Consider the following 114,375-nt stretch of genomic DNA (forward strand, 5'->3'; position numbering starts at 1 on the left):
AGGTCACAGAAACGTACGTCGACGAACTTCACGTCCTCGTTGCTGAGGTATCGCAGGAGTTCCTCGGAATTGGCGAACACACGTCCTCCTGGCAGCGTTGTTGATCATGGCCACGTCCCGTGGCCGGACCGCCCGGGGACATGGCCCGTACCGCCACCGTACGACGGCTCGTCGTCCCCGGCTCGCCAACCGCCCATCCCGGGTTTTCTTGGTCACACGCCGGGTAGTCGCCGACATGTGCGGGATCAGCGGTGAGGCCCGGTTCGACGGGGCCACCCCCGACGCGGGCGCGGTGACCCGGATGACCGAGGCCATGCGCTCCCGCGGCCCCGACGGCCAGGGGCGGTGGAACGACGGCTGGGTGACCCTGGGGCACCGCCGGTTGACCGTGATCGACCTGACCGAGACCGGCGACCAGCCGATGGTCCGGGACGACCTCGGGCTCGCCCTGGTCTTCAACGGTTGCGTCTACAACTATCCCGAGCTGCGCGACGAGCTGCGGGCGGCCGGGCACACCTTCCGCTCGACGAGCGACACCGAGGTGATCCTGGTCGCGTACGCCCAGTGGGGTGAACGGTTCGTCGACCACCTGGTCGGCATGTTCGCGGTCGCGCTGGTGGATCGGCGGCGCCGCCGCCTCGTGCTGGCCCGGGACCGACTGGGCATCAAGCCGCTCTACCTCGCCGAGTCACCCGGCCGGCTGCGGTTCGCCTCCACCCTCCCGGCGCTGCTGGCCGCCGGCGACGTGGACACCGGCATCGACCCGGTCGCGCTGCACCACTACCTGTCCTGGCACTCGATCGTGCCGGCGCCGCGCACCATCCTGCGCGGCGTGCGGAAGCTCCCGCCGGCCACCGTCCGCGTGGTGGAGGCCGACGGGAGCACCCGCGAGCACGTCTACTGGCGGCCTGACTACCAGCGCGACCCGGCCCACGACGGGATGGACGCCGGCGACTGGCGGGCCGCGATCGGGGACGCGCTGCGCACCGCGGTACGCCGTCGGCTGGTCGCCGACGTGCCGGTCGGGGTGCTGCTCTCCGGCGGCCTCGACTCCAGCATGATCGTGGCGTTGCTCGACGGGGCCGGGCAACAGCACCTCCAGACGTTCAGCATCGGCTTCGACAGCCGGGGCGACGAGTCCGGCGACGAGTTCCACTACTCCGACCTGGTCGCCCGCACCTTCGACACCGACCACCACCGCATCCGCCTCGCCGACGACGACCTCGGTCCGGCCGTCCGCGCCACCGTGGCGGCCATGACCGAACCGATGGGCAGCCACGACGTGGTGGCCTTCCACCTGCTCTCCGAGCAGGTCGCCCGACACGTGAAGGTGGCGCAGTCCGGGCAGGGCGCCGACGAGGTGTTCGCCGGCTACGGCTACCACCACCGGCTCGCGCGGACGGCCCGCGCCGACGCCGCGGCCGAGTTCACCGCCGCGTTCTTCGACCGGGACCACGCCGAGCTGAACCGGGTGGTCGACCCGGCGTACGGCTGCGACGCCGACGTCAGCGGCGAGCTGGTCGCCGCGGAACTGGCCACGCCGGGCGCGCGGACCGCGGTGGACGCGGTGCTGCGCCTGGACACCCACCTGATGCTCCCCGACGACCCGGTCAAACGGGTCGACAGCATGAGCATGGCCTGGGGGCTGGAGGTGCGCACGCCCTTCCTCGACCAGGACCTGGTGACGCTCGCCGCCGCCTGCCCGCCCGAGCACAAACTGGCCGGGGGTGGCAAGGGCGTGCTCAAGGACGTGGCCCGGGAGGTGCTGCCGGCCGAGGTCATCGACCGGCCCAAGGGCTACTTCCCGGTGCCGGCGCTGCGCAACGTCGACGGCCCGGTGCGGGAGTTGGTGATCGAGGCGCTGGACGCGCCCGAGGCCCGCCGGCGTGGCCTGTTCCGCCGGACCTACGTCGACGAGTTGCTCGCCGAGCCGGACCGGGCGCAGGCCGCCGCCGGCAGCAACAAGCTGTGGCAACTGGGCCTGCTGGAGCTGTGGTTGCAGGCCCACGAGGTCTGAGCGGCGGGAGGAACGCGGTGAAGTTCGTCATCGAGAGCGAGACCGACGGCCGGGTGGGGTTCACGGTGCTCGGCGGCGACGGCCAGGTGCTCGCCACCGGCCGCCCCTGCCCGGACAAGGGCTCGGCGCTGGCCGCCATCGGCGAGCTGATGCACGGCCTCGGCGACGCCAACATCGAGGACCGCACCGAGCCGATGACCCCGCCCCCACCCACCGCCACCAGCGAGATCGGCGCCGGCGACATGTCGGCCATCGGCCGCTCCGGCATCCCCCCGGTCTGACCGCCCGCGCCCCTCATCCCGCCCTGATTCACGGAAAGAGTGGTTATGCGGGCCCCGACAGCCACTCTTTCCGTGAAACAGGCGGCGGGCCAGGACGGCGGGCCAGGACGGCGGGTACGGGCGGCGGGCTAGGACGGCGGGTACGGGCGGCGGGTGAGGGTGGCGTGGGCCATCGTGGTGAGTGTGACGATGTCGAAGACCGGCACGCCGAGGCGCGCCTGGATCCGGTGGGCGAACGGCACCAGGTCGGTGCACTCGATCACCAGCGCGCCCAGGTCGGGGTGGGCGCGGGCCAGCGCGTCGACCCGGTCGTCCACCTCGGCGGCCAGCCGGTCCACGTTGAGCGCGTCCCGCCGCCCCTGGAGCATCACCTCGCGGAACTCCGGCTGCCCGGCCATGCCGGTGACCGCGACCGGCACATCCGACGCGCCGATCGCCGCCAGGTGCCGTGGCGTCAGCGCCGCCTCGTCGGCGACCAGCAGCCCGACGGTACGCCCGACCATCCGGTGCACCATCGGCAGCTGCACCAGGCTCGACGACCACAGCGGCACGTCCACCGCGGCGGCCAGCTCGGCCTGGAACAGCACCAGGAACCCGCACGCCCCGGTGATGCCGGCGACGCCGGCGGCCTGGAGGTCCCGGGCCGCGTCGACGAACGGCGTCAGCAGCGTCGGGTCGGCGTCGCGGACCAGCCGCTGCGGCGTGGCGCCCTCCACCACCCGGTAGCGCACCGGGAAGTCGAACGTGGCCGGGTTGCGGATGTGCCCGGGAATCTTGTCGAAGCTGGTGTCGAGGCAGAGCACCCCGATCTCCGGTCGGTCGCCCATCAGCTCCCCCTCCGGAAGCGGTCCGGCGCGAACGTCCGCGCCGGCAGGGTCGGCGCCACGCCGGTGACGAGCTGGGCGAGCAGCTCACCGCCGGCCGGGGCCAGCCCCATCCCGATGTGCCCGTGGCCGGTGGCCACGCTGACGTTGTCCCAGCCGCCGGCCCGGCCGATCAGCGGCAGACTGTCCGGCGTGCACGGCCGCAGCCCGCTCCACACGTCCAGTCGCCGGCCGGTGTCCAGCGCCGGCAGGTAACGCCGGGCGGTACGCAGGATGCCGTCCACCCGGCGCGGCGAGATCGAGGCGTCCAGCCCGGACAGCTCCAGCGTGCCGCCGACGCGTACCCGCTCACCCAGCGGCATCACCGCGACCTTGCCCTCGCTGAGCAGCACCGGCCGGGTGGGCGTGCCCGGCCCGGCCGGGAGCGTGACGGTGTAGCCCTTGGCCGGTTGCAGCGTCAGCCCGACGCCGAGCATCCGGGCGCACGCCGTCGACCACACCCCGGCGGCCACCACCACCTCGCTCGGGCGCAGGTCGCCCCGGGCGGTCCGCACCGTCCGCACCCGACGGCCGGTCGTCTCGAAGCCGCGTACCTCGGCGCCGGTGACGATCTCCACGCCGCGGGCCCGCAACGCCTCGGCGAGACCGACCAGGAACGCCGGGATGCGCAGCGCCGCGCCCTCCTCGTTGAGCAGCGCGCCGGCCACCGCGAAGTCGACACCCGGCTCCAGCCGGGCCAGCTCCGCCCGGCCCAGGTCGCGCAGCGGCACCCCGCGGGCGGTCGCCGCGCGGATCGTGCGACGCGCCTGCGCGTACCCCTGCTCGGTGTGGCAGGCCAGGATCATGCCGCGTTCGGTGAGCGTGCCGGCCAGCTCGTCCTCGGCGCACATCCCGCGCAGCAGCGCCAGGCTGCGTTGCTTGAGCGCGAGCAGCGTCTCGAAGCCGGCGCGGGCGTGCCGCTCGGTGCAGTGCCGGCGGAACTGCCACAGCCAGGCCAGCAGCGCGGCGTCCAGCCGGGGCCGGACCGAGAACGGGCTCTCCGGGCTGAACAGCCAGCGGATGCCCTTGGCCGGCACCCCCGGCTCGGCCAGCGGCGCCGAGCCCTGGGTGCCGACGAAGCCGGTGTTCCCCGCCGAGCAGGCCGCCGCGTCCCCGACCTCGCCCCGGTCGACCACGGTCACGGTGTGGCCGGCGCGGCGCAGGAACCAGGCGCAGCACAGCCCGACCATGCCCGCGCCGATGACCAGGACGTCGGGGTCGGCGCGGGCGGGCGTCGTCATCGTCGCCGCCGGTCAGATCGTCACGACGAAGAAGCAGGTGGGCAGGTTGACCACGACCCGTTCCCAGATCTCGGCGCGCAACGCCACCCCCGGCTCGGCGAACGTGCCCGGCGGCGGCTCGGCGAACCCGATCGTGGACCGGCCGGCGTCGAACAGCAACGCGCCGTGGCCGAAGTCGCCGACGATCGCGGTGCCCGGGTCGACCAGCCGGGTACGCACGATGAAGACGCCGTTCTCCTCCACGTCCCGCATCAGCGTGCCGCTGCCGAGCAGCCGGTAGTAGTCGGCCGGGTTGATGATCAGCCCGTCGGCGGTGCTGCCCATCTGCTCGACCTCGTTGCAGGCGGACAGGATGGTCGAGGCGAACGGCCCCGGGTCGGTGAGCCGGCCCAGGTCCGGCATGGCCAGCAGCCCGCCCTCGCCGCGCAGGATGGTGTGGTTCTCGGCGGTGGCCAGCCGCACCACCAGCCGGTAGTCGATGAACTGGGCGAAACTGACCGGGTCCTCCCACAGCGTGTCCGGCACCTGCACCCAAGCGGTGGTGGTGAGCAGCGGCGGGATGGGGGAGCGGTGGAAGTGGTTGGCCGCCTCCCGGCGCAGGTCCGCGCCGTCGACCGCCGGATCGTCCGGTCGGGGCGGGCTCTCGTGCCAGTAGAAGTCCTGCGGATCCCGGGACAGGTCCACCACCTTCAGCATGTTCCGGGACGGGTAGCGCGGCTTGCGCCGGGAACTGGTCAGCGAGTCGGTGATCGTGACGTCGTAGTCGACGCTGGTGTCGAAGCCGTCCTTGGCGAACGCCTCGACGAACGTCGCGCCGGGCGACATCTGGGTCTTCCGCTCGGCGACCACCTCGGCGATGGTCCGCTTCACGGTGTCGGTCCGCTGCTGCATGTGTCGCCCCCTCCTCAGGCCGGCTTGCGGGCGACGAACATGCCCCAGCCGAACTCGCCCCGGTCGATCGCCGCCTGGATCTCGTCGCACGACTCGGCGAAGCCGAGGATCCAGGTCCGCGCCGCCTCGTCCGCCGTGCCGTCCGCCCGCTCCCGGGCGGTGCGGCCCAGCACCCGGTACGTCTGCCGGATGTGCCCGTCCAGGCTGCGGGCCACCACGTCCACGAACCCGGCCTCGGCCAGCGCCTCCCGGTAGCCGTCCAGCGAGTAGCCGCCGTTCCAGCGCACCCGGTCGTAGACGTGCCGGCGGGCCGCCTCGCCGATCCGCTCGGTCGGCTGGAGGAAGTCGGAGACCGCCAGCACCCCGCCCGGCGCGAGCACCCGGAACATCTCGGCGTGGCTGCGCGGCTTCTCCGGCACCAGGAACAACGCGTCCTGGCTGACCACGTGCGTGAACGTGCCGTCGGCGTACGGCATGGCGGTGGCCGAGCCGTGCCGGAACCGGACGTCCAGCCCGGCGCCCCGCTCGACGCGCCGCTGTTCGGCGAAGCGCACCCGCTCGATGCTCAGGTCCAGCCCCTCGCCCCGGCAGCCGGTGCGCCCGGCCAGCCGCAACAGGAAGTTGCCGCAGCCGCACCCGACGTCGAGCACGTTCGAGGAGGCGTCGATGCCGGCGTCGTCGGCGAGGATGTCCGAGGTCCGGTCCGCCGCCGCGTGGTAGTCGGTGTCGTCGTCCCCGGCGAAGTAGCCGGTGTGCAGCACGCCCTCGCTGTCCCAGAAACTGAGGTACGTCTGCGTGGTCTGGTCGAAGAACTCGGAGACGTCCCGCTCGGTGAACTGGCTGGTCGTCGACATGGGCACTCCCTCGTGCGGCGGTCGGGTGGATCAGGCGTAGGTGTCCTTGCGGACGCCGGTCAGGTGGGGCAGGTCGGGGCCGGTGGCGGCGGCGCCGCCGTCGATCAGGTGCACGCCGGCGGTCACGTACGACGCCCGCTCGCTGGCCAGGAACGCGGCCATCGCGGCCACCTCCTCCGGGTGGGCCAGCCGGCCGAGCGCGCTGTGGTGACCCATCGCGGCCAGCCGCGCCTCCACGTCGCCGTCCGCGCCGGCCAGCCGCGCCGCCGCGCGTTCCATCGGCGGGGTACGCACACTGCCGGGCGCGAGCACGTTCACGGTGATGCCGTCGCGGCCCACGTCGACGGCGAGCCCCTGCGCGAAGCGGACCAGCGCCGCCCGGGTCACCCCGGACAGCACCAGCGGGCCGATCGGCACGCAGGCGGTCTCGGAGGCGACCAGCAGCAGCCGGCCCCAGCCGGCGGCGCGCATGTGCGGCAGCGCGGCCGTCGACACCGCGACCGCGGGCAGCAGCACCCGCTCGACGGCGGCCCGGTAGTCCTCGACGCCGAACCCGGCGGCGGTGCCGACCGGCGGGCTGCCGCCGCTGACCAGCAGCACGTGCGTCCCGCCCAGGTCGGCGGCGACGTCGTCGACCCAGCGGGCGGCGGCGGCCGTGTCGGTGAGGTCCACGGCGGTCGCGCTGACCCGTCCGGTGGCCACCGACGCCAGTTCCCGTTCGGCCGCGGCCAGGCGTGCCGGGTCCCGACCGCAGACCGCTACGTGCGCGCCCTCGGCGGCGAACTCCCTCGCGCAGGCCAACCCGATGCCGCTGGTGCCGCCGGCGACCAGCGCCACCCGACCCTTGAGCCCCAGATCCACGTCCGTCACCTCTCCGTCTCGCCGGCGCGGGCCGCCGCGCCGGGATGCGTCCGGGCCGTTGCCTCGGACCGGTAGCCGTAGCGGGTGGACAACGGCCAGGCCAGCGACGCCACGGCCAGCCGTTGCCGGCCGGTCAGCGTCCGCCGCCACCCGTCGTCGGTGTCCCGGATGACGGTCGGGCCGGTCCGGAACCGGTCCGGGTTGCCGGTGACCGTGTGGTTGCCGCGCAGCTCGACGGTCCGGTCGTGGACCGGGTTGCCCGCCGGGTCGGCGCCGACCAGCCGCAGCAGCGCGTCGACCGTGCCGGCCGGATCGGCGGCGAAGTCCTCGTACCGCAGCAGCATCGACCGGTCGGGATGCCGGCGGTTGATCGCCGCCGAGGCCAGGTTGAACCCGTGCCAGTACGCGGTGCTGCGCGCCGCCGACATGGCGTAGACGTACTCCTTCGGCTCCCGCCACGAGTGGGCCACCGCACGCGGGTCGCGGACCAGGTGCAACCAGTACGGTTCGACGCCGGGCACGTGCGGCAGCAGGGCCGACTCGCCCGGGATCTTCGTGCTGTCCACGATCACCCGGGCCCCGGTGCGCGCGGCCACCTCCCGGTAGACCGCGCCGAGCAGGTCGGCGTGCGCGCGGGTGTCCGCGTCGGACGCGCCCCGGCGCAGCACCCGCCAGGTGTGCCGGGTCCGCAGCCGCGCGCGTTGCCGCCGGATCACCTCGGCGGCGTGCGCGTCGGCCGACACGCCGGCCGGGCGGCCGACCGGCAGCACCGCCGACCACAGCGGGCAGGCGGTCAGCGCCGCGCCGCAGCCGCAGCGGTCGTTGACGCCGCGCCCGGTCGAGTTCTTCCACAGGAAGTGCAGTTCGCCGACGTGCGCCACGCCGGGCACCTCGCCGAGGACGTTGCCGATGATGGTGCTGCCGTTGCGGCACCAGCCGGTGACGCTGAGCACGGCCACGGGAGCGCTCATCGTGCCCGTACCTCCATCGGGGTTTCGGTGACCGCGGGCCGGCCGATGCGCAACGCCATCGCGGCGGCCACCATCGCGCCGGCCGCGCCGGCGACGAACACCGCCGGATAGCCGAAGCCGGCCGCGACCAGCCCGGTCGCCGGCCCCCACACCGCCAGACCGAGGTCCCAGAACGACGTGTACGCGCCGATCGCCGCGCCCTGCCGCGCCGGCTCGGTGCGGTTCATCACCATCAGCGCCAGCGACGGGTGCAGCAGCGAGAACCCGACCCCCATCACCACGCTGCCGACCACCGCCACGGGCAGGTTCGGGGCGACCGCGATGACCAGCAGGCCGACCGCCTCGCCCACCCCGCACCAGGTGGCCACCCGCCGGGGGCCGAGCCGGTCGGGCAGGTGCCCGATGACCAGGCGGGTGCCGGCGTAGACGGCGCTGAAGCAGCTCAGCACCACCACGCCGTGCCCGATGCCGCGGGCGTCCAGGTGCAGCACCACGAACGCGGCCAGGCCGGCGTACCCGGCGGCGCCGAACGTCAGCGCCACGCCGGGCAGCAGCGCGGGACGCAGCAGCAGGCCCCCGCCCCTGGCGGCCGGCGCGGTACGCGGCGGCGCCGGCACCAGTGCGACGAGCGCGGCGCCGACCGCCGGCGCGGCGGCGCTGAGCGCCCACACCGCCGGATAGCCGGCCTGCTGCACGGTCGCGCCGAGGAACGTGCCGGCGGAGATGCCACCCCACATGCTCACCCCGTACAGGCCGATGAGCTGGCCGCGCCGGTGGTGCGGGGCGAGCTGGACGATCCACACCGCCCCGGCGGTGAACAACGCCGCCTCGCCGGCGCCGAGCAGCAGCCGGACCACCACCAACGCCGGCACGCCCAACGGCGCCAAATAGAGCAGGCCGCCGGCGGCCACCACGAGCGCGCCGGTCAGCATCACCGTGCGGTGACCGTACCGGTCGGCGAGCGCGCCGGCGACCGGCCGGACCAGCAGCGCGGTCACCGCGGTCACCGTGACCACCACGCCGACGGTGAGATCGCCGGCGCCGTGCCGCTCGCGCAGGAAGCCGGGCAGCACCGGGATGACCGCGGTCAACCCCAGGTAGCCGGCGAAGAGTCCGCCGAGCAGCCCGACCAGCGCCCGCCGGGGCAGCGGCTTCTCCTCGGTGCCGGCGTCGGTCAGGGGCGCGCCGGTCACGGCCGGGCCAGCACGGTCTCGCGGGCGGCGGCCACCTTGCGGACCGCGCGGATCAGGTCGTCGCAGTCGTCCGGGGTGAGGTTCGACGACAGCGGCACGTCGACGGTCTCGGTGAGCAGTCGCGCGGTGCGCGGCAGCGTCGCCCGGACCTGTCCCGGGTCCGCGGTGTCGTAGAGGAAGCGCCAGTTCCAGAACGCGCGCACGTTCAGGTCGTCGTCCGCGCCGATGTTGCGCGCGTCGATCCCCTCGGCCCGCAGCGCCCGGGCGAACCAGCCGGCGTCGCCGCCGGGCACGCGGAACACGAACGCCTCCCCGAGGTACGCCCCGGGCGCGACCGGCCGCCGCGCCGCGATGCCGGGCAGGTCGGCCAGGGCCTGCGAGACGTGCGCGTAGTTGCGGTGGAACAGGGTCAGTCGCTGCGGCAGCCGGGTCAGCTCGGCGCGCAGCAGGGCCGCCCGGATCTCGTCCATCCGGAGGCTGAGCAGCGGCAGGTCCAGGCCGGTGAGCGGCGGTTCGCCGTCCGGGAAGTGCCGGCGCAGCCGCCCCTCGTACGCCCCGGACAACGCGACCGCCCGGGCGAACAGCGTGCTGTCGTCGGTGATCAGGAAACCGCCCTCGCCGCAGTTGAGCGCCTTGTCGGACTGGGTGCTGAACGCCCCGGCGGCGCCGAACGTGCCGAGCTTGCGGCCGTTGAGCTCGGCGCCGAGCGCCGGCACGGCGTCCTCGATGAGCGGCACGCCCATCTCGGCGGCGAACGCGGCCAGGGCCTCGACGTCGGCGGCGAAGCCGCGCATGTGGACGACCATGATGGCCCGGATGTCCGGTCGCCAGCGGCGGCGCAGGTCGTCGAGGTCCATCCGCAGGTCGTCGTCGACCTCCACCAGTAATGGCCGGCACCCGGCCAGCACAATGGCGCTCGGAGTGGCGACGAAAGTGAATCCGGGACAGGCGACCAATGACCCGGCCGGCACGCCGGCGCCCATCAGGGCGAGGGCCAGTGCGGCCGTACCGCTGGAAACGGCGAGGGCGTGCCGGGTGCCGAAATAACGGCACAGTTCGTCCTCGAACCGCCCGCATTCGGTTTCTTTCTGCGCGCGATGGTCGTATCGGAAGTAGAGATGGCTGCGAATGGCCCGAATTGCGGCGTCCTCGTCGTCGGGGTGTACGAATACCGCGCCCTTGTCGTAGGTGGGCCACGGCGTGTCCCGCACCGGCCGGCCGCCGTGCAGTGCGAGCGGTTCTTCCAGCTCAGCGCCGCGCGAGGCCGGCCTGGGCCGGCTCGCCGCGGGAGCGTCGTTGTTCCCGTTCACCGGCGGACTCCTCGAGGCGAGCGGTGGATTTCCTATTCTCTCGATAGGAATTGCCGTACGCGCGCCGGGCATGGTGGCCCGGCGGAATCTCGCGTCCGGCGCGATCCCGTCGAGGGGTGGGAAAAGCCACCAGATCCGACATTGGCGTTAGGTGGATCCAGTGACCATCATGATTGCCCCCGGACTGGCGGCCGTCAACATGCGATTGGGAATGTGCACAAGGGTTGCTGACAGTGACAGTGGACAATAAGGAATCGTTCCTTGTGGTGGGCGTTCGTCGGCGCCGGGCGCCGATCGCGAGGTGAACCGCCCGTGGCCGCCGGCCCGGCCCGGCCCGGCCCGGCCCGGCCCGGCCCGGCCCGGCCCGGCCCGGCCCGGCTCGGCTCGGGCGGTGGGGCGCGGGCGACGCGACGTCCGGTGTCACCCGGCGTGACGGCGGTGGCCGGGGGATGGTGGCCACCGCGTGCCCTTTGCTCTGCAGCCACGGGCGCATCGGTAACCGAACGTTATCGCTGCCTCCGTGGCTGCAGAGCAAAGGCGCGAAACGACAGGAACCGCCGATCCGACACTTTCCGCGATAATCCCTGGTCAACGCGATCGGCCGCGAAATGACGCGCGGCGCGTGCCCCGACAGTCGATGACACGGAGTGATGTTCGTGCCGGGGTCCGAAGATGTCACCGAACGTCATCGGTCCACTCGGCTGCGGCCCTCGCCACTGCGCTCCCGCACGGCGGCACCGCGTCGTCCGTACGGCTGGCGGGCGAGGCGACGCCGGACGGCTCACTCCGCCGGCGCCACCACCTCGACGACGTCGGCCGGCGCGCGGCGCGGGACCGGTGGCAGGTCGGCGTCCGGTCCCCAGCCGACGCGCACCACCAGGTAGGGCTCGCCGATGCCGGCGAGCAGGTCACGCATCATCCGGCGCGGCCAGGCCAGCTCGATCGCGTCGCTGAGCGGCGCGCTGGCCAGGCCCTCGGCGGTGGCGGTGAGCAGCAGCGCCGACAGCGCCTCGCCGCCGCGCAGCCAGGCCGCCGGGTCGTCGCGCTCACCGAACAGGATCAGGTACGCCGCGCCCCGGTCGAAGTCCGCGCCAGCGGTCAGTCCGGCCGCCCCACCGGGCGCGTGGTCACGCAGCGGCACCCGCCGTGGCGCGGGCCGGACCGCGGTGGCGGTGGGCACGCCGTCGCCGCTGCCCGCCGGGCGGTTGGTCCAGCGGCGCAACTCCTCCCGGTACGCCGGGTCGGCCAGCTCGGCGTCGGCGGCGCGGCCGGTGGAGACCGCCAGCATCGGCATCTGGTCCGGCCGGACCACGTGCAGGTGCGCGCCCTCGGCCTCGACCGCGTCCCCGAGCCGGGCCAGCACCGGTTCGGGGACCGGGCGGTCGCCGTACGCGCGCCGATCGGTGCGGCGGCGCGGGATCGCGTCGACCAGCCGGCCGGCCGACACGTCCAGGGCGGTCGGGCCGGTGGTGCGCAACCGGGCGAGCAGCGTCGGGTCGGCCCGGTCCGGCAGCCGCCCGACGTCGACCGTCCAGCCGGCGGCGGCGAGCGAGACGCGGGCGTGGTGCAGCGCCGCGCCACAGCTCAGGACCAGCAGTCGACCGTCCGGGTCGGTGTGCGCGAGCTGCCGGCCCGGGTCCGTGCGCAGCTCCAGCGCGTCGGCGGTGACCCGCCACCGCCAGGGCTGGGTGTTAAACACCGAGGGAGCGTGCAGGGACTGCCGGGCCGCCGCCTCCAGCACCCGTACCGTCGGGTGCTGTTCGGTACGCGTCGATGACCGGTCCATGGCGGCGCCTCCTCGTTGCTCGTCCCCCTCCGAGGCTGCCGGCCGCCGTGCCCCCGGGACAGGGTCGGAGGGCCCGACCGGCCGGGACCCTGCGTCCCGAGTGTCGAGCGGGGAGCGCTGCCCTACCGGAGGCGTTAAGCGGGGGCCCCTCCCTGCGTCGGGGGGACGGCGAGGGCGATGGTCAGGTCGAGGATGGTGGCGGGGTCGTGCAGGCGGTCGCCGAACAGCTCGCGGAGCTTGCCCATCCGGTAGCGGACGGTCTGCGGGTGCACGAACAGGTCCGCCGCCACGTCGTCGCGCCGCCCCTGGTGCAGCAGCCAGGACCGCAGCGTCTCGGCCAGCCGGTGCGCGGTGGCCGGGGGAAGCGCGGCGAGCGGCGCGAGGGCCTGGGCACGCAGGTCGGCAAGCGCCTCCGGATCCATGCTGAGCAGCAACGCGGAAAGGTGACACTCGGTGTCCACCGGTCCGGCGTCCGGCTCGCCGAGCCCGAGCGTGAGCGCCCGGGTGGCCCGCTGGTAGGACGCGGCGACCCGGTGCCAGGGGCGGGCCGGGCCGAGCACCGCCCGGTGCCCGTGCAGCAGCCGGATGAGTTGACGCCGTCGTCCGCCGTGCGCGTCCGGCGCCAGCAGCACCGCCAGCTCCTCGGCCGGGTCCATGCCGGGCAGGTCCTCGCCGCTCTCCAACGTCTGCGGGCCGAGCAGGGCGAGCACCGCGCGCAGGTGCCGGCGGGGCAGCAGCACCACGGTCAGCGTCTGGGGCGGCGGCCAGTCGGCCCGTTCCGCGCTGCGCCGCAGCGACTCCTCCGGCTCGCCGGCGAGCAACTGCTGGGTGAGCCGTTCCAGGTCGCGGCGGCGGACCCGGCCGGCGCTGGCCAGCTCGTCGGCGTGCCCGGCCACGCTGGCCGCGGACAGCTCGTCGATGTACGCGAACATCAGCTCGGCGAACTCGGCCACCGTCTCGGCGGCCAGGCCGCTGCGGACCGTGGTGGTGGAGACCTCCCGCCAGGCCACCCGGGCGCCCACCCGGTACGCGGCCAGCAGCGCGTCCATGCTCCGCCCGGCGCGCGCCTCGCCGCTGCCCAGCGCGTACGCGGCCTCCAGCGCGGGAGCCAGGGGAGTGCTCGGGTCGAACGCCTGGGTACCCTCGATGAGCTGGAGGAACGTGCCGAGCGCGATGCGTACCGCGTTCTCGATCTTCTCCCGCATGGTGCCGGTGAGCGCGCCGGAGTAGTCCGTCACCTCGGCGGTGATCGCGCTGACCGTCCGCTCGGCGACCATGGGCAGCCGGTCGCGCAGCAGCGCCGCGACGCCGGCGTCGAGATCGAGATGGGCGGCCCGCGCGCCGGTCCCGGTCTCCTGCGTCATGTTGTTCCCTTCGAACAAAAACCCGTGACCTTTTCACCTTTGCCGGTCAAGATGTTATGCGATTCCGCGGTCACGCTGGTCATATGACCACAACTGCGCCCCGCCGCCCCCAGAAGGCATCCTTCCGGGACAGGCTGCTGCGGCTGGCCGGCACGGTCACCACCCCGCTGCTGCCGGGCGACTACCTGGACATGATCGCGCCGCTGCGCGCGGGCGCCCCGCTGCGCGGCCGGATCGTCGCGGTCCGCCCGGAGACCCGTGACGCGGCGACGCTGGTGATCCAGCCGGGTCGCGGCTGGCAGGGCCACCTGCCGGGGCAGTACGTGCGCCTCGGCGTGGACGTCGACGGCGTACGCCAGTGGCGGGCGTACTCGGTCACCTCGCCGCCGGGCGCGGCGGACGGCCGGATCAGCGTGACGGTCAAGGCGATCCCGGACGGCAAGGTCAGCAACCACCTGGTCCGCCGGATCCGGCCCGGCACGATCGTCCAGCTCGACCAGGCGCAGGGCGACTTCGTGCTGCCCACCGCGACGCCCGAGCGGGTGCTGTTCCTCACCGCCGGCAGCGGCATCACCCCGGTCATGGGGATGCTGCGGGCCGGGCTCACCGAACGGGCCGACGTGGTGCTGGTGCACTCGGCGCCCACCCGCGACGACGTCATCTTCGGCGCGGAGCTGCGGGCGCTGGCCGACCGTGGCGCGGTGCGGCTGGTCGAGCGACACACCGACACCTCCGGCCTGCTCGACGTGGCCGAGCTGGACGACCTGGTACCCGACCACGCCCGGCGGCACACCTGGGCCTGCGGCCCGGTCGGCCTGCTGGACGCGGCGGAGACGCACTGGGCGGCGCGCGGCTGCCCCGACAGGCTGCACACCGAGCGGTTCCGTCCTACGGTGGTTACGCCGGGCGACGGCGGCACGGTGACCTTCACCGGGGCGGGGGTGACCGTCGCGGCCGACGGCGCCACCACCCTGCTCGACGCGGGGGAGAACGCGGGGGTGCTCATGCCCTCGGGCTGCCGGATGGGGATCTGCTACGGCTGTGTCGTGCCGCTGCGGCAGGGCGCGGTACGCGACCTGCGCAACGGCGACGTCACCACGGCCGTGCCGGGCGACGGCGTGCGGATCCAGACCTGTATCTCGGCGGCCGCCGGTACCTGCGACATCGAACTCTGAGGAGCCCCCGACGTGACCGTGATCCAGAAGAAGGCCGACAACCCGATCGCCCACCTGAGCGCCGAGGACATCGAGATCATCGGCAAGGAACTGGACGCGATCCGGGACCGGGTGATCGCCGACCGGGGGGAGCGGGACGCCCGCTACATCCGCAAGGTGATCAAGACCCAGCGGACGCTGGAGATCAGCAGTCGCGCGGTGCTGTTGTTCTCGCTGTTCCCGCCGGCCTGGATCGTCGGCACGGCCGGCCTCACCGTCGCCAAGATCCTCGACAACATGGAGATCGGGCACAACGTCCTGCACGGCCAGTGGGACTGGATGCGCGACCCGAAGATCCACTCGACCACCTGGGACTGGGACCACGTCTCCCCGGCCGACCAGTGGAAGCAGTCGCACAACGAGCTGCACCACCGCTTCACCAACGTGGTCGGCAAGGACAACGACCTCGGGTACGGCATCATGCGCGTCGACGAGGACCAGCCGTGGCACCCGATGCACCTGGGCCAGCCGGTGTGGAACCTGCTCAACGCCGCCTTCTTCGAGTACGGCATCGCCGCGTACGACCTGGAGCTGGGAGACCACCTCAAGCAGAAGCGGCTCAAGGACCCGACGTTCCGGGCCAGGGCCAAGGCGGTCGGCCGCAAGATCCGCAAGCAGGTGCTCAAGGACTACGTGGTGCACCCGCTACTCTCCGGCCCGTCGTTCCTGTCCACGCTCGCCGCCACGTTCACCGCGAACCTGATCCGCAACGTGTGGAGCCACTCGGTGATCATGTGCGGGCACTTCCCGAGCGGCGTGGAGACGTTCGAGAAGACCTCCATCGAGGGCGAGACGCGCGGCGAGTGGTACCTGCGGCAGATGCTCGGCTCGGCCAACATCAGCGGCCCCCGCCTGCTGCACATCATGACCGGCAACCTGTCGTTCCAGATCGAGCACCACCTCTTCCCGGACCTGCCGAGCAACCGCTACCAGGAGATCGCCCCGCAGGTGCGGGCGCTGTTCGACAGGTACGGGCTGCGGTACACCACCGGCCCGCTGCCCAAGCAGGTCGCCTCCGCCTGGTGGAAGGTGATCCGCCTGTCGCTGCCCAACCGGCGCGACCGCCGGCAGCCGGTCGCCCCGGGCCCGCTGGTCCCCTCCGGCGCGGCCTGACCGACCGGTGCACGGCGGGTGAATTCCTGCCCGCCGGCACCTGCACAACCGGTTTCTTCCCAGCTCAGCGCCGCTTCCGTGCGCTTCGGGACGGTCGCCTGCCCCCGTACACTCGCGCCGTCGAGCTGAGGGGTGTGGTCGTTGATGCCGTACGACGCCGCGACGCCGCCGGCCGCCGGCCGGCGGGTGGTGATGCTTGTCGACAACGCGGTCGAGGGTGACTCGCGGGTGCAGAAGGCCGCCCGGTCCGTCGCCGACGCCGGCTGGGACGTCACGCTGCTCGGCTGCGCCCGGATCGACGCCGAGCGTCGCTGGCGGCTCGGCGACGCCGAGGTACGCGTGCTGCCGCTCGACGCCCCCCGCGACCTCCGACCGGCCGTCGGTGACCCGCGCGGCGGCGTTCCCGGTCCGGGCGACGGCGTTCCCGGTCCGCGCGACGGCGTTCCCGGTCCGGGCGGCGGCGTTCCCGGTCCGCGCGACGGCCTGCCTCGGCCGGTGGGCGGGATGTCCGGTCTGCGGCGGCGGCTGGTGGCCCGGGGCGGTCTGCCGCTGCGCGCCGCCCGGCTGGCCCGCCGGCCGGTGGAGCACGCCCAGGTCCGCTACTGGGCGGCCCGGCTCGGTGACCGGGCCTGGCGTCGGCTGGAGCCGGGCCTCTGGGACTACGAGCGGGTCGCCGGCCCGGTCGTCGACGCGCTGCGCCCCGACCTGATCCACGCGCACGACTTCCGGATGCTCGGCGTGGCCGCCCGCGCGGTCGACCGCGCCCGGGACCGGGGCCGCGCCGTGAAGCTGGTCTGGGACGCCCACGAGTGGTTGCCCGGCGCCCGGCCCCGCCGCGACAACGCGCGCTGGCTGCCCGCCCACCTCGGCTACGTCCGCGAGTACGTCGGCCACGCCGACGCGGTCGTCACCGTCTCCGACACGCTCGCCGACCTGCTGGTCCGCGACCACGCGCTGCCCGAACGCCCCACCGTCGTGCTCAACGCCCCGGTCACCGCCGCCGACCCGGTCATGGCTGCCGAACCGGTCACCGAGGCCGGGTCCGTCCCGGTCGACGTGGGCGACCGGGACGTACCTGACCTGCGGGCCCGCTGCGGCCTGGCCGCCGGCACCCCGCTGCTGGTCTACAGCGGGGCGATGGCCGTCCAACGCGGCGTGGACACCGTGGTCGAGGCGCTGCCCCGGCTGCCCGGCGTACACCTGGCCCTGGTCGTCGCCGACCCGGCCGCCGGCTACGTCCGGCAGGTCGTGGCGCGTGCCGCCCGGCACGGCGTGGCCGACCGGGTGCACGTGCTGCCGTACGTGCCGCACCGGCAGCTCGTCGCGTTCCTCGCCACCGCCGACGTCGGGCTCATCCCGCTGCACCACTGGCCCAACCACGAGATCGCGCTGATCACCAAGTTCTTCGAGTACGCGCACGCGCGGCTGCCGATCGTGGTGAGCGACGTCCGCACCATGGCCGACACGGTCCGGGCCACCGGTCAGGGGGAGGTGTTCCGCGCCCGGGACGCCGCCGACCTGGCCCGCGCGGTCCGGGCGGTGCTCGCCGACCCGGCCCGCTACCGTGCCGCCTACGACGGCCCGGACTCGCCGCTGTCCGCCTGGACCTGGGAGGCCCAGGCGGAACACCTCACCACCCTCTACCACCACCTACTCACCCCCACCCCCACCCCGCCGCCCCGAGCGCGCTGATTCACGGAAAGCGTGGCCATCCGGCCGCCGACAGCCACGCTTTCCGTGAATCAGCGCGAAGTGCGGGGCGGGGTTGGGGTAGCGTGGACGGCATGCAGGGTTGGCGATCTCTCACCGCCGCGGCCGCGCGAGCTTCCCGCTCGCCGGTTGCCGCCGCCTGACCTGCCCCATCCCACGCCGGCGACCGGAGACGGTCCGCCGGCGTCGTCGTGTGTCACGGCCACCGTCGGGTGGGCCGTCCGGTCGCCCGTACCCGGAAGGCACCCGCCATGACCCCCGACGAGATCATCCGTACCTTCGCGGCGCACTACCATCGCCTCGGCCACTCCGACGCGCCGGAGAGTTCGCTGGTGCCGCCGCCCGGCGACCCGGTGCTGTTCACCACGTCCGGCATGCACCCGCTCACGCCGTACCTGCTGGGGCGCCCGCACCCCGGCGGACGCCGCCTGGTCAACGTGCAGCGGTGCCTGCGCACCACCGACCTGGACGAGGTGGGTGACCGGACCCACCTGACCGTGTTCCAGATGCTCGGCTCCTGGTCGCTCGGCGACTACGACATCGCGGCCAGCCTGCGCTGGGGCTTCGACCTGCTCACCGACGGTTACGGCCTCCCGCCGGGAAAGCTGCACGCGACGGTCTTCGGCGGCGACGACCACGGGCTCGGGCCGGACGAGACGGCGCGGGACACCTGGACCGCGCTCGGCGTGCCGGTGGAGGCGCTCGGCGCGGACAACTGGTGGTCCAACGGCCCGACCGGTCCGTGCGGCCCGGACTCGGAGATCTTCGTGTGGACCGGTGACGGCCCGCCCACCGGCACCCCGAGCGGCGACGACCGCTGGGTGGAGGTGTGGAACCACGTGCAGATGCGACACCACCGGCACCCCGACGGCCGGCTCACGCCGCTGCCGGTGTCCAGCATCGACACCGGCATGGGCCTGGAACGGCTGGAGATGGTGCTGCGCGGCGACCGGTCGGTGTTCACCGGCGACGGGCTGCGCCCGTGGGTGGGCGCGGTCCGCGACCGGTGGGACCTGCGCGGCGCGGACCTGCGTGTGGTCGCCGACCACCTGCGGTCCGCGGTGGTCGTGCTCGGGGACGGGGTACGCCCGGGCAACACCGGCCGCGGCTACGTGCTGCGGCGGCTGCTGCGCCGCGCGTTGACCGTGCTGTGGCGCGACGACCCGACGCGGAGCCTGGACGAGCTGCCGCTGACCGGATACGACGACACGTTGCGCCGGTTCCGCCAGCCGGTCGAGCCGGGTCCGCTGCGGGCGGTGCTGCGCGACGAGGAGCGCCGGTTCCGGGGGCTGCTGCGGCGCGGTCGGCCGCTGGTGGCGCGGGTCCGGGCGCGGGGCGCGCTGACCGAATCCGACTACCGCTGGCTGCACGACACCCACGGGCTGCCCCGCGATCTGGTCGACGCGTTGCTCGCCGACGCCGGCTGAGCGGTTGGCCGCCCGGCCCGGCCGGTGCCAGACTCGGTGCAGACATCGCCGCGAGGGAAGAGGCCCCATGACCGGGTACGACGTGCGGCCGGACGAGGAGACGGTGCCGCTGCTCGGCGCCGAGGTGCGCATCGTCGACCCGGCCGGGCTGCTGGCCGCCGCCCAGGACGGGCCGGTGGAGCTGCTGGCCGGGGCCGACTTCCCCGCCCCGGTGCGGGAGGTCCGCTGCACCCTGCGCGCCGACACCGTCGACGGGCGGCCGGTGCACCGCTTCGAGGCGTACCTGCGGGTGGAGGCCGCCCCGGCCGGCCTGCTCGCCCTCGGCCTGGCCGGCCCGGTCGGCCTGCTGCTCGCCGAGCGGCTCGCCGCCCGCACCGTCGACGGCCCGGCCGCCGCGGTGGGCCGGGCCGCCGCGGAGGCGACCCGCCGCCTCGGGCTGCGACCGGCCGGCACCGCGCTGGCCACGCCGCCGCGCGACCCGGCCGGTCGGGCCGTGCTGCGCGCCGCCGAGGAAGCCGGCGTGCGCCCCCGCGTCGAGCAGGACAACGGCACGGTACGCATCCGCGTCGACGTGCCCAGCGCCGAGGTGGGACCGGAGCACCTGCGCGTGGTGCTCGGCGTGCTGCTCCAGGCCGTCCGCGAACTGACCGGGGACACCCTGGAGCCGACGGTGCTGCGCGGGCGGACGTACCGGGTGGGGCGGCGACCGGTCACCGCGCCGCGCGGCGCGACGGTGGCCGCGCCGCGCAGTGAGACGGTGACGCTCGACCAGGTCGGCGGCCTGGCCGACGTGGTCGCCCGGTTCCGCGAGGTGGCGGTGTCGTTCCGGCACCCGGCGGCGATGGCCCGCTGGGGCGCGCGCCGGCCACAGGGCATCCTGATGTACGGCCCGCCGGGCACCGGCAAGACCATGCTGGCCCGGGCGCTCGCCAACGAGGTCGGCGCGGACTTCGTGGAGATCCGCACGCCGGAGATCCTGGACAAGTACCTCGGCGGATCCGAGCGCAACATCAAGCGCATCTTCCGCGACGCCCGCCGCTACCGCCGGCCCACCGTGATGCTCTTCGACGAGTTCGACTCGATCATCAGCTACGCGGGCGCCGGCGGCGACGCGGCCAGCCAGGCGGTCAACGCCGTCGCCGGCATCTTCAAGCAGGAGATGAACACGCTGTTCGAGGAGAACCCCGACGTCATCGTGGTGGCCACCACCAACTTCCCGCAGCGCGTCGACGCCTCGCTGATCCGCTCCGGCCGCTTCGACCTGAAGATCGCCATCCCGGCGCCGGACGACACCGGCCGCGCGGAGATCCTCACCAAGATGATCCGCGAGCTGATCGACCGGCACGAGCGGCCCGGCTTCCGGATGTTCGCCGACGACCTCGACCCGGCCGCGCTGGCCGCCGACACGGCCGGGCTCACCGGCGCGGACCTGCGCGAGGTGCTGCGCCGGGTGCAACTGGCCAAGGCGCTGCGGGAGGCCGCGGAGGGCGCGCCGCCGGCCCCGATCGGCCAGGACGACCTGCGGGAGGCCGTCGCCGGGCTGCGCCGCGGCTGACCCCGGGACCCCGCTTTCCGACCGGCCGTCACGGGACCCGGGCCGGGCGCGCCGCCACGGCGGGATCCGGTGGTGTCCGGGTCCCGCCGTGGTGGGTGTGGTCAGATGCCGTAGATGAATTGGGTGTCTACGGGGCCGCCGTTGTTGGTGTTGCGGAGGTAGACGGTGTTGTTGCTGGGGCGGCGGACGCCGGGGGTGGTGTTGGCGTTGAGGTTCCATCGGCCGGGTACGGCGATGTCGCCGGAGGGGCCGTGGCCGAAGATGAATTCGTGGTCGGTGGTGGTGGTGCCGTTGGTGAGGTACCAGGTGGAGTTGGTGGGGCGGAAGACGCCGACGGTGTCTTTGCCGTCGTTGTTCCAGTCGCCGGCGACGGGGATGTCGCCGGAGGGGCCGTGGCCGAATTTGAAGATGCGGGTGGCGTCGCCGCTGTTGGTGTCGCGGAGGTAGAAGGTGGAGTTGCTGGGTCGGAAGACGCCGACGGTGTCGATGCCGTCGCCGTTCCAGTCACCCGAGATCGGCACGTCCTCCGGCGAGACGTCCTCGAGGATGTTGTCGTAGCGGACCGGGGTGTAGAGCCCGGCGTAGCTGGACGACCAGGTCCGCTCGATCGTGTCCGAGCTGCCCGTCTGCTCGATCACCACCGGAGCGGTGTGCGCGGAGTCGCTCCACTTCACGAACAGCGCGACGTGGTTCTCGCTGGGATCCCCGGTGTGCCGGAGCAGCGCGTCACCCGGGGCGAGGTCGCCACGCGCGATCGTGTGTGACCTGCTGTCCAGGTTTCCGGTCCAGAACGCGCTTCCCGAGCCCCCGAGGCCCCACGCCATCGCCACGAACCCCGAGCAGTCGGTGCGGTAGTCGCCGTACTGGTTCTCGTAGCAGCGGTTCTGGCTGTAGGGGACCCCACCCACGCTCAGCCAGCTGCGGGCCCGCTTGACCGCCTCCGATCGCTGCATGTCCTTGTCGGAACCATTGTCGCCGCAGGGTGTCGGCGTGGTGCCCACCGCGGCTGCCGCTCCCACCCGTGGCGTCAGGCCCGGGTAGTCGGGCAGGGCCGGATCACCCGGGACCGCGGTGACCGCCGGTCCCGCCGGGTCCACCGCGGAGGTGCCCGGCGTCGCGGACGCCACCGTCGGCGTCGCGGCCAGGGCCAGGGCCAGCACCGCCACCGGCATCATTGACCGGCGGGCCCACCGGCCACCTCGTCGAGCGTATGAGTGCAAGGTGTTCTCCTCGTCTGTTCCGGCGTGCTTGCCGCCTCGCCTTGCCCAGAAGTGTGCGGAGCGCCCCTGACGCCGGACTGGAGGGACAGATCCTGTAGTGAAACTCGTACTACGATCTGTCCGGACAGAGGTAGGAGTCGGATCGTCACCCGCCGGCGGCATCGGTCGCCGGCCACCCGTCGATGAGCCAGCCGCCGAGGCGCCGCGGGGCGGCCCTGCGGGTTGACGATCATGCGTACGGGGGAGTCGACGATGGACGACGGGGGGAATGGCGGCCTCAGCGAGCTTCTCCGACGAGCCCGGGTCCGCCGCGGCCTGACCCAGGCCGATCTCGCGGATCGGGCCGGGGTCAGCGTCGGTGTGGTTCGTGACCTCGAACAGGGGCGTAGCGGAAGGCCGCGGGGGCGTTCTCTGCAGGCGCTCGCGGACGCTCTGGGCCTTCACCACGAGGACCGCGTGCGGATGACGCAACTGGTCCGGCCGCCGCAGCGGGCGCGACCGGAGGCGACCGGCCCGGCCCGGATCTCTGTGCTGGGGCCGCTGCTGGTCACCCGGAACGGTCAGCCCACCGACCTCCGGACCGGACGGCACCGTGTCGTGTTGGCCCGCCTCGCGCTGACCCCCGGCCGCCCCGTGAGCCGCGCGGAGCTCATCCATCTCCTGTGGGGGGACACGCCTCCGGCGTCGGCTGCCAACGTGGTGCAGACCCACGTCAGTCGCATCCGTCGCCTGCTGGAGCCGACACCGCACCCGGACCAGCCACCGTCGGTGATCCTCGGCTCGGGCGGGTACCAACTGCGGGCCGATGCCGGGCGACTCGACCTGGTGGCCTATCGGTCCCGTCTTCTCGACGCGGGCGCGCCGGCCCTGCCCGCCGGGCGCGCCTTCGAGCTGCTCCTCGACGCGTTGGACATGTGGCGCGGCGACGACGCCGTCCAGGACGTGCCGGAACTCGCCGGTGATCCACTGATCACGGCGCTGGCCGAGGAGCGCGTGGAGGCGGCCGTGCGCCTGGCGGCGCTCGGGGAGGTGGTGCACCGGCAGCGGCAGGTCCTCCCGCTCCTGCGCCGGCTGGCGGGGCGGTTCCCGTGGCACGAGTCGTTGCACGCGCGGCTGGTCGTCGCGCTCGCCGCCTCGGGTCAGCAGGCCGCCGCGATCGAAGCCTTCGAGAATGTCCGCCAGCGGCTCGCCGAGGAACTGGGCGTCGACCCCGGCCGCGAGTTGATCGAGGCGCGGCAGGCCGTGATCGGCGGGCCGGGGGAGCGGGGCGCGGGTAGGCCGGCGGACCTCCGTGGTGCCGTCACGCCGCAGCAGGTGCCGGCGCCACCCGTGGACTTCTGCGGACGCGCCCGGGAGCTGCGCGAGATCGAACGCGCGTTCCGCTATCCGGAGCACGGTTCACCCGTCGTCCGCGTCATCTCCGGCATGGCCGGCGTCGGCAAGACCAGCCTCGCCCTGAAGGCGGCCTGGGGACTCCGGCGGGACTTCCCGGACGGGCAGCTCTACATCGACCTCCGCGGTGGCGACGACCGGCCGGTCCCGGTCGCGTACGGGCTCGCCCGACTGCTGAAGGCCCTCGGGGTCGAGGCGCGTGCCATCCCCGGTGACGAGGACGAGGCCGCCGCGCTCTACCGCAGCGTGCTCGCCGACCGACGGGTGCTGATCGTGCTCGACAACGCGCACAACGCCGCCCAGATCCGCCTGCTGCTGCCAGGTCCGGGCGGAAGCGCGGTCCTGGTCACCAGCCGTAACCAGTGTGAGGAGTTGGACGGCGCCGCCACGACGCTCCTGCCGGTGTTCACCTCGGACGAGGCGCTGGACCTGCTGCGGATCAAGCTCGGTGCGGCCCGGGTCGACACCGAACGCGGGGACGCCGAGGCCCTGGTCGACGCGTGCGGCCGACTGCCGATCGCGGTGCGGCTGATGGCGGGCCGGTTGGCCGGCGGACCGGGGAGTACGGTCGCCGAGGTGCTCCAGGGCCTGACCGACGAGCGGCTGCGGCTCGCCCGACTCAGCCTCGGCGACCGTACCGTGACGAGCAGCTTCGCCATCAGTTGCCGCGCACTGCCGGCCGCGGCGGCCGAGGTCTTTCACGCCGCCGCGCTGATTCCCGGTGAGGACTTCTCGGCCGCGGCGGTCGCCGCGCTGCTCGGCGCGGAGCCGCGCGGTGTGCGGACGACGCTGGAGCAGCTTGTCGCGGAGAATCTGCTCCAGCCAGGCGGTACGGGCCGCTACCGGTACCACGACCTGCTGCGCCTCTACGCGCTGCGAGCCGGCGAGACCCGCGAGACGTCCGTCGACCGCGCCACGGCCCTGGGCCGGCTCTACACCTGGTATCTGACGCGAACCGCATCGGCGATGGATCTGCTCTATGCCGACATGGTGCGGCTGCCGATCGATGTCGACCCGACCGGGAACCCGTTTCCCGACCTCGACGCCGCGACGGTGTGGCTCAGCCAGGAGGCGGCGAACCTCTTCGCCGCGGTCGGGGCCGCCGCGGCTGACGGGCACGGCGCACGGTCCTGGCAACTCGCCGACCAGCTCCGCGGCTACTTCTTCGTCTCGGGGGACGTGCTCGCCTGGCTCGCGACCGGGTCGGCCGGGCTCGCCGCCGCGGAGGCCGCGGGCAACGTGCTGGCTCAGGCCGCCATGCACCAGACCATCGGGCAGGCGCACTGGGCGGCCGGGAAGCACCACCTGGCCGCCGATGCCTACCGCCGGGGTATCGAGGCCGCCCGCGCAAGTGGCTGGCTCGTCGGCGAGGCGTACCTGTCGCACAACCTCGGGCTCGTGCAGGCCGAGCTGGGGCACCCGGACGAGGCGCAGGAGCTCTACCAGCGGGCACTGACCCTGGGGGACGGCCCCGGGTTCCACCACGTTCGGGCGGTGACACTGAACGACCTGGGCACCCTGTGCCACGAACGGGGGCAGCTCGCCGAGGCGGCCGGTTACCTGACGGCGGCTCAGCAGTTGAACGAGCGGTCGGCGCGCCATCCGTCGGCGATGGCCAACCGGCACAACCTGGCGATGGTCCTGCGACAGATGGAGGACTTCGAACCCGCACGCGCCCACTTCGAGACCGCACTCGACTACTACCGTCGTACCGGGTCGACACTGCGTGAGCTGTCGGTGCTCGACGAGCTGAGCCAGCTCGACCGACAGTTGCACGAGTGGGTGTCGGCCGTGCACAACGCCGCCGAGGCCCTGCGGCTGGCCCGGAAGTTGCGCAACCTGCGGGCCGAGGCGGCCACCCTCAACACGCTGGGCTTCGCGCTGTTGGGGAGCCGGGCTGTCGATGACGCCCGTGCCCGGTTCACCGAGAGCCTGTCGATCAGCCGGAACCGGGGCTTCCAGTACTTCGAGTGCCAGGCGGCCATCGGCCTCGCCGAGGCCGCCCTGCTTGAGGGCGCCGCCGAGGAGGCCGGTCGGACCGCTGAGGACGCCGTCCTCATCGCCTCGCGCAACGCCTACCGGGCGCTGCACAGCGATGCCCTCATCGTGCGGGCGAAGGTGGCGATCCGCCAGGGTGAGCCGGAGACCGCCCGGCAGCACTGCGCGGCTGTCCGGGACCTGCTCGGGACGACGTTCCTTCCGGACCGGGAGCGCGAGTGCGGCGCGATCGAGGCGCGGTTGACCCCACCGCCGCCACGGCGGGATCCGGTGGTGTCCGGGTCCCGCCGTGGTGGGTGTGGTGGTCAGATGCCGTAGATGAATTGGGTGTCTACGGGGCCGCCGTTGTTGGTGTTGCGGAGGTAGACGGTGTTGTTGCTGGGGCGGCGGACGCCGGGGGTGGTGTTGGCGTTGAGGTTCCATCGGCCGGGTACGGCGATGTCGCCGGAGGGACCGTGGCCGAAGATGAATTCGTGGTCGGTGGTGGTGGTGCCGTTGGTGAGGTACCAGGTGGAGTTGCTGGGGCGGAAGACGCCGACGGTGTCTTTGCCGTCGTTGTTCCAGTCGCCGGCGATGGGTTGGTCGCCGGAGGGGCCGTGGCCGAATTTGAATTCGTAGTTGGTGTCGTTGGTGTTGGTGGTGGTGCCGTTGGTGAGGTACCAGGTGGAGGTGGTGGGGCGGAAGACGCCGACGGAGTCGTAGCCGTTGTTGTTCCAGTCGCCGGCGATGGGTTGGTCGCCGGAGGGGCCGTGGCCGAATTTGAAGATGCGGGTGGCGTCGCCGCTGTTGGTGTCGCGGAGGTAGAAGGTGGAGTTGCTGGGTCGGAAGACGCCGACGGTGTCGATGCCGTCGCCGTTCCAGTCACCCGAGATCGGCACGTCCTCGGTGCGAGGGCCGGCGGCGTCCCAGAGCGCATCGACGATGATCTGCGCGTCCGGCGCCTGGACCTGGTAGCGGTCGGGATAGGCCGACACCTGCACCGCCTGGCAGACCTCGCCGATCGGGGCGCTGGCCCAACTGCCGTTGGGATACTTCCGCACCATCGCGTCGAGGAAGGCGTTCGTGGCCGAGGCCGGGTTGAGCCGCTCGGCCCGGGTGCCCCACCACTCCTGCTGCTGGAACAGGCCGAGGCTGGTGTGGTCCACCTCCTCACTGATGTTCTGCAGGTGGGTCTCGACGATCACGGTGGTGATCGCGATGACCGCCGCGCGCGACGCCAACCCCCGGGCCCGCACCGCCTCGACCACCTCCCGCGCGCAGGACACGCGGTACGCCGTCAGGTAGCCCCGCATGTCCGCGTTCAGCCGCGTGTTCAGTTGGGTGGCGAGCGTCCCGTCGCTCGTGGTGGGACCGGCGGGATCGCACGCGGCCGTCTGGTACTGGGCGGTCAGCGGGGCGAGAGCCGGTGGCAGGTCTGGTCCCGACTCCGCGCCCAGGGCGGGTGCGGCGCCCAGCAGCGCGGATGTGGTCAGAGCGGCCGTGACGCAGAGGGCCGCTGCCGTGGAGGAGGGGTTCTTCACCAGTGATGATCCAATCGCCGAGGGGTCCGAGGACCTGCCCGGTTCCTTGGCCCGGGCGGTTGCTCAGAGACTCGCTCAGCCTGCTGACGGCAGGCTGACGCGACGCTTCCAGGACCGATCCCGTACTCGGCGGGCACCGCGACGCGAGGCGGCGGAGGGTGCGCGGCCGGCCCGGATCGGCCAGGATGACCTGCGGGAGGCCGTCGCCGGATTGCGCGCGGCTGACCGGAAGGAGTCGCTCGTGTCCTCGTCCGACCTGCTGTTGTCCCGCCGCGACCTGGCGTTCCTGCTGCACGACTGGCTGGACGTGACCCGGCTGACCGAGCGGCCCCGCTACGCCGAGCACTCCCGGGAGACGTTCGACGCGGTGCTCGACCTCGCCGCGCGGGTCGCCGCCGAACGGTTCGCCCCGCACAACCGCGCCGCCGACACCGCCGAACCCACCGTCGAGGGCGGGCACGTGCGCACCATCCCGCAGGTCAAGGCCGCACTGGACGCGTTCGCCGAGACCGGGCTGTTCGCCGCCACCCTGGACGAGTCGGTCGGCGGCATGCAGCTCCCGCACGCGGTGGCCGCCGCCGCGTTTGCCTGGTTCCAGGCCGCCAACGTGGGCACCTCCGCGTACCCGTTCCTCACGCTCGGCAACGCCAACCTGCTGCTCGCCCACGCCAGTCCGGAACAGGTCGACACCTGGGTCCGGCCGATGGTGGAGGGCCGGTTCTTCGGCACCATGTGCCTGTCCGAGCCGCAGGCCGGCAGCTCGCTGGCCGACCTCACCACCCGCGCGGAGCCGCAGGACGACGGCACCTACCGGCTCACCGGCACCAAGATGTGGATCTCCGCCGGGGACCACGAACTCGTCGAGAACATCGTCCACCTGGTGCTCGCCCGCATTCCCGGCGGGCCGCCCGGCGTGAAGGGCCTGTCGCTGTTCATCGTGCCGAAGGTGCTGCTCGACGACGACGGCTCGCTCGGCCCGCGCAACGACGTGGTGCTGGTCGGGCTCAACCACAAGCTCGGCTACCGGGGCACCACCAACACGCTGCTCAACTTCGGTGAGGGCGTGCACCGCCCGTACGGGCGGGCCGGGGCGGTCGGCTATCTGGTCGGGCAGCCGCACCGAGGGCTGGCGCTGATGTTCCACATGATGAACGAGGCGCGCATCGGTATCGGGGCCGGCGCCACCGCACTCGGCTACACCGGTTACCTGAAGTCCGTCGCGTACGCCCGGCAACGGCCGCAGGGTCGGCCGGTCGCCGACAAGGACCCCACCGCGCCGCAGGTGCCGATCGTCGCCCACCCCGACGTACGCCGGATGCTGCTGGCCCAGAAGAGCTACGTGGAGGGCGCGCTCGCGCTGGTCCTCTACTGCGGACGGCTGCTCGACGAGGAGAAGACCGCGCCCGACGGGGCGGGCCGGGAGCGGGCGCACCTGCTGCTGGAACTGCTCACCCCGATCGCCAAGAGCTGGCCGTCGCAGTGGTGCCTGGCCGCGAACGACCTCGCCATCCAGGTGCACGGCGGCTACGGCTACACCCGCGACTACGACGTCGAGCAGCACTGGCGGGACAACCGGCTCAACGCCATCCACGAGGGCACCCACGGTATCCAGGCGCTCGACCTGCTCGGCCGCAAGGTCACCATGCGCGACGGCGCGGCGCTGGAACTGCTGCTGGAGACCATGCGCGCCACGGTGAACCGGGCCTGGAAGGCGGACGGAACCGCCGCCGAGATGGCCGGGCGGCTCGCGACGGCGCTGGACCGGATCGCGGTGGTGACCCGGCGGCTGTGGGCGACGGGCGACCCGGAGTTGGCGCTGGCGAACGCCTCGGTCTATCTGGAGGCGGTCGGGCACGTGGTGATCGCCTGGATGTGGCTGGAGCAGGTGCTGGCGGTGGAGGCGTTGGGGTCGCCGGAGGGGGAGTTCTTCGCCGGGAAGCGGGCGGCGGCGCGGTACTTCTTCCGGTGGGAGCTGCCGAAGGTGGTCGCGCAGTTCGACCTGCTGGAGAGCCTGGACCGCACCACACTGGACATGCGGGAGAGCTGGTTCTGACTCGCCGGCGGGTATGGTGCCGGTCCGGATGCTCCCAGTTTCGGTGTCACATTGCGTGACGTTTCCCCCGAGGACTTGGGGTGGAGAGCGATATACCGTCCTGTCATATTCATGACCTGGTGTCATATCGCTCGCACGCAAGTCTTCTACCGGCATCCCCTCCCCCAACAGTCGGCCTGAACACTCGCTGGCCGAGGATGAGCAACGTACTGCGTCAGCTATGCGACATTCCGCGCAAGCATTCTTCATCGACGTTGTCGATGTGTCCGCGTTAGGCTGGCTTCTCGGTCAGTCAGGGGTACGGAAATCTCGGGGAAGTCGTGCAATTGGTAGAGTTGATCGAAGCTGTTGCTGCCTTGCTGTGGCCGATCGTCACCGCAGTCGTAGTATTCGCACTCCTGCCGCTCGTTCGTCGAATCTTCAAGGACAGCCACTCGGTCGAGATTGAAGTCGCTGGAAATCGAGTCACCATGCAGCGGGTCTCGGAAGAGATCCAGAAGTTGATAACGGATCTTCAGGACCGGGTGAATCAGCTCGAGAACGCGGCGAACTCCTCGCCGGAGCGGGAATCGGTGCCTTCCCTGCCGAGGAAAGTTCTCTGGGTCGACGATCGACCGGATGCGAACGTCTTCGAACGAGCGCGGGTGGAGGAAGCAGGTTATAACGTGATTCAGGCAGATTCGACGCCGTTGGCCCTCCAGACACTCAGCTCGGACGGTCCAGTTGCCGTGATCGTCTCGGACATGGGGCGGGCTGAAGGTGGCACCTACAACCCCCGAGCAGGACTGGACTTGGTGCGGCATTTGCGGAATCAGGGGGACCAGACCCGGGTGGTCTTCTACAGTTCTTCCTCAAGTCTGGCCGCGACCCAGAAAGATCTGTCTGCAATCGCCAATGTTGCGTACACGAGTTCTCCGACGAAGCTTGCGCACCTGCTCGACCTCCAATGATGCGTAGTTCCGACATTCGTCGCTCAGCCGATGTGCGGTGTTCGCCAAGCTATCGAACGTGGGAGCCGTCCGCCGTTTGCCGGCTCCAGGTGGTGTACGGTCCTTGAAGGCGGCACGTCGGCATCGACTGAATAGCTGCCAGATTTCAGCCCCTCATCCTGGGAGGCAGGTGACACATGGCCAGGAAGGCTGACACGATCGGAGCCCGGATCCGCTACTGGCGAATGCGCCGTGGCGGGATGAGTCAGGCCGTCCTCGCCGGGCTTGCCGGGGTCAGTCAGCCATACATCTCGCAGGTCGAGTCCGGTCGCAAGTCGATCGACCGACGGTCCACCCTGGTCGCGGTCGCTGCCGCGTTGCAGGTGACGGTCGCGGATCTTCTCGGTCAGGGCACCGAGGCCGGTGATCCGGCCCGAGAGCGCGCAGCCGAGCGCGTGCCGGCGATCTGGTCCGCGCTCATCGAGATCGAGGATGGCGAGCGGCGGTCATCAACCCGCAGCCCGGAGGAGTTGACCGCTGGCATCGCGCGTAGCGAGCAACTCCGACACCGTTCGAACTTTCCGGCCATGGCCCAGTTGCTGCCGGAACTGCTGGTGGAGGCCGCCGCGCGGGGAGGGCCGGAACTCGTTCAGGTGGCGTACCAGGCGTCGGCCTGCCTACGGCATCTCGGGTATCGGCATTTGGCGTTGAACGCGGCGCGGGTCGCTGTGTCAGCCGCCGAGGACGTGGAGGAGGCGGCGTGGCTGGGCGCGTCCCGCTTCGCGTACGCGCAGAGCCTGCCCGTCGAGTCGGCGTCGCTGGCGGCCCGGGCGGCTGATCGCTCGCTGGCGGAACTCCAGTCCGCCTCCGGTGACGAGCGGGTCCGGCAGATGCTCGGCCAGCTACACCTGTCGGCGGCGCTGGCCTCGACAGTGAGCGGTCGACTGGACGTCGCCCGTGATCACTTGACCGAGGCGGCTCGGGAGGCCGCCACTCTGGGGGACCCCGAGGACGGGATGGGTTTCAACGGCTGCGGGTTCGGGCCGACCAACGTGGCGCTGTGGGAGATGTCCATCGCGGGCGAGTCGGGAGAGCCGGGCCGGGTCATCGAGCTGTCCCGAACCGTACGGCCCCAGGTCCTCGCGGCATCGATCCGACAGATGTCGTACTGGCTCGACCTCGGGCGTGCACTGGCCGACTCCGGGCGCCGGGACGCTGAAGCGCTTGCGGCCTTCATCCGCGCCGAGCAGGCCGCGCCGGTGCCGTTCTCACTCAACCCGATCGCCCAGGATGCCGTCGCCGCGATGGCGCAGCGGGCCAAGCTCCGGGCCGTGCCCAACGAACTTCGTCTGCTGGCTGGGCGGCTCGGCATCACCGTGGCTCTATAACTGGAAGTAATTACCGCACTACCTTCGGCTTCTAATGTCCGTTTCGGGCGATGCGGCTGCTTCGCTCGGGCCGGGCGCGGCGTCACCACAACCTGTAAGGAATGGTCGCCGTGCCCCTGCAGGCGGAGGTGGTATTGGGTGGTTGGAGGGGCCAAACCGGAAGTGACAGGGGCCAGGAGATCCAGGCCGCCGAGTGGGAGGCCGCCAAGCGGCGGCTCCTTGCCCTGGCCCGATCGGATCAGCCCCAGCCTGTCCCACTGACCCCGGATGGCAGGACTCGCACGGTCGGGGACGCCGAGCGCTCCGTGCGCCGCCCCCTCTTGCCCTATGAGAGTTACCTGCTCGCGGTGGCACCGGGACTTGTCCGTCGCCATCGGCCGACCTGGTCATGGCGGAAGTGGAGATGTGTGTGTCGTTGTGGCGGAGAGTTGCCGTGCCGGAACCGCCACCGGATACCGATCAATCGTGGTCACTGGCCAGCGCGGGAGGACCGGTGAACGTTGCGGGAACGGGTGTCGCGGACGCCGCTGACTCCGTACCCCCGGTGGAAGGCGGCATGGGGTGAGCGCGCACGGGCCGGTGCTGCCGGCCTGGACGTGCGGCGGGTGCGACGCGCCGTGGCCGTGCGCGGAGCGGCGGCGGGAGCTGCGGGCCGAGTACGAGGGCGCGTCGGTCTCGCTGGCGATGTACCTGGGGGCGCAGTTGGTGCGCGCGACGGCGGATCTGGGTTGGGCGCCGGCGGGGGCGTTGCACCGGCGGTTCCTGGGGTGGCTGCGGTGAGCGTGTTGCGGGCGGGCGACGAGAAGTTCCACTACAGCGACGGGTCGCACCGGTGGATTCCGCCGGACCCGGACTACGACCAGGCGGTGTGGGACGAGCAGGTGCGGCAGCACAAGCTGGGGCACCTGCGTAACGAACGGCCCAGGGTGGACGGAAGGAGGGTGGCGCCATGGCCCAGAAAATGATGGTCACCAAGGCGCTTTGCTACGTGGTGCGGGAGGGGCGGTTGCTCGTATTCCGGCACACCGACTTCAGCTACGAGGAGGTGGGCATCCAGGTGCCGGGCGGCAGCGTCCGCGCGGGGGAGGCCCCGGCGGACGCCGCGCTTCGGGAGGCCCGCGAGGAAACTGGACTGCGGGACTTCACCGTCGTGCGCGAGCTGGGGGTGATCGAGTACGACATCAGCCCGCTTCGCTTCGAGATCCAGCGTCGGCACGTCTTCGAGTTGGCGCTGCACGAGGCGACGCCCGAGCGGTGGGCGAGCCGGGAGGACCACGACGGCGAGCGGGGGCCCACCCGGTTCGAGTGCTTCTGGATTCCGTTGCGGGCGGCGCACGTCCTGCAATCCGGTCAGCGCCCTCGTCGGCCGGTTGTTCGACTGACGTCAGTGATCGACGGCCGGCGGGCGATGCTGGAGCAGGCCACCGTGGCGGCAGCTACCGCGTCCCGGAGGGATAGGGGTACCCCAGACCCCGGAAACGCCGTGGGACGCGATAGAAGACGCCGGGCTCGGGGTACTGCCCACGCATGGCTGAGCTTCCGACGCACATCCTGACCGACGCGGGTTTCACGACCGAGCAGGCGGACGCCATCGTCAATGCCCTGGTGGCGGGCAACAACCTGCATGGCGACACGAACGCCGACGAGCCGATCAACATCGACGACCTCCCACCGGAGAAGAAGGAGGCGCTCGACCGGTTCAACCTGGCGGTCGCCGCCGACGCCTGAGCCGACCGTCTCTGTCCCTGTCCAGTGACCGGGGCGCCATCCGTGTCGGACGGCGCCCCGGCGTCCTCAGCGCGCGGCCCAGCGCCTACGGCGCGGGTTCCAGCACGACGACGGGGATCTCGCGGGTGGTTTTGCGCTCGTAGTCGGCGAAGCCCGGATACGCGGCCTTCTGCGCGCTCCAGATCCGTTCCCGCTCGTCCCCCTCGGCGGCCCGGGCGACCAACTCGACCGTGTCCGTGCCGATCTCCGCCCGGACCCGTGGCTGGGCGAGCAGGTTGTGGTACCAGTCGGGGTTGGTGGGCGCGCCGGCCTTGGACGCGAACACCGCGTAGCCGCCGTCGAGCTTCTGGTACATCATCGGGTTCACCCGGGGCTGGCCGCTCCTGGCGCCGACGGTGTGCAACAGCAGCAGTGGGGCGCCGGCGAACTGGCCGCCCACCTTGCCGCCGTTGGCCCGGAACTCAGAGATGATCTTGTCATTCCAGTCGCTCATGTCCGTCCTCACCCGCCCAACCGGTCCTCGAACAGTACCCGAGCAGAAGCCCCCGGTCAGGACTTGGTCGGCGGCTTGGCCTTCTGGGGATGGGGCGTCTCGTGGCGGGCCAGCATGGCGACGAACTCGCGGATCTTCCGCTCCCGGGTCTCAGCCCGTTTGACCGCGTTGAGCCGGTGGATGAGCGCGAACCGGTTGGCGCTGGTGAGGACGTCGAACATGGCCTGTGCGGCCGGCTCGGCGGCGACGGCGGCGAGCAGGTCGGCCGGCACCTCGGCCTCCGAGGGCGGGGCGTAGGCGGCGGCCCAGCGCCCGTCCGCCTTCGCGGCCTCCACCGCGGCCCGGCCCGCCGGCTGCATCCGCCCCGCCGCCTCCAGCCGGGCCACGTGCTCGACGTTGCGCCGGGACCAGATGCTGCGGGGCCGGCGCGGGGTGAACCGGATCCAGGAGCTCTCCTGATCGCGTTTGCGGGCCTGCCCGTCGATCCAGCCGAAGCACAGCGCCTCGTCGACCGCCTGCTGCCAGGTCAGCGTGGTGACGGTGCCGCCCTTGCGGGTCAGGGCGAGCCAGACGCCGGGCGAGGTGGCATGGTGGGCCGACAACCACGTCCGCAGCGCCTCGGCGTCCGCGACGACCAACTCTTCCAGCTCGATGCCCGGCATGACGGAAGGCTAACCCCTCGGTATGACACCCGAGATCACCGCCGACGTCCTGGCGCGGCCCGGGGCCGTAGGGTCGGCGCATGACGACCGAACAGGTCCGCCGGGCGTACGCGACCATGGCGGACCGCTACATCGCGTTGTTCGGCACGAGCGGTCAGGTGCACGCCGACGACCTCGCGTTCCTCCGGCGGCACCTGACCGGCCGGTCCGGCCCGGTGCTCGACCTGGGCTGCGGGCCCGGCCATCTCACCGACTTCCTCCGCGCCCACGGCGCCGACGCGACCGGGGTCGACATCGTCGGCGAGTTCATCGCCCACGCGCGGACCGCCCATCCGACCGGCCGCTACCTGCTCGGGTCGATGGCGGATCTTCCGGTCGCCGACCGGCGGGTCGACGGCATCCTGGCCTGGGGTTCGGTGATCCACCTGCCCCCGCCCGACCTGGACCGGGTGCTCGCCGAATTCCGCCGGGTGACCGCGCCGGGCGCGACCGTGGTCCTCGGGATCTTCGTCGGCGACGAGGTGGCGGCGTTCGACCACAAGGTCGTCACCGCCTACCGCTGGCCGGTCGACGCGTTCGCCGAGCGGCTGGTCCGGGCCGGCTTCACCGAGGTGGAGCGCCTGCACCGGCCCGGTGACGCCGACCGCCGGCCGCACGCCGCCATCGCGGCGGTCGCCGCCGGCTGAGCCACCCGACCGACGCGCCGCCCCGCAGTCAGGACGTCGGCTCGTGGTTCCGGAGCGCCGCCGACGCCGTCGCCCGTACGGTCGGGTCGGTGTCCTGGCTCAGGTGCGTGAGCAGCGGCCGGGCCGGTGGCCAGCGTCGCAGCGCGGCGGCGAGGACGCCGGCGACGGCCGCCCGCACCCACCAGTCCGGATCGTCGACCCGGGACCGCAGCGCGTCCGGCGGCACGCCGAGCAGGCCGAGGCCGCGCACCGCCCCGGCGCGTACCGAGGGCTCCGGATCGTCGAGGAGCACGCCCAGCGCGGCTGCCGCCACCGGGACGCGGTCGGAGTCCGCGGCGCGGCGGCCGATCGCCTCGCCCAGCACGGTACGGACCGGCCAGGCCGGGTCCGACGTCAACTCGACCAGATGGTCGACCACCTCCGACGGGGCCGACCAGGCGAGCAGCAGCACGGCGTGCTCCCGGACCCAGGCGTCCGGGTCGCGCAGCGCGGTGACGACCAGCGCGAACGCCCCCGGGTCGAGGTGCACCGCCGGCAGCGCGCCGAGCGCGGTCCGCCGGATCACCGGGTCGGGATCGGCCGCCGCCGCACGTAGCCGCTTCAGGTCCGGCGGTCGGGGTCGTCGTCCGGGTCGCCGTCGGCGATGCGGAGCAGATCGGCCAGCGTCACGCGGACGTCCGTCGGCGCGGGCCGGTGGTCAGGACGCCTGGCGGACGGGCGTGTCGGCGAGCCAGGTGTCGGCCAGCTCGGCGAGCGGGACGTCGAGGGCCTGACTGAGGCAGACCACGGTGCCGAACGCCGGCGCGGGCAGCCGGCCCGCCTCGATCTTGCGGAGCGTCTCCGGGGAGATGCCGGCCGCCAGGGCCACCTCGCCGAGGCTGCGGCCGGCTCGCGCGGATCGCAGGGCGACGCCGAGGCGTCGGCCGGCGGCGATCTGTTCGGCGGTGAGTGGCTGGCGAACCATGGCAGCAGGATATCCCCTCGGGACGCCCGTGGCGGGCGTGGTATAAAAATACCGGACCGGGAGAGGGAGGCTGTCGTGATCGAGCTCAAGTCCGCCGAGGAGATCGGCCGGATGGCGGTGACCGGCCAGTTCGTCGGTGAACTGCTCGCCGAGCTGAAGGGCGTCGCCGCGGTCGGTGTCAACCTGATGGACATCGAGCACCACGCCCGCCGCCGGATCGCCGAGCGCGGCGCCGAGTCCTGCTACTGGGACTACGCCCCGTCGTTCGGACGGGGGCCGTTCCGCAACGTGCTGTGCCTGTCGGTCAACGACGCGGTGCTGCACGGCCTGCCGCACGACTACGTGCTGCGCGACGGCGACCTGCTCAGCATCGACATGGCGGTCGGCATCGACGGCTGGGTCGCCGACTCGGCGCTCTCGTTCGTCGTCGGCACCCCCGACCCGGCCGACCTGAAGCTGATCGAGGCCACCGAGGTCGCGCTGGAGGCCGGCATCGCCGCCGCCCGGCCCGGCGGTCGCCTGGGCGACGTCTCCGCCGCCATCGGCGAGGTCGCCCACGCCTACGGCTACGGCGTCAACGGCGAGTTCGGCGGCCACGGCATCGGCCGCACCATGCACGAGGCCCCGCACGTGGCCAACAGCGGTCGCGCCCGCCGGGGCATGAAGCTCACCCCCGGCCTCACCATCGCCATCGAACCCTGGCTGTGCCGCACCACCGACAAGATCAGGGTCGATGACGACGGCTGGACGATCCGCTCCGCCGACGGCTCCCGCACCGCCCACTCGGAACACACCGTCGCCGTCACCGAAGCCGGCCCGCAGGTCCTCACCCGCCGTCCCACCGACGCCGCCACGCCGGGCGACCCCACCCGCAGGCCCGCCGCCGCCTCCTGAGCCGGGCCCGGACGGGGGTCCCGCCCGGCAGCAGCAGCGGGGTGCCGAGCAGCAGGACGCCGGAGACGGTGATCGCGGCGAGCGGGCCGGTGAGCGAGGCGAGGCCGCCCCAGACCGCCGTCAGTGTGGCCGACGTGAGCCGGCTGCCGACGCTCCACGCGGCGAGCACCCGGGCCGCGTGGTCGGTGGGGGTCCGCCGCAGCCGCTCGGTGGCATAGATCGGGTTGAACACGCCCATCGCCACGATCAGCAGGCCCTCGACCACGATCACGGTGACGAGCCCACCGACGCCGGGCCGGACGAACGCCAACCCGAGCGGGAAGACCGACCGCAGCCAACCGCTGGCGGTCAGCACCCGCTGCCCGCCGTACCGTCGCACCAGGCGGGGGGAGAGGCGCGCGCCCACGAAGCCGCCCAGCGCCGGCAACCCGAACGCGAGACCGTACTGCCAGGCCGGGAACGCGTACGCACCGAGCAGGAGCACGGCCAGCAACGGGACGGTGGCCGTGATCAGGCCGTTTACCAGCACCGAGTTGAGGAACAGCCGCCGCAGGACCGGATCGTGGCGGATGAACCGCCATCCGCCGAGCAGATCCGCGCCGCGTGGCGCCGCCGCCCGGGCCGTCGCCACGTCGCCGCCGGAGATCCGGTGGACCGCGAGCGCCGACACCAGGTAGCTCAGCGCGTCGGCGGCGACGGTGACGACCGGGCCGAGCAACCCGACCAGCGCGCCGCCCAGCGGCGGGCCGGCCGCCGTCGCCACCCAGGCCGTGCCCTCCAGGCGGCCGTTCGCGACCAGCAGCCGGTCGGCGGGCACGAGGTGCTTCAGGTACGCCCCGGACGCCGCCGTGAACGCGATCCCCGCGCTCCCGCAGACCACCGCGACGACCAGCAGGTGGCCGAAGGTCAACACCCCGAGCAGGTACGCGACCGGCACGCTCGCCGTCGCGGCGAACCGGACCAGATCCGTCCCGATCATCACCGGGCGCTTCGGCCGGTGCTCCACCCACGGCCCGAGCGGAACCGCCACCACCGCCGCGACCGCGAGGCCGGCCGCCTCCAGCAGCGACACCGCGAACGCCGAGGAGTGCAGCTCCCGCACCGCGAGCAGCGGGAACGCCCCGAACGCGAGCCACGTGCCGTACGTGCTGACCGCGTACGCCGACCACAGCCGGTTGAAGTCCTGATCCCGTGCCACCGTCGCATCAGACCGGCCGTCGGCGCGCGTGATCAAACAACCGCGCCCGGGCGAGCCACAACCACCGGTTGGACCGCCATAGGCTGAGCCGGTGGACTCCGAGGCAGTGCGATCGTTCGTCCGGGCCGCCGAGGTCGGGCAGTTCCAACATGCCGCCGACGAGTTGGGCGTCACCCAGCAGGCCGTCTCCAAACGGGTCGCCGCGCTGGAACGTGAGCTGGCGGTCCGCCTGTTCACCCGGACCGCCCGTGGCGTCGACCTGACCCCCGACGGTCGGATGTTCCTCCCGCACGCCCGCGGCATCGTGGCGAACGCCGACCGGGCCGTCGCCGCGCTCCGGCCCGGCTCCCGGGCCCTCCGGATCGACGTGCTCGGCCTGCGCAGCGCACAGGCTGTCGTCCTGCACGACTACTGGCGCGCCCACCCCGGCATCCGCCTGGACGTGGTCACGCTCCGGGTCGACGACCCGCACCGGGTGGCCGCCGCCGTCCGGGCCGGCGACCTGGACGCCGCGTTCCGCTCCGTCACCGACCCGGCCACGCTGCCGCCCGATGTCCGGATGGTCCACGCGTTCGACTCGCCGCTGGAACTGCTCGTCGGTCCCCGGCACCCGCTCGCCGCCGCGCGCACCCTCACCCCGGCCGACCTGCGCGGGCTGCGCATCTGGGTGCCCGGCATCGTGGCGCACAGTGAATGGTCGGAGTTCTACGACCAGCTCGCCACCGTCTTCGACCTCCGCATCGACGCGGCCGGCCCGAACTTCGGCGACGAGGTGCTTCTCGACACGCTGGCCGACGCCGCCGACGTGGCCACCCTGGTCGGCGCGCGCGACAGGTACCTGTGGCCGGCGAGCCACGACCTGCGCCGCATCCCGATCCGGAACCCGACGCTCGCGTACCCGATCTCGCTGATGCTGCCCACGGCGAACCCGCACCCGGGTCTCCGGGCGATCGTCGACCACCTCGCGGCCCTGACCCCGCCGCCCGACCCGGTGTGGCGACCGTCCTGGGCCGCCGTCACCCCGGCGGCGGGCCGGCGCTGACCCGGCCCCGGCGTGCGCCGGTACCCTGCGGCCCGTGGACGTCTCCGACCGGCTCGCCGACACCCGCGTCTCCTACGACACGGTGGTGGCCAGCTACGCCGACCTGCTACGGGACGCGCTCGCCGAGGAACCGGTCCCGCGCGCACCGTCCGGCCCCGGGGTGTCGAGGGCGGGTTCGTCTTCGCCCACCGGTGACGGCGGTACCGTGCCCTGGTGCCTGCCACCTCGGTGACGTCGTCCGCCGTCCCGTCCGCGCTCGACTACTACCTGCTGGGTCCGGGCGGTGCGCCGGAGCCGCCGCCCGGGCTGCTGGTCGAGGAGTTCGTGCTGGCCGACGACCTCTCGGCGACGCGCCTGCGGACCGCCGGTTGGGCCCCGGCGGGCGGCGGGTGGTGGAGTTCCGCCGCGTTCGCCCGCGCCGTCCGCGCGGACCCCGGCGTCCGGGGCCGGCTGCGGGCGGTCACCCGGGCCGACGCCGGGGAGGCGTACCTCAGGTCGGGCGGCGGGGCGCTGCCGGACGAGGACGTGCTGCGCGGTCACTTCCGGGAGGACGTGCCGCTGGCGACCGTGGCGCCCCTGCGGCTCGGCGGCGGACCGCCGGTGTGGCGGGTGCTGTTCGCGGGTGAACTCGACAACGGGCGGCTGGCCGGCCTCGGGGTGGCCCTGCGGCTGTCGGCCGGCGCCGGCCACGGGGTCGCCGGCACCGGGCGACTGCGCGTCGACGACACCACCTTCCGCTGGGACCTGCGCCGCGTCGGCGGCGGGGTGGCGTGGTGCCTGGACGTGACCGCCGAGCCGGCGCACCGGGACGCGCTGCGTCCGCTGCTGCGCCGGCTCACCGACGTGGTCCGCCGCCACGGCCTGGTGCCGGCGACGATCGAGTGCTTCGCCTGACGACAGACGGCACCGCTCCCGTCAGTCGGTGAACTCGACCCCGGCGAGCGCGGCCGAGCGGTGCGCGGCGAGGTGTTCGGCCTGCTCGACGACCGCCCGGCGCCGGCTGTCGGGGAGCTTCTGCCACGGCTGCACGGCGACCGTCAGCCTCGCGCCGGACTTGCGGGGCCGCCAGGTGCCGACCAGGTCGCCGTCGACCAGGACCGCGCCGGGACGACCCAGCACCGGCCACAACTCCCTGGCCCGGGCCGGGTCCGGCACCAGCGTCGCCCGGTCCTTCGCCTGGAGGAACAGGTCGTACGGGCCGAGCAGCCGGGTCACCGTGCCCCCGGCCGTCGCCGGCGCCGTCTCGTCCTCGGCCAGGAGCCAGCGCGTCTCGCCGTCGACCGGCACCTCCACCGCGTCCTGCGGCCAGCGCGCCCGCACGTCCTTGACCGGGGCGTCGAGGTAGTCGGCCACGTGCTTCGGGGTGGCCGGGCCGAGCAGCCGGAGGTAGGCGCGGACCAGGTCGAACCGGTCACCGGGGTCCGCCGCCCGGCGGAACGCCGGGATGCGGCGCAGCACCGGCGGCGACGTGCCGGGCGTCAGCTCCAGCCCGGCGCGCACGGCGGCCAGCCGGAACGGCATCTCGAAGAGGTGGGTGGCCTGGCACGGCCGGCAGAACCGCAGGTAGGGCTCGGGGAGCGACGCGGCGAGGCGGGCCGAGACGTCGCCCTTGACGGTCGGCTCGGTGACGACCGCGCGCATCCGCCCGGCCACCTCGTCGAGCGCGGCGACGATGCCGATGCCGGCCGCCTTCAACGGTTTGGCGGCGTCGTAGACGCGCTTGCCGGCGTCGGCGTCGGAGAACGGCTCGACCGCGGCGGCCACCCGGCCGACGTCGGCGCGGCGGTAGAGGTGGGGCGCGCCGCGTACGGTCCACAGCAGGACCACCTCGTCGTCGGAGAGCGTCGACGCGTCGACCCCGCGCAGGGCCAGCGCCCACCGGGCGCCGTCCGGGCCGGTGTCCTGCACACCGAGGTCGAGCACGGCGGTGTCGGCGAGCGTGCCCTCGACGCGGTCGAGTTGCTGGGCCCGTACGCGGAAGCTCGTCACCTGACGCCGGTCGACCATCACCCCAGCCTAGGCGCCGGCACCGACACCGGTTGCGGGACGCGGCCGGTGTCGGTGCGACCACCATCACGCCGCCCGATCGGCGGGCGGCCGGGTCAGTGCGCGCGTCGGCCGGTGACCGGCGCGGCGGTCGCGGTCTCGCGCGGACCGCCCGAACGCTTGAGCGCGAACACCCCGCCGCCGATGAGCAGGGCGCTGAGCACGATGCCGACGAGGTTGCCGTCGGCGAGACTGCTGACCGCCATGAGCAGACCGATGATCACCGACACCCCGCCGACGAGCCGCAGGAGGTAACGCCCGACCGCCTTGCCCCGTGAATCCATCATGGACCGTCGGCTACCCCCGGAGCCGGCGCGCCAAACGGCAAGACCGCGCGGCCCTGCCGCCGACGTGACATTTGTCCCGGCCGGTCGGGTATCGCCGGCCCTGCCGCCCCACCACCACCGGCTCCTACCGTCTCCGGTGTGGACGACGACGCGGTACGACTGGCCGGGCTCACCCGGCGCTACGGCCCGGTGCGGGCCGTCGACGCACTCGACCTGACCATCCCGCGGGGGAGCACGGTCGCCCTGCTCGGCCCCAACGGCGCCGGCAAGACGACCACGCTGGAGATCCTGCTGGGACTTCTCCCGGCTGACGCCGGCACCGCGTCGGTGTTCGGCCGGAAGCCCGCCGAGGCGGTGCGGGCCGGCCGGGTCGGGGCGATGCTCCAGCACGCCGGCTTCGTGTCCGGCGCCACCGTCGGGGACCTGGTCGGGCTGGCCCGGGCCCTACACGCCCGCCCGCTGGACACCGACCGGATCCTCGACCTGGCCGGCCTCACCGAGCTGGCCGCGCGCCGGGCGGACCGCCTCTCCGGCGGTGAGGCGCAGCGCGTCCGGTTCGCGTTCGCGCTGGCCGGCGAGCCGGACCTGCTGGTCCTCGACGAGCCCACCACCGCGCACGACGTCGACGCGCGGCGGGCGTTCTGGTCGGCCATCCGGCGGTACGCCGACGACGGCCACACCGTGCTGTTCAGCACCCACCAGCTGCACGAGGCCGACGAGTACGCCGACCGCGTGGTGGTGCTCGCCGCGGGCCGGGTGGTGGCGGACGGGCCGCCCGCCCGGATCCGCGCGCTGGCCGGCGCCCGTACCGTCGCCTTCGATCTCGCCGGCGGACCGGTCGACGGCCTGGCGGAGCTGCCCGCGGTGCGGTCGGTGCAGGTGCGCGGCGAGCGGGTGGTCCTCACCACCACCGACGCCGACGCGACTGTGCTCGCGCTCGCGGCCGGCCGGGGCTTCCGGGGCCTGGAGGTCGCCGCCCCCGGCCTGGAAGCCGCCTTTCTCGCGCTCACCTCGACCGGGACGGAGCCCTGACATGCGTGCCTACCTGCGATTCGAGCTGCGGCGGCTGGCCCGGGACCCCCGCCTGACGATGTTCACCGTCCTGGGGCCGGTCGTCACGTACCTGATCTTCTCGCCGTTGGCCGGCGACGACCGGTTGTCCGGCCTCGACGCCGCGACCGCGCTGATGGTCGGCCTGGCCGGCTACGGCGCGGTGGCCGGCGCGCTCACGGTGGCCGGGTCGGTCGCCCAGGAGCGTGCCTCGGGCTGGCTACGCCAGCTCCGCGTCACCCCGCTGCCGCCCGGCCGGGTGCTGGCCGCCAAGGCCCTCACCAGCATGCTCAGTGGGGTTCCGGCGGTCGTCGCGGTGTGCCTCACCGGCGTGCTCCAGCACCACGTCACGCTCTCCGCCGGCCGGTGGGCCGCGCTGGCGGCGCTGCTGTGGGTCGGCACCGCACCGTTCGCGCTGCTCGGGCTCGCCATCGGGTACGGCCTCACGCCGCACCTCGCCCAGCCGGCCGTCTTCCTCGCCTTCCTCACCCTGTCCGTGCTCGGTGGCCTGCTCGTGCCGGTGGCCTACTTCCCGGACGCGCTGCGACACCTGGCGCACGCGCTGCCCACGTACCGGTTCGCCGAGCTGGGCTGGCGGACCGTCGACGGTCGGGCGCCCAGCCCGGTCGGGTTGGCGGTGCTGCTCGCCTGGACGGTGGCGTTCGCCGGGTTGGCGACCGGCGCGTACCGTCGCTCGACCGGCCGCCGCTGACGGTCGTACGGTGTCTGCCATGGCCGTCACCGACCCGGACGCCGCCCGGCGGCGACGCGGCTTCGCCCTGGTCGCGGCCCACACGCTGTGGTTCTGGTTGCTGGTTCCGCCGGCTGCCGCGATCGCCGACGGCCGGGTGCGGCCCGCCGCGCCGGCGGCCGTCGGACTGGTCGCGTTCGCGCTGCTCTACCTCGCGTTGGTGGCCGTGCCGGTGGCGTCCCTGCCGGTCCCGCCGGCCCTGCGACGCCTCGGACTGGCGCTGTTCGCGTTGCTCGGCGCCGCCCTGGCCGGCACGTACGCCGGTGGGCCGGGCGGCTGGCTGATCCTGCTGGTGTACGTGGCGGCGGCGGGCGCCGTGACGGTGGCCCGGCCGGTGCGGGGCGCCGCCTGGGTCGGCGCCACGGTCGCGGCGGTTCCGGTGATCGGCGCGGCTCGGGGCGCGCCGGTCACCGACACCGCGCAGACCGCGCTGATCACCATGCTCGCCGGCGCCATGACGCTGGCGTTCGCCCGGATGGCGCAGCTCGTCGACGAGCTGCGCCGGACCCAGCGGGAACTGGCCCGGTCGGCGGTGCGGCAGGAACGGCTCCGGTTCGCCCGGGACCTGCACGACCTGCTCGGGCACACGCTGTCGGTGGTGGTGGTGAAGGCGGAGGTGGCCCGCCGCCTGGCCCGGACCGACCCGGACCGAACGGCGACGGAGGCCGCGGAGATCGAGCGGATCGGGCGGACCGCGCTGGCCGAGGTCCGCGAGGCGGTCACCGGGTACCGGGACCACAGCTTCGGCCGGGAGCTGGCGAACGCCCGGGTCGCGCTGGCCGACGCGGGGATCGCGGTGACGGTACGCCGCAGCGGTGACCCGCTCGGCGTGGCCGCCGACGACGCGTTCGGTTGGGTGCTCCGCGAGGCGGTGACGAACGTGCTGCGGCACAGCCGGGCGTCGCGGTGCGAGATCGCGCTGCACACCGGACGCGACGGGTCGGTGCTGACCGTGCGGGACGACGGCGTCGGTGGCCGGCCCGAGTTCGGCAACGGGCTGCGGGGACTCGCCGAGCGGCTGGGCCGGGCCCGGGGCACGCTGGACGTCGGACCGGCGCCCGGTGGCGGCCTGCTGCTCACCGCCCGGATCGACCGTCGACCGGCCACGGCGGTGCCGGCGTGATCCGGCTGCTCCTCGCCGAGGACCAGGGCATGATGCGGGGCGCGTTGGCCCTGCTGCTGAACCTCGAACCCGACCTGGAGGTGGTGGCCGAGGAGAGCACCGGCGCGGGCGCGGTGGCGGCGGCCCGGCGGACCCGGCCGGACGTGGCGCTGCTCGACATCGAGATGCCCGACGGCACCGGTCTGGATGCCGCCGCCGCGCTGCGCACCGAGGTGCCCGACTGCCGGGTGCTCATCCTCACCACGTTCGGCCGGCCCGGCTACCTCCGCCGGGCGATGGAGGCCGGCGCCCGAGGTTTCCTGGTGAAGGACGGGCCGGTGGCGGAGTTGGCGGCGGCGGTCCGGCGGGTGCTGGCCGGCGAGCGGGTGATCGACCCGGCGTTGGCGGCGGCGGCGCTGTCGGCCGGCCCCGACCCGCTGACCGACCGGGAACGCGCGGTGCTGGCCACCGCCGAGGACGGGGCCACCGTCGCCGACATCGCCGCCGAGCTGCACCTGTCGGAGAGCACGGTCCGCAACTACCTGTCGGCGGCGATCGGCAAGACCGGCACCCGCAACCGGATCGAGGCGGCGCGCACCGCGCGGGCGAACGGCTGGCTCTGACCACGGGCGGTCAGGGCCCCGGGCGGATCTCCATCTCGGCCACCAGGTCGTCGACGAGGCGGTAGACGTGCGTGACGGTGTGGTCCGCCAGCTCGACGCCGGCCCGGTCCCGCACCACCTGGCGCACCGACACGGCGACCCGGCCGTCGGGTTCCGCCGTGAAGGCGATCGGCGTCACCGACGGGTCGATCTCGGCCCACTGCCGCCGCCAGTAGTCGCCCACCTCGGCCCGGCCCCGGAGCACCCCGCCCTCCCAGCCGTTGGGCCAGGAGACGTCCGGCGTCATGGCCGCCAGCAGGGTCGGTACGTCGCGTTCGTTGAACGCCGCGTAGAGCGCCGTGAGCCGGGCCTGTGCCGTTTCGGATCCGAGGGCCGTCATCCCCCGAGTGTGGCCCGCGCGGACCGGTTGCGGCCGGCGACTTCGCGCTGGGCAGAACGTCGGTCGACGACGTGGCGCCGGCGGGGCCTCAGCCGTCGGCGAGGAGCCGGTCGCGGACCTCGCGGCGCAGGATCTTGCCGATCTGGGAGCGGGGCAGGTTCTCGACCACCACGACCCGGCGGGGCACCTTGTAGCCGGCCAGGTGGGCGCGGCAGGCGACGCGGATCGCCTCCGGGGTGCCGGCCACGGCGGGGTCGAGCACCACTGCGGCGACGACCTCCTCACCGTCCGCGGTGGGCACGCCCACGGCGGCGGCGTCGACCACGCCGGGTACGCGGCGCAGCGCGTCCTCCACCTCGGACGGGTAGACGTTGAAGCCGCCGGTGATGATGAGTTCCTTGATCCGGTCGACCACCGTCACGAAGCCGTCGGCGTCCATGGTGACGATGTCGCCGGTGCGCAGCCAGCCGTCGGGCAGCAGCACCGTCGCCGTCTCCTCGGGCCGGTTCCAGTAGCCGGCGAACACCTGCGGGCCGCGTACCAGCAGCTCGCCGGCCTCGCCGGGGGCCCGGTCGCGGCCCGGGTCCTCGGGGTCGACGATGCGCACCTCGGTGGACGGGAACGGCACCCCGACCGTGCCGGGCCGGCGGGTCGGCGCGACCGGGTTGCCCAGCGTGATCGGGGACGTCTCGGTCATGCCGTAGCCCTCGACCAGTAGTCCGCCGGTCACCGACTCCCACAGCTCCACGGTGGGCGGCGGCAACGTCATCGCGCCGGAGATGGCGTACCGGATCGAGGTGAGGTCGACGCCGCGCTCGCGGGCGGCGGTGGCCAGCCGCGCGTAGACCGGCGGCACGGCGGGCAGGAACGTCGGCGGGCGGCGGCGGGCCGCGTCGAGCACCTGGTCGGCGTCGAAGCGGGGGAACAGCACCAGCGTCGCCCCGATGCCGACGGCGAAGGTGAGGCAGAGCGTCAGGCCGTAGGCGTGGAACAGCGGCAGCACCGCGTACACGGTCTCCGCGCCGTCGCGCAGGCCGGGCACCCAGGCCCGGCCCTGCGCGGCGTTGGCCCGCAGGTTGCGGTGGGTGAGCACGGCGCCCTTCGGCACGCCGGTGGTGCCGCCGGTGTACTGGAGCAGCGCCACGTCGTCGACGCCCGGGCCGGGATGCGCGGCGGGCAGCGGTTCGGCGGCGGCGACCAGCTCCGACCAGGCCCGCGCGCCGGGCGCGGGGCCGGTCATGGCCGCGCGGGCGGCCCGGACCTTCGGCAGCGGCAACCGCAGCGCCCACCGCTTGAGCCGGGGCAGCGCCGCGGTCAGGTCGACCGAGACCACGGTACGCACGGCGCCGCGTCCCGCCACCAGCGGCGCGACCTTGTCCCACGCGATCGCGACGGTGGCGCCGTGGTCGGTGAGCTGCCGGTCCAGCTCGTCGGCGGTGTACAGCGGGTTGTGCTCGACGACCACCGCGCCGAGGCGCAGCACCGCGTAGAACGCGACCACGTGCTGCGGGCAGTTCGGCAGCACCAGCGCCACCCGGTCACCGGGTCGGACGCCGAGTCGGCGCAGCGCCTCGGCGGCGCGGGCCACCTGGTCGGCGAGGTCGGTGAAGGTGGTGGTGGCGCCGTAGAAGTCGAGCGCCACCCGGGGCCCGAACCGGCCGGCCGCGTCGGTGAGCAGGTCGACGAGGGAGCCGTCCGGTTCCGGGATCTCGGCCGGCACGCCCGGGGCGTAGCTGCGGGTCCAGGGCCGCCGGTCGGTCGCGTCCATCGCCGTCTCTCCTCGCTGCGCGGATGACGGCCCCAGCCTAACTTGACCGGCCGGTAACCTACGCTGGCGTAAGTTGCCGGGTTCGTCACATCAGCGGTGCGACGCCGAGTGCCGGTGCGCTATCCGCCGGGTCTTCACGATCGCGAAGATGACGACCGCGGCCAGCGCGACCACGCCGATGATGATGAGCCAGCGGACCGCCTCCAGCAGCAGCCCGAGCAGGATGAGCACGCCGGCGACCACGCCGACCACCCAGAGCAACGCGCGCATGTCGGTGCCTCCCGTCTCCTCCGGTCGGCCGCGCGCTTTCCCACATCCCGGCCCGACATGCCCGGCCCGACATGCCCGACCGGACGTGTCGCCGGCGGACGGTCAGCGCCGGGCCACGTAGACCGTGTTCGCCGCCTCCCGCCCCTGCAACGGGTTGGGGAACCGGACGACGTGCGCCACCGAGGTCGGGAACACCTCGGTCAGCGTGCGCTGGAACGCCGGATCCGGCGGGTCGTTCGACCAGAGCGCGAAGACGCCCTCCGGGTGCAGCAGCGCGGCCAACCGGCGCAGCCCGTCGACCGTGTAGAACGGCGCGTGGTCGGGGTGCAGCACATGGCGGGGGGAGTGGTCCACGTCGAGCAGCACCGCGTGGAACCGCCGCCCGGGCTCGTCCGGGTCGAAGCCGTCGCCGGCCACCGCCGCGAAGAAGTCGGCCCGCACGAACCGGGTACGCGGATCCGCGGCCAGCCCGGCGGCGAACGGCAACAGCTCCTGCCGGTGCCAGTCGATCACGTCCTCGATCGCCTCGACCACCAGCATCGAGCGCACCCGGGGATCGGCCAGCGCGGTGCGCGCGGTGTAGCCGAGCCCGAGCCCGCCGACCACCACGTCCAGCGTCTCCCCGGGCAGCGGGGCCAGCCCCAGCCGGGCCAGCTCGATCTCCGCGACCGGGAACGCGCTGGACATGAGGTACTCGTCGCCGAGCTTCACCTCGTACACGTCGGCGTCCAGCGCCGGGTCGCGACGCCGGCGCAGGCTGATCTCCCCGATCGGCGTCTCTCGCCAGGCCAGTTCCTCGAAACGCGTGCCCACCCGGTGTCCCCTCCGCCGATCCGTTCCCGGATGCTACCGGCCGACCGCGACCCGGCCGGCGGGAACGGGCCGGTCCGGCCGCCTCGGTCGGCGGTCCGCCTCAGTCCACGGGTCGGGTGGCCACCACCACGGTGTCCAGCGCGTCGACCGTGCCGCCGTCGGCGGTCGGCACCGGCCGGCGGGCCGTCTCGGCGCGCCCGATGCGCAACCCGGCCAACCCGTCGACCACCGCCTCCGGAGTGAGCAGCACGCTCGCGTCCTGCGGGCCGCCGGTGCCGGCGTCGAGGTTGGCCAGGTCGTGGCCGACCACCACCAACGTGCCGCCCGGGCGCAGCGCCGACCGGGCCGCCGCGAGCACCCCGGCGAAGTCGACGGCGGGCAGGTGCAGATAGCTGATCAGCACCAGGTCGTAGCTGCCCGGCACCGGCCGGTACGCGGTCACGTCGGCCACCCGCCAGTCGACCGTGACGCCCCGCGCGGCGGCCAGCTCACGCCCCCGCGCCACAGCCACGGCCGAGAAGTCGACCGCGTTGACCCGCCAGCCCTGCCCGGCCAGCCACACCGCGTTGCGCCCCTCGCCGGCGGCGACGTCCAGCGCGGAGCCGGGACTCAGCCCGGACACCGACTCGACCACGAAACGGTTGGGTTCAGCGCTCCACACCAGTCCCGACGCGTTGGCGTACCGTTCGTCCCAGGCGCTGCTGTCCACTGTGTCCCCTCCTTCGGCGGCCCCACACCGCCACCGTGACCGTACCGGCTGCGACAAGAATGACCAGCCCGAGTCCCGCGAGCGGCGGCAACTGCCGGGCCAGCACGAACCCGCCCATCGCCACCACGAACCAGCCGAACGACAGGCGGAGCACGTGCTCCGGGATCCGGCCGGCGAGCCGCCCACCGAGCAGGCTGCCGACGATCGCGGCGACGGTGACGGCCACGGCCAGCGCCCAGTCGATCCGCACGCCGGACAGGTAGCCGGCCAGGCCGGCGAACGACTTCATCGCGATGACCACCAGCGACGTGCCCACCGCCACCGGCATCGGCAGGCCGCCGAGCAGCGCCAGCGCGGGCACGACCAGGAACCCGCCGCCGGCGCCGACCAGGCCGGTGACCAGCCCGACGACCACGCCGTCGAGGATCACCCGCAGCGTCGGCAACTCGGGCGGCGTGGGCCGCCCCCCGACCGGGCGTCGGCCCCGGATCATCGCCGCCGCGGTGGCGAGCATCATCAGCGCGAACGCGGTGAGCAGCACGCTCGCCGGGACGAACCCGGCCAGCCGGCCGCCGGCGTACGCGCCGGTCATGCCGGCCACGCCGAAGATCAGGCCGGTGCGCCAGCGGACCCGGTGGGCGCGGGCGTGCGGCAGCACACCGACCGCGCTGGTGGCGCCCACGACGAGCAGCGAGGTGGCGATCGCCTCCTTGGTGGGCAGGCCGGCGACGTAGACCAGCAGCGGCACGGCGAGGATCGACCCGCCGCCGCCGAGCAGGCCCAGGCTCACGCCGATCAGCACCGCGCCGGCCAGCGTGAGCACCAGCGCGGTCACGACCGCCGTCCGGCGTCGTCGCGGAGTCGGCCGACGACGGTGTCCAGGTCGCAGCTCGCACCCCGGTTGTACGGCAACCGGCCGAGCAGCATGCCCATGGCGCAGGTGTTCGAGACCGCCGCGACGGTGAGACCGGCGCCGACGGCGCCCGCGACCCACTTCAGGCCCGGCACGAACACCGAGCCGAGCACGCCGGCCAGCACGATCGAACCGGCGACCAGGCGGACCTGGCGCTCCAACTCCCAGCGCGGCCGGCCCCGGACGATCGGGGCGCTCGCGGCCTGCCAGGCCAGCATGCCGCCGTCGAGCACCCGGAGGTTGGGCAGGCCGACGGTGGCCAGCGTCCGCTCCGCCTGGCCGGCGCGGGCGCCGGAGCGGCAGATCAGCACCACGTCCTCGTCGAGGTGGGCGCGCAACTCCGCGCGGTGTTCCCGGAGCAGGTCCAGCGGCACGTTGTAGGCGCCGGGGATGTGCGTGGCCTCGAACTCGCCCGGGGTACGGACGTCCAGCAGCCGGGGCGCGCGGCCGGCGGCGATCAGCTCACCCAGCGTCGCCACGTCGACCGTCGACGGGTTGGCGGTGGTCATGTCTGTTCTCCTTCGGTGGTTTGCGGGCAGGGGGCGTCGCCGGCCGGCGCGTCGCGCGCCGGCCGGGCGGGGTGGCAGGGAGGGTCAGCCGGTCGGGGCCATCCGGACGCCGGCCGACTCGGCGCGGGCGAACGCGTCGTCGATCAGCACCACGTCGCGGCCGGCGTTGGCCAGCAGGGACGCGGCGGCGGTGGCCCGGTAGCCGGAGCCGCAGTGCACCCAGACCGTCCCGGCGGGCACGTCGGCGAGCCGTCCGAGCAGGTCGGGCAGGGGGACGTGCACCGCGCCGTCGACGTGCCCGGCCCGCCACTCGTTGGTCATCCGGACGTCGAGCACGACCTGCGGGGCGGGCAGTCCGGCCGGGAGGTCGCCGGCCTGCGCGGCGGCCAACGCCGCGAAGTCGGCCACGGTCAGCTCGCGCAACTGCGCGCGGTCGCCGGCCCACCGCCCGGGGTCGCCGGTGGCCTGCGCGGCCGGCCGGTCGATGCCGATCCGGACCAGCTCCCGCTGGGCGTCGGCGACCTGCTCCGGCGTCTCGGCCAGGAGCGTGATCGGCACGCCCCACTCGATCAGCCAGCCGAGCCACGTCGACATCGGCCCGTCCAGGCCAAGACTGACGGTGCCGGCCAGGTGCGAGGCCGCGTACGCCTTGCGGTGCCGAAGGTCGACCACCCACTCGCCGGCGGCGATCCGGCGGCGCAGCTCGGCGGCGTCGGCGCGGCCCACCGGCGTGAGGTCGACCGGAGCGGGGCCGGCGGCGTTGGCCACGCCCATGTGCGCGTAGTAGGCCGGGTAAGCGTCCAGGCCGCCGAGCGTCTCGGTGACGAACCGGTCGGCGGCCAGCCGCAGCACCGGGTTGGCCGCCTTCTCCCGGCCGATGGTGGACTCCGGGGCGTCGGCCTGGCTGGCCGAGCAGAAGCTGCCGAAGCCGTGCGTGGGCCACACCTGCGCGCCGTCGGGCAGCAGGTCGACCAGCTTGCGGGCGGAGGCGTGCTGGTGGTGGGCCAGCTCGTGGGCGTGCCGCTGGCCGAGCAGGTCGGTGCGGCCGGTGGTGCCGAACAGCAGCGACCCGCCGGTGAACACGCCGGCCGGGGTCCAGCCGCCGTCGCCCGCCTCGTCCAGCACGTACGACAGGTGGTGGAAGGTGTGGCCGGGGGTGCCGACCACCCGCAGCCGCAGGCCGTCCGACACCGGCACCACGTCGCCGTCGGTCACCGGCATCCGGTCGAAGCCGACCTCGTCGGCGGCGGCCACCAGGTAGTGGGCGCCGGTGATCCGGGCCAGTTCCAGGCCACCGGAGACGTAGTCGTTGTGCAGGTGCGTCTCCACCACGTGGGTGATCCGCACCCCCCGCGCGCCGGCCAGGTGCAGGACCCGGTCGATGTCGCGCTGCGGGTCGACCACGACCGCCACCCGGCCGTCGGACGCCAGATAGCTGCGGTCGCCGAGCGAGGACGTCGCGATGACTGTCACCTCGGTGCTCACGTGCGTTCTCCTCTCCTCGCTCCTGCATACCTCCGGGGGTATGCAGGAGGCAGACTCCGGCCCGGTTCCGGGCGCGGATTACCCGCCCGCGTCGCGATCAGGCGGCGCGGGCGGGAGGTCGGTGGGTCAGGCCAGGGCGAGGAAGAGCTTCTCCAGCTCCTCCTCGGTCATCTCCGGCTCCTCGCCCGCCCGACGGGCGGCGCCGCAGTGGCGCATCCCGGAAGCGATGATCTTGAAGCCGGCCCGGTCGATGGCCTTGGAGACGGCGGCGAGCTGGGTCAGCGCGGCGCGGCAGTCCTCGCCGTTCTCCATCATCTCGATCACGGCGTTGAGCTGCCCCCGGGCCCGCTTGAGTCGGGTCAGCGCGTCACTGGTCATCTCGGGTCGAAGCTTCACGTCCCACCTCCTGCCCCGACGATACCCCCCGGGGTACCCACCCGCCACCGCCCACCCGCCCCGGGCCCCAACCACCCCCTTCCCGGGTGATCAAGGGATTTGCGTCACCGCGGGCGGTCATCCCGGACCCGAACTCCTTGGTCAACTCCGTGGGACGGGGGTGGGGCGGGATGGGGGCGACGCAGGGTGGGCGGGGGATCGACGGAGCGCTTATCCTGTGCGGCGACTACCCGGTGGAGGGGCCCGATGGCGTCGCGGCAGGACCAGCTGCACTCGTACCAGTTCACCGTGCAGCGGGCGGTCGCCGCGCTGGTGATGCGGGAGACCGATCCGGCGCAGTCGCCGTTCCGCCGGTTGGCCGGCGCCGGCCTGGCCAGCGTGCTGGTCGCGGTGATCGCGCTCGGCGGGGTGGCGTTGTACGGCCTGTTCACCGGCGGCGGCAGCTCCTGGCGGGACACCGGCGCGGTGATCGTGGAGAAGGAGTCCGGCGCCCGGTTCGTCTATCGCGACGAGAAGCTGCACCCGGTGCTCAACTACGCGTCGGCGCTGCTGATCATCGGGGCGGAGCGGCCGAAGACCGTGCTGGTCACCCGCCGGGCCATCGACGGGGTGCCCCGTGGGCTGCCGCTGGGCATCGCCGGCGCGCCGGATTCGCTGCCCGCGCCGAACCGGCTGGTCGGCGACGGCTGGACGCTCTGCTCGTCGGTGACCGGGGCGGCGGGCCGGCCCGAGGCCCGCTCGGCGCTGTTGATCGGGCGGGCCGCGGCCGGTGGGCGGGCGCTCGGCGACCAGGGCCTGCTGGTCCGCCACCCGGACGGCGGCCTGCACCTGCTCTGGCACGACCGGCGCTACCTGCTGCGCGACACCGACCGGGTGCTCGCCGCGCTGGCCGCCACCAGGGAACGGGCCGTCCCCGTCGCGGCGGCGTTGCTCAACACCGTGCCGGCCGGCGCGGACCTGGTCCCACCGCCGGTCGGCGCGCTCGGCGCTCCCTCGGCGCGGGTCCCCGACGCCACCGTCGGTGCCGTCTACCTGGTGCGCAACTCCGGCGGCGGCCGGCAGTACGCGGTGGTGGCCCGCGACGGGCTGGCCGGCATCACCGAGTTGCAGGCCGCGCTGCTGCTGGCCCGCACCGGGCAGGGCGAGCCGACGCCGATCACGCTCGGTCGGTTCGCGGCGCTGCCGAAGCTGCCCGACCTGGTGCCGGCCGGGCCCGACGCGCCGCCCGCCGTGCCGCCCCGGCTCGCCACCGCCGAGCCGGGCGCGCTCTGCGCGCGGGCCGGTGACGACACCGGCGTACGCGAGATCCGGCTCGGCGTCACCGCACCGGACCCGGCCACCGCCGCGCGTACCGCCGGGGGTCGGGGTGGGCTCGCCGACCAGGTCGTGGTGGAGCCGGGGCGCGGCGCGCTGGTGGAGGCGGTGGCCGCCCCGGGCGCGACCGGCGGCACGGTGTGCGTGGTCACCGACCTGGGCCGGCGGTACGCGCTGGTCGGCGCGGACGTGCCGGGCATGCTCGGCTACGCCGGGGTGCGGCCGGTGCGGCTGCCGGCGGGACTGGTGGACCTGGTGCCGGCCGGCAGCCCGCTCGATCCGGCCGCGGCCCGCGCGGTGGCCGCCCCGGCCTGACCGGCCGCAACCCGGGGGCACCCGGGCGCACCCGGGGGCACCCGGGCGCAACCCGGGCCCGGGCCGGGGCTCGGGCCGGCGCGAGCGCGATCCGGGGCTCGGGCCGGCGCGGGCGCGATCCGGGGCTTGGGCCGGCGCGGGCGCGATCCCGGGCTTGGGCGGGCGCGAGCAGGCCGGGCGCAACCGAGGCCGGCCCGGGCCGGTGCGATCCGGGCGGGCGGCTCAGGCCGGGCGGCGCAGCACGGTCACCGCGAACCCGGCGTCGTCCTGCCAGGGCCGCAGGTCCCAGGTGGCGAAGCGGTGCTCCCGGCGCAGGCCGGCGGCGACCGCGTCGCCGTCCAACTCGGCGACCGGGTAACCCCGGTCCGTGCCGAAGCCGATCACCACCACGCCGTCGGGACGCACGTGCGCGGCGATCCGGGCCAGTACGGCGCGCTCGGTGCCGGGAGCGACGAAGGTCATCACGTTGCCGGCCACCACGGCCGCGTCGAACGGCTCGGGCTCGCCCTGTGCGGGCAGGTCCAGCTCGGCCAGGTCGGCGACCAGGAACCGGGGACCGCTGTGGTCGGCGCGGGCGGCCTCGACAAGCGTCGGGTCGGCGTCGACGCCGACGACGGTGTGGCCGCGGTCGGCCAGCACGGCGGCGACCCGGCCGGTGCCGCAGCCGGCGTCGAGGATCCGCGCGCCGGGCGGCACCAGCGCGTCCACCAGGCGGGCCTCGCCGGCCAGGTCCGCCCCCTCGGCGGCGAGGCGGCGGAACCGGTCGACGTACCACTGCGAGTGGCCGGGCTTGGTGTCGGTCACCCAGCGGGTCGGCTTGCTCATGGGCCAACCGTAACTGATCTTGTTCAGGTCAGCGCGAGGAACGTGGCGGCGGCCAGCGGCGCGCCGAGCGCGGCACCGGCCAGCACCTGCGGCCCGGTGTGGTCGCGCAGCCGCACCCGGGACCAGCCGACCGCCGCCGCCAGCGGCAGCAACCCGACCGCCACCGAGGCCAGGCCGATCGACAGCGGCCGGGCCCGCTGCCGGTGGTCGCCGACGTGCCGGTCGGTGAGCCGACCCCGGCGTACGCCGTGGACGATCACCCCGACCGGGATGATCGCGCAGCACAGCAGCGCGGTGCCGCCCCAGAGCAGGAACTGGGCCGGGGAGCGGCTGACCCGGGCGGCGGCCACCAGCGGCAACGTGGTCACCAGGACGCCCGGTGCGAACACCTCGGTGAGCAGCCGGGCCAGCCGCGCGCCGGCCGGGCGCTCCCGTGGTGATCGCACCGGGTCATCCTGGCATGTCGTCGCTCCCCGCTCAGCCCTTCTCGGCCCCGCTGGTGAGGCCCTCGGTGAGCAGCCGTTCGCCGGCGAAGAAGAGCACCACGATCGGCAGGGTGAGGATGACCGAGCCGGCCATCAGCACCGTCTTGGGCACCTCGACGCCGTCGGCGAGCAACGACAGCCCCAACGAGACGGTCCACCGGTCCGGCCGGTCGACCAGGAACAGCAGGGCGAACAGGAACTCGTTCCAGGCGATCATGAAGTCGTAGAGCGCGACCGCCATCACCGACGGCGCGGCGAGCGGCAGACTGACCCGGCGGATGATGCCGAGCCGACCGGCGCCGTCGATCGCCGCCGACTCCTCCAGGCTGACCGGGATGGTCTCGAAGTAGTTCTTGAGCATGTAGACCGAGACCGGCAGCGTCTGCGAGATGTAGACAAGCACCAGCCCGAACAGCGACCCGCGCAGCCCGGCGCGGCTGAAGACCACGAACAGCGGGATCGCGATGACGATCGACGGGAACAAATAGACCGCCAGGAACAGCGCGCTGACCTGCCGGCGGCCGAAGAACCGCAGCCGGGAGACCGCGTACGCGCCGGGGATGGCGACCAGCAGGGTGAGCACGGTCGCGGCCAGCGCCACCAGGCCGCTGTTGCGGATGAACGTGAGGAAACCCTGGCCGCCGCTCTGCACCGACTTCAACACCTCGGCGTACGTGGCGACGGTCAGCTCGCCGAACGGCACCCAGAGCGAGCCGGGGTCGAGCAGCAGGCGCTCGATCGGGCGGACCGACAGCACCAGCATGTACCAGAACGGCAGCAGCGTGACCAGCAGGAAGCCGGCGATCACCAGCCGGCGCAGCCAGCGCAGGCTGACCGTCTCGATCCGGTCCCGGTCCATCACGCCTCCCGTTTCGCGCCGAAGAAGCGCAGGTAGATGGCCACGAACACGAGCAGCACCACGGCCAGTACGACCGCCTGGGCGGCGGCGGCGCCGATGTCGGTACGCGCGGTGAGGAACTGGTAGACCCGGACGCTGACCACCTCGGTGCCGGCCGAGCCGCCGGTGAGCAGGTAGACGTCGTCGAACTTGTTGAACGTCATGATGAACCGGAGCACGCCGAGCAGCGCGATCACGGGCATGAGCTGCGGCAGCAGGATGTGCCGGAAGCGCTGGGTCGGGGTGGCGCCGTCGACCCGGGCGGCCTCCTCCAGCTCGCCCGGCACGGCCTGGAGCCGGGCCAGCAGGAACAGGAACGCGAACGGGAAGTAGCGCCACGCCTCGAACGCGATCACCGTCCACAGCGCGGTGGACTCCTGGGACAGGAACGCCACCGGGGCGTCCCAGCCGAGGAAACGCCGGCCCCAGTCGTTGACGATGCCGAGCTGCGGGTCGAGCATCACCTGCCAGACGAACGTCATGGCGACCACCGGCGCCACGTACGGCAGCAGCATCGACGCGCGCACCAGCGTACGGCCCCGGAACGGCCCCCGGACGGCCAGCGCCGCGACCAGGCCGACCACGATCGAGCCGGCGGTGCCGCCGACGCTGTAGACCACGGTGGTCCAGAGCGTGTCGGCGAACCCGGGGGTGTGCAGCACCCGGTCGATGTTGTCCAGCGTCAGCTCGCCGAACAGCCCGGTCTTGCGCAGCGTCGCCAGGCGTACCCGCTGGAAGGCCAGCACCACGGTCCAGACGATGGGTATGCCGATCACCGCGAGCACGACGAGCAGCGTCGGCGCGACCAGCGCGAGCCCGGCGCGGGACTCCCGGCGGCGCAGCGTCAGCGGGCGGCGGCCGGGCCGGCGGGGCCGCTCCGGGGTGGGGGAGCGGCCGGCCTCCGGCGCGACGGTGGTCAATTGACGCCCTTGGCGATGGCCTCGACGTCCTTCTTGGCGCGCTCGGCGGCGGCCCGGGCGTCGGACTTGCCGCCGACCACGTCCGCGAGCGCCTTGGGCACCGGCAGCTCGCCGAGGATGGCGCCGACCAGCTTGCCCTGCCCTTGGGTCAGCCCCCAGCGCTGGAACGTGTCCGGGCTCTTGCGCAGCGTGGCCAGCACGTCGTCGCCGTAGACGTCGGAGAGCGGCTTCTTGGTGTCCACCCCGGCCGGGCTGGTGTTCCACAACGTGCGGAACTTCTGCTTGTCCTCCTGGGTGCCGGTGCGCACCGGGAACCGCCCCTCGGGGGACATGCCGAACCAGCGCGGGTAGCCGTCGGAGAGCATGTACTCCACGAAGGACGTCGCCGGGTCGGCCGCGCCGTCGAGCACCGCCCAGGAGCTGACCTCGCCGTACTGGGCCGGCTCGGTGCCGTTCGGACCCTTGATCGCGGTGACGAAGCCGCTGTTCTTCGCCAGCCACGCCGGGTCGGCCTGGCACTGCGGGCAGGTGGGCCGCGCGTCGTTGCGCAGGCCGGCCAGCTCGTCGAGGACGAACGGCGACCAGACCAGCATGGCCGCCCGGCCGGCGAAGTAGGTGGCCCGGGTGGTGTCGACGTCCTGCGCGCCCTTCACCGAGTTGTTCCGCATCAGGTCGCCGTAGAACCGGAACGCCTCCACGCACTCCGGTGAGTCGAGCGTGACCTTGCCGGCGTCGTCGGTGAGCTGGCAGTTGTTGGCCAGCGCGAGGTGCTCGAACGTCTGCTGGGTGAACACGTCGCCGGGGGCGGTGGCCGCGGTGATGCCGGCGACGCCGCCGGTGTTCAGCTTCGCCGCCGCGGCGGCGATCTTCTCGTACGTGTCGGGGGCGGGCAGGCCGGCGGCGTCGAACAGGTCCTTGCGGTAGACGAGCAGTTGGCCCCAGCCGTCGCTGGGCACCGCGAGCTGGGTGCCGCCGTCGCTGGTCAGCTCCAACGCGCGGGGGGAGAACGTGTCCCGCCCGAGCTTGTCCACCACGGCCTTGTTGGCGTCCGGCTCCAGCAGCTCGTTGGCGGCGAGCGTGCGGACGCCGGCGAGCGACACCGAACCCACCACGTCGGGCAGGTCGCCGGCGGCGGCGCTGGACGCGATCAGCGACGGGAACTGGTCCTCGTTGACGGTGACCAGGTTGACCTTCACGCCGGTCTTCGCGGTGTAGTCGGCGATGATCGCCTTGGTGGCGGTGACCCGGTCGGCCACGTCCTCCAGGCTCCAGACGGTGATCTGGGAACTGTCGGATTTCTGCTCGTCGTCGCTGCAGGCGGTCGCGCCGACCCCGGCCAGTGCCAGGATCAGGCTCGACGCGAGCAGCCGTGTGGAGGGTGATGGCATCGGCGGCACTCCTTCTCGAAAATACACGGCACGCCATCAATACCCGCAGATTCATCAATCTAATCACATATGCCCATTTTTTGGGTTAGCATTGGGGCCGGCACTTTCCTCGGAGCGACGCCATGGCCAACTGGGTTGTCTCTCTGGCCGGGCCCCGGAGCATCCGCCTGGAGCCCTGCCCCCCGGACCGGCTCGGCCCGGGTCAGGTCCGCGTCCGCACCTGCTACTCCGGCATCTCCGCCGGCACCGAGCTGACCCTCTACCGGGGCAGCAACCCCCGGCTCCGCAAGGACTGGGACGCCACCGCCCGGATGTTCGTGCCCCGGCAGGCCGCGCCGGCGTACCCGGTGGTCGGCTTCGGCTACGAGGAGGTCGGCGAGATCGTCGAGGTCGCCCCCGATGTCGGCGACCGCCGCGCCGGCCAGCTCGTCTGGGGCATCTGGGGGCACCGCGCGGAGGCCGTGCTCGCCGCCGCCGCGACGCACCCGCTCGCCCCCGGCCTCGACCCGCTCGCCGCCGTCTTCGCCCGTCCCGGGGCCATCGCGCTGACCGCGGTGCTCGCCGGTGACCTGCACCTCGGCGACTGGGTCGGGGTCTTCGGCCAGGGCGTGATCGGGCTGCTCGGCACCCGGCTCGCGGTGCTCTCCGGCAGCCGGGTGGTGGCCGTGGACCGGGTGCCCGGTCGACTCGCGCACGCCACCCGCCTCGGCGCCCGCCGGGTGGTCGACGCCGCCGGCGACTCGGCCGCCGCCGCGCTGCGGGCGGCCACCGACGGTCGCGGCGCCGACGTCTGCCTGGAGCTGTCCGGCGCGTACCCGGCGCTGCACGAGGCGATCCGGGCCACCGCGCACGCCGGCCGCGTCGTCGCCGCCGGCTTCTACCAGGGGTACGCCCACGGGCTGGAACTCGGCGAGGAGTTCCACCACAACCGGATCCAGCTGGTGGCCGCCCAGGTCTCCGGCCCCGACCCGGCTCCCGGCACGGCCGGCCGGTGGTCCGGGACGCGGATCGCGCACACCTTCATGGACCTGGTGGCGGAGGGCAGCGTCGACCCGCTGCCGCTGGTGAGCCACGTCGTCGACGCGGGCGCGGTGGCCGACGCGCTGGCGTTGCTCGACCGCGGTGACGGTGACGTCCTCCAAGTGGTGCTGAGGTTCTGACATGGACATCCCACTGGCCTGCCAGGAGCAGTTGCTCCCCGGCGCCGACCTGATCGACAAGTACGCCCTCGCGGTCTCCCTCGGCTACCGGGGCATCGAGCTGCGCGGGCGGGGGGACCTGGCGTTCGCCCGGCGGCTGCCGGAGCTGCGCCGGGCCCGCGCCGCCGGGGTGGTGACGCCGACCGTCTGCGTCGAGATGGACCACTTCATCGGCGACTTCGACCCGGCCCGCTCCCGGGACGCGGTGCGCAACCTGCGCTCCCAGCTCTCCGTGATCGCCGAGCTGGGCGGTGTCGGCGCGATGACGCCGGCCGCCTGGGGCATGTTCTCCCGCCGGCTGCCGCCGCACGAGCCGCCCCGGTCGCCCGAGGCCGACCGGCGGGTGCTCGTCGACGCCCTGGGCGAGCTGGGCGAGCACGCCCGGTCCGAGGGGGTCACCCTGTTCCTGGAACCGCTCAACCGGTACGAGGACCACATGGTCAACCGGCTCGACCAGGCGGTCGAGCTGTGCCGTGCGGTCGGGTCGCCCGCGGTCCGGGTGGTCGCCGACACCTACCACATGAACATCGAGGAGGACGACCCGTGCGCCGCGCTGCGCGCCGCCGCGCCGTACCTCGGACACGTGCAGGTCAGCGACTCCAACCGGCACCAGCCCGGCGCCGGGCACCTGGACTGGACGGCGCTGCGGGACACGCTCGCCGGGATCGGCTACCCCGGCTGGCTGGCGCTGGAGTGCCGGCTGCGCGGTGAGCCGGTCGCCGCGCTGCGCCAGGCCGCCGCCGTGCTGACCTCCGCCCGGCCCCGGCGGGCCGCCGCGTGACCGGCAGCCTGGCCGCCGGCGTGCTGACCTCCGCCCGGCCCCGGCGGGCCGCCGCGTGACCGGCAGCCTGGCGGCCGGCGTGCGGGCCGGCGCGGAACGGGACGCCCGACTGCGTCGGCTGGCGCTGGCCACGCTGGACGCCAACTGGGAACACGACCACACCGTCCCGTCCCGCACGCTCTACCCGCACCAGTGGAGCTGGGACTCGGCGTTCATCGCGGTCGGGCTGGCGCACGTGCGACCGGACCGGGCCTGGCGGGAGCTGCGCACGCTGTTCGCCGCCCAGTGGGTCGACGGGCGGGTGCCGCACATCGTGTTCAACCCGGCGCCGCACCTCGGCCCGTACTTCCCCGGGCCGGCGTTCTGGGACTCGGCGTGCGCCGAGGGGGCGCCGTCGGTGGCCACCTCCGGCATCGTCCAGCCGCCGGTGCACGCGCCGGCCGCCTGGCTGGTGCACCGCCGCGCCCCCTCCGACGCGTCGGTGGCCGCGCTGCGCCGGCTCTATCCCCGGCTGGTCGCCCAGCAGCGCTACCTGACCGGGCGGCGGGACGTCGGCGGCGGCGGCCTGGCCGCCATCGTGCACCCGTGGGAGTCCGGCCTGGACAACAGCCCCGCCTGGGACACCCCGCTGGCCGCGGTGCCGGCCGACGAGGCGGTGATGCGCGCGTACCGCCGGCACGACACCGCGCACGCCGACCCCACGCACCGCCCCACCGACCTGGACTACGCGCGGTACGTCGCGCTCGTGGACAGCTACCGGGCCGGCCGCTACCGGGACGAGGGGCTGCTCGGGCGGCACCCGTTCCTGGTGGAGTGCCCGCTGGTCAACGCCGCGCTCGGGGTCGCCGAGTACGCGCTGGCCCGGATCGCGACGGTCGTCGGCGCCGACCCGTGCCCGCACCGGGACCGGGCCGCCCGCCTCACCGAGGCGCTCGTCGCACGCCTGTGGGACCCGGTCACCGGCACGTTCCGGCCGCGTGACGTCCGCACCGACCGGCTCGTCGGCCCGCGTACCGTGCTCGGGCTGCTGCCGCTGGCCCTGCCCGATCTGCCGGAACCGCAGGTGCGGGCCGTGTTGGCCGAGGCGTGCTCGCCCCGCTTCGGCCTGGCCGCCCGGATGGACCGGCCGCTGCCCACGTACGACCGGACCGCGGCGGACTTCGAACCGCTGCGGTACTGGCGCGGACCGAGCTGGGTGAACACCGGCTGGCTGCTCTGGCAGGGCCTGCGGACCCACCGCCGGGTCGACCTGGCGGCCGGGCTGCGGGACTCCCTGCTCGCCCTGGTCGACGGCGCCGGCTGCCACGAGTACTTCCACCCGGACACCGGCGTCGGCCTCGGCTCGCCGGCGTTCAGTTGGACCGCCGCGCTGGTGCTGGACGTGCTCGCCGAGGGCTGACCGGTGCGCTCCGGCCGCCGACCCGGCGGCGTCGCCCCGGTCGCCGCCGCCGGATGGTCAGGCGATGCCGGCCGGCATGCCGCCACCGAGCCGCAACGTCGACATCGGCGCGTCGTCGACCGCGTAGCCGAGCGCGTCGACCACCTCGACCACGCCGCTGACCTGCCGGGTCAACCGCAGCGCCAGGTGCACCGTGGACCAGCGCTCCACCTGCCCGGTGAGCGTCACCACGCCGCCGTGCACGGCCACGTCCACCACGCCGTCGCGCACGCCGAGCGTGCGGCGCAGCACCTCGTCGACCACGTCCCGCCGGATGTCCGCGTCCGGGCGCAGGTGCACCTTGAGCAGGTCGCCGCGGGTCACGATGCCGACCAGCCGGCCCAGGTCGTCGACCACCGGCAGTCGCTTGACGCCGCGCGTGTCCATCAGCCGGGCCGCCTCGACGAGCGTGGCGTCCGGCGCGACGGTGACCGGGGGAGCGGTCATCAGGTCGGCTGCGAGCGTCGCGCCGGCCTTCGCCCGCGCCTCCCGGCGGCGCCGGTCGGGCCGGAGCCGCCGTTCGTGGGGCTGCCCGGACAGCTCCACCTTGTACATCAGGTCCGCCTCGGAGACCACCCCGAGGACCCGCCGGCCGCCGTCCACCACCGGCGTCGCCGTGACGCGCCGGTCGGTCAGCACGTCGACGATCTCCCGGTACGCCGTGCCCTCCCGTACCGTCGCCACGTCGGTGGTCATCACGTCCCGCACCTGCCACGTCCGCATGGTCGGCCTCCCGATCTCCGCGACGCCGCGCTCCGGCGCCTCCGGTGGCTCCCGCTCGGCACGTCTGACGCCGCGCCGCGACCTGGAGCTACCGTCTCCGACGCTAGGCGGCGGTGGCCGGGCCGAGCAGGGGCGTACGGACCCGTCGACCGGGTCGTAGGTCACGCCTCAGCCGGGATGCGCGCCGGTGCCGGCGTCCACGGCCGGCCCGGTGACCCGGTCGACGGTCGGCTCGGTGGCCAGGTCGGCGGTCGGCTCGGTGGCCAGGTCGGCGGTCGGCCCGGTGGCCAGGTCGGCGGTCGGCTCGGTGGCCAGCAGTTCGGCCGGCACCGGCGCCACCTCGACCCGGCAGTCGTGGAACGTGGGTGCGCCGCCCAGGTCGGCGTCGCGGACCGCGGTCACCGCGTTCACGGTGGACCGCCCGGGGCTCAGCCGCGCCCAGTACGCCTTGTAGGTGAACGCCACCCCGGGCCGGGTCGCCTCGTCCACCGCGACCGCGGCCAGGAACGCGCCCCGGTCGTTGTGGACCCGCACCGCGTCGCCGTCGGCCAGGCCGCGCGCCACCGCGTCGGCCGGGTGCAGGTGCACCCGGGGCGGACCGGCCCGACGGGCATGCCAGGGCAGCGAGGCGAACGTCGAGTTCATCAGGTAGCGGCCGGCCGGGGCGAGCAGCACCAGCGGGAAACGCCGGGCCAGCGCCGGGTCGGCGGCCTCGACCGGTGGGGTGTAGCCGGGCAGCGCGTCCACCCCGAGCCGGGCCAGCGCCGGATCGTGCAGCCGGGCCCGTCCGTCCGGGGTGGGGAAGCCGCCGTCGGCGAACGGCGCGGAGCCGACCGGCACGCCGGTGAGCCGGGCGTACGTGCGGGCGCGCAACTCCTCGAACCCGATCGGCGAGCCGGACAGCAACTGCCGGGCCAGATCCTCGTCGCTGTCCCGGAACGCCGGGTGGTCGATGCCGAGCGCCGCGGCGATGCGCCGGAAGATCTCGGTGTTCGGCAGCGCCTCGCCGGGCGCCCGGGTGGCGGGCAGGTTCAGCGTCGTGTAGTGGTGCCCGTAGGAGGTCTGCAGGTCGAGGTGTTCGGGCTGCATGGTGGCCGGGAGCACGACGTCGGCGTGGTCGCAGGTGTCGGTCCAGCGCTGCTCCAGCACCACGGTGAACAGGTCGGTGCGGCGCAGCCCGGCCAGCAGCCGGGTCTGGTCCGGCGCGGTGGCCGCCGGGTTGGCGTTGAACACCACCAGCGAGGTCACCGGCGGGTCGACCTCCCCGGTGAGCACGGCGGCGAGCCGGCTCATGTTGACCGACCGGGCCGGCGGGGCGGGCATGCCGGCGGGTCGGATCACCGGGCCGTTGTCGACCGGGTGGTGCCCGCTGGTGGTCACCAGCGCGCCGCCGCCGGCGTACCGGAAGTCGCCGGTGACCAGCGGCAGCGCGCAGATCGCGCGGATCGCCTGCCCGGCGCCGGCGTGCCGTTGCAGGCCGAGGCCGACGCGCACGGCGGTGGGCCGGGTGGCGGCGATCCGTTCGCCGAGCCGGCGCACGGTCTGCGTGGGCAGCCCGCACTCGGCGGCGGCGCGTTCCACCGGCCACTCGTCGAGCCGGGCGGACAGCTCGGGCCAGCCGACGGTGTGCGCGGCCAGCCACGGCTCGTCGGCCGCCCCGGCGTCGCGGACGTGCCGTATCAGCCCGAGCGCGAGCGCCGCGTCGGTGCCGGGCAGCGGCGCGACGTGCTCGTCGCTGCGGGCGGCGGTCTCGGTGCGCAGCGGGTCGATCGTCACCAGGTACGCGCCGCGCTCGCGGGCCTGCTGCACGAACGGCCACAGGTGCAGGTTGGTGGCGAGTGGGTTGGCCCCCCAGAGCACGATCAGCCGGGCGTCGACGATCGATTCCGGCTCGAAGCCCACCGGGCGGCCGTAGACGGACCGGGTGGCCGCGTTCGCCGCCGCCGTGCAGATGGTGGTGTCCAACCGGGACGCCCCCAGGTACGCGAACAGCCGCGGCCCCATCGTCCAGCCCTGCACCAGCCCCATCGTGCCGGCGAAGTAGTAGGGGAGCACCGACTCCGGCCCGTCGCGTTCGATGCTGGCCCGCAGCCCGTCCGCCACCCGGTCGAGCGCCTCCGCCCAGCTCGCCGGCCGGTACGCCACCGGACCGACGCCCTTGGGACCGGTGCGGATCCAACAGGTGGTGAGCCGGTCCGGGCCGTTGACCGCGTCGAGGTAGCGGTTGACCTTGCCGCAGAGCGCGCCCCTGGTGAACGGGTGGTCGCGGTCGCCGCGCAGCGCGACGGCCCGGCCGTCGGACACGGTGAGCTGCCAGACGCAGGTGTCCGGACAGTCCAGGGGGCAGGCGCCGGGAAGGGTGACGGTGGCCATGCGCGGATGCTACCCACGCCGCCGCCCTCCTCGCCGATCATGCGCCTGCTGCCCGCGAGACGTCGGATCGGTGGCTTTTGTCGGGGCACCAACTGCAAGATCGCGGGGCGTTTGGCGGGGTTGGGGGTGGGTACTCGGCGGGGCCGGCGGGGCGGTCTCCGGGTGTCGGCGACCGGCTGGCAGGGGAGGGCGGGATGCGGTTTCCGCTGTTCGTCGACGCGGTGGCGCGTCGTGCCGAGTTGCCCACCGACGACGCGGCGACGATCTCCCGCGCGGTGTTGCAGACCCTCGCCGAGCGGATCACCGCCGACGAGTCGGCCGACCTCGCCGCCCAGCTCCCCGACGACGTCGGCGGCTACCTCGTGCCGGCCGGGCCGCCGGCGACCGGGGCCGCGGTGGACTTCCTCTACCGGGTGGCCGACCGGGCCGCGGTGGATCCGGCGTTGGCCGAGGTGGGGACGCGGGCGGTGCTCGCCACGCTTCGGGAGACGGTCACGGTCGGCGAGTTCCAGGATCTGGTGGCGCAGCTGCCCCGGGGGTTCGACGCGATGGTGGACCCGCTTCCGCGTCCGCCGTACGATGTCTGAGCACGCTCCCCGCAACCCGGGTCGAGCTGCAGCGCGGTCGCCCACAAGGCGAAGATTTAACCGCCCAGAAGTACTTTCACCGTAAAATAACTCGCGAGTAGCCATCTACGCTGAAAATCGTCTACGCGCTAGAGGGATGATCGGACGAATTCCTCCGTCCGAGGTACCAGGGGTCGTCCCCCCTTCGGCTCGACCCGGATCGATCCTCTTCCGGTCGAGAGATTGAGCTTTATTCTGCTTCCAATGTGAAGTCCTGGGGGGGATCAATGGTCACATTCGTCGATTGCTGCTGCGCGCCCACCGTCAGTGGAGCACATCCCGTTTCCTGATGGCAGAGACGATGATCATCAATCGTTTCAGCGCGGTCGCAGCGGTCCACGGTGGCCGTCCGGCCCTGCTCGGCGAGACCCACGAGGTCGGTTACGCCGAGTTGGCCGAGACGGCCGGGGGGTACGCTGCCGTGCTCGTCGCCGCCGGTTTCCGGCCCGGCGACCGCATCGCGCTGCTCACCGCGCACGGCGCGCCGACCGCCGCCGCGCTGCTCGGCACGCTGGCCGCCGGCTGCGCGTACGTGCCGCTGGACCCGGGTTTCCCGGTCGCCCGGCTGCGACACATGGTCGCCGCCGCCGACGTCACCGCCGTGGCCTGCGCCGCCGAACACCGCGAACTGGCCCTGACGGTGACCGACGGTCGTGCCGTGGTGCCCCTGGACGACGTGCCGCCGGCCCCGCTGCGCCCGGTGCCGGTCGACCCGGACGCGCTGGCGTACGTGCTGTTCACCTCCGGCTCCACCGGCGTGCCCAAGGCGGTCGGGCAGACCCACCGCAACCTGGCCCGCGTCGTCGACAACCAGATCGACGCGCTCGCCGTCGGCCCGGCCGACCGGCTCAGCCTGCTCGCCTCGTTCAGCTTCGACGCCGCCATCCCGGACCTCTACCCGGCGCTGCTCACCGGCGCCGCCGTCGTCCCGGTCGACCTGCGCCGGCACGGCCTCGCGTACGCGGTGGAGCAACTCGACCGGCACGGCGTCACCGTGCTGCACTGCACGCCGACCGTCTACCGCTTCCTGCTCGACACGCTCGACAATCGGCGGCTGGCCACCGTGCGCGCGGTGCTGCTCGGCGGGGAACAGGCCACCTGGGCCGACGCGGCCCGCGGCCGGGACCGGTTCGCCGGCGACTGCGTGCTGGTCAACGGCTACGGCGCCACCGAGATGACGTTCGCCGCCCGGCACGTGCTGCCGCTGTCCGAGGTGGACCCGGCGACGGCCGGGCCGCTGCCGATCGGCCACGCGTTCCCCGGCTACCGCCTCGACCTCGACCCGGGCACCGGCGAGATCGTGGTCCGCAGCCGGCACCTCGCCCCCGGCTATCTCAACCAGGACAGCGACCGGTTCGCCACCGACGCCGACGGGACGCGCTCGTACCGCACCGGCGACCTCGGCGCGCGGCTGCCCGGCGGGGAACTGGTCTGCCTGGGCCGGCTCGACCGGCAGGTCAAGGTGCGCGGGCACCGGGTGGAGCTGACCGAGATCGAGACCGTGCTCGCCGCCCAGCCCGGCGTCGCCGGGGTCCGCGCCATCGCCCGCGACGGCGAGCTGCTCGCGTACGCCCGCCCGGCCGACGCCCGCCCCGACCCGGCGGCGCTGCGCGCGGCGCTCGCCGCCGCGCTGCCCGACTACGCCGTGCCGCGTGCGGTGGTCGTGGTGGACGAGTTCCCGCTCACCGTCAGCGGGAAGGTCGACGAGCGGGCGCTGCCCGATCCGGTCGTCGAGGTGCCCGCCGGGGCGGCGCCGGCCACCGACACCGAACGCGTCGTGCACGACATCTGGTGCGCGGTGCTGGGCCGCCCGGCGGTCGGCCGCACCGACAGCTTCTTCGACGTGGGCGGGCAGTCGCTGCTGCTGGGCCGGGTGCAGCAGCAGATCGCCGAGCGGTTCGGCGTCCGGCTGCCGATGCTGCGCCTGTTCGACCACCCGACCGTGGCCACCCAGGCGGCGCTGCTCGACGCGCCGCCGGAGGCGGTCCGCGCCCCGGTGCTGCCCGCGCCCGCCGCGCCGGTCAGCGCGTCCCGCGAGTACACCGGCGACGAGATCGCCGTGGTCGGGATCGCCGGCCGGTTCCCCGGCGCGCCGGACGTGGCGACGTTCTGGTGGAACCTGTGCACCGGGGTCGACTCGGTGCACGACCACACCGACGAGGAGCTGGCCGCGCTCGGCATCGGGCCCCGGCTGCGCGCCGACCCCCGGCACGTCCGCGCCGCCGGCCGGCTCGACGGGGTGGCCGACTTCGACGCCGAGTTCTTCTCCTTCGGCGCCGACGAGGCCGCCCGCACCGATCCGCAGCACCGGCTCTTCCTGGAGACCGCGTGGGAGGCGCTGGAGGACGCCGGGCACGATCCGCAGCGCTTCCCCGGGCTGGTCGGCGTCTACGCGGCCACCTCCGCCAACCGGTACTTCCTGTTCCACCTGATGGACAACCCGGCGGTGGTCGGCGACGTCGACCCGGACGACTGGGAGGCGCGGCTGGTCGGCCGGCAGTTCCCCGACCACCTGCCCGGCCAGGTCGCCTACCGGCTCGGCCTGACCGGGCCGGCGCTGGCCGTGCAGAGCGCCTGCTCCAGCTCGCTGGTCGCGGTCTGCCTGGCCGCGCAGAGCCTCGCCGACTACCAGTGCGACCTGGCGCTGGCCGGCGGGTCCACGGTGATGTGGCCCCGGCACCGGGCCACGCCGGGCGGGCTCGCCTCCCCCGACGGCCGGTGCCGTGCCTTCGACGAGGCCGCGGAGGGCTCCGGGTTCGGCTCCGGCGCAGGCGTGGTCGCGTTGCGCCGGCTCGCCGACGCGCAGGCCGACGGCGACCGGATCTACGCGATCCTGCCCGGGTGGGCGGTCACCAACGACGGCCCGGACCGGGCCGGTTTCGCGGTGCCCGGCCCGGCCGGGCAGGCCGCCGCCGTGGCCAACGCGCTCGCCACCGCCGAGGTCGCCCCGGGCGAGGTCCGCCTCGTCGAGGGGCACGGCAGCGGCACGCCGCTCGGTGACGCCATCGAGGTGGCCGCGCTGCACGAGGTGTACGCCGGCGCCGCGCCGGCCGAGACGTGCGCGCTCGGCTCGGTGAAGACGAACATCGGCCACCTCGACGCCGCCGCCGGCGTCGCCGGGCTGATCAAGGCGGTGCTGGCCGTCCGGCACGGCGTGATCCCGCCGAACCTGCACTTCACCCGCCCGCACCCGGAGATCGACCTGGCCGCCGGCCCGTTCTACGTGCCCACCAAGGCCCGGGACTGGCCGGACGGCGGACGCCGGGTGGCCGGCGTGAGCGCGTTCGGCCTGGGCGGCACGAACGCGCACGTGGTGGTGGAACAGCCGCCGCCGGTCGAGCCCGCCGACCCGCCGGGGGAGGGGCCGTGGCTGCTGCCGGTCTCCGCGCGTACGCCGGCGGCGTTGCGGGCCGCGCTGGTCCGGTTGCGCACCCACCTGGCCGGCACCGCGCCGGCACTGCCCGAGGTGGCCGCCACGTTGGCGCTCGGCCGCCGGCCGTTCGCGCACCGGGCGGCGGTGGTCGCCGCCGACCTGCCCGCCGCGTTGTCCGCGCTGGACGTGCTGCTCGACACCGACGCCCGGATCGCCGGAGACGCCGGACCGCTGCGCGAGACGGCCGCCGACTGGGTGGCCGGCCACGACATCGACTGGGACGCCCTGCACCCCGAGGGCACGGTCCGGCGTACCGGGCTGCCCACCTACCCGTTCCAGCGCCGCCGGCACTGGATCGACCCCGTGCAGAGAGGTCCGCGGTGAACTGGTTCGCCTCCACCGGAAGCCGTCCCGAGGCGCCGGTGCAGTTGTTCTGCCTGCCGTACGCAGGCGCGGGCGCCAGCGCGTTCCGGCACTGGCCGGCCGCGTTCGGCCCCGACGTCGAGGTGCTGCCGGTGCAGTTGCCCGGCCGGGAGAAGCGGATCAGCGAGGACCCGCACTTCACCGTCGCCGAGGTCACCGACGCCATCGCCGCCCGGGCCGACCGCCCGTACGCGATCTACGGCCACTCGATGGGCGGCCGGCTCGGGTTCGAGGTGGTCCGCGAGCTGCGCCGCACCGGCCGTCCGCTGCCGCTGCGGCTCTACGTCGGCGGCGCCCGCGCGCCGCACGTCACCGAGCCGGGCGGCTTCATCGGGCTGTCCCGGGTCAGCGACGACGAGCTGCTGCGCCGTCTCAGCGACGGCGGCGGCCTTCCCGCCGAGGCGTTCAACCACCCGGAGCTGCTGGAGCTGATGCTGCCGTTGCTGCGCGCCGACTTCGGCCGGGTGGACGACTACCGCCACGTCCCGGAGGATCCGCTGCCGGTGCCGATCGTCGCGTTCGGCGGCGACGCGGACGCCGCGGTCAGCCGCGCCCAGACCGCCGGCTGGGGTGAGCACACGGCGGCCGGGTTCACCATGCACGAGCTGTCCGGCGGGCACTTCTTCCTGCACGACCGCCTCGCCGAGATGGCCGCGCTGATCCGGGCCGACCTGGCCGCCGCAACCGCCGCACCCGGTGCCGCGACCGCCGCGCCCGGTGCCGCGCCGACCGCGCCCGGCGGCCCGACCACCGCCACCGGCACCTCGACCACCGCGCCCGGCGTCGCTGCCGCCGGGCCCGGCACCTCGACCGCCCGCGCCGGTACCCCGGACGCGGGTCCGGGCCCGGTGCGCGCCGTCGGCCGCGGGACCGCCGGCGGTGCGCACCGGGTGCCGCTCGGGGACACCGGATGGTCCGTGTGGCGCGACGCGATGCTGCGGACCACCGGTTTCCCCGCCGACGGGCTGGTGGCGCTGAGCGCGCCGCGGGCTGCCGCCGCCGCCGACGCGCTGCTGGCCACCGGCACCGGCGAGGAACGGTTCGACACGGAGTTCGACGAGGCGGTGCGCGCCGGCGCCGCGCGGCTCAGCGCGTGGGCCGCCGACCCGCTGCTGCGCGAGGCGGTCACCTGGCAGAACCGGGGCGCCCTGGTCGCGTTGGACGGGCTGGCGCGTGGCGGCGCCGACGCGCCCCGCAACGTGCGGCGACGGGACCGGGAGCGGGCGCTGCTGAAGTACTGGCAGCGCTACTGCGGCAAGAACGAGACGGTCGGCTTCTTCGGGCCGGCCTGCTGGGTCACCATCGACCCCGACCAGCCGGAGGTTGCCCTGGTCAACCCCGGGAAAGGGCTGACCGGGCGACGGTGGGTGTGGTTCGAGTCCTGGGCGCTGGCCGCGTACGCCGAGCGAATCGGCGCGGACCTGGCGGTCCGCCGCTGGTGGCCGCCGACGCTCCGGCCGCACCTGGCGATCCGGGACCGGGACGTGCTCCGGCCCGGCCGCCCGCCGCTGACGCTGACCCCGGTCGAGGCGGCGCTGCTGCGGGCCGCCGACGGCCGTCGTCACGCCGCCGCCCTGGTCGCCGACCCGGCTATCGGGCTGCGCCGGCCCGAGGACGGCTACGCGCTGCTCGACCGGCTGGTGGAGCGGGAGCTGATCACCTGGGACGCGGCGCTGCCGGTGAGCCCGGACGCCGAGCGGGTGCTGGCCGTGCGGATCGTGGCGATCGGTGACGAGCCGGCCCGCGCCGCCGCCCGCGCCGGCTTCGACCGGCTGTGCGCCGCCCGCGACGCGGTGGCCACCGCGGCCGGCGAGCCGGACTCGCTGCGCGCCGCGCTGGACGCCCTCGACGCCACGTTCACCGAGCTGACCGGCGTGCCGGCGGTGCGCCGCGCCGGCCAGATGTACGCCGGCCGCACCATCTGCTACGAGGACACCGCCCGCGACCTGGACGTGGTCTTCGGCGCCCCGCTGCTGGCCGAGTTGGCCGCCCCGCTCGACGTGCTGCTGCGCGCCGCCCGGTGGCTGGCCAACGCGCTCGCCGACGCGTACCTGGCGGTGCTGCGCGGCCTCCACGACGAGCTGCGCGCCGAGTCCGGCGGCCCGGTGGCGTTGGCCGACCTCTGGTTCCTGGCCCAGGGCCTGTTCTGGGGCGGCGGCGAACGGCCGGTCGACGCGGTCGCCGCCGACTTCGCCGCCCGGTGGGCCGGCCTGTTCGGCCTGGACACGCTGCCCGCCGGCACCACCGACGTGCGGCTGCGCGCCGCCGACCTGGCTGGGAAGATCGACGCGGTCTTCCCCGGCACCCGGCCGACCTGGTCGAACGCCGCGATGCACAGCCCCGATCTGCAGATCTGCGCCGCCGACGAGGCGGCGCTGCGGCGCGGCGACTACACCGTGGTGCTCGGCGAACTGCACGCGGCCTGGTCCTCGTTCGACTGCGCGGTCTTCACCCCGTCGCACCCGGACGTCGAGCGGCTGCGCGCCGCGCTGGCGGCGGACCTCGGTGAGCGGCGGGTCCGGCTGCTGTTCCCGGCCGACTGGCCGCGCCGCACCAGCCGCACCGCCGAGTCGCTGACCGGCCCGACCGACCGGCAGCTCGCCTTCCTCGACGCGCCCGGCGCGGACCCGGCCCGGGTGCTGCCCACCGTGGACCTCACCGTCGACGACGTGGCCGGCGAACTGGTCGCTACCGCCTCGGACGGGCAGCGCTGGCCGCTCGCGGAGATCTTCGCCGAGCCGTTCAGCGCGCACGCCGTGGACGGCTTCAAACTGGTCGCCGCCGCGCCGTACACGCCACGGATCACGGTGGACCGGCTGGTGGTGGCGCGGCAGACCTGGCGGACCACGGTCGGCGAGAGCGGCCTGGCCGCCGTCACCGGCGAACGGCAGCGGTTCCTGGCCGTGCGCGACTGGCGTCGCCGGCTCGGGCTGCCCGAGCAGGTCTACGTCAAGCTCGGCACCGAGACCAAACCGTGCTTCGTGGACCTGGCCGCGCCGGGGTTCGCCGCGATGCTCTGCGCGCTGGTGCGCGCCGCCCGGGTCGACGGCGGCGACGACGTCTCGCTCACGGTCAGCGAGATGCTGCCCGAACCGGAGCAGGCGTGGGTGCCCGACGGCGCGGGGCGTCGCTACTTCAGCGAGCTGCGCCTGCATCTCACCGACACCGGAGCGCTCGGCGCCGACAGCGGAGTGGAGGACGCGCGATGAGCCATCTGCTGCCCTTGGGCACGACCGGTTGGTCGGTGTGGCGGGACGTGGTGCTGCGGACCGCCGGGTTCCCGGCCGCCGGTCTGGACCGGTTCGCCGCGCCCGGGTGCGCGGTCGCCGCGGACGCGCTGCTGGCGGGCGCGAGCAGCGCCGAGGTGTTCGACAAGACGCTGGCTGAGGCGTTCGCCGAGTCGTCCGCGGTGGCCGGTGAGCTCGCCGCCGACCCGCTGCTGCGCGAGGCGGTCACCTGGCAGAACCCGGACATGCTGATCGCGTTGGACGGCCTGCTGCGCACCGACCCGCAGGTGCGCAACGTGCGCCGGCGCAAGCGCGAGCTGAGCCTGTTGCGCTACTGGCAGCGCTACTGCGGCAAGGCGGAGACCATCGGCTTTTTCGGCCCGGTCTGCTGGGGCACGTTCGACCCGGCCGTGCCCGGCGTACGGACCGTGCCGGGCGCCACGCTGGTGCGCCGCCGCCGGGTGTTCTTCGAGGCGTGGGCGCTCATCGCGTACGCCGACCGGCTCGCCGACGACCTGGCGGTGCGCCGCTGGTGGGCGCCGGCGCGGCAACCGCACCTGACCGTGGTCGGGCGGGAGCTGCGCTGGCCGCTGCACCCGCCGATCGCGCTGACGCCGGTCGAGGCCCGGCTGCTCGCCGCCGCCGACGGGCGTACCCCGGCGGTCGAGCTGGCCGAGCGGCTGTGCGCCGAGGGCGTGGTGCACGGCGTCGACGACGTCTATCTGCTGCTGGACCGGTGGGTGGAACGCGGCCAGTTGAGCTGGGGCGCGAACCTGCCCATCGCCCCGGACGCGGAGGACGTGCTCGCCGCGCGGATCGCCGCGATCGGTGACGAGCCGGTGCGCGCCGCCACGGCGGCCGAGTTCGACCGGCTCCGCGCCGCCCGCGACGAGGTGGCCGCCGCGGCCGGTGACCCGGACCGGCTCGGCGCCGCGCTCGCCGCGCTCAACGCCGGGTTCACCGCCGTCACCGGCCGCCCGGCCACCCGCAACAGCGGGCAGATGTACGCCGGCCGCACGATCTGCTACGAGGAGACCGCCCGTGACCTGGACTTCCAGGTCGGCGCCGCGGTCACCGAGGCGCTCGCCGAGCCGCTCGCGATGGTGCTGCGCACGGCCCGCTGGTTCACCGTCGAGGTCGCCGAGCGCTGCGCCGGGCTCTTCACCGAGCTGCACGAGGAACTGGCGACCGGCGACGAGCCGGTGCGGCTGGCCGACCTGTGGCTGCTGGCCCAGGGCACGCTGATCGCGTCGGACGGCCCGATCGCCCGCGCCGGCGCGGAACTCACCCGCCGGTGGGCCGAGCTGTTCGACCTGCGTGACCTGCCCGCCGACCGGGCGGAGCTGCGGGTCCGCGCGGCGGACCTGGCCGGGCGGGTGGCGGAGCTGTTCCCGGCGTCCGGGCCCGGCTGGCCGTCGGCCCGGCTGCACAACCCGGACGTCCAGCTCAGCGCCGCGTCCCCGGAGGCGGTCGAGCGGGGCGACTTCCTGCTCGTGCTCGGTGAGCTGCACCCGGCCACCGTCGCGTTCGACAGCGCGGTGCTCAGCCCGTTCCACAGCGACCCGGCGGCGCTGCGCGCCGACCTCGACGCCGACCTGGGCCCGGTGCGGCTGCGGGTGCTCTGGCCGGAGAGCTTCCCCCGGCGGACCACCCGCACCACGTACGCGCTGACCGGCCCGGCGGACCGCCAGCTCGGCATCGACACCGCGCACGGCGCCGACGCCGACCGGCTGGTCCCGGCCACCGCGGTGCTGGTGGAGCGCGCCGGCGACCGGCTCACCGCGGTCTTCCCCGACGGCGCCCGCTGGCCGCTGATGGAGGTCTTCGCCACGCTGCTCGGCTCGCTGCTGCTGGACGCGTTCAAGCTGTTCGGCGCCGCGGCGCACACGCCCCGGATCACCATCGACCGGCTGGTGGTGGCGCGGCGCACCTGGCGCACCACGGCCGGCGCGTGCGGGCTCGGCGGTCACGCCGACGAGACCGCCCGCTACCTGGCGGTACGCCGTTGGCGGGCGGCCACCGACCTGCCCGAGCGGGTGTTCGTCAAGATCGGCACCGAGATCAAACCCTGCTACGTGGACCTGACCGGCCCGCTGTACGCGCAGTCGCTCTGCGCCATGGTGGACGCCGCGCTGCGCACCGGCCCGGACGTGCCGGTGGTGGTCTCCGAGCTGCTGCCGGCCCCCGACGAGGCGTGGGTGCCCGACGCCCGGGGCCGCGGCTACGTCAGCGAACTCCGCCTCCAGATCACCGATCCGGCCGAGCACCTGGGAGCACACCGGTGACCCACACCCTGACCGTCAGCGCCGTCTCCGGGCCGGACCTGCCCTGGCCGGACGCCACCCTCGCCGACCTCATCACCGACCGGGCGGCCCGCGTCCCGGACGCGGTGGCGGTGCGCCAGTGGGACACCCGGCTCACCTACCGGCAGCTCGTCGACCGGGCCGCCGGGGTGGCCGCCGTCCTGCGCGCGCACGGCGTCGGCCGCGGCGACCGGGTCGGGGTGTGCGGCGCGCGTACCCCCGACCTGGTGGTCACCGTGGTCGGCGTGCTGCTGGCCGGCGCCGCGTACGTGCCGCTGGAGCCGGGCGGCCCGCGCGACCGGCTGCGGGAGATCGTCCGCGACGCGGACATCCGGGTGGTGGTCGGCGACGCGGCGGCGGCCGAGTTCGGCGACGAGCCCGGCGTCGAGGCGCTCGGCCTGCCCGGCCCGGCCCCGCTCGCGCCCTGCCCGGCCCGCCCCGGCGACCCGGCGTACGTGCTGTTCACCTCCGGCTCCACCGGCCGCCCCAAGGGCGTGCTCACCACGCACCGCAACGCGGTCCAGTTCGTCACCGGCATCACGGCGCTGACCGGCGCGGACGCGTCCACGCGCAGCCTCGGCATCGCCTCGCTCGGCTTCGACGCGGCCACCATGGACCTGTTCGTGCCGCTGATCCTCGGCGGCGCGGTGCAGTTGCTCGGCGCCGACGACCGGGCCGACCCGGTGCGGCTCGCCCGGTTCGTCGCCGCGCACGGGGTGAACTGGGGGTTCGTCACCCCCACCGTGCTGGCCCTGCTCGACCCGGCGGACCTGCCGTCGTGGCAGGTGCTGCTCTGCGGCGGCGAGGCGGTCCCGGCCGAACTGGCCGCCCGCTGGGCGCCGGGCCGGCGCTTCCTCAACGGCTACGGCCCCACCGAGACCACCGTGCTGGTGCTCCTCGGCGACCTGACCCCGGCCGACGTCGACCCGGCGCCGATCGGCCGGCCGCTGGCCAACCACCGCGCGTACGTGGTCGACGCCGACCTGCGGCCGGTGCCGCCGGGGGAGACCGGTGAGCTGCTGATCGGCGGGCCGGGCCTGGCCGACGGCTACCTCAACCGGCCCGGCCTGACCGCCGAGCGGTTCGTGCCCGACGCGTTCGGCGCGGTCCCCGGCGAGCGGCTCTACCGCACCGGCGACCTGGTCCGGCAGGCGCCGGACGGCCGGATCGTCTACCTCGGCCGGGCCGACCGGCAGGTCAAGGTGCGCGGCCAGCGCATCGAGCTGGGCGAGATCGAGGCGGTGCTGGCCGACCACCCCGGCGTCGAGCGGGCCGCCGTGGAGGCGCTGCCCGGCCCGGCCGGCACCGAGCTGGTCGCGTTCCTCACCCCGGCCGGCGCGCCGGACGACGACGCGCTGCGGGCGTACGCCGAGCAGCGGCTGACCACCGCGATGCTGCCGGCCCGGACGATGCGGCTGGCCGCGCTGCCGGCCAGCCCGGTCACCGGCAAGCTGGACCGGTCCGCGCTGCGCGAGCTGGCCACGGCCGCCGCGCCGGCCCGCGACGTGTCCGACGACGTGCCCGAGGACGGCGACCCGGTGGCGGCGGCGGTCCGGCGGGTCTGGACCCGGCTGCTCGGCGCGGCCCCCGCCCCGGACGCCGACTTCCTCGCCGCCGGCGGCAACTCGATCGCCGCGATGCGGCTGGTCGCCGCGCTGCGCGCGGAGACCGGCCGGCAGGTGGACACCCGGGTGCTGTTCACCGACCGCACGTTCGCCGCGCTGGTGGACCGGGTCCGGGCCGCCGACCCGGCCGGCGGCGACGAGCTGACCACCGGCAACCCGCCCACGCTGTCGCCGCCGCAGCGGCGGCTGTGGTTCATGGACCAGCTCGCGCCGTCCAGCGCGCCCTACAACATCGCGGTCGCGCACCGGCTGCGCGGGCCGCTCGACACCGGCGCGCTCGGCGCCGCGCTGCGCGCCGTCGCCGAGCGCCACGACGTGCTGCGCTGGCGCATCCCGCAGCAGGGTGGCGTGCCGTACGCGGTGCGCGAGGAACCGACCGACGTGGCCGTGCCGGTGGTCGACCTGACCACCGCCGCCGACCCGGACACCGAGCTGGCCACCATGCTCACGGCCGGCGCCGGGCACGCGTTCGACCTGGCCACCGGCCCACCCTGGCAGGTCACCGCCTACCGGCTCGCGGCCGAGGAGCACGTGCTGGCGGTGACCGTGCACCACGCGGTCTTCGACGGCTGGTCCGAGGCGCTGCTCTACGACGAGCTGGCCGCCGCGTACGCCCGCGCGCTCGGCCGGCCGACGCCGGGCCGCCCGCCGCTGCCCGCCACGTACGCCGACTACGCGGTCTGGCGGGAGGAGCGGGACCGGCGTCGGGGCGAGGCCGACCTGGCCTGGTGGACCGGGCACCTGGCCGGCGCGCCGACCGTGCTGGAGCTGCCCCGCGACCGGCCCCGCCCGGCCGTGCAGACGTACGCCGGCGCGGAGGCCGCGGTCCGGCTGGACGCCGCCGCCGACCGGGCGGTACGCGACCTGGCCGCCCGGCGCGGCACGACCGTCGCGGCGGTGCTGCTGGCCGGCTTCGGTGAGCTGCTGCGCCGGCTCACCGGCGGCGACGACCACGTGCTCGGCGCGATCGTCGCGGACCGGCGGCTGGCCGCGTTCGACGAGGTGATCGGCTTCTTCATCGACACCGTGCCGGTGCGGGTGCGCGCCGGCGGCAGCTTCGCCGCGCAGGTCGACCGGTGCGCCGCCGAGCTGCACGAGGTCACCGCGCATCCGGGCGCACCGCTGGAACGCCTCGTCGAGGCGCTCGGCGTCGGCCGGGACACCTCCCGCGCCCCGCTGGTGCAGGTGCTGTTCAACGTGCTCAACTTCGTCCCGCCCCGGCTGGCGCTGGCCGACCTGACCGTCGAGCCGGTGCCGGTGCCGAAGCCCGGCTCGCCGTTCGACCTGACCGTCTACGTGGTGGAGTCCGACGGGCGGGCCGGCGTCGAGGTGGTCTACAACCCGGATCTGTTCGACGGCGACCGGATCACCGCGCTGCTGGCCGACCTGACCGCCCTGGTCGGCGCGCTCGCCGCCGCCCCGGACGCGCCGGCCGGCGAGGTGGCCCCCGAGCTGCCCCGCCCGGCGGTCCGGGTGGCCGCGCTGGGCGCGATGACGGTGGCCGCCGCCGAGCCGGCCCGGGCGCCGCTGCCGGTCGGGTCGGACGCGCTCACCGGGACCGAGGAGCTGATCGCCGGCATCTGGCGGGACGTGCTCGACCGGGAGACGGTCGGCGTCACGGACAACTTCTTCGACATCGGCGGCCACTCGATGGCGCTCGCCGCCGTGCACGCCCGGCTCGTCGAGGCCACCGGCCGCTCGATCACCATGCTCGACCTGTTCCGCCACCCGACCGTGCGGGCGCTCGCCGCCAGCCTCGACGGCGCCGCCGACCGGCCGGAGCTGGCCCGCGCCGCGATGCGCGCGGCCGCCCGGCGGGGCCGCGCCCGCCGTACCCCGCCACCCCGCCGACCGCACCAGCCGTGATGCCGCAACCCCTTGTGAATGAAGGACCTCCCATGCAGAACGACATTTCCGCCGCCGACGACGACGGCATCGAGCCCATCGCGATCGTCGGGCTGGCCGCCCGCCTGCCCGGCGCGGCCGACGTCGACGAGTTCTGGCGCAACCTGGTCGACGGCGTGGAGTCGACGACCGAGCTGACCCGCGAGGAGCAGCTCGCCCGGGGCGTCAGCGCCGACGAGGTCGACGACCCGAGCTGGGTGAACCGGGCCCCGCTGGTCGACGGCTACGACGAGTTCGACGCCGGCCTGTTCGGGATGACCGCCCGTGAGGCCGAGACCACCGACCCGCAGCACCGGCTGTTCCTGGAGACCTGTTACACCGCGTTGCAGGACGCCGGGTACGACCCGGGGCGCTACGACGGCGCGGTCGGTGTCTACGCCGGCAGCGGCGGCACCACCTACCTCAACCGCTACGTGCTGCGCAACAAGCGCGTCGGCGGCAACCCGCACGGCGCGGTCTCCATCGCCACCGGCAACTCGCCGAACTACGTGGCGACCAACGTGTCGTACCGGCTGGACCTGCGCGGCCCGAGCATGACCGTGCACACCGCCTGCTCGACCTCGCTCGTCGCGTTCCACCTGGCCTGCGAGGCGCTGCGCAACGGCGAGTGCGACATGGCGCTCGCCGGCGGCGTCAACATCGAGCTGCCGCACGCCGGCTACCTGGGCATGGACGGCTTCACCTCGCCGGACGGCCGGTGCCGGCCGTTCGACGCCGACGCCAACGGCACGGTGTGGGGCAGCGGCGTCGGCGTCACGCTGCTCAAGCGACTCTCCGACGCGATCGCCGACGGGGACACCATCCGCGCGGTGGTGCTCGGCAACGCGATCAACAACGACGGCGCCGGCAAGGTCGGCTTCACCGCCCCCAGCATCGACGGGCAGATGGAGGCCGTCGCCCAGGCCGTCGGGCTGGCCGGGATCGACCCGCGCACCATCAGCTACGTCGAGGCGCACGGCACCGGCACCGCGCTGGGCGACCCGATCGAGGTCGCCGCGCTCTCCGCCGTCTACACCAAGGACACCGACGACCGGGGCTGGTGCGGCATCGGCTCGGTGAAGTCCAACATCGGCCACCTCAGCCAGCCCTCCGGCATCGTCAGCGTGATCAAGACGGTGCTCGCCATGGAACACGGGCTGATCCCGCCGACCATCAACTACGAGTCGCCGAACCCGGCCATCGACTTCGCCGACACCCCGTTCTACGTGGCGAACACACTGACCAAGTGGGACGCCGACGGCGGGCCGCGCCGGGCCGGGGTCAGCTCGTTCGGCATCGGCGGCACCAACGCGCACGTGGTGCTGGAGGAGGCGCCGGCCGCGTACCGGGCCGAGCGGCGGGTGCGTCCGGCGCACCTGCTCCAGGTGTCGGCGAAGACCCCGACCGCGCTGGACACCGCCGTGCGCGACCTCGCCGACCACCTGGAGCGCGCCACCGCCGGCGGTCCCGACCTGCTCGCCGACGTCGCGCACACGCTGCGCGTCGGCCGGCAGCGGTACGCCCACCGCGCCGCCGTGGTCGCCGGCGACCCGCAGCACGCCGCCGCCGCGCTGCGCGACAGGCGCAAGGCGCACCGGGGCGTCGCCGACGGCCCGGCCCCCCGGGTGGCCTTCCTGTTCAGCGGGCAGGGCGCGCAGTACGCCGGCATGGGCGCCGAGCTGTACGCCGAGGACCCGGCGTTCGCCGCCGCCGTGGACGAGTGCGCCGAGCTGCTCCGACCCGAGCTGGGCCTGGACATCCGGGACCTGGTCCTGGGCCGGGACCCGGAGGCGGCGACGAAGCTCACCGAGACCCGTTGGACCCAGCCGGCCCTGTTCACCGTCGAGTACGCGCTCGCCGCCGCCTGGCGGGCCGCCGGCGTCACCCCGGCCGCGATGGTCGGCCACTCGATCGGCGAGTACGTCGCCGCCACGCTCGCCGGCGTGCTCGACCTGGCCGACGCGCTGAAGGTGGTGGCCGCCCGGGGCCGGCTCATGCACGCGCTGCCGGCCGGGTCCATGCTGGCCGTCACGCTCGACGAGTCGGTGGTGGCCGAGCGGCTGCCCGAGGGCCTGTCGGTGGCGACCGTGAACGGCCCCGGCACCTGCGTGGTGGCCGGCGAGACCGCGCTGGTCGAGGCGTTCGCGGAGAGCCTGGGCAGCAAGCAGAAGTCGAAGCTGCTGCGCACCTCGCACGCGTTCCACTCGCCGATGATGGACCCGATCCTGGACGAGTTCACCGCGTTGATGGCGAGCGTGCCGCTGCGCGCGCCGGCGGTGCCGTTCGTGTCCAACGTGACCGGCACCTGGATCACCGAGGCGGAGGCCACCGACCCGGCGTACTGGGCCGCGCACCTGCGCCGGCCGGTCCGCTTCGGCGCGTGCGTGGCCACGCTGCTCGCCGAGGGCACCTGGGCGCTCGTCGAGTGCGGCCCCGGCCGGCAACTGGCCAACCTGGCCCGGATGCAGGTCGCGAAGGCCGGCGAGGCGCAGCGCGCGCTCACCCCGCTGGGCAGCCTGCCCGGCCCGGGGGAGCCGACCGGTGACCTGGCCACGCTGCTCGGCACCGCCGGCGCGCTCTGGTGTGCCGGCGTGCCGGTGACGCTCGCCGTCGACCCCGACGCGCGCCGGGTGCCGCTGCCCACGTACCCGTTCGAGCGTCGCCGCTACTGGGTCGAGCCGGACCCGGTGGAGCAGGTGGCCGCGGCCCCGGTCGAGACCGGCCCGCGCCCGCTGCCGGAGTGGTTCGCGGTGCCGGTGTGGCGGCAGGCCGCGCCGGCCCGGACCGTCGAGCCGCTGGGCCGGTGCCTGGTGCTGGCCGACGGCCCGCGCGGCGAGGCGCTCGTCGCGGCGTTGCGGGCCGCCGGCGACGACCCGGTCGAGGTACGCGTCGGCGGCGTGTTCGCCGCCACCGCAACCGGCTTCCGGCTGCGCCCCGGCGCCCGCGAGGACGCCGAGGCGCTGGTCGCCGCGCTCGGCGCGGACCTGCCCCGACGGATCGTGCACGCGTTCGCGCTGGACGGCGAGCCGGCCGGCACCGACATCGCCGCCGCCTGGGCCGCCCAGGAGCGCGGCTTCTTCGGCGCGCTGCATCTGGTGCAGGCGCTCGCCGGCGCCGGCCTGACCGGCGACGAGGCGGGCGTCCGGCTCGACCTGGTCACCGCCGGCATCGGTGACGTGCGCGGCGACGACCTGGTCCGGCCGGAGCACGCCGCGCTGGCCGGGCTGGCCCGGGTGTTGCCGGCCGAGCTGCCCGGCCTGACCGTCCGGCTGCTCGACGCCGACCCGGCGGCGCGCGGCGTGGCCGCCCTCGCGGTGGAGCTGCGCAGCCCGGTCGACCCGGAGCACCCGGAGGTGGCGCTGCGCCGCGACCGGCGCTGGGTGGGCGGCTACGAGCAGGTGACCGTGGCCGCCGAGGACGAGCCGGGCGTGCTGCGCGAGGAGGGCCGCTACCTGATCACCGGCGGGCTCGGCGGCATCGGCGTCACGCTGGCCGAGGACTTCGCCCGCCGGGCCCGCGCCAAGCTGGTCCTGCTGGCCCGCTCCGGCCTGCCCGAGCGCGACGACTGGGACGCGCACCTGGCGGTGCACGGCGGCGCCGACCGGGCCGGCCGGGCCATCGCGGCGATCCGCCGGATGGAGGCGGCCGGCGCCGAGGTGCTGGTGCTCGCCGCGGACGTCACCGACGCCGACGACCTGCGTCGGGTCCGCGCGGAGGCGGAGCGCCGGTTCGGCGGGCTGGACGGCATCGTGCACGCCGCCGGCCTGCCCGGCGGTGGCATGGCCGAGGTCAAGGAGCGGGCCGAGGCGGAGCGGGTGCTCGCCCCGAAGCTGGCCGGCACGCTGGCCCTGGCCCAGGTCTTCGGCGACCTGCCGCTGGACTTCGTGGTGCTCTGCTCGTCGATCACGGCGGTGATCGGCGGCTTCGGTCAGGTCGACTACTGCGCCGCGAACAACGTGCTGGACGCGTTCGCGCGCTCCGGCGCCGGGTTCCGCGCGCCGGTGGTGTCGCAGAACTGGGGCGGCTGGGCCGAGGTCGGCATGGCCGTGGAGACGGCCGCGCCGGCCGCGTTCCGGGCCGCCGGTCGGGACACGCTGACCAGCCCGGTCACCCACCCGGTGCTGACCACCATGGTCACCGGCCCGGACGGCGTCGTGCTGCACGGCCTGGTCGCGGCCGACACCCACTGGCTGCTCGACGAGCACCGGATCGGCGGGGTGCCGGTGGTGCCCGGCACCGCCCACCTGGAGTCGGTGCGCGCCGCCGTGGTCGCCGCGCTGCCCGCGCCGGCCCCGGACGCCGCGGTGGAGCTGCGCGACGTGGTCTTCCTGGAGCCGTTCTCGGTGCCAGACGGCACCGTCGCGCAGTACCGGGTGGAGCTGGCCCCGACCGAGGAGGGTGTGGACTTCACCGTGGCCAGCCTCGCCGCCGGTCGGCTGCGCGCCCACGTGCGGGGCACCGCCGGCTGGGCCACCGAGCCCGCGCCGCCGGCCGCCCCGGCCGAGGTGGCCGGCCGGCGGGTCGACGACGACGCGTCGTTCGGCCGGGGCCGCACCAGCATGCTCACGTTCGGGCCGCGCTGGGCGGCGCTGGCCGAGCACCACCTCGCCGACGGCGAGGAGTTGGCCCGGGTGGAGGCGCCCGCCGCGGCGCTGGCCGACCTGCCGTCCTGGGGGCTGCACCCGGCGTTGCTCGACGTGGCCACCGCGTTCGGCCGGGGGCAGGGCGACGGCACGTACCTGCCGCTGTCGTACGGGCGGATCGTGGTGCGCGGGACGCTGCCGGCGACGTTCCACAGTCACCTGCGGCACCGGCCGGCCGCCACCGACGAGGTGGTCGCCGCCGACCTGTCGCTGCGTGACCCGGACGGTCGGGAACTGGTCGCGATCAGCGACTTCGTGCTGCGCCGGGTCGACCAGAGCGCGGTCACCGGCAACCTCGCCGAGACCCCGACGACGGCCGACGCGCCGGACGCGGTCACCGAGGACATCCGGCCGGTCGACGGCGCGGAGGCGTTCCGCCGCAGCCTCGGCGCCGGCCTCGGCGCGCAGGTGGTGATCGCCACCCGCACCGTCGCCGACATCCGGCGCCGGGCGGGCCGGGTCACCACGGACAGCCTGGCGGAGGAGACCGACGCCCCGGTCGTCGCGTCGGCCGCCACCGGCGGCGGCTCGGCCGCACCGCGTACCGAGCTGGAGAAGACGGTCGCCCAGGTGTGGCGGGACGGCCTCGGCGTCACCGACGTCGGCGTGGACGACGACTTCTTCGCCCTCGGCGGCAACTCGCTGGTCGCCGTGCAGCTCATCGCCGCGATGCGCAAGGCGACCGGGGTGCGGCTGCCGATGCGCAGCCTCTTCGAGACGCCCACCGTGGCCGGCCTGGCGGCCCGGATCGAGGAGCTGCGCGCCGAGGCGCCCGCCGACCAACCGGCCGCCCCGGCGGCGATCCCGGCCATTCCGCGGCTGCCCCGCGGCTGACATCCCCGACGGAACAAGGAGACACCGCACCATGAGCGAGACAACCGCCACGCTTCCGGTGGTCGTCGAGAACGACGGCCGGGCGCTGACCGACCTCATCGCGGCCCGGCGCGCCGAGCTGCGGGACACGCTCGTCGCCAGCGGCGGGCTGCTGTTCCGCGGCTTCGACCTCGGCGGCGTGGACGGCTTCGACGCCGCCGTGCGCGCGCTGGCCGGCGAGCCGCTGACCTACACGGAGCGTTCCTCGCCCCGGCACTCCATCAAGGGCCGGGTCTACACCTCGACCGACTACCCGCCGGACGAGGAGATCTTCCTGCACAACGAGAACTCGTACCAGGCGCGGTGGCCGTTGACGTTGTTCTTCTACTGCGTCACCCCGCCGGAGACCCGGGGCGCCACCCCGCTGGCCGACGTGCGCCGGGTGTACGAGCTGATCGACCCCGCGGTCCGGGAGGAGTTCGTCAGGCGTCGCTGGATGCTGATGCGTAACTTCCACGGCGACTTCGGCACCCGCTGGCAGGAGGTGTTCAACACGGAGAGCCGCGCCGAGGTGGAGGCGTACGCGGCGGCCAACGGCATCACCGTGGAGTGGGTCGGCAAGGACGGCCTGCGTACCCGCGCGGTCCGGGACGCGGTGCACCACCGGCCCGGCTCGGACACGCCGCGCTGGTTCAACCACGCCACCTTCTTCCACCTGAGCACGCTGCCGGCGGACTACCAGGAGGGGCTGCTGGCCATGTTCGGCGCCGACGGGCTGCCGTCGAACACCTACTACGGCGACGGCGGCGAGATCCCCGCCGACGTGATGGACCACCTGCGGGCCGCCTACCGGGCGGCCACGGTCCGCTTCGACTACCAGCGCGACGACGTGCTGGTGGTCGACAACATGACCGCCGCGCACGGCCGGGAGCCGTTCACCGGCCCCCGCAAGATCGCCGTGGCGATGGCCGAGGCGTACACCCCCGACACCGCTGGAGCGAACTGACATGGCCGAATCCCGATTCCTGGTCGTCCGCAACGACGAGGAGCAGTACTCGATCTGGTCGGCCGACCGGGAACTGCCCGCCGGCTGGCACGACACCGGCTTCGCCGGCAGCCGCGAGGAGTGCCTGGCCCACGTGGACGAGGTCTGGACCGACATGCGCCCCCGCTCGGTACGCGAGGCGCTCTCATGAGCCAGCGGGAGTGGACGTTCCCGGCCTCGTACGCCCAGGAGCGGGTGTGGATGGCCAACCAGCTCGACGCCGGCTCGCCGGTGTTCAACGTCTCCATCCCGTGGGCGTTCCCGGCCGACGTGGACGCCGAGGCGGCGAGCGAGGTGGTCAACCGGGTGGTGGCCCGGCACGAGGCGCTCCGGACCCACCTGCGCGTCGACGACGGCGCGCTGGTGCAGGTGGTGCGCGCCCACGAGCCGGTGCCGCTGCCCACCACCGACCTGAGTCACCTGCCGGCCGGCGAGCGGCTGGCCGAGTTCGAGCGGCTCCGCACCGAGCTGGGCCGCACCCCGATCCCGCTGGACGCGCCGCCACCGTGGCGGGCCCGGCTGTTCCGCCTCGACGACGCCTGGGCGCTGGCGTTCGTGGCGCACCACGCGGTCTTCGACAGCCACTCGGCGGTGCTGTTCCACGCCGAACTGGCCGCGTTCTGCGAGGCCGTGCGCACCGGCGCCGAGCCCGCCGTGCCGGAGCTGCCGATCCAGTACGCCGACTTCGCGGTCTGGCAGCGCCAGCAGCTCACCGGCGACGAACTGGACCGGCAGCTCGCGTTCTGGACCGGGCACCTGGCCGGCGCCCCGGCGGTCACCAGCCTGCCGCTGGACCGGTCCCGCCCGGCCCAGCTCGGCTTCGCCGGCGACGAGGTGCGCTTCACGCTCCCCGACGGGCTGCTCGACCGGGTCGGCGCGTTGGCGGTCGGCGCGCAGGCCACCCCGTACATGGTGCTGCTGGCCGGCTTCGCGGCGCTGCTGTCGCGGATCTCCGGCGACACCGACGTGGTGGTCGGCGTCTCCACCGCGGGCCGCGACAACCCGGAGCTGGCGTCGCTGATCGGGATGTTCGTCAACCCGGTGGCGCTGCGTTGCGACGTCTCCGGCGACCCGACCTTCACCGACCTGCTCGGCCGGGTGCGCAACGGCCTGATCGACGCCATGGAACACGGGCAGACCCCGTTCCAGAAGATCGTCGAGGCGGTGGACCCACAGCGTGACCCGTCCGTGCAGCCGATCTTCCAGACCGCGCTGAACTGGATCCCGGACTCCGGCCTCGATCCGGTCGAGCTGGGCACCACCAAGGACGACCTGGCGTTCGACATCACCACCGGGGAGAGCCGCCTGGTCTACCGGACCGCGCTGTTCGACCGGGCGACCGCGGAGACGGTGACGCGGCGCTACGTGCGGCTGCTCGCCGCCGCCGTGGCCGAGCCGGACCGCCCGGTCGGCGCGCTGCCGCTGCTCACCGACGACGAGCGGGACCTGGTGCTGCGCGCCGGGACCGGCGACGCGCACGAGCTGCCGGCGGCCACCGTGGTCGACGAGGTGCAGCGGCAGGCCGCCGCCACCCCGGACGCGTCGGCGCTGGTCTGCGACGGCGTGACGCTCAGCTACGCCGAGCTGAACACCGCCGCGAACCGGCTGGCCCGGCTGCTGGTGGCGCGCGGCGCCGGCCCGGAGACCCGGGTCGCGCTCGCGCTGCCCCGCTCCTGCGAGCTGGTGGTGGCGATGCTCGCGGTGCTCAAGTCCGGCGCCGCGTACGTGCCGGTGGACACCGCGTACCCGGCCGGGCGGATCGCCTACCTGCTGGCCGACGCCGCTCCGGCGCTGGTGGTGGCCACCGCGGACACCGCCGCGTCGGTGCCCGGCGACGCGCTGGTGCTCGACGGGGAGATCGGCGCGGACCAGCCCGGCGACGACCTCACCGACGCCGACCGGGTCGCCCCGCTGCGTCCCGACCACCCGGCGTACGTGCTGTACACCTCCGGCTCCACCGGCCGCCCGAAGGGCGTGGTGGTCGAGCACCGGGCGGTGACCGCGTACCTGGCCTGGGCCCGGGCGACCTACCCGGGGCTGGCCGGCGCCGCGCTGCTGCACTCGCCGGTCTCGTTCGACCTCACCGTCACCGGCCTGCTCGGCACGCTCACCGCCGGCGGCACGGTGCGGCTCGCCGCGATCGACTCGCCGGCCGCGCGGGCCGGTGGCCGGCCGTCCTTCCTCAAGGTCACCCCGAGCCACCTGCCGCTGCTCGACGGCGAGCTGTCGCCGACGGTCGACCTGGTGATCGGCGGCGAGGCGCTCAGCGGCGAGCAGCTCGCCGGCTGGCGGTCCGCGCACCCCGACGTGGCGGTGGTCAACGAGTACGGCCCGACCGAGGCCACCGTCGGCTGCGTCGCGGCCCGGATCGCCCCCGGCGAACCGGTCCCGCCCGGCCCGGTGCCGATCGGCACGCCCACCTGGAACACCGGCGCGCTGCTGCTCGACGCCGCGGGCCAGCCGGTCCCACCGGGCGTGGTCGGCGAGCTTTACGTCACCGGCGCGCAGCTCGCCCGCGGCTACCACGACCGGCCCGGCCTCACCGCCGAGCGCTTCCTGCCCTGCCCGTACGGCCCGCCCGGCACCCGCATGTACGCCACCGGCGACCTGGCCCGCTGGCGTCCCGACGGCACGCTCGACTACCTGGGCCGCCGCGACGACCAGGTCAAGGTGCGGGGCATGCGGATCGAGCTGGGCGAGGTCGAGGCCGCGCTGCTCGCCCACCCGGACGTCCGGGCCGCCGCGGCGGCGGTGCGCACCGACGGTGGCGAGCCGATGCTTGTCGGCTACCTGGTCGGGCCTGCCCATGAGGACTCGGTCCGCGCCGAACTGGCCCGCGAGCTGCCGGCGCACCTGGTGCCGGCCGCCCTGGTCCGGCTGGACACGTTGCCGTTGACGCCCAACGGCAAGCTGGACCGCGCCGCGCTGCCCGCCCCGGCGGCCGTCGAACCGGCGCAGGACAGCTACGTCGCCCCGCGTACCGAGGCCGAGGCGCTGGTCGCCGAGGTGTACGCCGACATCCTCCAGGTGGAGAAGGTCGGCGCGCTCGACGACTTCTTCGCGCTCGGCGGCAACTCGCTGCGCGGCATGCGGGCGATGGCCCGGATCCGCGCCGAGGTGGACGTCGACCTGCCCATGCGGGCGCTGTTCTCCAGCCCCGTGGTGGCCGACCTGGCCGGCCAGATCGAACAGCGGATCGCCGCCGAACTCGACGGCCTCTCCGACTCCGAGGTCGCCGCGCTGCTCGCGGCGGAAGAGGGAACCAACTGATGACCGACCTGAAGGATCCGGCCCGCGAGGCGGCCCGGCAGGCGCTGATCGCCAAGCGGTTGCGCGCCCGCCAGTCCGCCCCCGCGGCCCGGATCACCCCCCGGCCCGACGGCGCGCCGGTGCCGCTGTCCTACGCCCAGGAGCGGGTCTGGTTCATGGACCAGCTCGCCCCGGGCGAGGCGGCGTACCACATCGCGGTGCCGCTGCGGGTGCGTGGACCGCTCGACGTCGACGCGCTGCGCGCGGCCCTGGCCGCGCTCGCCGCCCGGCACGAGTCGCAGCGCACCCGCTTCCCGGCCGACGCCGACGGCCGCCCCACCGTGGTGGTCGCCGACACCCCGGACGTGCCGCTGACCGTGGTGGAGGCCGCCGACGAGACCGCCGCGCAGGCGCTCGTCGACGCGGCGGCGGCCGAGCCGTTCGACCTGGCGCACGGCCCGCTGCTGCGCGCGCTGCTGATCCGGCTCTCCGCCTCAGACCACGTGCTGTTCCTGGGCCAGCACCACATCGTCGGTGACGGCTGGTCGGTGGACGTGCTGCTGCGCGACCTGATCACGCTGTACCGGGGCGGCGAGCCGCCGGCCCTGCCGATCCAGTACGGCGACTTCGCCGTCTGGGAGGCCCAGGAGCTGGACGGGCCGCAGGCGCGGGCGCACGTCGACTACTGGAAGCAGCGCCTCGCCGGCATCACGCCGCTGGAACTGCCGCTGGACCGGCCCCGCCCGGCCACCCAGACCTACCGGGGCGACTTCGTCGAGTTCCAGCTCGACCCGGCGGCCACCGAGGCGCTCAACGCGCTCACCCGGGACAGCGGCGGCACGCTGTTCATGACGCTGCTGTCGGCGTACCAGGTGCTGCTGGCCCGGCACGCCGGGCAGGACGACTTCGCGGTCGGCGCGTCGGTGGCCGGCCGGTCCGCGCCGGAGCTGGAGAACGTGGTCGGCATGTTCATCAACATGCTGCCGCTGCGCGCCGAGCTGGCCGGCGACCCGACCTTCACCGAGCTGCTGGCCCGTACCCGGCGCAGCGTGCTCGACGGTTTCGAGCACGCCGAGGTGCCGTTCGCCAAGGTGGTGCACGAGCTGGGCCTGCCGCGCGACGTGAGCCGCTCGCCGGTGTTCCAGACCATGTTCGTGCTCCAGAACTACGAGATGGGCCGCTTCCGCGGCGTCTCCCGCTCCGACGAGGTCACGTTCGAGTGGACCCCGATGGAGTTGCAGGCCACCCGGTTCGACTTCGAGCTGCACGCGGTGGAGACCGTCGACGGACTCTGGGGCAAGCTGGTCTTCAACACCGACCTGTTCGACCGGGCCACGGTCGAGCGGATGGCCCGGCGGTGGACCGCGCTGCTGGACGCGATCGTCGCCGCGCCGGACACTCCGGTGTCCCGGCTGCCGCTGCTGTCCGACGTCGAGCGGGAGCTGCTCGCCGGCTGGAACGACACCGCGGCGGACTTCCCCCGCGACGAGACGCTGCACGGCCCGGTCGAGGAGCGCGCCGCCACCACCCCGGACGCGGTCGCGGTCACCATCGACGGGACCAGCCGCACGTACGCGGAGCTGAACGCCGAGGCCAACCGGATCGCGCACCGGCTGCGCGCGGCCGGTGTCGGCCCGGAGACGCTGGTCGGGGTGTGCGCGGAACGCTCGGTCGAGCTGGTCGCCGGCCTGCTGGGCGTGCTCAAGGCCGGCGGCGCCTACCTGCCGCTGGATCCGGAGTACCCGGCGGACCGGCTGGCCTTCATGGTCACCGACGCGGACGCGCCGGTGGTGTTGGTCCAGTCGCACCTGCGTGACGTGCTGCCGGCCACCTCGGCCACCGTGCTCGACCTCGACGACGCGACGGTCTGGGCCGACCAGCCGGTCACCGACCCGACGCCGGTGGCCGGGCCGGAACACCTGGCCTACGTCATCTACACCTCCGGTTCCACCGGCCGCCCGAAGGGGGTGCCGAACACCCACCGGGGCATCGTCAACCGGCTGGACTGGATGCAGCGGACGTACGGTCTCGGCGCCGACGACGCGGTGCTCCAGAAGACGCCGGCCAGCTTCGACGTGTCGGTCTGGGAGTTCTTCTGGCCGCTGCGCACCGGCGCCCGGCTGGTGCTGGCCAAGCCCGGCGGGCACAAGGACGCCGGCTACCTGCGCGACCTGCTGGTGTCCGAGCGGATCACCACCACGCACTTCGTGCCGTCGATGCTGACCGTGTTCCTGGCCGAGGAGGGCGTGGAGGCGGCCACCGCGCTGCGGCGGGTGATCTGCTCCGGCGAGGAGCTGCCGCTGACCTCGGCGGTCGACTTCACCGCCCGGCTGCCCTGGTGCGGCCTGCACAACCTGTACGGCCCGACCGAGGCGGCCATCGACGTCACCTCCTGGGCGTGTGAGCCGGACCGGCTGGCGCGGGTGACGAGCGTGCCGATCGGCGCGCCGATCGCGAACCTGCGGCTGCACGTGCTCGACGCGTCCGGGGCACAGTGCCCGGTCGGTGTCGCCGGTGAGCTGCACATCGGCGGCGTGGGCCTGGCCCGCGGCTACCACCGGCGGCCGGCGCTGACCGCGGAGAAGTTCGTGCCCGACCCGTTCTCCGGTGAGCCGGGGGCCCGGCTCTACCGCACCGGCGACCTGGCCCGCTGGGTCGTCGGGCCGGACGGCGCCGGGGTGATCGAGTTCCTCGGCCGGATCGACCACCAGGTCAAGCTGCGCGGCCTGCGCATCGAGCTGGGCGAGATCGAGAGCGCGCTGCGCGAGCAGCCCGACGTCACCGAGGCCACGGTGATCGTCCGCGAGGACAGCCCGGGCGACAAGCGGCTCACCGCGTACCTGGTGGGGGCGGCCGAGCACGCCGCGCTGAAGGCGGCGCTCAAGGACACGCTGCCGGAGTACATGGTGCCGGCCGCGTTCGTCACGCTCGACGCGCTGCCGCTGACCCCGAACGGCAAGCTCGACCGCAAGGCGCTGCCCGCGCCGGTGGTCACCCGCGAGGCGTCGGTGGCACTTGTCGAGCCGCGGGACGACACCGAGCGGGCCCTCGCGGCGATCTGGTCGGAGGTGCTGGGCGTGGAGACGCTCGGCATCGACGACGACTTCTTCGACCTGGGCGGGCACTCCATGCTCGCCACCCAGGTGGTCGCCAAGATCCGCAAGGCGGAGCTGGGCGGCCGGGCGGTCGGCGTGATGGACCTGTTCCAGAAGCGCACCATCCGGGACCTGGCCGCGTTCATCTCCGGCGACGCCACCCAGGAGGGGCCGCGCCGGCTGCTCTACGAGCTGACCAAGCCGATCCCGGTGGCCAAGCGGGTGCTGACGTACGTCTGCGTCCCGTACGGCGGCGGCAGCGCCATCGTCTACCAGCCGCTCGCGGACGCGCTGCCGGCCGGGTACGGGCTGTGGTCGCTCGCCATCCCCGGCCACGACGTAGGTCTGACCGAGGACGCGCTGCCGTTCGACGAGCTGACCACCCGGGTCGCGGACGAGATCGTGGAGCGGGTCGAGGGCCCGATCGCGCTCTACGGCCACTGCGGCGTGGGCAGCGCGATCGTCGCCGAGGTGGCCCGCAAGGTGGAGGCGGCCGGCCGGGACCTGGCCGCCGTCTACATCGGCGCGATGTTCCCGTTCGCCCGCCCGAAGGGCCCGTTCGCCGCCGCGCGCAACCGGCTGGAGCAGCTCCGCAGCAACAAGCACTACGCGAGCTGGCTGAAGTCGATGGGCGTGGACACCGACGAGCTGGACCCGGAGCAGGCCGACCGGATCATCAGCAACATGCGGGCCGACTCCCGCGCCTCGGAGGAGTACTTCACCCGGCTGCTGGACCGGCAGGCGACGAAGCTGCGCGCGCCGATCATCTCGGTGGTCGGCTCCGAGGACCCGGTCACCGACTACTACCGCGAGCGGTACGCCGAGTGGCAGTTCCTCAGCGACACGCTGGGGCTGGTCGTGCTGGACCAGGCCGGGCACTTCTTCCTGAAGTACCGCGCCGAGGAACTGGCCGAGATCGTCACCCGTACCCACCCCGCGGTGGTGGCCGGTGACCTCACCGGCCTGGACCCGGAGGCCCGGGGCGAGGACGCCGGCTGGGCGGTGCACGACATGCTCCGGGTCGGCGCGGACCGCAAGCCGACCACCACGGTCAAGCCGAGCATGGGCCGGTTCCTGGCGGTCACGACCGGGCAACTCGTCTCCAGCACCGGGTCGGCGCTGACCGCGTTCGCGTTGCCGATCTGGCTGTTCAACCGCACCGGCTCGGTGGCCGACCTCGGTCTGCTCTGGGCGTTGGCGCTGATCTGCGGCGTGCTCATGCTGCCGGTGGCCGGCGCGCTCGTCGACCGGGTCAGCCGGCGCCGGATCATGATGCTGGCCAGTTCCGTCGCCGGCTCGGTGCAACTGGTGCTGGCCGCCCTGCTGTGGACCGACAACCTGGTGCTCTGGCACATCTACCTGCTGGTGGCGTTCAGTTCGGTGGCCGGGTCGTTCCAACGCATCGCGTTCCAGTCGGCGGTGCCGCAGCTCGTGCCGAAGCGCTACCTCGGGCACGCGATGGGCATCACCCAGCTCTCCACCGGCGTGGCCACGCTGCTCATGCCGGCGTTCGCCGCCGGCCTGCTCGCCGCCATCGAACTCAAGGGCATCCTGATCGTCGACGTGGCCAGCTACGTGGTCGCGGTGCTCACGCTGGCCGTGGTCCGCTTCCCGGACCTGCTCGGCTGGCGGCCCCGGGAACGGCTGCTGGTGGCCATCGCGAACGGCATGCGCTACTCGTGGCAGCACCGCGGGTTCCGGCTGATGCTCGGCTACTTCGCGCTGGGCAACATCTTCCTGGCCCCGGCGCTGGTGCTCACCACCCCGCTGGTGCTGTCGTTCGGCAGCCCGACCCAGGTGGCGCAGGTCGCGCTCGCCGAGGCGGTGGGCGCGGTGCTCGGCGGCGTGCTGATGTCGCTGTGGGGCGGACCGCGCAAGCGCCGGATGATCGGCGTGCTGATCGGCAACCTGGGCACCGCGATCGGCTGTGTGCTGATCGGGCTGGACGCCTCGATCGTGATGATCTGTGTCGGCTTCTGCTGGCTGGCCATGGCGATGACCACCGCGCAGTCGATCTACGCCACCATCGTCCAGGTGAAGGTGCCGCAGCGCTTCCACGGTCGGGTGTTCAGCCTGAACCAGACCATCTCGTGGTCCACGCTGCCGATCGGGTTCGCGCTGCTCGCGCCGGCCGCCACCGCGCTGTTCGAGCCGATGCTCGCCCCGGGCGGGTCGCTGGCCGACAGCGTGGGCGCGGTGATCGGCACCGGTCCGGGCCGCGGCATCGGCTTCGCGTACGTCTGCTTCGGGGTGATCCTGATCCTGATCACCCTGGGCGGCTTCGGGATCCGGTTGCTGCGTCGCTTCGACCTGGAGGTCGAGGACTCCCTGCCGGACGACCTGATCGGCGCCCAGGAGCGGGAGAAGCGCCTGGCCGCCAAGGCGGAGACCCGGGAGGCCGTCCCGGTCTGACCGGGCCTGTTCCCACCCTGTTGATCAAGGAGTTCGCGTCGGTTCCCGAACCCAGGGCCGACGCGAACTCCTTGATCGTCGGAGGTTCAGTTCATGACGAGGTAGCGGCGCTCACCGGCGGGTCGGTAGCCGACGCGCTGGTACACCCGCCACGACTCCGGGCCGCCGGCCTCCAGCCAGGCGACCTCGGCCCCCGTGGCGAAGAGTCGCCTGGTCGTCTCGGCGGTGATCGCGCCGGCCAGCCCTCGGCGGCGGTAGGGCTCGCGGACGGCGATGCCGGCCACCTCGCTCACCCCGTCGGTGGGCCGGGCCGCCCCGCCGCCGCCCGCGCAGGCGCCGGACCCGGCGACCGCCATGACGGCCACGCCGCCGGCCTCCTGTTGCCGCCGGAGCCGGGCGACATCCGCGGCGGAGGCCGTCGCGGCCTCGCCGAAGGCGTCGTTCTGCGCGCCGATCAGCGCGGCACGCCGCTCGTCGTCGTCCGGTTCGACCAGGGCGACGTCGTCGGGCGTGGGTGGTGTCCACAGGGTGTCCGGCACACAGAGCAGGTAGGTGTGCCGGGCTTCCGGGACGAACCCGGCGGCGAGCAGCAGCAACTCCAGGGCGGGGGCGCAACTGACGACGTACTCCAGGCGGGGGCGACGACCCGCCGCCCGGAAGGCGTCGACCAGCGCGGTGACGTCGGCCGCGGTGACGGTCTCGCCCGGACGGGGCGTGGCGTAGTTGATGTGCGGGCTGGCCGTGGTCGGGTCGAAACCCACCACGAACGGCCCCACTTCCCGGGCCGCGGGGCGCGTCGACAGGGTGGCGACGACGCTCTGTTGGACGCGAGCATCCATGATCAACATAGCACCTCGATGCAGGAGAGAAACGACGGTGGGCGGACATGCGTCGGACCGCCGAACCGTTGCCGTACGGCGCGACGGGTCATCCGTCGCGCGGTCGACACTCAGGCGGCCGCTCGGCCTACCTGGATCACAGGCGTCATTCCCTCATGCGCGGTGCCACGCCGATCGCGTGGTCGGGGCAACGGTGCCGCACCCGGCGGCGGCCTGTCAAGCCTCGGTCGGTGCGGGTGTCGGTGCGGGCTGGCATGGTGGAGGCATGTGCCGGAACATTCGCGTGCTCCACAACTTCGAGCCGCCCGCGACCGATGACGAGATCGAAGCCGCCGCCGTGCAGTACGTGCGCAAGGTCAGCGGCGCCACCCGGCCGTCCGCAGCCAACCAGGCGGCGTTCGACGAGGCGGTCCGGGCCGTCACGGCCGCCACCCGCACCCTGCTGGACAGCCTCGTGACGACGGCGCCCTCCAAGGACCGCGAGGTGGAGGCCGCGAAGGCCAGGGCACGTGCCGCCGAACGGTACGGGCCGCGGACACCGTCCTGAGTCGATCCGTCGCGCCGCCGACCCGGGGCCGCGGAACGCGACCCGTCGGCCCGGGTGCACGAGCCGCCCGCGTCAGGCGGCCTCGTCGGCGGCGGCCTCGTCGGCGGGCACCTCCGCCGGGTCCGTGATCCACGCGGAGTAGACGGGCAGGGCGTGCCACGGGCCGCCGGCGGCGTCCGTGGCCACCGCCACCACCGCGTACGGGTGGCCGAAGCGCAGGTCGGCGACCCGGGCCACGCCCTCCGGAGGCAGCCCGGCCACCATCCCGAACGCGGTCACCGCGGCGGCCTCGAAGCCGTAGCGACCGAACCGGGCCGCCGCCGACTGCGCCGCGGAGAACGGCGGCTCGGCCAACCCGAGCAGTCCGCCCAGCGCCCGCGCCGCCGCGTCGAAGCCGAACCCGGCCGACGTCAGGTCGTGCCGGCTCTCCGCCGCCCAGCACGGCAGCACGGCGGTGGCGCGCTCCTCCCGGCCGTCCCGGGCGAACGTCCGGGTCGGCTGCTCACGCACCGTCCAGAGCGGGCTCTCGCCCAGCGGCAGGTCGAACAACGACCGCTGCCCGGGCACCGGCCCGTCCGGCACGTCGGCGACGGTCACCGCCACCTGCTGCGCGGCGGCCAGCACCGCGTCGGACGGCACCCGCGGCGCGGCGGCCACGGACACCACAAGCATGCCGGCGCCGTCGTCGCCCGCACGCGCCGGCGCCACGTGCACCGCGACGTCCCCGGCCCGCTCGGTGCCCACCACCGCGCAGCGGTGCCCGACCGGGGGCGTCCGCAGCACCTGCCGCAACCGGCCGGCCCACGCGCTGCCCGCGCCCAGCTCCCCGGCCGGCGCCAGCTCGAACGGGTCGGCCCAGGACACCCGGGTGGCCAGCGCGTTCGCCAGGACCAGCAGCGTCTCCGGCGCGACGTCGACCGGGAACCGCCGCACCAGGCCGCCGGTGCGTTCCCGGGCCCACGCGTCCAGCGCCGCCTGGTCGGGCAGTGGTCCGCGCTCGGTCCGCTCGGGCAGGCCGGCCCGCCACCGGGTCAACTCCTCGAACGGTGTCCGCTCCCACAGCGCGGTGGCCGCGGCGACCATCGGGTGCGGCGTGCCCAGCAGCGCGCGGGCCGACGCGGCGGCGTCGTCCGGGTCGACCCCGAGCGCCTCGCCGAGCGTCGCCCGGGCCTGCCCGGTGGCGGCCGGACCGGTGAGCGCCAGCAGCAGCCAGGCGCCCAGCGGCGACGCGACGTGGTGGGTGTCGCCGGCGGCGGCGTGCAGCCGCTCGGCGTACCGGGCCAGGGGGGTGTGGAGTGGATTCACCCGTCCCACTCTGCCGGTTGACGCGCCCGTCGGCACGCCGGGCTCAGGACCACAGTTCGAACGGCTCGTCAATCTCCGCGCCGGCCAGGAACGTCGGCAGCAGCTCCGGCAGCCGGCCGGGATAGCACCGTGGCCGCTCCGCGAGCACCTCGGCCACCGGCCACCAGCGGAATCCGAAGTAGTCCTCCACCTCGTAGTCCATCCGCTGGGCGCCGTCCACGTCCGGCCCCGGCCCGGGCAGCCGCACCGGCACCACCACCTCGTCCTGGAGGTGCCGGCGCTGCCGGTGCCGGAAACTGGCCCGCCGCCGCCAGGTGGGTGCGCCGATCTCTTCCGGCGCGACCACGATGCCCGTCTCCTCGCGCAGCTCGCGCACCGCCGCCTCCCGGTACGTCTCACCCGGGTCCAGCCCACCTCCCGGCAGTTCCCACCACACGCCCAGGTCGGGATGCTCCGGGTCGCGGGTGTGGAACAGCAGCAGCCGGTCGGCGGTGTCGAGCACCACCAGCCGCACGGCGCGGCGCTCGAACAGCGGCAGATCGCGTGGCAACTCCATGCCGGGCAGCGTAGACAGGGTCCCGCTCAGCGCCTCCGGGCGCGGAAGGGGACCCGCGAGGCGCGGGCCGACACGGTTGGCGCCGCCTGTTCGGCCCGGCACCGGGGACAGCGCACGCGGACCCCGGGCGGCCGGCCCGGCGCGCGCAGGCGCTGGCCGCACCGGCAGGCGAACACCACCGACCGCACCATCCGCAGGTACTCCGCCCGCTCCCGCCGGGGCCACCGGCCGTGGCAGCGCCGGCACAGCCGCGGCGGAAAGCTGTGGTACCAGGCCATCGCGGCGGCGCCGGCGAGCATCACCGCCCCGGACGCCGCGAGGCCCAGCGGCGCGGTCAGGGCCGGCAGCGCCGCCGCCGGATCACCCGCCCACGCGGTACGCACCCCGACCGCGACGAGCAGCACGACCACCGGTACGCCGAGCACGGTCGCGGTGAATCCCCACCCGAACACGAGCACGCCGAGCACGAACACCGTCGTGGCCCGCCGCGGCGCCCACCGTGCCACGCCGTACCCACCGCAGCGCGGGCAGTCCGGCGGGGCCGGGTGCGGCACGGACCGCAGCACCCTCGGGGCGAGCCAGCCGAGAAGCAGCTTCAGCAGCTCCTCGGCCAGCTTCGTGACAAGCGCCTGAAGGAATGCACCCACGGTCGTCCCCCTCACCTCCCGCCATCGTGGCCGCCGCCGGCGCGCGGGGGCGAGCGCGGCGCGCGACGGGCATCCGACACCGTCCGGATCTGGGAGGATGGCGGCCATGTCGCAACTGTTCGGGGAGACGGCCGACACCTACCACGAGGCCCGACCGGGCTACCCGACCGCGCTCGCGGACGCGATCCGGGACTACCACGGCGGCGGACCCGGCACGCTTGTCGAGATCGGCGCCGGCACCGGGCTGGCCACCGCCGTGCTGCTCGGGCTCGGCGCGACCACGACCTGCGTCGAGCCGGACGCGCGGATGGCCGAGGTGCTCGCCGAGCGGTTCCCGGGCGTGCAGGTGGTGACCGCGAGCTTCGAGCAGTGGGCCCCGCCGGCCGGCGGCGTCGACGTGCTGGCCTGCGCGATGGCCTGGCACTGGCTCGACCCGGCCACCCGCAACCGGCGCGCGCACGACGCGTTGCGTCCCGGCGGCACGCTCGCCGTCCTCAGCCACCGCTACGCCTACGTCGAGTCGGCGCAGGCCGAGGCGATCCGGGCCGCGTTCACCGCCGCCGACCCGGGCGACCGGGGCGACCGGGCCGACGGCTGGTTCCACGACGACATCGCCGACAGCGGTTGCTTCACCGATCTGCGACTGTCCCGGTTCCGCCGGTCGGTGCCGCTGGACACCGCCGCCTACCTGCGGCTTGTCGACACGTTCTCACCACAGTTGCGCCGCCCGCCGGAGCTGCGCGAGCGGGTCCGCGTCGCGGTCGGCGCCGCGGTCGACGGCTTCGGCGGCACGGTCCTGCTGGACCTGCGCACCACGCTCGTCCTGGCCCGCCGCCCGGCCTGACCGTCCGCCTGGCCCGCCACCCGGACCGCCGTCGGGGTGCCCGGCCCGGCCGGGGTCAGTCGGCGTCGATCACCCGGGCCACCTCCGGCGGCACCGGGTACGGCCGTTCCCGCGGGAGCAGCGCCGCCGCGCCGGCCTCGTCGCCGGCGGTGAGCCGGCCGTGCACCGACCGGGCCAGCGCGGTGACGTCGGTGAGGCCGACCAGCCACTCGTCGACGTACCGCCGGACCGCCTCGCCGGAGAGTCCCACCTGCACCGACCGGTGGGGCAGCGGGGCCAGCCGCAGCGACCGTTCCGGGTCCCACTGCACCCGGACCGGGCTGGCCCGCAGGGCCCGACGCCACGCGTCCCGGTCCGGGTGCAGCCGCGGGTCGTGGTCGCTGAGGCAGGCGTGCCGAAGCGCCCACTCGAACCCGGCGCGGCTGATCTCGACCGCGAGCACCCGTTCCTGGCCGGGCTTGAGCGCCCAGCCGCAGCGGTACATCATCCAGCGGAACGACGGCTTGATCCAGGTCATCCGCTCCCGCTTGAACGGCGGCACGAACCGGCCGGCGGCCAGCGCCGCGTCGGCGATCTCCGCCGGGTACGCCTGGTAGACGGTGACGGTGCCGTCGGTGAAGGCGGCCCGGATCTGGTGGCGGGGAACGGTCACCGCAGCATGGTGGCGAACCGGGCGGTGGACCGCCACCGGTTTCCCCCGCGCGCCGACCCGCTAGGCTGCCGGCCGTGGCAGGTCTGTTGAGGAACGTGGCGTCCCGGCTGGGTCGGATCACCGGGGGCGCCGCCGCGCCGGTCCGCCCGGGTGGACCGATCCCGGCCCAGGTCGCGCGCCGACGCCAGGTCAGCGCGTTGCAGCGCCGCGAGCTGTCGTACGCGCCGGAGCCGGACGGGCAGGCCGACCCGGGGGAGATCGTCTGGACCTGGGTGCCCTACGAGGACGACCCCCGGCAGGGCAAGGACCGGCCGGTGCTGGTGGTGGGCCGGCAGAGCCGCACGCTGTTCGGGCTGATGTTGTCCAGTCAGGGCGAGCGGGACGGCCAGCGGCACTGGCTGTCGCTCGGCCCGGGGGAGTGGGACCGGGACCGACGGCCGAGCTGGGTGCGCCTGGACCGGGTGCTCACCATGCGCGAGGACAGCATCCGCCGGGAGGGCGCGGTGCTGGACCGGCCCCGGTTCGACCGGGTCGGCCAGGCGCTGCGCGCCGGCTACGGCTGGCGCTGAGCCACCGGCCGGGAGTTCACCCCCGCCCGGCGCACCGGCCGGCGTTGACCGTGTGCCGGGTCAGTGCTCGGCGACCAGTTGGCGGGGTGGGCGGACGGCGCCGAGCGTCTTCGCCTCGTACATGGCCGCGTCGGCGCGGCACAGCGCGTCGGTGAGCTGGGTGGGGCCGTGCACCGGGGCGAGCCCGACCGAGGCGGTGACCCGGATGCTGCGCCCGCCGAGCGGGATCGGCGCGGCCAGCGCCTCGCAGAGCCGGCGGGTGGCGTGCTCGATCCAGCGCCGGTCGGCGGTGGGGCTGGCCAGCAGGCCGGCGAACTCGTCACCGCCGAGTCGGGCCACCAGGTTGTTGCCGGCGAAGGCGGCCAGTCGTTGGGCCACGCTGACCAGCACCTGGTCCCCGGCGGCGTGCCCGTAGCGGTCGTTGATCTGTTTGAAGCCGTTCAGGTCGAGCACCACCGCCACCAGGGGCTGCCCGGCGGGATCGGTGAGCAGGGTGGCGGCCAGCCGGAAGAAGGCGCGGCGGTTGGGCAGCCCGGTGAGCGGGTCGTGGCTGGCGGCGTGTCGCTCGGCGGCCAGCTCCGCCTGGAGCAGTTCCAGCTCGGCCTCGGCGCGGACCGCCCGGCGGCGGAGCTGCCAGGCGGAGAGCAGCGCGCCGGCGGCGGAGATGCCGGAGGCGACGGTCATCGGATCCGGCACGCGCCCTCCTCACCAGTCCCCGGCCGCGCTCAGCGGCTTTCGAGGGCCGGGTTCAGGTCACCGAAAGTGAGCGACCCGGCACACCGTAGTTCGGTTATCATGCTCGCTGTCCATTGCAGATGCAATAGCAGATGCACGTGCATTCCAAACCTCAGTCGACAGACGTCGCCACCCACCGCACCTCCCCGCGGCCTCGGCTGGCTCTTCCCGAAGGACGCCCATGCAATCGCCCCCGAACGGCGTACCCGTGACCGAGTTGCCCCCGATGCAGTGGTTGAAGAGTCGCCGCAGCAATCCCAGCGGCAACTGCGTCGAGCTGGCCGAGCTGCCCGGCGGCAGCGGCATCGCGGTGCGCAACTCGCGCCACCCCGACGGACCGGCGTTGATCTACACCGTGGACGAGATCGAGGCGTTCGTGCTCGGCGCCCGGGACGGGGACTTCGACCACCTGATCCCGCCGTCCCGTAGGCGGGACTGATTCCGCCGTCTGGAGGAGTTCACCTCACTGTCGGTTCATGGCATGCTTACTCGTCGGCCGGGAGGGCACCCGGTCGGGGAGCAGCCGGGATGCGAGGGCGGTCAGGTGGTCACGGTGCCCGTCGAGGGTGGACCGACAAGTGGTCCCACGGTGCTGCGCATGCTGCTCGGCGCGCAGCTGCGCCGCCTGCGGGAGGGCGCCGGGGTCAGCCGGGAGGGCGCCGGCTGGGAGATCCGCTCCTCCGAGTCCAAGATCAGCCGGATGGAGCTGGGCCGGGTCGGCTTCAAGGAACGCGATGTCGCCGACCTGCTCACGCTCTACGGCGTCACCGCGCCGGACGAGCGCGCCGCGCTGCTCAAGCTGGCCCGGGACGCGAACAGCCCGGGCTGGTGGCACCGCTACGGCGACGTGCTGCCCGCCTGGTTCCAGTCCTACCTCGGGCTGGAGGCCGCCGCCGCGCTGATCCGCACGTACGAGGTGCAGTTCGTGCCGGGCCTGCTGCAGACCGCCGCGTACGCGCGGGAAGTGATCCTGCTCGGGCACCGCGGCGCCGCGCCGATGGAGCTGGACCGGCGCGTCGACCTGCGGATGGAGCGCCAGGAGCTGCTGCGTCGCGCCAACCCGCCGCAACTGTGGGCGGTGCTGGACGAGGCGGTGCTGCGTCGGCCGATCGGCGGCGCCGCGGTGATGCGTGAGCAACTGGACGCGCTGATCGAGGCGACCGCCGCGCCGCACGTGCGGCTCCAGATCGTCCCGTTCACCGCCGGCGGGCACGCCGCCGCCAGCGGTGCCTTCAGCATCCTGCGCTTCGGCGACGAGGACCTGCCCGACATCGTCTACATCGAGCAGTTGACCAGCGCCATCTACCTCGACAAGCGCGACGACCTCGACTACTACGCCGAGGCGATGGAGCGGCTGTGCGTCGAGGCCGCGCCGCCGGAGCGCACCCCGGAGCTGCTGGCCCGGGTCCGCGACGAGCTCTACCCGGCCTGACCCCCGCCCCGGCGGGCTATACCATGACCGGCGACCAGAGACAGTGGACGCACGTCCGCCCCACAACGGTGGCGTGCGAGTCGTGGAGGCGGCCTTGACCAGCGAGACGAGCGGCACGGCGACCGAGCCGGGCCACCCGGCCGACCGGATCGACACCTCGGTGGCCCACCCGGCCCGGCGGTACAACTACTGGCTCGGCGGCAAGGACAACTTCCAGGCCGACCGGGAGTCCGGCGACGCGATGGCCGCCGCCTTCCCGACGATCCGGCTCAGCGCGCTGGAGAACCGGCGGTTCCTGCGGCGCGCGGTCCGGCACCTGGCCGCCGAGGCGGGCATCCGGCAGTTCCTCGACATCGGCACCGGCATCCCGACCGCGGACAACACGCACGAGGTGGCCCAGGCCGCCGACCCGCGTGCCCGGGTGGTCTACGTCGACAACGACCCGATCGTGCTGGCCCACGCCCGGGCGCTGCTCACCAGCTCACCCGAGGGCGCCACCGCCTACCTCGACGCGGACCTGCGCGACCCGGAGAAGATCCTCACCCACCCCGACCTGCGCCGCACGCTGGACCTGTCCGAGCCGGTCGCGTTGATGCTCATCGCGGTGCTGCACTTCGTGCCGGACGCGGACGACCCCTACGCCACGGTCGCCCGGCTGCTGGACGCGCTGCCGGCCGGCAGCTACCTGGTCGCCTCGCACGCCACCCACGACCACCTGCCGGCCCCGCTCGCGAACGAGGCGAGGGCGGCGGCCCGGGGCGGCCCGCACGGCACCATCAACCTGCGCGGGCGGGACGAGTTCGTGCGCTTCTTCGCCGGCCTCGACATGGTCGAGCCGGGCGTCTGCTCGGTGGCCGAGTGGCGCGCCGACGGCGAGCCCGAGCCGCGGCCCTCGGCGGCCGACGTCAGCATGTACGGCGGGGTGGCCCGCAAGCCCTGACCGACGCGCCGCCCGGCACGAGCCGGATGCGGGTTGGTGCGGCCCGGGGGTGGCCGGGCAGACTGGGGAATCATGTCGCCGTTCACGCCCGACCTCCGGCTGCACGACCGGTACGTCCTGCGCGAGCGCATCGGGCTCGGCGGGATGTCCGAGGTGTGGCGCGCCGACGACGAGGTGCTGCACCGCCCGGTCGCGGTCAAGGCGCTCGCCGGCCGGCTCGCCGCCGACCCGCAGTTGCGGGCCACCATCCAGCGTGAGGCCCGCGCCGCCGCGCGGCTCACCCACCCGCACGTGACCCAGGTGTACGACTACGGCGAGGCCACGCTGCCCGGCGGGGTGGTCACGCCGTACCTGGTGATGGAGCTGGTGGCCGGTCAGACACTTGCCGACCGGCTGGCCGGCGGGCCGCTGGCCTGGCCGGACGCGCTCCGCACGGCCGGGCAGGTGGCCGCCGCGCTGGCCGCCGCGCACCGGATCGGCGTGGTGCACCGGGACGTGAAGCCGGCCAACGTGATGCTCACCGAGACCGGTGCGAAAGTGCTCGACTTCGGCATCGCCGCGCCGGCCGGCCCACTCCAGCCGGCTGCCGGGCCGGTCGGGGAACCGCTGGCCGGCACCCCGGCCTACTTCGCCCCGGAACGACTCGATCCCGGGCCCACCCACCCGGCCGGCGACGTGTACGCGCTCGGCGCGCTGCTCTACCGCAGCCTCACCGGCCGACCCCCGCTGCCGGTGCGGACCTGGGACGACGTGGTCGACCTGCGGGACCGGCGTCCCCCGGTGCCGCCGCTGCGGGTGCCCGGGCTGCCCGCCGACGTCGCCGACCTGGTGCTGGCCTGCCTGGCCCTCGACCCGGCCCGGCGACCCACCGCCGCCCGGGTCGCCGACCGGCTCGGCGCCGGCCGACCGGTCGACCCGCCGACCGCGGTCCTGCCCACGGTGTCCCGGGTGGCCCGCCCCGCCACGCTGGTCGGGCGGCCCGCCGGGGCGGCCCGCCCCGTCCCGCCGCCCCGCCCGGAGGTTCCGCCGAACCGGCTCACCGGCGTGCTGGTCGCCGGCGCGGTGGTGCTGCTGCTCGCGCTGGTCGGCGCGTTGGTCTTCGACAGCCGCTCCGGGACGCCGCGAACCGCCGCGCCGCCGGCCGTGGCCCCACCGCCCGCGCCCGCGTCGAGCAGCCCCCGCCCGGCGCCGACCCGCGTACCGCCGCCGTCGTCGGTGGCGGCCGAGCCGGTCACCGCCCGACAGCTCGCGGACCGCTTCACCGCTCTGCTGGACCGCGCCGAGGCGGCCCGGTTGATCGACCGCAAGACCGCCGACGACCTGCGGAAGAAGGTCGCCGAACTGGACCGGGGCAAGCTCAGGGACCGTGCCAGGCGGGTCGAGGATCTGCACGAGCGGATCGAGGACGCGGCCGAGGACGACAAGCTCGACGGCGCCACCGCCGCCGCGCTGCGCCGACTGCTCGACGCCTACGACGGGTTGCGTGGCGGCGGCTGACCGGCCGACGTCGGACGGTCCGGCCGGGTCACCGCGGGTCGGCCGGGTCACCGCGGGTCGGCCGGGTCACCGCGGGTCGGCCGTAACCGGCGCCGCTTTCCGTGGTCGCCGGCCGGGTCGCCCCGTACCGTGGTCGGATGATCGGAAACGCACAGCTGCTCGCCGGCCCCCGGGTGAGCGCCGCGCGGGCCGCGGAGCCGGCCGGCGAAGGACCCGTCGGCTGGGTCACCGGCCTGGTGGAACGCCTCGGCGGCCCCGGCGCCGGGCTCGCGGTGGCGCTGGAGAACCTGTTCCCGCCCATTCCCAGCGAGGTCATCCTGCCGCTGGCCGGGTTCACCGCCAGCCAGGGCCGGATGAGCCTGTTCGGCGCGATCGCCTGGACCACGCTCGGGTCGGTGCTGGGCGCGCTGGCGCTCTACTACGTCGGGGCGGCGCTCGGGCGGGACCGGATGCGCGCCCTGGCCGGCCGGCTGCCGCTGATCAAGCTGGCGGACGTGGACCGCACCGAGGCGTGGTTCCTGCGGCACGGCGTCAAGGCCGTGTTCTTCGGCCGGATGATCCCGATCTTCCGGAGCCTGATCTCGATCCCGGCCGGCGTGGAACGGATGCCGGTGCCGGTGTTCCTGCTCTTCACCGCGCTGGGCAGTCTGATCTGGAACACCGCGTTCGTGCTCGCCGGCTATCTCCTGGGCGAGAACTGGCACGTGGTCGAGGCGTACGTCGGCACGCTCCAGAACGTGGTCATCCTGGCGGTCGTGGGCGGCGTCGGTTGGTTCGTGGTGAGCCGGGTCCGCCGCAACCGCCGGTCCACCCCGGACGCGCCGGACGCGCCGCCCCGGCCGGGCACGGTCTACCGGGGCGGCTGGTACGGCACCGACGACGATCAGCAGGCCGGGTAGAGGCGGCGGCTGCCGGTGCCGGCGGTCCAGGCGGCCGGGTCGCTGAACCGGCAGCCGAAGTCCGGCGCCGCCACCGCCCGGGGGTCGGTCACCGGGTCGCCGGCCGGACGCTTGCCGGTGCGTACCCAGCGGGTCAGGTCGTCCCAGGCGGCGCCGGCCTCGGCGGGGCTGAACTCGCAGTGCTGCGTGCTCCGGACCGCCCGCTGCACCAGCAGCCGGGACCGGCCGTGCCGGGCCACGTCGCGGGCGTACGCCTGCTCCATCCGGAACGGCACGAAGAGGTCACCGAGGCCGTGCAGACTGAGCACCGGCACGGTGGGGCGGCCGGCGATCCGGGGCACCTCGGTCAGGCCGGGGGAGAGCCGCTGCCGGAGGTTCTCCGGCGCGACCCGCTGCACGGTGGTGTTCAGGTCCACCGGCTGGTTCGGGGCGTATCTGGTGAACAGGTTCGTGGCGAGCTGGCCGGGCCGCTGGGCGGGGGAGTCGCCGCCGTTGGTGGTGGCGATGCCGAACAGGAAGTCCTTCCACACCGCGAACGCCGCGTCGGCGCCCGGCCGGACGCCGCCGGAGCGGGCCACGGTGACCGCGCGCAGTTGTCTGCCGAGCGCGTTGGTGGTGTCCGGGCCGGTGGGCGTGAGGCCGGCCAGCCCGGTCGCCACCTGGATGCGGGGCACCGCGTTCGTCAGGTAGTCGGCCGGCGGCGGGTAGGCGCGCACGCCGGCCAGCGCCTGCGCGACCAGGTTGTAGTCCAGCAGGTAGTCGAACAGCTCCTGGTCGCCGAGCACCCCGCACATCGGCAGCGCGCCGGCGTAGTAGCCCGGGTACTGCTCCAGCGAGCGGCCGATGACGTGCCCACCCAGGGAGACGCCGGCGATGAGCACCCGGTGCGGCCGTCGCACGGTGCGGGCGAACAGGTCGGCGAGGGCCCGGGTGCCGAGCACGCCGGAGCGGACGTCGTAGCCGTTGCGGTCGTACGAGGAGGAAGCCCAGGCGTACCCCTGGGACAGCAGGCGTTGCCGCAGGTCGAACGCGGGCGGTTCGGGGGAGAGTTCGGTGCCCTGGCCGCGGTAGCCGTGCGCCCACATCACCAGGTCGCCGTTCCACTTCGCCGGGACCTCGACGACGTAGCCGGCGTGCGCGTGCACGCCCTGCCGGACGGTGGTGGTGGCGCCGTCCACGACCAGCGGCGGCAGCGGCGGGTTGACGATGGTGTAGCCGGGCAGCGGCTGGCTGCCGTCGTCGTGGCCGGCGGCGTGCGCGGGCGCCGCGCCGACCAGGCCGAGCGCGAGCGCGAGGGCGGCGCCGGCGGCGAGCAGCCGGCGGGTGGGTGAGGTCTGCATCGCTGCTCCCCGGGGACGGGTGCCGCCCCGGGGCGCGGGGCGGCGGGGCGGGACGGATGCCTACCGGCCGGTAGCGACCTGAACCTAGGCCCGGGGTCGAGGACTGTCAATCACTGACCGGTCGCTCGGTCGACCCGTCCCGCCACAGTGGCCGCCGGAATGAACCGTGCCGGAAACGGAGACGTATGACCCGGTGGGGACCGGCGAGAGGGGACGACCATGACGGCATCCGGGGACGACGCCGACCTGCCCGACACCCGGTGGTCCGGCGCCGCGCGCTGGCTGTCCGCCGCCGCCGTGCTGGTGGTCGTGCTCGGCGCGGTGGCGGTCGCGGTGACGCTGTCCAACCCGGCCCGGCTCGGGGTGGTCTTCTCCGGCGGCCCGCCGCCCCCGCCGGCCGCCGACCCGGGCGGCTCCGGCGGTGTCGGCGGCGCCGAGGTCGCCGCCGCCGAGACGCTCACCGCGCCGCGCGGGGATCGCAGGCGGGCCGACTTCGAGCTGGCCGACGGGCTGACCAGCTTCACGTTGCGGGCCGCCGACCTGGGCGACGACCTCTACCGGATCGGCACGCCGGACGACGCCGGCGTGACGCCCCGCCCGCGGGTGGACGGCGACCGGGTCCGGCTGCGGGTCGTCGAGAACGGCCGCGCCGGGCCGGCCGCCGTCGAGGTGGTGCTCAACGCCCGGCTGACCTGGCGGGTACGACTCGTCGGCGGCGTGCGTGAGCAGCGGCTCGACCTGGGCGCGGCCCGGCTCGCCGGGATCGAGCTGATCGGCGGCGCGGCGCGTACCCGACTGCGGTTGCCTCCGCTCGACGGCACGCTCACCGTCCGGATGACCGGCGGGGTCAGCGACCTGACGGTGACCGTGCCGGGCGGGCCGCCGGCCCGGGTGCGGGTGGCGTCCGGCGCCGGCTCGCTGGCCGTGTACGACGAGCGCCGCGCCGGCATCGCCGCCGGGGACGTGGTCAGCTCACCGGGCTGGGACCGGGCGGCGGACCGGCTCTACCTCGACCTGGTGGCCGGCGCGAACGCGGTGAGCGTCACCGCGGACTGAGCGTACAGTTCGGGCGGTGGACCGTACCGAATCGCTGCCCGCGCAGACGCTCCCACCCGGCGTCGGCGCCACCGACCCGGGCAGCGTGCTGCTGCCCGGGCACGACGTCCCGCTCGGCCGCTACACCACGGTGCGTCGGCTGCTGCCACAGCGGCAGCGGCGGATGGTCGGCGCGTGGTGCTTCGTCGACCACTTCGGCCCGGACGACGTGGCGCAGCGGCCCGGCATGGAGGTGCCGCCGCACCCGCACACCGGCCTCCAGACCGTCACCTGGCTGCTCGACGGCGAGATCCTGCACCGGGACAGCCTCGGCAACGTGCAACCGATCCGCCCCGGCCAGCTCAACGTGATGACCTCCGGCCGGGGCATCGCCCACTCGGAGCGCTCACCGCTGGTCCACCCGCCACTGATGCACGGCGTGCAGCTCTGGGTGGCGCTGCCCGACCCGGCGCGGGCCGGCGACCCGGGCTTCGCCCACCACGCCGAGCTGCCCCGGTGGCGCGACGGCGACCTCGAGTTGACGCTGCTCGTCGGGGAGTTCGGCGGGGAACGCTCACCCGCCGTCGCGCACACCCCGCTGCTCGGCGCGCAGCTCGAGGCGCGCGGTCCGGCGGCGACCACGCTGCGGTTGCGCCCCGACTTCGAGTACGGGCTGCTGGCGATGTCCGGCTCGGCCGAGGCGGACGACGTGGCGTTCGTCCCGGGGGCGCTGCTCTACCTGGGCACCGGCCGGACGGCGCTGACGGTGCGCGCCGCACCGGGCAGCCGGCTGCTGCTGCTCGGCGGCGCGCCGTTCGACGAGCCACTGGTGATGTGGTGGAACTTCGTCGGCCGCTCGCACGAGGAGGTCGCCGCCGCGCGGGAGGACTGGATGGCCGGTCGCCGGTTCGGCACGGTCGCCGACGACGCCGCCCCTCCGCTGCCCGCGCCCGCGCTGCCCACCACCCGGCTCAAGGCCCGCGACCGCAGCGGCGGGGTCCGCGGCTGAGGCACGTGCCGCCGGACACACTTTCCGGAATCTCACCCGTTCGGCTGATGGCCCGCCGTATGATGATCGTGGCAGTGATGCCCGCCCGGTTCGGGCGAACATCCACCGCCTGGTGATCGCGACCCGGTTCGGGCGCGCACCGTCAGGGCCAGGTGTTGCGTGGCGCCCCAGGTCGCGGTTCGTGACCCGGGGCGCCCGCCTGTCGCCGGATCCCGCCGCCCGGTGAGCCGCCACACCGCCGGATCCCGCCGCCGGTGCGTCGCCACGCACGGCGTCGCGCCCGGTCGCGACGCGACCGGGCGGCGCCGGACGGGCTCAGATGCGGCGTACGTGCTGCGAGACGCGGGAATGGTCGTCCCGGGCCTGGGCGGCCCGCTGCGAGCGGCCCACCTCGGGGGCCGCCTCGATGCCGGCCGACCGCGCCACCTCGATGCCGTTGGCGTAGTCCACCGGCGGCAACGCGCGCAACGCCCGCAACACGTCGGGTGGCGCGCCCTCCCGTTCCGCCTCGCGGATGACGTCGTTCTTCCCGGCCGGGTAGTCCAGCGCGGACAGGTACTCAAGGACGTCCGAATAGCTCGCCATGGGTCGGGCTCCTCGCGCCAGTCGTCGGGGTCGTGACCGCGCGGCGGTTACCCGCAACTCGGCGGCTCACGCCCCGACCTCCCGCGGTTTCCGTCGCGCCGGGACGGGTAGCCGCCTGCGCGCACCGAAGGGGGTACCACCGATGGACCATCACACGTTCGTGGCCCGGGTCGCCGGACGCACCGGCACCGCCGAGGACCGGGCCGCGACGCTCACCGCCGCCACGCTGGGGACACTGGCCGAGCGGCTGACCGGCGGCGAGGTGCTGGACCTCGCCGCGCAACTGCCGAAGCCGCTGCGGGGGGCGCTCAACCCGCAGCCGCACACCGAGGCGGCCGAACGGTTCGGGGCGGTCGAGTTCGTCGCCCGGGTCGCCCGGCGGGCCGGCTGCGACGAGAACACCGCCCGGGGCGCGGCGCGGGCGGTGTTCGCCACGCTGCGCGAGGCGATCAGCGGTGGCGAGTTCGCCGACGTGGTGATGCAACTGCCCCGGGACTACCGGGACCTGGTGGAGCCGGCGCTCGCGCCCGCCACCGCCCGCCGACACTGACGCCGTCCGGCGGGTGGTGGCGGTCGGTGGCGTCGTCCGGTGCCGCCGTTGGCCGGCGTGGGGACCACGCTGGATCCGGCCCGCACCGAAGATGGATACCGTCCGTCACGACGGCCGGGGGGTGGCGCGGTCACCCGGAACCGCCTTTGCTCTGCAGCCACGGGCGCACCCCACACCTGGAGTAACCACGCCGGTTCGGCCGTCCGCCGCACGGACATCCTTCGCGACCAGCTCACGGCCCCGCTGCTCCGATGGCTGCAGAGCAAAGGGGCCGCGGCGGCCCTCACCGCCCCGTGCCGTGGAGTAACGGAGAGTGACCACGACGGCAGTTGCGTAGAGTGAGGAGGCGCGATCCGCGTGGCTTGCGCGGCGCGCGGGTTCAGCCGACCACCTGCGGCTTGCGCGGCGTGCGGGCTCAGCCGACCGCGCGGCGTGCGCACTCAGCCGACACGCCTGCGGCTTGCGCGGCGCGTGGGTTCAGCCGACCGCGCCGGCGGCACGCAGCGCGGCGATCCGGGCGGCGTCCACGCCGGCGTCGGCCAGCACCTCGTCGGTGTGCTCGCCCGGTCGCGGCGGCGGGCGGCGGACCGCGGTCGGGGTGGCCGAGAAGCGTGGCGCCGGGGCCGGCTGCACGACGCCGTCCGGCGCGACGAAGACGTCCCGGGCGGCCAGGTGCGGATGCCGGGGCGCCTCCGCCCAGTCGAGCACCGGCGCCACGCAGGCGTCCGTGCCGGCCAGCAGCTCCGCCCACTCATCCCGGGTCCGGGTCCGGAACAGCCGCGCCCAGGCCGCCCGCAACGCCGGCCAGTTCGCCGGGTCGTCACGGTCCGGCGCGTCGTCGCCGTCCAGCGGGAAACCGGTGAGCCGGACCAGTTCGGCGTAGAACTGCGGCTCCAACGCGCCCACCGCCAGGTAGCGCCCGTCGGCGCACTCGTAGGTGTCGTAGAACGGCGCGCCGCCGTCGAGCAGGTTCCCACCCCGCGGGTCCTGCCACAGGCCGAGGCCGCGCAGCGCGTGGATCTGGGTGGCCAGCACCGAGACTCCGTCCACGATGGCCGCGTCGACCACCTGGCCGGGCGCGCCGCCGCGTACCGCGTACACGGCCGCGACCACGCCCAGGGCCAGCATCATGCCGCCGCCGCCGAAGTCGCCGAGCAGGTTCATCGGCGGCACCGGACGCTCGCCGGCCCGGCCCACCCCGTGCAGCGCGCCGGTCAGCGCCAGGTAGTCGATGTCGTGGCCGGCGGTCCGGGCGAGCGGCCCGTCCTGCCCCCAGCCGGTCATCCGCCCGTACACCAGGCTCGGGTTGGCGGCGAGGCACTCCTCCGGGCCGAGACCGAGCCGCTCGGCCACCCCCGGCCGGAAACCCTCGATGAGCGCGTCCGCGCCGGCCACCAGCGACAGCAGCAGCTCCCGGCCGTCCGGGTGCTTGAGGTCCAGCGCGACCGAGCGCCGGTTGCGGTTCAGCAGGTCGCCGGGGAACGCGCCGAATCCGCCGCCGCCCACCCGGTCCACCCGGACCACGTCCGCGCCCAGGTCGGCAAGCATCATGGCGGCGAACGGCCCCGGGCCGATGCCGGCCAACTCGATCACCCGTACGCCGGTCAGCGGTCCGGTGTTGGTCACCCGCGTCACCCTAGGGCTCCCGACCCCGGCACGCCACGGCCCCGGCCGCCCACACAGCGGTTGATCAGGGCAATCATCCGGGTCTCGACTTGGCGTCCGGCTCCGGGTGGCCTAGCCTTGGAGCCGCGAGGGGAGTACTTCCCACGAACCATTCCGGTCAGTACGGCGAGCCCAGGGGGCGAGCCTCGGGTGGTTGCCCACGAAACAGTGGGTGAAGGAGACCTCGAACATGACACGGTGTTCGAGGAGGCCCCATGACCGAAGTGTCCTACCTGTCCGCCGCCGGCCTGTCGTCGGTGGGCACGCCCACGCTGTGGGCGGTGACGATCGCCGGCGTGCTCGCGCTGCTGGTGCTGGACTTCCTGGTCACCCGCAAGCCGCACGAGGTCTCCATCCGGGAAGCGCTCGGCTGGTCGGCCTTCTACATCGCCCTGCCGCTGGCGTTCGGCGCGTGGATCTGGTCCCGCTACGGCAGCCAGCAGGGCGTCGAGTACCTCACCGGTTACCTGGTCGAGAAGTCGCTCTCGGTCGACAACCTGTTCGTCTTCATGCTGCTGCTGGCCGCGTTCGCGGTGCCCGCCGTGCTCGCCCAGCGGGTGCTGCTCTACGGCATCGCCGGCGCGCTGGTGCTGCGCGCGATCTTCATCGCGCTCGGGGCCGCCGCCCTCCAGACGCTCGACTTCGCCTTCCTGCTCTTCGCGATCATCCTGATCGCGACCGCGGTCAAGCTGCTGCGCGACGCCCTCTCCGGGCACGAGCAGGAGGTCGACATCAACAAGATGCGGTCCGTGCGGCTGCTGCGCAAGGTCATGCCGGTGGTGGAGGAGTACCACGGCACCCGGATGACCATCCGGCAGCACGGCCGACGGGCGCTCACCCCGTTCGCGCTGGTCGTGGTCGCGGTGCTGGCCACCGACATCGTCTTCGCGGTCGACTCGGTGCCGGCCGTCTACGGCATCACCGAGGACCCGTACCTGGTCTTCGCCACCAACGCGTTCGCGCTGCTGGGCCTGCGTGCGCTCTACTTCGTGCTGCACGCGGCGCTCAGCCGGTTGGTGCACCTCAGCTACGGGCTCGCCGTCATCCTGGCGTTCATCGGGATCAAGCTCGGCCTGCACTGGGCGCACGGCATCTGGAAGGGCGTGCCGGAGATCCCGACGCTGGCCTCGCTCGGCGTGATCATCGGAGTCCTGGTGATCGTCACCATCACCAGCCTCCGCGCCACCCGGGGCAGCGGCGACGGCGACCGCACCGTGGTGCACGAGACGCAGAGCGGGGGGCCCGCCTGACGCCTTGCCCGGGAAGCGCTGTGCGGTCGCGGCCGGGGTGGTAGGACTGACGGGTGGGAATCGTGTCGCCGGGATTTCAGGGCCGGCCCCGTTCGTCCGCGCCGGACCTGCCGCCGGGGCAGTACCTCACCGAGGACTTCCCGGTGCTCTCCGCCGGCCCGACGCCGCGCGTGGCGCCCGACGCCTGGGAGTTCGTGCTGACCAGCGAGACCGGCGCGGAACACCGCTGGTCCTGGGACGAGCTGATGCGCCTGCCGCAGGACACACCGACGGTGGACCTGCACTGCGTCACCCGCTGGTCCAAGCTCGGCACCACCTGGCAGGGCGTCTCACTGGACACGCTGCTCGACGGCGTGGACACCGACGCGCGCTACGCGCTGGCGCACTCGTACGGCGGCTACACCACCAACCTGCCCCTGGACGACCTGCGCGGCGGGCGGGCCTGGGTGGTGCACACGTACGACGGGCGCCCGCTGCCCGCCGAGCACGGCGGCCCGGTCCGGCTGCTCGTGCCGCACCTGTACCTCTGGAAGTCCGCCAAGTGGGTGCACGGCATCCGCCTGCTCGTCGACGACCGGCCCGGCTTCTGGGAGACGGCCGGTTACCACGACTACGGCGACCCGTGGCGCGAGCAGCGCTACCAGGGCGACTGAGGTGACCGCCCCGACCGCCGGCGGCCGGACGGCGCCGCTGACCTGGCGGGTGGCCCGGCTGGTCGAGCGGCGGGTCGAGACGGCGACCGCCCAGACGCTGGTGCTGGACGTGCCGGACTGGCCGGGGCACCTGCCCGGCCAGCACGTCGACCTGCGACTGACCGCCGCCGACGGCTACCAGGCGGCCCGCTCGTACTCGCTCGCCGGCCCGGCGCGGGACGGGCGGATCGAGGTGACCGTGCAGCGGGTGACCGACGGCGAGGTGTCGCCGTACCTGGTCGACACGTACGCCGAGGGCGACCCGGTGGAGGTCCGCGGACCGGTCGGCGGCTGGTTCGTCTGGCGGACCGACGAGACCGCACCGGTGCTGCTGGTGGCCGGCGGCTCCGGCGTGGTGCCGTTGATGGCGATGATCCGGGCCCGCCGGGCGGCCGGCAGCCGGACGCCGTTCCGGCTGATCTACTCCGTGCGGACCGCGGACGACGTGATCTACGCCGACGAGCTGCGCGGCCGGGCCCGCGACGACCAGGGCCTGGACGTCGCGTACGTCTACACCCGGCGGGCGCCCGAGGGCTGGCGGGGCGAGCCGCACCGGATCGGGCTGGCCGACGTCAACAGTCACGGCTGGCCGCCGGCGTTGGAGCCGCTCTGCTACGTGTGCGGTCCGACCGGATTCGTGGAGACCGTGGCCGACCTGCTGGTGGGGCTCGGCCATCCGACGCGGCGGGTGCGGACCGAACGGTTCGGCCCGACCGGCTGACGACCCGAGGAGGGCGCATGACCGACCTGTCCTACCTGGACGGCAACATGCTCGACGGACCGCTGCGGGAACTCCTCGCGGTCGACCTGAGCGCCACCACCGGGCGGTGCGACACCTGCGGCATGACCGGCCCGATGGCCGGCCTGCACGTCTACTCGCACGCCCCCGGCCTGGTCGGGCGGTGTCCGGCGTGCACCGGCGTGATGGTGCGGCTGGTCCGCGCGCCGGAGCGGGCCTGGCTGGACCTACGCGGCACCACGTACCTCCAGGTCGCCATGCCGCTGGAGCAGCGCCTCCGCCCCGCCCCCTGACCGGACGCGGCCGGCCTCAGGACGCGACGGTCAGGTGGTCCAGCTTCGCCGGCGCGGGTTCGGCGTGGTGGCCCGCGCGTTCGGGGACGCTCCCCGCCGGGACCACCCCGGGCCGGGGCGGCACGCCCGCCGGCCGGGTCGTGCCGGAGAGGCGACGTCGTACCCGACCGACGAGCTGCCCCACGGTCACCGGCACCACCGACAGGACGAGCTGCCCGTTGCGCGCATCGACGGTCGCGGCCACCCCGTACAGCCGGGCGCCATGTCGCAGCAGTCGGGGCCGGCCGGCGGCCAGTCGGGGCGCCCGGACCGGCGCGCCGCCGCGGCCGTGCCCGCCGTCCACGTCGGCGCGGACCGGATGCCGTTGGCCGCTGGCCGCGCTGGCGGCGAGGAGCCGGTCGACCGGGAAGTCGGTGCGCACCGTCCGCCCGGTCGGGTCGGTGGCGTCCAGCCGGGTGG

Annotated in this window: 98 protein-coding genes and 1 pseudogene (1 of these 99 only partly in view); 54 read left to right on the plus strand and 45 right to left on the minus strand. The window is 74.6% G+C overall.

Annotation, left to right across the window (positions count from 1 at the left end; translation table 11 throughout):
- Window positions 1-235 precede the first annotated feature (235 nt).
- Window positions 236-2,017 carry an N-acetylglutaminylglutamine amidotransferase gene (locus ACIA6B_RS16650; protein WP_396774163.1) on the plus strand — a complete coding sequence of 594 codons (1,782 nt, stop codon included), beginning with the start codon at window positions 236-238 and terminating at the stop codon, window positions 2,015-2,017.
- A 17-nt stretch (window positions 2,018-2,034) separates the two neighbouring features.
- The gene (locus ACIA6B_RS16655) at window positions 2,035-2,298 is read left to right on the plus strand and encodes a hypothetical protein (RefSeq protein WP_396774164.1); all 264 of its coding nucleotides are present in this window, start codon (window positions 2,035-2,037) and stop codon (window positions 2,296-2,298) included.
- Window positions 2,299-2,426: 128 nt separating this feature from the next.
- Here ACIA6B_RS16655 and ACIA6B_RS16660 read toward each other — a convergent pair whose 3' ends face one another.
- The 10 genes from ACIA6B_RS16660 to ACIA6B_RS16705 form a co-directional block, all read right to left on the minus strand.
- Entirely contained in the window at window positions 2,427-3,125 is a 699-nt protein-coding gene (locus tag ACIA6B_RS16660; protein ID WP_396774166.1) for an aspartate/glutamate racemase family protein, read from the minus strand.
- Complete coding sequence (locus ACIA6B_RS16665) at window positions 3,125-4,402, minus strand: NAD(P)/FAD-dependent oxidoreductase (protein ID WP_396774168.1); 1,278 nt, start codon at window positions 4,400-4,402, stop codon at window positions 3,125-3,127. The genes ACIA6B_RS16660 and ACIA6B_RS16665 overlap by 1 nt, the downstream gene beginning before the upstream one ends.
- A gap of 12 nt (window positions 4,403-4,414) precedes the next feature.
- Entirely contained in the window at window positions 4,415-5,293 is an 879-nt protein-coding gene (locus ACIA6B_RS16670; RefSeq protein ID WP_107155420.1) for a family 3 encapsulin nanocompartment shell protein, read from the minus strand.
- Between the two features lie 14 nt (window positions 5,294-5,307).
- The gene (locus ACIA6B_RS16675) at window positions 5,308-6,147 is read right to left on the minus strand and encodes an SAM-dependent methyltransferase (RefSeq protein ID WP_396774169.1); all 840 of its coding nucleotides are present in this window, start codon (window positions 6,145-6,147) and stop codon (window positions 5,308-5,310) included.
- Window positions 6,148-6,177: 30 nt separating this feature from the next.
- Window positions 6,178-7,008, minus strand: a complete 831-nt coding sequence (locus ACIA6B_RS16680) for an SDR family oxidoreductase (RefSeq protein WP_396774171.1) — start codon at window positions 7,006-7,008, stop codon at window positions 6,178-6,180.
- 5 nt (window positions 7,009-7,013) lie between these two features.
- The gene (locus ACIA6B_RS16685; protein ID WP_396774173.1) at window positions 7,014-7,979 is read right to left on the minus strand and encodes a sulfotransferase; all 966 of its coding nucleotides are present in this window, start codon (window positions 7,977-7,979) and stop codon (window positions 7,014-7,016) included.
- Window positions 7,976-9,172 (minus strand): MFS transporter, encoded by a 1,197-nt coding sequence (locus ACIA6B_RS16690; protein WP_396774175.1) that lies wholly within the window; start codon window positions 9,170-9,172, stop codon window positions 7,976-7,978. The genes ACIA6B_RS16685 and ACIA6B_RS16690 overlap by 4 nt, the downstream gene beginning before the upstream one ends.
- Entirely contained in the window at window positions 9,169-10,482 is a 1,314-nt protein-coding gene (locus tag ACIA6B_RS16695; RefSeq protein ID WP_396774176.1) for a DegT/DnrJ/EryC1/StrS family aminotransferase, read from the minus strand. The genes ACIA6B_RS16690 and ACIA6B_RS16695 overlap by 4 nt, the downstream gene beginning before the upstream one ends.
- A gap of 781 nt (window positions 10,483-11,263) precedes the next feature.
- On the minus strand, window positions 11,264-12,268 hold the full coding sequence (locus ACIA6B_RS16700; RefSeq protein WP_396774177.1) for an Acg family FMN-binding oxidoreductase: 1,005 nt from the start codon (window positions 12,266-12,268) through the stop codon (window positions 11,264-11,266).
- Between the two features lie 134 nt (window positions 12,269-12,402).
- Window positions 12,403-13,632, minus strand: coding sequence for a PucR family transcriptional regulator (locus ACIA6B_RS16705; RefSeq protein WP_396774178.1), 1,230 nt, complete (start codon window positions 13,630-13,632; stop codon window positions 12,403-12,405).
- An 83-nt stretch (window positions 13,633-13,715) separates the two neighbouring features.
- On the opposite strand from ACIA6B_RS16705, the gene ACIA6B_RS16710 reads away from it, so the two are divergent.
- The 5 genes from ACIA6B_RS16710 to ACIA6B_RS16730 all read left to right on the plus strand — a co-directional run bounded on the left by ACIA6B_RS16710 (window position 13,716) and on the right by ACIA6B_RS16730 (window position 20,651).
- Window positions 13,716-14,807 carry a ferredoxin reductase gene (locus tag ACIA6B_RS16710; protein WP_396774180.1) on the plus strand — a complete coding sequence of 364 codons (1,092 nt, stop codon included), beginning with the start codon at window positions 13,716-13,718 and terminating at the stop codon, window positions 14,805-14,807.
- A gap of 12 nt (window positions 14,808-14,819) precedes the next feature.
- Entirely contained in the window at window positions 14,820-15,959 is a 1,140-nt protein-coding gene (locus ACIA6B_RS16715; RefSeq protein WP_396774181.1) for a fatty acid desaturase family protein, read from the plus strand.
- Window positions 15,960-16,103: 144 nt separating this feature from the next.
- Window positions 16,104-17,651, plus strand: a complete 1,548-nt coding sequence (locus ACIA6B_RS16720) for a glycosyltransferase (protein WP_396774183.1) — start codon at window positions 16,104-16,106, stop codon at window positions 17,649-17,651.
- A gap of 269 nt (window positions 17,652-17,920) precedes the next feature.
- A complete protein-coding gene (locus ACIA6B_RS16725) occupies window positions 17,921-19,096 on the plus strand; it encodes an alanine--tRNA ligase-related protein (protein WP_396774184.1) in 1,176 nt (391 codons plus the stop codon).
- Between the two features lie 67 nt (window positions 19,097-19,163).
- Window positions 19,164-20,651, plus strand: coding sequence for an ATP-binding protein (locus tag ACIA6B_RS16730; protein WP_396774185.1), 1,488 nt, complete (start codon window positions 19,164-19,166; stop codon window positions 20,649-20,651).
- Between the two features lie 101 nt (window positions 20,652-20,752).
- Here ACIA6B_RS16730 and ACIA6B_RS16735 read toward each other — a convergent pair whose 3' ends face one another.
- Window positions 20,753-21,817 carry a hypothetical protein gene (locus ACIA6B_RS16735; RefSeq protein WP_396774187.1) on the minus strand — a complete coding sequence of 355 codons (1,065 nt, stop codon included), beginning with the start codon at window positions 21,815-21,817 and terminating at the stop codon, window positions 20,753-20,755.
- A 306-nt stretch (window positions 21,818-22,123) separates the two neighbouring features.
- Between ACIA6B_RS16735 and ACIA6B_RS16740 the strand changes: the two are divergent.
- Window positions 22,124-22,318 (plus strand): annotated as a pseudogene (locus ACIA6B_RS16740) (multiprotein-bridging factor 1 family protein); the annotation flags it as partial.
- Between the two features lie 15 nt (window positions 22,319-22,333).
- Window positions 22,334-25,579 carry a BTAD domain-containing putative transcriptional regulator gene (locus ACIA6B_RS16745; RefSeq protein WP_396774595.1) on the plus strand — a complete coding sequence of 1,082 codons (3,246 nt, stop codon included), beginning with the start codon at window positions 22,334-22,336 and terminating at the stop codon, window positions 25,577-25,579.
- Here the strand turns inward: ACIA6B_RS16745 and ACIA6B_RS16750 are convergent.
- Window positions 25,567-26,781: a hypothetical protein gene (locus ACIA6B_RS16750; RefSeq protein ID WP_396774189.1), complete on the minus strand. Its 1,215-nt coding sequence runs from the start codon at window positions 26,779-26,781 to the stop codon at window positions 25,567-25,569. The two genes, ACIA6B_RS16745 and ACIA6B_RS16750, sit on opposite strands and share 13 nt — an antisense overlap.
- 241 nt (window positions 26,782-27,022) lie before the next feature.
- Here ACIA6B_RS16750 and ACIA6B_RS16755 point away from each other — a divergent pair, with 241 nt between their 5' ends.
- From ACIA6B_RS16755 to ACIA6B_RS16785, 7 genes are all read left to right on the plus strand, one after another.
- Window positions 27,023-28,834 (plus strand): acyl-CoA dehydrogenase, encoded by a 1,812-nt coding sequence (locus ACIA6B_RS16755; RefSeq protein ID WP_396774191.1) that lies wholly within the window; start codon window positions 27,023-27,025, stop codon window positions 28,832-28,834.
- Between the two features lie 320 nt (window positions 28,835-29,154).
- Window positions 29,155-29,784 (plus strand): hypothetical protein, encoded by a 630-nt coding sequence (locus ACIA6B_RS16760; RefSeq protein ID WP_396774193.1) that lies wholly within the window; start codon window positions 29,155-29,157, stop codon window positions 29,782-29,784.
- 176 nt (window positions 29,785-29,960) lie between these two features.
- Entirely contained in the window at window positions 29,961-31,151 is a 1,191-nt protein-coding gene (locus ACIA6B_RS16765; RefSeq protein ID WP_396774195.1) for a helix-turn-helix domain-containing protein, read from the plus strand.
- Between the two features lie 561 nt (window positions 31,152-31,712).
- A complete protein-coding gene (locus tag ACIA6B_RS16770; protein WP_396774197.1) occupies window positions 31,713-31,931 on the plus strand; it encodes a hypothetical protein in 219 nt (72 codons plus the stop codon).
- Window positions 31,928-32,116, plus strand: a complete 189-nt coding sequence (locus tag ACIA6B_RS16775; RefSeq protein WP_396774199.1) for a hypothetical protein — start codon at window positions 31,928-31,930, stop codon at window positions 32,114-32,116. The genes ACIA6B_RS16770 and ACIA6B_RS16775 overlap by 4 nt, the downstream gene beginning before the upstream one ends.
- Window positions 32,101-32,706 carry an NUDIX domain-containing protein gene (locus tag ACIA6B_RS16780; RefSeq protein ID WP_396774201.1) on the plus strand — a complete coding sequence of 202 codons (606 nt, stop codon included), beginning with the start codon at window positions 32,101-32,103 and terminating at the stop codon, window positions 32,704-32,706. The genes ACIA6B_RS16775 and ACIA6B_RS16780 overlap by 16 nt, the downstream gene beginning before the upstream one ends.
- Complete coding sequence (locus ACIA6B_RS16785; protein WP_396774203.1) at window positions 32,679-32,879, plus strand: hypothetical protein; 201 nt, start codon at window positions 32,679-32,681, stop codon at window positions 32,877-32,879. Before ACIA6B_RS16780 ends, ACIA6B_RS16785 begins: the two co-directional genes overlap by 28 nt.
- 85 nt (window positions 32,880-32,964) lie before the next feature.
- Here ACIA6B_RS16785 and ACIA6B_RS16790 read toward each other — a convergent pair whose 3' ends face one another.
- Together ACIA6B_RS16790 and ACIA6B_RS16795 are read right to left on the minus strand one after the other, a co-directional pair.
- Window positions 32,965-33,372, minus strand: a complete 408-nt coding sequence (locus tag ACIA6B_RS16790) for a nitroreductase family deazaflavin-dependent oxidoreductase (protein WP_396774204.1) — start codon at window positions 33,370-33,372, stop codon at window positions 32,965-32,967.
- A gap of 56 nt (window positions 33,373-33,428) precedes the next feature.
- On the minus strand, window positions 33,429-34,034 hold the full coding sequence (locus ACIA6B_RS16795; RefSeq protein ID WP_396774206.1) for a YdeI family protein: 606 nt from the start codon (window positions 34,032-34,034) through the stop codon (window positions 33,429-33,431).
- Window positions 34,035-34,114: 80 nt separating this feature from the next.
- On the opposite strand from ACIA6B_RS16795, the gene ACIA6B_RS16800 reads away from it, so the two are divergent.
- A complete protein-coding gene (locus tag ACIA6B_RS16800; RefSeq protein ID WP_396774208.1) occupies window positions 34,115-34,720 on the plus strand; it encodes a class I SAM-dependent DNA methyltransferase in 606 nt (201 codons plus the stop codon).
- Window positions 34,721-34,748: 28 nt separating this feature from the next.
- On the opposite strand, the gene ACIA6B_RS16805 is transcribed toward ACIA6B_RS16800, so the two are convergent.
- Together ACIA6B_RS16805 and ACIA6B_RS16810 are read right to left on the minus strand one after the other, a co-directional pair.
- On the minus strand, window positions 34,749-35,324 hold the full coding sequence (locus ACIA6B_RS16805) for a HEAT repeat domain-containing protein (protein WP_396774596.1): 576 nt from the start codon (window positions 35,322-35,324) through the stop codon (window positions 34,749-34,751).
- A gap of 93 nt (window positions 35,325-35,417) precedes the next feature.
- Window positions 35,418-35,684, minus strand: coding sequence for a helix-turn-helix domain-containing protein (locus tag ACIA6B_RS16810; RefSeq protein ID WP_107162431.1), 267 nt, complete (start codon window positions 35,682-35,684; stop codon window positions 35,418-35,420).
- A 75-nt stretch (window positions 35,685-35,759) separates the two neighbouring features.
- Between ACIA6B_RS16810 and map the strand changes: the two genes are divergently transcribed.
- Complete coding sequence (gene map, locus ACIA6B_RS16815) at window positions 35,760-36,578, plus strand: type I methionyl aminopeptidase (protein WP_396774210.1); 819 nt, start codon at window positions 35,760-35,762, stop codon at window positions 36,576-36,578.
- Here the strand turns inward: map and ACIA6B_RS16820 are convergent.
- Window positions 36,511-37,776, minus strand: coding sequence for an MFS transporter (locus ACIA6B_RS16820; protein ID WP_396774212.1), 1,266 nt, complete (start codon window positions 37,774-37,776; stop codon window positions 36,511-36,513). The genes map and ACIA6B_RS16820 overlap by 68 nt on opposite strands.
- Window positions 37,777-37,867: 91 nt before the next feature.
- Here ACIA6B_RS16820 and ACIA6B_RS16825 point away from each other — a divergent pair, with 91 nt between their 5' ends.
- From ACIA6B_RS16825 to ACIA6B_RS16835, 3 genes are read left to right on the plus strand one after another with little or no spacing between them, the layout of a single operon-like run.
- Entirely contained in the window at window positions 37,868-38,818 is a 951-nt protein-coding gene (locus ACIA6B_RS16825; RefSeq protein WP_396774214.1) for a LysR family transcriptional regulator, read from the plus strand.
- A gap of 34 nt (window positions 38,819-38,852) precedes the next feature.
- Complete coding sequence (locus ACIA6B_RS16830) at window positions 38,853-39,050, plus strand: hypothetical protein (protein ID WP_396774216.1); 198 nt, start codon at window positions 38,853-38,855, stop codon at window positions 39,048-39,050.
- A complete protein-coding gene (locus ACIA6B_RS16835) occupies window positions 39,032-39,712 on the plus strand; it encodes a hypothetical protein (RefSeq protein ID WP_396774218.1) in 681 nt (226 codons plus the stop codon). The genes ACIA6B_RS16830 and ACIA6B_RS16835 overlap by 19 nt, the downstream gene beginning before the upstream one ends.
- A gap of 21 nt (window positions 39,713-39,733) precedes the next feature.
- Here ACIA6B_RS16835 and ACIA6B_RS16840 read toward each other — a convergent pair whose 3' ends face one another.
- Complete coding sequence (locus ACIA6B_RS16840; RefSeq protein ID WP_396774220.1) at window positions 39,734-40,825, minus strand: winged helix DNA-binding domain-containing protein; 1,092 nt, start codon at window positions 40,823-40,825, stop codon at window positions 39,734-39,736.
- Between the two features lie 95 nt (window positions 40,826-40,920).
- Window positions 40,921-41,151: a hypothetical protein gene (locus ACIA6B_RS16845; RefSeq protein WP_396774222.1), complete on the minus strand. Its 231-nt coding sequence runs from the start codon at window positions 41,149-41,151 to the stop codon at window positions 40,921-40,923.
- A 138-nt stretch (window positions 41,152-41,289) separates the two neighbouring features.
- Here ACIA6B_RS16845 and ACIA6B_RS16850 point away from each other — a divergent pair, with 138 nt between their 5' ends.
- The 4 genes from ACIA6B_RS16850 to ACIA6B_RS16865 are packed head-to-tail and all read left to right on the plus strand — an operon-like array spanning window position 41,290 to window position 44,677.
- Complete coding sequence (locus tag ACIA6B_RS16850) at window positions 41,290-42,183, plus strand: ABC transporter ATP-binding protein (RefSeq protein WP_396774223.1); 894 nt, start codon at window positions 41,290-41,292, stop codon at window positions 42,181-42,183.
- Between the two features lies 1 nt (window position 42,184).
- The gene (locus ACIA6B_RS16855) at window positions 42,185-42,913 is read left to right on the plus strand and encodes an ABC transporter permease (RefSeq protein ID WP_396774225.1); all 729 of its coding nucleotides are present in this window, start codon (window positions 42,185-42,187) and stop codon (window positions 42,911-42,913) included.
- Between the two features lie 19 nt (window positions 42,914-42,932).
- A complete protein-coding gene (locus ACIA6B_RS16860; RefSeq protein ID WP_396774226.1) occupies window positions 42,933-44,075 on the plus strand; it encodes a sensor histidine kinase in 1,143 nt (380 codons plus the stop codon).
- Entirely contained in the window at window positions 44,072-44,677 is a 606-nt protein-coding gene (locus ACIA6B_RS16865) for a DNA-binding response regulator (RefSeq protein ID WP_396774228.1), read from the plus strand. Before ACIA6B_RS16860 ends, ACIA6B_RS16865 begins: the two co-directional genes overlap by 4 nt.
- A gap of 10 nt (window positions 44,678-44,687) precedes the next feature.
- Here ACIA6B_RS16865 and ACIA6B_RS16870 read toward each other — a convergent pair whose 3' ends face one another.
- The 9 genes from ACIA6B_RS16870 to ACIA6B_RS16910 form a co-directional block, all read right to left on the minus strand.
- Entirely contained in the window at window positions 44,688-45,056 is a 369-nt protein-coding gene (locus ACIA6B_RS16870; protein WP_396774230.1) for a nuclear transport factor 2 family protein, read from the minus strand.
- A gap of 88 nt (window positions 45,057-45,144) precedes the next feature.
- Window positions 45,145-46,824: a long-chain-fatty-acid--CoA ligase gene (locus ACIA6B_RS16875; protein ID WP_396774232.1), complete on the minus strand. Its 1,680-nt coding sequence runs from the start codon at window positions 46,822-46,824 to the stop codon at window positions 45,145-45,147.
- A gap of 90 nt (window positions 46,825-46,914) precedes the next feature.
- Window positions 46,915-47,094 carry a hypothetical protein gene (locus ACIA6B_RS16880; protein WP_281940483.1) on the minus strand — a complete coding sequence of 60 codons (180 nt, stop codon included), beginning with the start codon at window positions 47,092-47,094 and terminating at the stop codon, window positions 46,915-46,917.
- 102 nt (window positions 47,095-47,196) lie between these two features.
- Window positions 47,197-47,907 (minus strand): spermidine synthase, encoded by a 711-nt coding sequence (locus ACIA6B_RS16885; RefSeq protein WP_396774233.1) that lies wholly within the window; start codon window positions 47,905-47,907, stop codon window positions 47,197-47,199.
- Window positions 47,908-48,007: 100 nt separating this feature from the next.
- Window positions 48,008-48,616: a class I SAM-dependent methyltransferase gene (locus tag ACIA6B_RS16890; protein ID WP_396774235.1), complete on the minus strand. Its 609-nt coding sequence runs from the start codon at window positions 48,614-48,616 to the stop codon at window positions 48,008-48,010.
- Window positions 48,555-49,451: a sulfite exporter TauE/SafE family protein gene (locus ACIA6B_RS16895; protein WP_396774236.1), complete on the minus strand. Its 897-nt coding sequence runs from the start codon at window positions 49,449-49,451 to the stop codon at window positions 48,555-48,557. Before ACIA6B_RS16895 ends, ACIA6B_RS16890 begins: the two co-directional genes overlap by 62 nt.
- On the minus strand, window positions 49,448-50,038 hold the full coding sequence (locus tag ACIA6B_RS16900) for a rhodanese-like domain-containing protein (protein ID WP_396774238.1): 591 nt from the start codon (window positions 50,036-50,038) through the stop codon (window positions 49,448-49,450). The genes ACIA6B_RS16895 and ACIA6B_RS16900 overlap by 4 nt, the downstream gene beginning before the upstream one ends.
- Window positions 50,039-50,122: 84 nt before the next feature.
- The gene (locus ACIA6B_RS16905) at window positions 50,123-51,523 is read right to left on the minus strand and encodes a rhodanese-like domain-containing protein (protein ID WP_396774240.1); all 1,401 of its coding nucleotides are present in this window, start codon (window positions 51,521-51,523) and stop codon (window positions 50,123-50,125) included.
- Between the two features lie 126 nt (window positions 51,524-51,649).
- Complete coding sequence (locus ACIA6B_RS16910; protein ID WP_281940493.1) at window positions 51,650-51,919, minus strand: metal-sensitive transcriptional regulator; 270 nt, start codon at window positions 51,917-51,919, stop codon at window positions 51,650-51,652.
- A 246-nt stretch (window positions 51,920-52,165) separates the two neighbouring features.
- On the opposite strand from ACIA6B_RS16910, the gene eccB reads away from it, so the two are divergent.
- Complete coding sequence (eccB, locus tag ACIA6B_RS16915) at window positions 52,166-53,548, plus strand: type VII secretion protein EccB (RefSeq protein WP_396774243.1); 1,383 nt, start codon at window positions 52,166-52,168, stop codon at window positions 53,546-53,548.
- 222 nt (window positions 53,549-53,770) lie between these two features.
- Here eccB and ACIA6B_RS16920 read toward each other — a convergent pair whose 3' ends face one another.
- From ACIA6B_RS16920 to ACIA6B_RS16940, 5 genes are read right to left on the minus strand one after another with little or no spacing between them, the layout of a single operon-like run.
- Entirely contained in the window at window positions 53,771-54,373 is a 603-nt protein-coding gene (locus ACIA6B_RS16920; RefSeq protein WP_396774245.1) for a class I SAM-dependent methyltransferase, read from the minus strand.
- Window positions 54,374-54,396: 23 nt separating this feature from the next.
- Entirely contained in the window at window positions 54,397-54,819 is a 423-nt protein-coding gene (locus ACIA6B_RS16925; protein WP_396774247.1) for a hypothetical protein, read from the minus strand.
- Between the two features lie 31 nt (window positions 54,820-54,850).
- Window positions 54,851-55,717, minus strand: coding sequence for a carbohydrate ABC transporter permease (locus tag ACIA6B_RS16930; protein WP_396774249.1), 867 nt, complete (start codon window positions 55,715-55,717; stop codon window positions 54,851-54,853).
- Entirely contained in the window at window positions 55,717-56,676 is a 960-nt protein-coding gene (locus ACIA6B_RS16935; protein ID WP_396774251.1) for a carbohydrate ABC transporter permease, read from the minus strand. Before ACIA6B_RS16935 ends, ACIA6B_RS16930 begins: the two co-directional genes overlap by 1 nt.
- Window positions 56,673-58,064 (minus strand): ABC transporter substrate-binding protein, encoded by a 1,392-nt coding sequence (locus tag ACIA6B_RS16940; RefSeq protein WP_396774253.1) that lies wholly within the window; start codon window positions 58,062-58,064, stop codon window positions 56,673-56,675. The genes ACIA6B_RS16935 and ACIA6B_RS16940 overlap by 4 nt, the downstream gene beginning before the upstream one ends.
- A gap of 122 nt (window positions 58,065-58,186) precedes the next feature.
- Here ACIA6B_RS16940 and ACIA6B_RS16945 point away from each other — a divergent pair, with 122 nt between their 5' ends.
- From ACIA6B_RS16945 to ACIA6B_RS16955, 3 genes are read left to right on the plus strand one after another with little or no spacing between them, the layout of a single operon-like run.
- Complete coding sequence (locus ACIA6B_RS16945) at window positions 58,187-59,224, plus strand: zinc-binding dehydrogenase (protein WP_396774255.1); 1,038 nt, start codon at window positions 58,187-58,189, stop codon at window positions 59,222-59,224.
- A gap of 1 nt (window position 59,225) precedes the next feature.
- The gene (locus tag ACIA6B_RS16950) at window positions 59,226-60,044 is read left to right on the plus strand and encodes a sugar phosphate isomerase/epimerase family protein (RefSeq protein ID WP_396774257.1); all 819 of its coding nucleotides are present in this window, start codon (window positions 59,226-59,228) and stop codon (window positions 60,042-60,044) included.
- Between the two features lie 55 nt (window positions 60,045-60,099).
- Window positions 60,100-61,443, plus strand: coding sequence for an MGH1-like glycoside hydrolase domain-containing protein (locus tag ACIA6B_RS16955; protein WP_396774259.1), 1,344 nt, complete (start codon window positions 60,100-60,102; stop codon window positions 61,441-61,443).
- A 57-nt stretch (window positions 61,444-61,500) separates the two neighbouring features.
- Here ACIA6B_RS16955 and ACIA6B_RS16960 read toward each other — a convergent pair whose 3' ends face one another.
- Entirely contained in the window at window positions 61,501-62,205 is a 705-nt protein-coding gene (locus tag ACIA6B_RS16960) for a CBS domain-containing protein (RefSeq protein ID WP_396774261.1), read from the minus strand.
- A gap of 168 nt (window positions 62,206-62,373) precedes the next feature.
- Window positions 62,374-64,578, minus strand: coding sequence for a molybdopterin-dependent oxidoreductase (locus tag ACIA6B_RS16965; RefSeq protein ID WP_396774263.1), 2,205 nt, complete (start codon window positions 64,576-64,578; stop codon window positions 62,374-62,376).
- A gap of 194 nt (window positions 64,579-64,772) precedes the next feature.
- Here ACIA6B_RS16965 and ACIA6B_RS16970 point away from each other — a divergent pair, with 194 nt between their 5' ends.
- The 10 genes from ACIA6B_RS16970 to ACIA6B_RS17015 all read left to right on the plus strand — a co-directional run bounded on the left by ACIA6B_RS16970 (window position 64,773) and on the right by ACIA6B_RS17015 (window position 93,296).
- Window positions 64,773-65,165 carry a DUF2267 domain-containing protein gene (locus ACIA6B_RS16970; RefSeq protein ID WP_396774264.1) on the plus strand — a complete coding sequence of 131 codons (393 nt, stop codon included), beginning with the start codon at window positions 64,773-64,775 and terminating at the stop codon, window positions 65,163-65,165.
- A 328-nt stretch (window positions 65,166-65,493) separates the two neighbouring features.
- Window positions 65,494-68,961, plus strand: a complete 3,468-nt coding sequence (locus ACIA6B_RS16975; RefSeq protein WP_396774266.1) for an AMP-binding protein — start codon at window positions 65,494-65,496, stop codon at window positions 68,959-68,961.
- A complete protein-coding gene (locus ACIA6B_RS16980; RefSeq protein WP_396774268.1) occupies window positions 68,958-72,209 on the plus strand; it encodes a thioesterase domain-containing protein in 3,252 nt (1,083 codons plus the stop codon). The genes ACIA6B_RS16975 and ACIA6B_RS16980 overlap by 4 nt, the downstream gene beginning before the upstream one ends.
- Entirely contained in the window at window positions 72,206-74,512 is a 2,307-nt protein-coding gene (locus tag ACIA6B_RS16985; protein WP_396774270.1) for a lantibiotic dehydratase, read from the plus strand. Before ACIA6B_RS16980 ends, ACIA6B_RS16985 begins: the two co-directional genes overlap by 4 nt.
- On the plus strand, window positions 74,509-78,021 hold the full coding sequence (locus ACIA6B_RS16990; protein ID WP_396774272.1) for an amino acid adenylation domain-containing protein: 3,513 nt from the start codon (window positions 74,509-74,511) through the stop codon (window positions 78,019-78,021). The genes ACIA6B_RS16985 and ACIA6B_RS16990 overlap by 4 nt, the downstream gene beginning before the upstream one ends.
- Before the next feature lie 32 nt (window positions 78,022-78,053).
- Complete coding sequence (locus ACIA6B_RS16995) at window positions 78,054-83,516, plus strand: SDR family NAD(P)-dependent oxidoreductase (RefSeq protein WP_396774274.1); 5,463 nt, start codon at window positions 78,054-78,056, stop codon at window positions 83,514-83,516.
- 31 nt (window positions 83,517-83,547) lie between these two features.
- A complete protein-coding gene (locus ACIA6B_RS17000) occupies window positions 83,548-84,501 on the plus strand; it encodes a TauD/TfdA family dioxygenase (RefSeq protein ID WP_281940522.1) in 954 nt (317 codons plus the stop codon).
- Between the two features lies 1 nt (window position 84,502).
- Complete coding sequence (locus tag ACIA6B_RS17005; RefSeq protein WP_043324625.1) at window positions 84,503-84,691, plus strand: MbtH family NRPS accessory protein; 189 nt, start codon at window positions 84,503-84,505, stop codon at window positions 84,689-84,691.
- Window positions 84,688-87,810: an amino acid adenylation domain-containing protein gene (locus ACIA6B_RS17010; protein WP_396774277.1), complete on the plus strand. Its 3,123-nt coding sequence runs from the start codon at window positions 84,688-84,690 to the stop codon at window positions 87,808-87,810. Before ACIA6B_RS17005 ends, ACIA6B_RS17010 begins: the two co-directional genes overlap by 4 nt.
- Window positions 87,810-93,296: an amino acid adenylation domain-containing protein gene (locus ACIA6B_RS17015; protein ID WP_396774278.1), complete on the plus strand. Its 5,487-nt coding sequence runs from the start codon at window positions 87,810-87,812 to the stop codon at window positions 93,294-93,296. The genes ACIA6B_RS17010 and ACIA6B_RS17015 overlap by 1 nt, the downstream gene beginning before the upstream one ends.
- A gap of 86 nt (window positions 93,297-93,382) precedes the next feature.
- Here the strand turns inward: ACIA6B_RS17015 and ACIA6B_RS17020 are convergent, their stop codons facing one another.
- Complete coding sequence (locus tag ACIA6B_RS17020; RefSeq protein WP_396774279.1) at window positions 93,383-94,135, minus strand: GNAT family N-acetyltransferase; 753 nt, start codon at window positions 94,133-94,135, stop codon at window positions 93,383-93,385.
- Window positions 94,136-94,400: 265 nt separating this feature from the next.
- On the opposite strand from ACIA6B_RS17020, the gene ACIA6B_RS17025 reads away from it, so the two are divergent.
- Entirely contained in the window at window positions 94,401-94,682 is a 282-nt protein-coding gene (locus tag ACIA6B_RS17025) for a DUF2277 domain-containing protein (RefSeq protein WP_396774281.1), read from the plus strand.
- Between the two features lie 72 nt (window positions 94,683-94,754).
- Here ACIA6B_RS17025 and ACIA6B_RS17030 read toward each other — a convergent pair whose 3' ends face one another.
- Genes ACIA6B_RS17030 through ACIA6B_RS17040 form a run of 3 tightly spaced genes read right to left on the minus strand, consistent with a single transcriptional unit; the run spans window position 94,755 to window position 97,190 of the window.
- Window positions 94,755-95,987, minus strand: coding sequence for a hypothetical protein (locus tag ACIA6B_RS17030; RefSeq protein ID WP_396774282.1), 1,233 nt, complete (start codon window positions 95,985-95,987; stop codon window positions 94,755-94,757).
- A gap of 43 nt (window positions 95,988-96,030) precedes the next feature.
- Window positions 96,031-96,543 carry an NUDIX hydrolase gene (locus ACIA6B_RS17035; RefSeq protein WP_396774284.1) on the minus strand — a complete coding sequence of 171 codons (513 nt, stop codon included), beginning with the start codon at window positions 96,541-96,543 and terminating at the stop codon, window positions 96,031-96,033.
- Window positions 96,544-96,569: 26 nt separating this feature from the next.
- Window positions 96,570-97,190 carry a hypothetical protein gene (locus tag ACIA6B_RS17040; protein ID WP_396774285.1) on the minus strand — a complete coding sequence of 207 codons (621 nt, stop codon included), beginning with the start codon at window positions 97,188-97,190 and terminating at the stop codon, window positions 96,570-96,572.
- Window positions 97,191-97,296: 106 nt separating this feature from the next.
- Between ACIA6B_RS17040 and ACIA6B_RS17045 the strand changes: the two genes are divergently transcribed.
- Window positions 97,297-98,034, plus strand: coding sequence for a class I SAM-dependent methyltransferase (locus tag ACIA6B_RS17045; protein ID WP_396774287.1), 738 nt, complete (start codon window positions 97,297-97,299; stop codon window positions 98,032-98,034).
- A 55-nt stretch (window positions 98,035-98,089) separates the two neighbouring features.
- Here the strand turns inward: ACIA6B_RS17045 and ACIA6B_RS17050 are convergent, their stop codons facing one another.
- A complete protein-coding gene (locus tag ACIA6B_RS17050) occupies window positions 98,090-98,686 on the minus strand; it encodes a DUF4291 domain-containing protein (RefSeq protein WP_396774289.1) in 597 nt (198 codons plus the stop codon).
- A 74-nt stretch (window positions 98,687-98,760) separates the two neighbouring features.
- Here ACIA6B_RS17050 and ACIA6B_RS17055 point away from each other — a divergent pair, with 74 nt between their 5' ends.
- On the plus strand, window positions 98,761-99,255 hold the full coding sequence (locus tag ACIA6B_RS17055; RefSeq protein ID WP_396774290.1) for a type II toxin-antitoxin system PemK/MazF family toxin: 495 nt from the start codon (window positions 98,761-98,763) through the stop codon (window positions 99,253-99,255).
- A gap of 60 nt (window positions 99,256-99,315) precedes the next feature.
- Here ACIA6B_RS17055 and ACIA6B_RS17060 read toward each other — a convergent pair whose 3' ends face one another.
- A complete protein-coding gene (locus ACIA6B_RS17060; RefSeq protein WP_396774292.1) occupies window positions 99,316-99,951 on the minus strand; it encodes a GGDEF domain-containing protein in 636 nt (211 codons plus the stop codon).
- A gap of 220 nt (window positions 99,952-100,171) precedes the next feature.
- Between ACIA6B_RS17060 and ACIA6B_RS17065 the strand changes: the two genes are divergently transcribed.
- The 5 genes from ACIA6B_RS17065 to ACIA6B_RS17085 all read left to right on the plus strand — a co-directional run bounded on the left by ACIA6B_RS17065 (window position 100,172) and on the right by ACIA6B_RS17085 (window position 104,758).
- A complete protein-coding gene (locus ACIA6B_RS17065) occupies window positions 100,172-100,429 on the plus strand; it encodes a DUF397 domain-containing protein (RefSeq protein WP_281940544.1) in 258 nt (85 codons plus the stop codon).
- Window positions 100,430-100,534: 105 nt separating this feature from the next.
- Window positions 100,535-101,422 carry a helix-turn-helix transcriptional regulator gene (locus ACIA6B_RS17070; protein ID WP_107155467.1) on the plus strand — a complete coding sequence of 296 codons (888 nt, stop codon included), beginning with the start codon at window positions 100,535-100,537 and terminating at the stop codon, window positions 101,420-101,422.
- A 94-nt stretch (window positions 101,423-101,516) separates the two neighbouring features.
- Window positions 101,517-102,362, plus strand: a complete 846-nt coding sequence (locus tag ACIA6B_RS17075) for an SAM-dependent methyltransferase (RefSeq protein WP_396774295.1) — start codon at window positions 101,517-101,519, stop codon at window positions 102,360-102,362.
- 72 nt (window positions 102,363-102,434) lie between these two features.
- Window positions 102,435-103,859 (plus strand): protein kinase, encoded by a 1,425-nt coding sequence (locus tag ACIA6B_RS17080; RefSeq protein ID WP_396774297.1) that lies wholly within the window; start codon window positions 102,435-102,437, stop codon window positions 103,857-103,859.
- A gap of 137 nt (window positions 103,860-103,996) precedes the next feature.
- Complete coding sequence (locus tag ACIA6B_RS17085) at window positions 103,997-104,758, plus strand: DedA family protein (protein WP_396774299.1); 762 nt, start codon at window positions 103,997-103,999, stop codon at window positions 104,756-104,758.
- Here the strand turns inward: ACIA6B_RS17085 and ACIA6B_RS17090 are convergent.
- The gene (locus ACIA6B_RS17090) at window positions 104,743-106,098 is read right to left on the minus strand and encodes an alpha/beta hydrolase family protein (protein ID WP_396774300.1); all 1,356 of its coding nucleotides are present in this window, start codon (window positions 106,096-106,098) and stop codon (window positions 104,743-104,745) included. The genes ACIA6B_RS17085 and ACIA6B_RS17090 overlap by 16 nt on opposite strands.
- A 219-nt stretch (window positions 106,099-106,317) precedes the next feature.
- Here ACIA6B_RS17090 and ACIA6B_RS17095 point away from each other — a divergent pair, with 219 nt between their 5' ends.
- Both ACIA6B_RS17095 and ACIA6B_RS17100 read left to right on the plus strand, forming a co-directional pair.
- The gene (locus ACIA6B_RS17095; protein ID WP_396774302.1) at window positions 106,318-107,154 is read left to right on the plus strand and encodes a hypothetical protein; all 837 of its coding nucleotides are present in this window, start codon (window positions 106,318-106,320) and stop codon (window positions 107,152-107,154) included.
- 16 nt (window positions 107,155-107,170) lie between these two features.
- The gene (locus tag ACIA6B_RS17100; RefSeq protein ID WP_396774304.1) at window positions 107,171-108,142 is read left to right on the plus strand and encodes a pirin family protein; all 972 of its coding nucleotides are present in this window, start codon (window positions 107,171-107,173) and stop codon (window positions 108,140-108,142) included.
- Window positions 108,143-108,457: 315 nt separating this feature from the next.
- On the opposite strand, the gene ACIA6B_RS17105 is transcribed toward ACIA6B_RS17100, so the two are convergent.
- Window positions 108,458-108,727: a DUF2795 domain-containing protein gene (locus tag ACIA6B_RS17105; protein ID WP_396774306.1), complete on the minus strand. Its 270-nt coding sequence runs from the start codon at window positions 108,725-108,727 to the stop codon at window positions 108,458-108,460.
- Window positions 108,728-108,869: 142 nt separating this feature from the next.
- On the opposite strand from ACIA6B_RS17105, the gene ACIA6B_RS17110 reads away from it, so the two are divergent.
- On the plus strand, window positions 108,870-109,277 hold the full coding sequence (locus ACIA6B_RS17110; RefSeq protein ID WP_396774307.1) for a DUF2267 domain-containing protein: 408 nt from the start codon (window positions 108,870-108,872) through the stop codon (window positions 109,275-109,277).
- Window positions 109,278-109,754: 477 nt separating this feature from the next.
- Here the strand turns inward: ACIA6B_RS17110 and ACIA6B_RS17115 are convergent, their stop codons facing one another.
- Window positions 109,755-110,912, minus strand: a complete 1,158-nt coding sequence (locus ACIA6B_RS17115) for a CaiB/BaiF CoA transferase family protein (RefSeq protein ID WP_396774309.1) — start codon at window positions 110,910-110,912, stop codon at window positions 109,755-109,757.
- 245 nt (window positions 110,913-111,157) lie between these two features.
- On the opposite strand from ACIA6B_RS17115, the gene ACIA6B_RS17120 reads away from it, so the two are divergent.
- The 4 genes from ACIA6B_RS17120 (at window position 111,158) to ACIA6B_RS17135 (ending at window position 113,916) form a co-directional block, all read left to right on the plus strand.
- The gene (locus ACIA6B_RS17120) at window positions 111,158-112,192 is read left to right on the plus strand and encodes a TerC family protein (RefSeq protein WP_396774311.1); all 1,035 of its coding nucleotides are present in this window, start codon (window positions 111,158-111,160) and stop codon (window positions 112,190-112,192) included.
- A 62-nt stretch (window positions 112,193-112,254) separates the two neighbouring features.
- A complete protein-coding gene (locus ACIA6B_RS17125) occupies window positions 112,255-112,845 on the plus strand; it encodes a sulfite oxidase-like oxidoreductase (protein WP_396774598.1) in 591 nt (196 codons plus the stop codon).
- A gap of 1 nt (window position 112,846) precedes the next feature.
- The gene (locus ACIA6B_RS17130; protein ID WP_396774313.1) at window positions 112,847-113,605 is read left to right on the plus strand and encodes a ferredoxin reductase; all 759 of its coding nucleotides are present in this window, start codon (window positions 112,847-112,849) and stop codon (window positions 113,603-113,605) included.
- A 17-nt stretch (window positions 113,606-113,622) separates the two neighbouring features.
- Window positions 113,623-113,916 (plus strand): DUF6510 family protein, encoded by a 294-nt coding sequence (locus tag ACIA6B_RS17135; RefSeq protein WP_396774314.1) that lies wholly within the window; start codon window positions 113,623-113,625, stop codon window positions 113,914-113,916.
- A 16-nt stretch (window positions 113,917-113,932) separates the two neighbouring features.
- On the opposite strand, the gene ACIA6B_RS17140 is transcribed toward ACIA6B_RS17135, so the two are convergent.
- On the minus strand, window positions 113,933-114,375 hold the 3' end of the coding sequence (locus ACIA6B_RS17140; protein WP_396774315.1) for a glycosyltransferase. It continues 1,246 nt past the right edge of the window; 443 of the gene's 1,689 nt are visible here — the last part of the coding sequence; the start codon falls outside the window, past its right edge; the stop codon is at window positions 113,933-113,935.

Origin of the sequence: Micromonospora sp. NPDC051141 (assembly GCF_044455765.1) — a bacterium.
Classification (GTDB): domain Bacteria; phylum Actinomycetota; class Actinomycetes; order Mycobacteriales; family Micromonosporaceae; genus Micromonospora.

Excerpts from the sequence above, each read along its gene's own strand:
- ACIA6B_RS16650 (WP_396774163.1), top strand. The coding sequence starts at position 236 with ATGTGCGGGATCAGCGGTGAGGCCCGGTTCGACGGGGCCACCCCCGAC.
- ACIA6B_RS16660 (WP_396774166.1), bottom strand. The coding sequence starts at position 3,125 with ATGGGCGACCGACCGGAGATCGGGGTGCTCTGCCTCGACACCAGCTTC.
- ACIA6B_RS16665 (WP_396774168.1), bottom strand. The coding sequence starts at position 4,402 with ATGACGACGCCCGCCCGCGCCGACCCCGACGTCCTGGTCATCGGCGCG.
- ACIA6B_RS16670 (WP_107155420.1), bottom strand. The coding sequence starts at position 5,293 with ATGCAGCAGCGGACCGACACCGTGAAGCGGACCATCGCCGAGGTGGTC.
- ACIA6B_RS16675 (WP_396774169.1), bottom strand. The coding sequence starts at position 6,147 with ATGTCGACGACCAGCCAGTTCACCGAGCGGGACGTCTCCGAGTTCTTC.
- ACIA6B_RS16685 (WP_396774173.1), bottom strand. The coding sequence starts at position 7,979 with ATGAGCGCTCCCGTGGCCGTGCTCAGCGTCACCGGCTGGTGCCGCAAC.
- ACIA6B_RS16700 (WP_396774177.1), bottom strand. The coding sequence starts at position 12,268 with ATGGACCGGTCATCGACGCGTACCGAACAGCACCCGACGGTACGGGTG.
- ACIA6B_RS16705 (WP_396774178.1), bottom strand. The coding sequence starts at position 13,632 with ATGACGCAGGAGACCGGGACCGGCGCGCGGGCCGCCCATCTCGATCTC.
- ACIA6B_RS16710 (WP_396774180.1), top strand. The coding sequence starts at position 13,716 with ATGACCACAACTGCGCCCCGCCGCCCCCAGAAGGCATCCTTCCGGGAC.
- ACIA6B_RS16720 (WP_396774183.1), top strand. The coding sequence starts at position 16,104 with ATGCCGTACGACGCCGCGACGCCGCCGGCCGCCGGCCGGCGGGTGGTG.
- ACIA6B_RS16725 (WP_396774184.1), top strand. The coding sequence starts at position 17,921 with ATGACCCCCGACGAGATCATCCGTACCTTCGCGGCGCACTACCATCGC.
- ACIA6B_RS16730 (WP_396774185.1), top strand. The coding sequence starts at position 19,164 with ATGACCGGGTACGACGTGCGGCCGGACGAGGAGACGGTGCCGCTGCTC.
- ACIA6B_RS16745 (WP_396774595.1), top strand. The coding sequence starts at position 22,334 with ATGACGCAACTGGTCCGGCCGCCGCAGCGGGCGCGACCGGAGGCGACC.
- ACIA6B_RS16765 (WP_396774195.1), top strand. The coding sequence starts at position 29,961 with ATGGCCAGGAAGGCTGACACGATCGGAGCCCGGATCCGCTACTGGCGA.
- ACIA6B_RS16780 (WP_396774201.1), top strand. The coding sequence starts at position 32,101 with ATGGCCCAGAAAATGATGGTCACCAAGGCGCTTTGCTACGTGGTGCGG.
- ACIA6B_RS16785 (WP_396774203.1), top strand. The coding sequence starts at position 32,679 with ATGGCTGAGCTTCCGACGCACATCCTGACCGACGCGGGTTTCACGACC.
- ACIA6B_RS16790 (WP_396774204.1), bottom strand. The coding sequence starts at position 33,372 with ATGAGCGACTGGAATGACAAGATCATCTCTGAGTTCCGGGCCAACGGC.
- ACIA6B_RS16795 (WP_396774206.1), bottom strand. The coding sequence starts at position 34,034 with ATGCCGGGCATCGAGCTGGAAGAGTTGGTCGTCGCGGACGCCGAGGCG.
- ACIA6B_RS16800 (WP_396774208.1), top strand. The coding sequence starts at position 34,115 with ATGACGACCGAACAGGTCCGCCGGGCGTACGCGACCATGGCGGACCGC.
- ACIA6B_RS16810 (WP_107162431.1), bottom strand. The coding sequence starts at position 35,684 with ATGGTTCGCCAGCCACTCACCGCCGAACAGATCGCCGCCGGCCGACGC.
- ACIA6B_RS16840 (WP_396774220.1), bottom strand. The coding sequence starts at position 40,825 with ATGGTCGACCGGCGTCAGGTGACGAGCTTCCGCGTACGGGCCCAGCAA.
- ACIA6B_RS16845 (WP_396774222.1), bottom strand. The coding sequence starts at position 41,151 with ATGATGGATTCACGGGGCAAGGCGGTCGGGCGTTACCTCCTGCGGCTC.
- ACIA6B_RS16855 (WP_396774225.1), top strand. The coding sequence starts at position 42,185 with ATGCGTGCCTACCTGCGATTCGAGCTGCGGCGGCTGGCCCGGGACCCC.
- ACIA6B_RS16860 (WP_396774226.1), top strand. The coding sequence starts at position 42,933 with ATGGCCGTCACCGACCCGGACGCCGCCCGGCGGCGACGCGGCTTCGCC.
- ACIA6B_RS16870 (WP_396774230.1), bottom strand. The coding sequence starts at position 45,056 with ATGACGGCCCTCGGATCCGAAACGGCACAGGCCCGGCTCACGGCGCTC.
- ACIA6B_RS16875 (WP_396774232.1), bottom strand. The coding sequence starts at position 46,824 with ATGGACGCGACCGACCGGCGGCCCTGGACCCGCAGCTACGCCCCGGGC.
- ACIA6B_RS16880 (WP_281940483.1), bottom strand. The coding sequence starts at position 47,094 with ATGCGCGCGTTGCTCTGGGTGGTCGGCGTGGTCGCCGGCGTGCTCATC.
- ACIA6B_RS16900 (WP_396774238.1), bottom strand. The coding sequence starts at position 50,038 with ATGACCACCGCCAACCCGTCGACGGTCGACGTGGCGACGCTGGGTGAG.
- eccB (WP_396774243.1), top strand. The coding sequence starts at position 52,166 with ATGGCGTCGCGGCAGGACCAGCTGCACTCGTACCAGTTCACCGTGCAG.
- ACIA6B_RS16920 (WP_396774245.1), bottom strand. The coding sequence starts at position 54,373 with ATGAGCAAGCCGACCCGCTGGGTGACCGACACCAAGCCCGGCCACTCG.
- ACIA6B_RS16930 (WP_396774249.1), bottom strand. The coding sequence starts at position 55,717 with ATGGACCGGGACCGGATCGAGACGGTCAGCCTGCGCTGGCTGCGCCGG.
- ACIA6B_RS16940 (WP_396774253.1), bottom strand. The coding sequence starts at position 58,064 with ATGCCATCACCCTCCACACGGCTGCTCGCGTCGAGCCTGATCCTGGCA.
- ACIA6B_RS16945 (WP_396774255.1), top strand. The coding sequence starts at position 58,187 with ATGGCCAACTGGGTTGTCTCTCTGGCCGGGCCCCGGAGCATCCGCCTG.
- ACIA6B_RS16950 (WP_396774257.1), top strand. The coding sequence starts at position 59,226 with ATGGACATCCCACTGGCCTGCCAGGAGCAGTTGCTCCCCGGCGCCGAC.
- ACIA6B_RS16960 (WP_396774261.1), bottom strand. The coding sequence starts at position 62,205 with ATGCGGACGTGGCAGGTGCGGGACGTGATGACCACCGACGTGGCGACG.
- ACIA6B_RS16965 (WP_396774263.1), bottom strand. The coding sequence starts at position 64,578 with ATGGCCACCGTCACCCTTCCCGGCGCCTGCCCCCTGGACTGTCCGGAC.
- ACIA6B_RS16970 (WP_396774264.1), top strand. The coding sequence starts at position 64,773 with ATGCGGTTTCCGCTGTTCGTCGACGCGGTGGCGCGTCGTGCCGAGTTG.
- ACIA6B_RS16975 (WP_396774266.1), top strand. The coding sequence starts at position 65,494 with ATGGCAGAGACGATGATCATCAATCGTTTCAGCGCGGTCGCAGCGGTC.
- ACIA6B_RS16985 (WP_396774270.1), top strand. The coding sequence starts at position 72,206 with ATGAGCCATCTGCTGCCCTTGGGCACGACCGGTTGGTCGGTGTGGCGG.
- ACIA6B_RS16995 (WP_396774274.1), top strand. The coding sequence starts at position 78,054 with ATGCAGAACGACATTTCCGCCGCCGACGACGACGGCATCGAGCCCATC.
- ACIA6B_RS17000 (WP_281940522.1), top strand. The coding sequence starts at position 83,548 with ATGAGCGAGACAACCGCCACGCTTCCGGTGGTCGTCGAGAACGACGGC.
- ACIA6B_RS17005 (WP_043324625.1), top strand. The coding sequence starts at position 84,503 with ATGGCCGAATCCCGATTCCTGGTCGTCCGCAACGACGAGGAGCAGTAC.
- ACIA6B_RS17010 (WP_396774277.1), top strand. The coding sequence starts at position 84,688 with ATGAGCCAGCGGGAGTGGACGTTCCCGGCCTCGTACGCCCAGGAGCGG.
- ACIA6B_RS17015 (WP_396774278.1), top strand. The coding sequence starts at position 87,810 with ATGACCGACCTGAAGGATCCGGCCCGCGAGGCGGCCCGGCAGGCGCTG.
- ACIA6B_RS17020 (WP_396774279.1), bottom strand. The coding sequence starts at position 94,135 with ATGGATGCTCGCGTCCAACAGAGCGTCGTCGCCACCCTGTCGACGCGC.
- ACIA6B_RS17025 (WP_396774281.1), top strand. The coding sequence starts at position 94,401 with ATGTGCCGGAACATTCGCGTGCTCCACAACTTCGAGCCGCCCGCGACC.
- ACIA6B_RS17035 (WP_396774284.1), bottom strand. The coding sequence starts at position 96,543 with ATGGAGTTGCCACGCGATCTGCCGCTGTTCGAGCGCCGCGCCGTGCGG.
- ACIA6B_RS17045 (WP_396774287.1), top strand. The coding sequence starts at position 97,297 with ATGTCGCAACTGTTCGGGGAGACGGCCGACACCTACCACGAGGCCCGA.
- ACIA6B_RS17065 (WP_281940544.1), top strand. The coding sequence starts at position 100,172 with ATGCAATCGCCCCCGAACGGCGTACCCGTGACCGAGTTGCCCCCGATG.
- ACIA6B_RS17080 (WP_396774297.1), top strand. The coding sequence starts at position 102,435 with ATGTCGCCGTTCACGCCCGACCTCCGGCTGCACGACCGGTACGTCCTG.
- ACIA6B_RS17085 (WP_396774299.1), top strand. The coding sequence starts at position 103,997 with ATGATCGGAAACGCACAGCTGCTCGCCGGCCCCCGGGTGAGCGCCGCG.
- ACIA6B_RS17090 (WP_396774300.1), bottom strand. The coding sequence starts at position 106,098 with ATGCAGACCTCACCCACCCGCCGGCTGCTCGCCGCCGGCGCCGCCCTC.
- ACIA6B_RS17095 (WP_396774302.1), top strand. The coding sequence starts at position 106,318 with ATGACGGCATCCGGGGACGACGCCGACCTGCCCGACACCCGGTGGTCC.
- ACIA6B_RS17105 (WP_396774306.1), bottom strand. The coding sequence starts at position 108,727 with ATGGCGAGCTATTCGGACGTCCTTGAGTACCTGTCCGCGCTGGACTAC.
- ACIA6B_RS17110 (WP_396774307.1), top strand. The coding sequence starts at position 108,870 with ATGGACCATCACACGTTCGTGGCCCGGGTCGCCGGACGCACCGGCACC.
- ACIA6B_RS17120 (WP_396774311.1), top strand. The coding sequence starts at position 111,158 with ATGACCGAAGTGTCCTACCTGTCCGCCGCCGGCCTGTCGTCGGTGGGC.
- ACIA6B_RS17135 (WP_396774314.1), top strand. The coding sequence starts at position 113,623 with ATGACCGACCTGTCCTACCTGGACGGCAACATGCTCGACGGACCGCTG.